Source organism: Nocardia sp. NPDC060255 (assembly GCF_042727395.1).
In the GTDB taxonomy this organism is placed as follows: Bacteria; Actinomycetota; Actinomycetes; order Mycobacteriales; family Mycobacteriaceae; genus Nocardia.
In genome coordinates this window covers 1-109,310 of sequence record NZ_JBHXAU010000026.1, presented here as the reverse complement: position 1 = coordinate 109,310, position 109,310 = coordinate 1, and the positions used below count along the sequence as shown (strand labels likewise).

118 protein-coding genes (1 of these 118 running past the window's edge) are annotated in these 109,310 nt (G+C 67.0%); 78 read left to right on the top strand and 40 right to left on the bottom strand.

Annotated elements, in window-relative coordinates; translation table 11 throughout:
• From ACFWF1_RS35465 to ACFWF1_RS35440, 6 genes are all read left to right on the top strand, one after another.
• A protein-coding gene (locus ACFWF1_RS35465) for a RidA family protein (protein WP_379289560.1) crosses the window boundary here: on the top strand, positions 1-3 show its end. Its footprint begins 393 nt before the window's first position; 3 of the gene's 396 nt are visible here — the last part of the coding sequence; its start codon lies beyond the left edge, outside the window; its stop codon occupies positions 1-3.
• Between the two features lie 114 nt (positions 4-117).
• Positions 118-684, top strand: a complete 567-nt coding sequence (locus tag ACFWF1_RS35460; protein ID WP_379289562.1) for a DUF3558 domain-containing protein — start codon at positions 118-120, stop codon at positions 682-684.
• A 144-nt stretch (positions 685-828) separates the two neighbouring features.
• The gene (locus ACFWF1_RS35455; protein WP_379289564.1) at positions 829-1,404 is read left to right on the top strand and encodes a DUF3558 domain-containing protein; all 576 of its coding nucleotides are present in this window, start codon (positions 829-831) and stop codon (positions 1,402-1,404) included.
• Between the two features lie 14 nt (positions 1,405-1,418).
• Positions 1,419-1,829 carry a hypothetical protein gene (locus ACFWF1_RS35450; RefSeq protein WP_379289565.1) on the top strand — a complete coding sequence of 137 codons (411 nt, stop codon included), beginning with the start codon at positions 1,419-1,421 and terminating at the stop codon, positions 1,827-1,829.
• Positions 1,829-3,160 carry a hypothetical protein gene (locus ACFWF1_RS35445; RefSeq protein ID WP_379289567.1) on the top strand — a complete coding sequence of 444 codons (1,332 nt, stop codon included), beginning with the start codon at positions 1,829-1,831 and terminating at the stop codon, positions 3,158-3,160. Before ACFWF1_RS35450 ends, ACFWF1_RS35445 begins: the two co-directional genes overlap by 1 nt.
• Positions 3,157-3,924, top strand: coding sequence for an ESX secretion-associated protein EspG (locus tag ACFWF1_RS35440; protein WP_379289569.1), 768 nt, complete (start codon positions 3,157-3,159; stop codon positions 3,922-3,924). The genes ACFWF1_RS35445 and ACFWF1_RS35440 overlap by 4 nt, the downstream gene beginning before the upstream one ends.
• Here the strand turns inward: ACFWF1_RS35440 and ACFWF1_RS35435 are convergent, their stop codons facing one another.
• From ACFWF1_RS35435 to ACFWF1_RS35420, 4 genes are all read right to left on the bottom strand, one after another.
• Positions 3,925-4,620: a methyltransferase domain-containing protein gene (locus ACFWF1_RS35435; protein WP_379289571.1), complete on the bottom strand. Its 696-nt coding sequence runs from the start codon at positions 4,618-4,620 to the stop codon at positions 3,925-3,927.
• Between the two features lie 177 nt (positions 4,621-4,797).
• The gene (locus ACFWF1_RS35430; protein WP_379289573.1) at positions 4,798-6,840 is read right to left on the bottom strand and encodes an ATP-dependent DNA helicase; all 2,043 of its coding nucleotides are present in this window, start codon (positions 6,838-6,840) and stop codon (positions 4,798-4,800) included.
• Between the two features lie 55 nt (positions 6,841-6,895).
• Positions 6,896-7,462 (bottom strand): isochorismatase family protein, encoded by a 567-nt coding sequence (locus ACFWF1_RS35425; protein ID WP_379289575.1) that lies wholly within the window; start codon positions 7,460-7,462, stop codon positions 6,896-6,898.
• 73 nt (positions 7,463-7,535) lie between these two features.
• Complete coding sequence (locus ACFWF1_RS35420; RefSeq protein WP_379289793.1) at positions 7,536-8,819, bottom strand: nicotinate phosphoribosyltransferase; 1,284 nt, start codon at positions 8,817-8,819, stop codon at positions 7,536-7,538.
• 221 nt (positions 8,820-9,040) lie between these two features.
• Here ACFWF1_RS35420 and clpS point away from each other — a divergent pair, with 221 nt between their 5' ends.
• The 10 genes from clpS (at position 9,041) to rdgB (ending at position 16,068) form a co-directional block, all read left to right on the top strand.
• Positions 9,041-9,391: an ATP-dependent Clp protease adapter ClpS gene (gene clpS / locus ACFWF1_RS35415; protein WP_357390609.1), complete on the top strand. Its 351-nt coding sequence runs from the start codon at positions 9,041-9,043 to the stop codon at positions 9,389-9,391.
• Positions 9,392-9,413: 22 nt separating this feature from the next.
• The gene (locus ACFWF1_RS35410) at positions 9,414-9,983 is read left to right on the top strand and encodes a DUF2017 domain-containing protein (RefSeq protein ID WP_379289577.1); all 570 of its coding nucleotides are present in this window, start codon (positions 9,414-9,416) and stop codon (positions 9,981-9,983) included.
• 121 nt (positions 9,984-10,104) lie between these two features.
• Positions 10,105-11,169 (top strand): P1 family peptidase, encoded by a 1,065-nt coding sequence (locus ACFWF1_RS35405; RefSeq protein ID WP_379289579.1) that lies wholly within the window; start codon positions 10,105-10,107, stop codon positions 11,167-11,169.
• Positions 11,170-11,269: 100 nt separating this feature from the next.
• On the top strand, positions 11,270-11,692 hold the full coding sequence (locus ACFWF1_RS35400) for a Mov34/MPN/PAD-1 family protein (protein ID WP_379289580.1): 423 nt from the start codon (positions 11,270-11,272) through the stop codon (positions 11,690-11,692).
• A 33-nt stretch (positions 11,693-11,725) separates the two neighbouring features.
• Positions 11,726-11,998 (top strand): MoaD/ThiS family protein, encoded by a 273-nt coding sequence (locus ACFWF1_RS35395; RefSeq protein WP_379289581.1) that lies wholly within the window; start codon positions 11,726-11,728, stop codon positions 11,996-11,998.
• Between the two features lie 7 nt (positions 11,999-12,005).
• Positions 12,006-12,968, top strand: coding sequence for a PLP-dependent cysteine synthase family protein (locus tag ACFWF1_RS35390; RefSeq protein WP_379289582.1), 963 nt, complete (start codon positions 12,006-12,008; stop codon positions 12,966-12,968).
• 100 nt (positions 12,969-13,068) lie between these two features.
• A complete protein-coding gene (locus ACFWF1_RS35385) occupies positions 13,069-13,806 on the top strand; it encodes a rhomboid family intramembrane serine protease (protein ID WP_379289584.1) in 738 nt (245 codons plus the stop codon).
• A 69-nt stretch (positions 13,807-13,875) separates the two neighbouring features.
• Positions 13,876-14,640 (top strand): cyclic nucleotide-degrading phosphodiesterase, encoded by a 765-nt coding sequence (locus tag ACFWF1_RS35380; RefSeq protein WP_379289585.1) that lies wholly within the window; start codon positions 13,876-13,878, stop codon positions 14,638-14,640.
• Positions 14,641-14,682: 42 nt separating this feature from the next.
• Positions 14,683-15,453 carry a ribonuclease PH gene (rph, locus tag ACFWF1_RS35375; protein WP_379289586.1) on the top strand — a complete coding sequence of 257 codons (771 nt, stop codon included), beginning with the start codon at positions 14,683-14,685 and terminating at the stop codon, positions 15,451-15,453.
• 3 nt (positions 15,454-15,456) lie between these two features.
• Positions 15,457-16,068, top strand: a complete 612-nt coding sequence (rdgB, locus tag ACFWF1_RS35370) for an RdgB/HAM1 family non-canonical purine NTP pyrophosphatase (protein WP_379289588.1) — start codon at positions 15,457-15,459, stop codon at positions 16,066-16,068.
• On the opposite strand, the gene ACFWF1_RS35365 is transcribed toward rdgB, so the two are convergent.
• The 3 genes from ACFWF1_RS35365 to ACFWF1_RS35355 form a co-directional block, all read right to left on the bottom strand.
• Positions 16,069-16,383 carry a DUF3817 domain-containing protein gene (locus ACFWF1_RS35365; RefSeq protein ID WP_379289795.1) on the bottom strand — a complete coding sequence of 105 codons (315 nt, stop codon included), beginning with the start codon at positions 16,381-16,383 and terminating at the stop codon, positions 16,069-16,071.
• A gap of 65 nt (positions 16,384-16,448) precedes the next feature.
• Positions 16,449-16,898: a transcriptional regulator gene (locus ACFWF1_RS35360; RefSeq protein ID WP_379289590.1), complete on the bottom strand. Its 450-nt coding sequence runs from the start codon at positions 16,896-16,898 to the stop codon at positions 16,449-16,451.
• A 126-nt stretch (positions 16,899-17,024) separates the two neighbouring features.
• Positions 17,025-17,900 (bottom strand): oxidoreductase, encoded by an 876-nt coding sequence (locus ACFWF1_RS35355; protein ID WP_379289592.1) that lies wholly within the window; start codon positions 17,898-17,900, stop codon positions 17,025-17,027.
• 339 nt (positions 17,901-18,239) lie between these two features.
• On the opposite strand from ACFWF1_RS35355, the gene ACFWF1_RS35350 reads away from it, so the two are divergent.
• The 7 genes from ACFWF1_RS35350 to ACFWF1_RS35320 all read left to right on the top strand — a co-directional run bounded on the left by ACFWF1_RS35350 (position 18,240) and on the right by ACFWF1_RS35320 (position 26,564).
• The gene (locus tag ACFWF1_RS35350) at positions 18,240-18,884 is read left to right on the top strand and encodes a TetR/AcrR family transcriptional regulator (protein WP_379289593.1); all 645 of its coding nucleotides are present in this window, start codon (positions 18,240-18,242) and stop codon (positions 18,882-18,884) included.
• A gap of 141 nt (positions 18,885-19,025) precedes the next feature.
• Complete coding sequence (locus tag ACFWF1_RS35345) at positions 19,026-21,059, top strand: DHA2 family efflux MFS transporter permease subunit (protein ID WP_379289594.1); 2,034 nt, start codon at positions 19,026-19,028, stop codon at positions 21,057-21,059.
• A gap of 83 nt (positions 21,060-21,142) precedes the next feature.
• On the top strand, positions 21,143-21,802 hold the full coding sequence (locus ACFWF1_RS35340; RefSeq protein WP_379289596.1) for a PadR family transcriptional regulator: 660 nt from the start codon (positions 21,143-21,145) through the stop codon (positions 21,800-21,802).
• Between the two features lie 185 nt (positions 21,803-21,987).
• The gene (locus ACFWF1_RS35335; protein WP_379289598.1) at positions 21,988-23,190 is read left to right on the top strand and encodes an FAD-dependent oxidoreductase; all 1,203 of its coding nucleotides are present in this window, start codon (positions 21,988-21,990) and stop codon (positions 23,188-23,190) included.
• Positions 23,191-23,263: 73 nt separating this feature from the next.
• The gene (locus ACFWF1_RS35330; RefSeq protein WP_379289600.1) at positions 23,264-24,031 is read left to right on the top strand and encodes an ABC transporter ATP-binding protein; all 768 of its coding nucleotides are present in this window, start codon (positions 23,264-23,266) and stop codon (positions 24,029-24,031) included.
• Positions 24,016-25,581, top strand: coding sequence for a hypothetical protein (locus ACFWF1_RS35325; protein ID WP_379289601.1), 1,566 nt, complete (start codon positions 24,016-24,018; stop codon positions 25,579-25,581). The genes ACFWF1_RS35330 and ACFWF1_RS35325 overlap by 16 nt, the downstream gene beginning before the upstream one ends.
• Positions 25,582-25,640: 59 nt before the next feature.
• Positions 25,641-26,564, top strand: a complete 924-nt coding sequence (locus tag ACFWF1_RS35320) for a LysR family transcriptional regulator (protein WP_379289603.1) — start codon at positions 25,641-25,643, stop codon at positions 26,562-26,564.
• Positions 26,565-26,628: 64 nt separating this feature from the next.
• Here the strand turns inward: ACFWF1_RS35320 and ACFWF1_RS35315 are convergent, their stop codons facing one another.
• Both ACFWF1_RS35315 and ACFWF1_RS35310 read right to left on the bottom strand, forming a co-directional pair.
• A complete protein-coding gene (locus ACFWF1_RS35315; RefSeq protein ID WP_379289605.1) occupies positions 26,629-27,930 on the bottom strand; it encodes a lipase family protein in 1,302 nt (433 codons plus the stop codon).
• A 123-nt stretch (positions 27,931-28,053) separates the two neighbouring features.
• Positions 28,054-28,845 carry a helix-turn-helix domain-containing protein gene (locus ACFWF1_RS35310; protein ID WP_379289606.1) on the bottom strand — a complete coding sequence of 264 codons (792 nt, stop codon included), beginning with the start codon at positions 28,843-28,845 and terminating at the stop codon, positions 28,054-28,056.
• 129 nt (positions 28,846-28,974) lie between these two features.
• Between ACFWF1_RS35310 and ACFWF1_RS35305 the strand changes: the two genes are divergently transcribed.
• Both ACFWF1_RS35305 and ACFWF1_RS35300 read left to right on the top strand, forming a co-directional pair.
• A complete protein-coding gene (locus tag ACFWF1_RS35305; protein ID WP_379289608.1) occupies positions 28,975-29,421 on the top strand; it encodes a hypothetical protein in 447 nt (148 codons plus the stop codon).
• Positions 29,418-30,437, top strand: coding sequence for an NAD(P)-dependent alcohol dehydrogenase (locus tag ACFWF1_RS35300; RefSeq protein WP_379289610.1), 1,020 nt, complete (start codon positions 29,418-29,420; stop codon positions 30,435-30,437). Before ACFWF1_RS35305 ends, ACFWF1_RS35300 begins: the two co-directional genes overlap by 4 nt.
• Here ACFWF1_RS35300 and ACFWF1_RS35295 read toward each other — a convergent pair whose 3' ends face one another.
• Positions 30,438-31,169, bottom strand: coding sequence for an HNH endonuclease family protein (locus ACFWF1_RS35295; RefSeq protein ID WP_379289612.1), 732 nt, complete (start codon positions 31,167-31,169; stop codon positions 30,438-30,440).
• Between the two features lie 682 nt (positions 31,170-31,851).
• Between ACFWF1_RS35295 and ACFWF1_RS35290 the strand changes: the two genes are divergently transcribed.
• Positions 31,852-32,727 carry a haloalkane dehalogenase gene (locus ACFWF1_RS35290; protein WP_379289614.1) on the top strand — a complete coding sequence of 292 codons (876 nt, stop codon included), beginning with the start codon at positions 31,852-31,854 and terminating at the stop codon, positions 32,725-32,727.
• A 46-nt stretch (positions 32,728-32,773) separates the two neighbouring features.
• On the opposite strand, the gene ACFWF1_RS35285 is transcribed toward ACFWF1_RS35290, so the two are convergent.
• Complete coding sequence (locus tag ACFWF1_RS35285) at positions 32,774-33,703, bottom strand: TetR/AcrR family transcriptional regulator C-terminal domain-containing protein (RefSeq protein ID WP_379289615.1); 930 nt, start codon at positions 33,701-33,703, stop codon at positions 32,774-32,776.
• Positions 33,704-33,823: 120 nt separating this feature from the next.
• On the opposite strand from ACFWF1_RS35285, the gene ACFWF1_RS35280 reads away from it, so the two are divergent.
• Together ACFWF1_RS35280 and ACFWF1_RS35275 are read left to right on the top strand one after the other, a co-directional pair.
• Positions 33,824-34,963 (top strand): FAD-dependent monooxygenase, encoded by a 1,140-nt coding sequence (locus ACFWF1_RS35280; protein WP_379289617.1) that lies wholly within the window; start codon positions 33,824-33,826, stop codon positions 34,961-34,963.
• A gap of 45 nt (positions 34,964-35,008) precedes the next feature.
• Positions 35,009-35,872, top strand: coding sequence for an RNA polymerase sigma factor (locus ACFWF1_RS35275; protein ID WP_379289618.1), 864 nt, complete (start codon positions 35,009-35,011; stop codon positions 35,870-35,872).
• A 9-nt stretch (positions 35,873-35,881) separates the two neighbouring features.
• Here the strand turns inward: ACFWF1_RS35275 and ACFWF1_RS35270 are convergent, their stop codons facing one another.
• On the bottom strand, positions 35,882-37,030 hold the full coding sequence (locus tag ACFWF1_RS35270) for a TDT family transporter (protein WP_379289620.1): 1,149 nt from the start codon (positions 37,028-37,030) through the stop codon (positions 35,882-35,884).
• A 70-nt stretch (positions 37,031-37,100) separates the two neighbouring features.
• Between ACFWF1_RS35270 and ACFWF1_RS35265 the strand changes: the two genes are divergently transcribed.
• Positions 37,101-38,012: a LysR family transcriptional regulator gene (locus ACFWF1_RS35265; RefSeq protein ID WP_379289622.1), complete on the top strand. Its 912-nt coding sequence runs from the start codon at positions 37,101-37,103 to the stop codon at positions 38,010-38,012.
• A gap of 3 nt (positions 38,013-38,015) precedes the next feature.
• Here the strand turns inward: ACFWF1_RS35265 and ACFWF1_RS35260 are convergent, their stop codons facing one another.
• Positions 38,016-38,681 (bottom strand): phosphate uptake regulator PhoU, encoded by a 666-nt coding sequence (locus tag ACFWF1_RS35260; RefSeq protein ID WP_379289624.1) that lies wholly within the window; start codon positions 38,679-38,681, stop codon positions 38,016-38,018.
• A gap of 141 nt (positions 38,682-38,822) precedes the next feature.
• Between ACFWF1_RS35260 and ACFWF1_RS35255 the strand changes: the two genes are divergently transcribed.
• On the top strand, positions 38,823-39,626 hold the full coding sequence (locus ACFWF1_RS35255) for a transglutaminase family protein (RefSeq protein ID WP_379289626.1): 804 nt from the start codon (positions 38,823-38,825) through the stop codon (positions 39,624-39,626).
• Positions 39,627-39,632: 6 nt separating this feature from the next.
• Here the strand turns inward: ACFWF1_RS35255 and ACFWF1_RS35250 are convergent, their stop codons facing one another.
• Entirely contained in the window at positions 39,633-40,793 is a 1,161-nt protein-coding gene (locus ACFWF1_RS35250) for an FG-GAP repeat domain-containing protein (RefSeq protein ID WP_379289627.1), read from the bottom strand.
• A gap of 215 nt (positions 40,794-41,008) precedes the next feature.
• Between ACFWF1_RS35250 and ACFWF1_RS35245 the strand changes: the two genes are divergently transcribed.
• Positions 41,009-41,404: a nitroreductase/quinone reductase family protein gene (locus ACFWF1_RS35245; RefSeq protein ID WP_379289629.1), complete on the top strand. Its 396-nt coding sequence runs from the start codon at positions 41,009-41,011 to the stop codon at positions 41,402-41,404.
• Positions 41,405-41,411: 7 nt separating this feature from the next.
• Here the strand turns inward: ACFWF1_RS35245 and ACFWF1_RS35240 are convergent, their stop codons facing one another.
• A complete protein-coding gene (locus tag ACFWF1_RS35240) occupies positions 41,412-42,407 on the bottom strand; it encodes a DUF4189 domain-containing protein (protein ID WP_379289630.1) in 996 nt (331 codons plus the stop codon).
• A 162-nt stretch (positions 42,408-42,569) separates the two neighbouring features.
• Between ACFWF1_RS35240 and ACFWF1_RS35235 the strand changes: the two genes are divergently transcribed.
• Positions 42,570-42,974, top strand: a complete 405-nt coding sequence (locus ACFWF1_RS35235; RefSeq protein WP_379289632.1) for a PPOX class F420-dependent oxidoreductase — start codon at positions 42,570-42,572, stop codon at positions 42,972-42,974.
• A 76-nt stretch (positions 42,975-43,050) separates the two neighbouring features.
• On the top strand, positions 43,051-44,139 hold the full coding sequence (locus ACFWF1_RS35230) for a calcium:proton antiporter (protein WP_379289634.1): 1,089 nt from the start codon (positions 43,051-43,053) through the stop codon (positions 44,137-44,139).
• Positions 44,140-44,316: 177 nt separating this feature from the next.
• On the opposite strand, the gene ACFWF1_RS35225 is transcribed toward ACFWF1_RS35230, so the two are convergent.
• Positions 44,317-44,526 carry a hypothetical protein gene (locus ACFWF1_RS35225; protein WP_379289635.1) on the bottom strand — a complete coding sequence of 70 codons (210 nt, stop codon included), beginning with the start codon at positions 44,524-44,526 and terminating at the stop codon, positions 44,317-44,319.
• A gap of 51 nt (positions 44,527-44,577) precedes the next feature.
• On the opposite strand from ACFWF1_RS35225, the gene ACFWF1_RS35220 reads away from it, so the two are divergent.
• The 11 genes from ACFWF1_RS35220 to ACFWF1_RS35170 all read left to right on the top strand — a co-directional run bounded on the left by ACFWF1_RS35220 (position 44,578) and on the right by ACFWF1_RS35170 (position 55,379).
• Positions 44,578-45,423, top strand: coding sequence for an ABC transporter permease (locus ACFWF1_RS35220; RefSeq protein ID WP_379289637.1), 846 nt, complete (start codon positions 44,578-44,580; stop codon positions 45,421-45,423).
• 1 nt (position 45,424) lies between these two features.
• Positions 45,425-46,279 (top strand): ABC transporter permease, encoded by an 855-nt coding sequence (locus ACFWF1_RS35215; RefSeq protein ID WP_379289639.1) that lies wholly within the window; start codon positions 45,425-45,427, stop codon positions 46,277-46,279.
• The gene (locus tag ACFWF1_RS35210; RefSeq protein WP_379289641.1) at positions 46,243-47,310 is read left to right on the top strand and encodes an MlaD family protein; all 1,068 of its coding nucleotides are present in this window, start codon (positions 46,243-46,245) and stop codon (positions 47,308-47,310) included. Before ACFWF1_RS35215 ends, ACFWF1_RS35210 begins: the two co-directional genes overlap by 37 nt.
• Entirely contained in the window at positions 47,307-48,308 is a 1,002-nt protein-coding gene (locus ACFWF1_RS35205) for an MlaD family protein (protein ID WP_379289643.1), read from the top strand. Before ACFWF1_RS35210 ends, ACFWF1_RS35205 begins: the two co-directional genes overlap by 4 nt.
• The gene (locus ACFWF1_RS35200; RefSeq protein WP_379289644.1) at positions 48,296-49,330 is read left to right on the top strand and encodes an MlaD family protein; all 1,035 of its coding nucleotides are present in this window, start codon (positions 48,296-48,298) and stop codon (positions 49,328-49,330) included. Before ACFWF1_RS35205 ends, ACFWF1_RS35200 begins: the two co-directional genes overlap by 13 nt.
• The gene (locus tag ACFWF1_RS35195) at positions 49,330-50,415 is read left to right on the top strand and encodes an MlaD family protein (RefSeq protein WP_379289646.1); all 1,086 of its coding nucleotides are present in this window, start codon (positions 49,330-49,332) and stop codon (positions 50,413-50,415) included. The genes ACFWF1_RS35200 and ACFWF1_RS35195 overlap by 1 nt, the downstream gene beginning before the upstream one ends.
• Complete coding sequence (locus tag ACFWF1_RS35190; protein WP_379289648.1) at positions 50,412-51,539, top strand: MlaD family protein; 1,128 nt, start codon at positions 50,412-50,414, stop codon at positions 51,537-51,539. Before ACFWF1_RS35195 ends, ACFWF1_RS35190 begins: the two co-directional genes overlap by 4 nt.
• Entirely contained in the window at positions 51,536-52,492 is a 957-nt protein-coding gene (locus ACFWF1_RS35185) for an MlaD family protein (RefSeq protein ID WP_379289650.1), read from the top strand. The genes ACFWF1_RS35190 and ACFWF1_RS35185 overlap by 4 nt, the downstream gene beginning before the upstream one ends.
• A gap of 14 nt (positions 52,493-52,506) precedes the next feature.
• Entirely contained in the window at positions 52,507-53,106 is a 600-nt protein-coding gene (locus tag ACFWF1_RS35180) for a hypothetical protein (protein ID WP_379289652.1), read from the top strand.
• Positions 53,107-53,278: 172 nt separating this feature from the next.
• Complete coding sequence (locus ACFWF1_RS35175; protein WP_379289654.1) at positions 53,279-54,094, top strand: hypothetical protein; 816 nt, start codon at positions 53,279-53,281, stop codon at positions 54,092-54,094.
• Positions 54,095-54,494: 400 nt separating this feature from the next.
• Entirely contained in the window at positions 54,495-55,379 is an 885-nt protein-coding gene (locus ACFWF1_RS35170) for an aminoglycoside phosphotransferase family protein (RefSeq protein WP_379289655.1), read from the top strand.
• Between the two features lie 9 nt (positions 55,380-55,388).
• On the opposite strand, the gene ACFWF1_RS35165 is transcribed toward ACFWF1_RS35170, so the two are convergent.
• Genes ACFWF1_RS35165 through ACFWF1_RS35155 form a run of 3 tightly spaced genes read right to left on the bottom strand, consistent with a single transcriptional unit; the run spans position 55,389 to position 56,484 of the window.
• Positions 55,389-55,571 carry a hypothetical protein gene (locus tag ACFWF1_RS35165; protein WP_379289657.1) on the bottom strand — a complete coding sequence of 61 codons (183 nt, stop codon included), beginning with the start codon at positions 55,569-55,571 and terminating at the stop codon, positions 55,389-55,391.
• Between the two features lie 59 nt (positions 55,572-55,630).
• On the bottom strand, positions 55,631-56,011 hold the full coding sequence (locus tag ACFWF1_RS35160) for a DUF5313 family protein (protein WP_379289658.1): 381 nt from the start codon (positions 56,009-56,011) through the stop codon (positions 55,631-55,633).
• Positions 56,012-56,043: 32 nt separating this feature from the next.
• The gene (locus ACFWF1_RS35155; RefSeq protein ID WP_379289660.1) at positions 56,044-56,484 is read right to left on the bottom strand and encodes a MarR family winged helix-turn-helix transcriptional regulator; all 441 of its coding nucleotides are present in this window, start codon (positions 56,482-56,484) and stop codon (positions 56,044-56,046) included.
• Between the two features lie 121 nt (positions 56,485-56,605).
• Between ACFWF1_RS35155 and ACFWF1_RS35150 the strand changes: the two genes are divergently transcribed.
• Positions 56,606-57,601 (top strand): DUF418 domain-containing protein, encoded by a 996-nt coding sequence (locus ACFWF1_RS35150; protein ID WP_379289662.1) that lies wholly within the window; start codon positions 56,606-56,608, stop codon positions 57,599-57,601.
• A gap of 6 nt (positions 57,602-57,607) precedes the next feature.
• On the opposite strand, the gene ACFWF1_RS35145 is transcribed toward ACFWF1_RS35150, so the two are convergent.
• Complete coding sequence (locus ACFWF1_RS35145; protein WP_379289664.1) at positions 57,608-58,780, bottom strand: cytochrome P450; 1,173 nt, start codon at positions 58,778-58,780, stop codon at positions 57,608-57,610.
• Between the two features lie 140 nt (positions 58,781-58,920).
• Here ACFWF1_RS35145 and ACFWF1_RS35140 point away from each other — a divergent pair, with 140 nt between their 5' ends.
• A complete protein-coding gene (locus ACFWF1_RS35140; protein ID WP_379289666.1) occupies positions 58,921-60,492 on the top strand; it encodes a Na+/H+ antiporter in 1,572 nt (523 codons plus the stop codon).
• 36 nt (positions 60,493-60,528) lie between these two features.
• On the opposite strand, the gene ACFWF1_RS35135 is transcribed toward ACFWF1_RS35140, so the two are convergent.
• The gene (locus ACFWF1_RS35135; RefSeq protein ID WP_357390705.1) at positions 60,529-60,723 is read right to left on the bottom strand and encodes a heavy metal-associated domain-containing protein; all 195 of its coding nucleotides are present in this window, start codon (positions 60,721-60,723) and stop codon (positions 60,529-60,531) included.
• Between the two features lie 127 nt (positions 60,724-60,850).
• Here ACFWF1_RS35135 and ACFWF1_RS35130 point away from each other — a divergent pair, with 127 nt between their 5' ends.
• Genes ACFWF1_RS35130 through ACFWF1_RS35120 form a run of 3 tightly spaced genes read left to right on the top strand, consistent with a single transcriptional unit; the run spans position 60,851 to position 61,669 of the window.
• Positions 60,851-61,303, top strand: a complete 453-nt coding sequence (locus tag ACFWF1_RS35130) for a hypothetical protein (protein ID WP_379289668.1) — start codon at positions 60,851-60,853, stop codon at positions 61,301-61,303.
• 24 nt (positions 61,304-61,327) lie between these two features.
• Complete coding sequence (locus ACFWF1_RS35125) at positions 61,328-61,483, top strand: DUF6131 family protein (protein WP_379289670.1); 156 nt, start codon at positions 61,328-61,330, stop codon at positions 61,481-61,483.
• A gap of 9 nt (positions 61,484-61,492) precedes the next feature.
• Positions 61,493-61,669, top strand: coding sequence for a CsbD family protein (locus ACFWF1_RS35120; RefSeq protein ID WP_379289672.1), 177 nt, complete (start codon positions 61,493-61,495; stop codon positions 61,667-61,669).
• 102 nt (positions 61,670-61,771) lie between these two features.
• On the opposite strand, the gene ACFWF1_RS35115 is transcribed toward ACFWF1_RS35120, so the two are convergent.
• Complete coding sequence (locus ACFWF1_RS35115; RefSeq protein ID WP_379289674.1) at positions 61,772-62,374, bottom strand: TetR/AcrR family transcriptional regulator; 603 nt, start codon at positions 62,372-62,374, stop codon at positions 61,772-61,774.
• Positions 62,375-62,483: 109 nt separating this feature from the next.
• On the opposite strand from ACFWF1_RS35115, the gene ACFWF1_RS35110 reads away from it, so the two are divergent.
• The gene (locus ACFWF1_RS35110) at positions 62,484-63,695 is read left to right on the top strand and encodes an alpha/beta hydrolase family protein (protein WP_379289676.1); all 1,212 of its coding nucleotides are present in this window, start codon (positions 62,484-62,486) and stop codon (positions 63,693-63,695) included.
• 46 nt (positions 63,696-63,741) lie between these two features.
• Here ACFWF1_RS35110 and ACFWF1_RS35105 read toward each other — a convergent pair whose 3' ends face one another.
• Positions 63,742-64,473, bottom strand: coding sequence for a VIT family protein (locus ACFWF1_RS35105; protein WP_379289678.1), 732 nt, complete (start codon positions 64,471-64,473; stop codon positions 63,742-63,744).
• A gap of 46 nt (positions 64,474-64,519) precedes the next feature.
• Positions 64,520-65,056 carry a YdcF family protein gene (locus ACFWF1_RS35100; protein ID WP_379289797.1) on the bottom strand — a complete coding sequence of 179 codons (537 nt, stop codon included), beginning with the start codon at positions 65,054-65,056 and terminating at the stop codon, positions 64,520-64,522.
• A 149-nt stretch (positions 65,057-65,205) separates the two neighbouring features.
• Here ACFWF1_RS35100 and ACFWF1_RS35095 point away from each other — a divergent pair, with 149 nt between their 5' ends.
• On the top strand, positions 65,206-65,670 hold the full coding sequence (locus tag ACFWF1_RS35095; protein ID WP_379289680.1) for a MarR family winged helix-turn-helix transcriptional regulator: 465 nt from the start codon (positions 65,206-65,208) through the stop codon (positions 65,668-65,670).
• A gap of 4 nt (positions 65,671-65,674) precedes the next feature.
• Positions 65,675-66,664: a zinc-binding alcohol dehydrogenase family protein gene (locus tag ACFWF1_RS35090; RefSeq protein WP_379289682.1), complete on the top strand. Its 990-nt coding sequence runs from the start codon at positions 65,675-65,677 to the stop codon at positions 66,662-66,664.
• Here ACFWF1_RS35090 and ACFWF1_RS35085 read toward each other — a convergent pair.
• Positions 66,616-67,878, bottom strand: coding sequence for an FAD-dependent oxidoreductase (locus tag ACFWF1_RS35085; protein ID WP_379289684.1), 1,263 nt, complete (start codon positions 67,876-67,878; stop codon positions 66,616-66,618). The two genes, ACFWF1_RS35090 and ACFWF1_RS35085, sit on opposite strands and share 49 nt — an antisense overlap.
• Positions 67,879-67,959: 81 nt before the next feature.
• Here ACFWF1_RS35085 and ACFWF1_RS35080 point away from each other — a divergent pair, with 81 nt between their 5' ends.
• From ACFWF1_RS35080 to ACFWF1_RS35065, 4 genes are all read left to right on the top strand, one after another.
• Entirely contained in the window at positions 67,960-68,439 is a 480-nt protein-coding gene (locus ACFWF1_RS35080; RefSeq protein WP_379289686.1) for a MarR family winged helix-turn-helix transcriptional regulator, read from the top strand.
• Positions 68,440-68,792: 353 nt separating this feature from the next.
• The gene (locus ACFWF1_RS35075) at positions 68,793-69,329 is read left to right on the top strand and encodes a hypothetical protein (RefSeq protein WP_379289688.1); all 537 of its coding nucleotides are present in this window, start codon (positions 68,793-68,795) and stop codon (positions 69,327-69,329) included.
• A 4-nt stretch (positions 69,330-69,333) separates the two neighbouring features.
• On the top strand, positions 69,334-70,500 hold the full coding sequence (locus ACFWF1_RS35070) for a DUF6545 domain-containing protein (protein ID WP_379289689.1): 1,167 nt from the start codon (positions 69,334-69,336) through the stop codon (positions 70,498-70,500).
• Positions 70,501-70,841: 341 nt separating this feature from the next.
• Positions 70,842-71,327, top strand: a complete 486-nt coding sequence (locus ACFWF1_RS35065) for a hypothetical protein (RefSeq protein ID WP_379289691.1) — start codon at positions 70,842-70,844, stop codon at positions 71,325-71,327.
• A 95-nt stretch (positions 71,328-71,422) separates the two neighbouring features.
• On the opposite strand, the gene ACFWF1_RS35060 is transcribed toward ACFWF1_RS35065, so the two are convergent.
• A complete protein-coding gene (locus ACFWF1_RS35060; RefSeq protein WP_379289693.1) occupies positions 71,423-72,853 on the bottom strand; it encodes an MFS transporter in 1,431 nt (476 codons plus the stop codon).
• 126 nt (positions 72,854-72,979) lie between these two features.
• Here ACFWF1_RS35060 and ACFWF1_RS35055 point away from each other — a divergent pair, with 126 nt between their 5' ends.
• A complete protein-coding gene (locus ACFWF1_RS35055; protein WP_379289695.1) occupies positions 72,980-73,549 on the top strand; it encodes a TetR/AcrR family transcriptional regulator in 570 nt (189 codons plus the stop codon).
• Positions 73,550-73,552: 3 nt separating this feature from the next.
• On the opposite strand, the gene ACFWF1_RS35050 is transcribed toward ACFWF1_RS35055, so the two are convergent.
• The gene (locus tag ACFWF1_RS35050; protein WP_379289697.1) at positions 73,553-74,569 is read right to left on the bottom strand and encodes an AraC family transcriptional regulator ligand-binding domain-containing protein; all 1,017 of its coding nucleotides are present in this window, start codon (positions 74,567-74,569) and stop codon (positions 73,553-73,555) included.
• 69 nt (positions 74,570-74,638) lie between these two features.
• Between ACFWF1_RS35050 and ACFWF1_RS35045 the strand changes: the two genes are divergently transcribed.
• Together ACFWF1_RS35045 and ACFWF1_RS35040 are read left to right on the top strand one after the other, a co-directional pair.
• Positions 74,639-76,150, top strand: a complete 1,512-nt coding sequence (locus ACFWF1_RS35045) for a flavin-containing monooxygenase (protein WP_379289699.1) — start codon at positions 74,639-74,641, stop codon at positions 76,148-76,150.
• 152 nt (positions 76,151-76,302) lie between these two features.
• Complete coding sequence (locus tag ACFWF1_RS35040; protein WP_379289701.1) at positions 76,303-76,713, top strand: nitroreductase family deazaflavin-dependent oxidoreductase; 411 nt, start codon at positions 76,303-76,305, stop codon at positions 76,711-76,713.
• A gap of 13 nt (positions 76,714-76,726) precedes the next feature.
• Here the strand turns inward: ACFWF1_RS35040 and ACFWF1_RS35035 are convergent, their stop codons facing one another.
• Positions 76,727-78,169, bottom strand: a complete 1,443-nt coding sequence (locus ACFWF1_RS35035; RefSeq protein ID WP_379289703.1) for a macro domain-containing protein — start codon at positions 78,167-78,169, stop codon at positions 76,727-76,729.
• Between the two features lie 69 nt (positions 78,170-78,238).
• Positions 78,239-78,874, bottom strand: a complete 636-nt coding sequence (locus ACFWF1_RS35030) for a DUF4433 domain-containing protein (RefSeq protein WP_379289705.1) — start codon at positions 78,872-78,874, stop codon at positions 78,239-78,241.
• A gap of 335 nt (positions 78,875-79,209) precedes the next feature.
• Here ACFWF1_RS35030 and ACFWF1_RS35025 point away from each other — a divergent pair, with 335 nt between their 5' ends.
• The 9 genes from ACFWF1_RS35025 to ACFWF1_RS34985 all read left to right on the top strand — a co-directional run bounded on the left by ACFWF1_RS35025 (position 79,210) and on the right by ACFWF1_RS34985 (position 88,586).
• Positions 79,210-80,130, top strand: coding sequence for an LLM class flavin-dependent oxidoreductase (locus tag ACFWF1_RS35025; protein ID WP_379289707.1), 921 nt, complete (start codon positions 79,210-79,212; stop codon positions 80,128-80,130).
• 140 nt (positions 80,131-80,270) lie between these two features.
• Positions 80,271-81,029 (top strand): class I SAM-dependent methyltransferase, encoded by a 759-nt coding sequence (locus ACFWF1_RS35020; protein WP_379289709.1) that lies wholly within the window; start codon positions 80,271-80,273, stop codon positions 81,027-81,029.
• 54 nt (positions 81,030-81,083) lie between these two features.
• The gene (locus ACFWF1_RS35015) at positions 81,084-81,680 is read left to right on the top strand and encodes an NAD(P)H-dependent oxidoreductase (RefSeq protein WP_379289711.1); all 597 of its coding nucleotides are present in this window, start codon (positions 81,084-81,086) and stop codon (positions 81,678-81,680) included.
• 218 nt (positions 81,681-81,898) lie between these two features.
• Positions 81,899-82,984, top strand: coding sequence for a sugar ABC transporter substrate-binding protein (locus ACFWF1_RS35010; RefSeq protein ID WP_379289713.1), 1,086 nt, complete (start codon positions 81,899-81,901; stop codon positions 82,982-82,984).
• Between the two features lie 70 nt (positions 82,985-83,054).
• Positions 83,055-83,828 (top strand): ATP-binding cassette domain-containing protein, encoded by a 774-nt coding sequence (locus tag ACFWF1_RS35005; RefSeq protein WP_379289715.1) that lies wholly within the window; start codon positions 83,055-83,057, stop codon positions 83,826-83,828.
• A complete protein-coding gene (locus ACFWF1_RS35000; RefSeq protein WP_379289716.1) occupies positions 83,825-85,060 on the top strand; it encodes a sugar ABC transporter permease in 1,236 nt (411 codons plus the stop codon). Before ACFWF1_RS35005 ends, ACFWF1_RS35000 begins: the two co-directional genes overlap by 4 nt.
• Positions 85,061-85,086: 26 nt before the next feature.
• Entirely contained in the window at positions 85,087-86,286 is a 1,200-nt protein-coding gene (locus ACFWF1_RS34995) for an ROK family protein (RefSeq protein WP_379289718.1), read from the top strand.
• A gap of 165 nt (positions 86,287-86,451) precedes the next feature.
• Positions 86,452-87,261, top strand: coding sequence for an SAM-dependent methyltransferase (locus ACFWF1_RS34990; RefSeq protein WP_379289720.1), 810 nt, complete (start codon positions 86,452-86,454; stop codon positions 87,259-87,261).
• Positions 87,262-87,314: 53 nt separating this feature from the next.
• Positions 87,315-88,586 (top strand): diguanylate cyclase domain-containing protein, encoded by a 1,272-nt coding sequence (locus ACFWF1_RS34985; RefSeq protein ID WP_379289722.1) that lies wholly within the window; start codon positions 87,315-87,317, stop codon positions 88,584-88,586.
• Positions 88,587-88,593: 7 nt separating this feature from the next.
• On the opposite strand, the gene ACFWF1_RS34980 is transcribed toward ACFWF1_RS34985, so the two are convergent.
• Positions 88,594-89,193, bottom strand: a complete 600-nt coding sequence (locus ACFWF1_RS34980) for a TetR/AcrR family transcriptional regulator (RefSeq protein ID WP_379289724.1) — start codon at positions 89,191-89,193, stop codon at positions 88,594-88,596.
• A 92-nt stretch (positions 89,194-89,285) separates the two neighbouring features.
• Between ACFWF1_RS34980 and ACFWF1_RS34975 the strand changes: the two genes are divergently transcribed.
• Positions 89,286-89,738: a nuclear transport factor 2 family protein gene (locus ACFWF1_RS34975; protein WP_379289726.1), complete on the top strand. Its 453-nt coding sequence runs from the start codon at positions 89,286-89,288 to the stop codon at positions 89,736-89,738.
• Positions 89,735-90,622: an ergot alkaloid biosynthesis protein gene (locus ACFWF1_RS34970; protein WP_379289728.1), complete on the top strand. Its 888-nt coding sequence runs from the start codon at positions 89,735-89,737 to the stop codon at positions 90,620-90,622. The genes ACFWF1_RS34975 and ACFWF1_RS34970 overlap by 4 nt, the downstream gene beginning before the upstream one ends.
• On the opposite strand, the gene ACFWF1_RS34965 is transcribed toward ACFWF1_RS34970, so the two are convergent.
• From ACFWF1_RS34965 to ACFWF1_RS34950, 4 genes are read right to left on the bottom strand one after another with little or no spacing between them, the layout of a single operon-like run.
• Positions 90,611-90,943, bottom strand: coding sequence for a DUF4873 domain-containing protein (locus ACFWF1_RS34965; protein WP_379289729.1), 333 nt, complete (start codon positions 90,941-90,943; stop codon positions 90,611-90,613). The genes ACFWF1_RS34970 and ACFWF1_RS34965 overlap by 12 nt on opposite strands.
• A 9-nt stretch (positions 90,944-90,952) precedes the next feature.
• Positions 90,953-92,026: a 2Fe-2S iron-sulfur cluster-binding protein gene (locus ACFWF1_RS34960; RefSeq protein WP_379289731.1), complete on the bottom strand. Its 1,074-nt coding sequence runs from the start codon at positions 92,024-92,026 to the stop codon at positions 90,953-90,955.
• A gap of 2 nt (positions 92,027-92,028) precedes the next feature.
• Positions 92,029-93,033, bottom strand: a complete 1,005-nt coding sequence (locus tag ACFWF1_RS34955) for a diiron oxygenase (protein ID WP_379289733.1) — start codon at positions 93,031-93,033, stop codon at positions 92,029-92,031.
• Positions 93,030-94,022: a diiron oxygenase gene (locus ACFWF1_RS34950; protein WP_379289735.1), complete on the bottom strand. Its 993-nt coding sequence runs from the start codon at positions 94,020-94,022 to the stop codon at positions 93,030-93,032. Before ACFWF1_RS34950 ends, ACFWF1_RS34955 begins: the two co-directional genes overlap by 4 nt.
• A 181-nt stretch (positions 94,023-94,203) precedes the next feature.
• Between ACFWF1_RS34950 and ACFWF1_RS34945 the strand changes: the two genes are divergently transcribed.
• The 3 genes from ACFWF1_RS34945 (at position 94,204) to ACFWF1_RS34935 (ending at position 96,543) form a co-directional block, all read left to right on the top strand.
• The gene (locus tag ACFWF1_RS34945; RefSeq protein ID WP_379289737.1) at positions 94,204-94,524 is read left to right on the top strand and encodes a DUF4873 domain-containing protein; all 321 of its coding nucleotides are present in this window, start codon (positions 94,204-94,206) and stop codon (positions 94,522-94,524) included.
• 32 nt (positions 94,525-94,556) lie between these two features.
• Entirely contained in the window at positions 94,557-95,285 is a 729-nt protein-coding gene (locus tag ACFWF1_RS34940; RefSeq protein ID WP_379289739.1) for an NIPSNAP family protein, read from the top strand.
• Positions 95,286-95,451: 166 nt separating this feature from the next.
• Complete coding sequence (locus ACFWF1_RS34935; protein ID WP_379289741.1) at positions 95,452-96,543, top strand: CSLREA domain-containing protein; 1,092 nt, start codon at positions 95,452-95,454, stop codon at positions 96,541-96,543.
• Positions 96,544-96,673: 130 nt separating this feature from the next.
• Here ACFWF1_RS34935 and ACFWF1_RS34930 read toward each other — a convergent pair whose 3' ends face one another.
• Both ACFWF1_RS34930 and ACFWF1_RS34925 read right to left on the bottom strand, forming a co-directional pair.
• Positions 96,674-97,525, bottom strand: coding sequence for a BTAD domain-containing putative transcriptional regulator (locus ACFWF1_RS34930; protein ID WP_379289743.1), 852 nt, complete (start codon positions 97,523-97,525; stop codon positions 96,674-96,676).
• A gap of 119 nt (positions 97,526-97,644) precedes the next feature.
• Positions 97,645-98,802, bottom strand: coding sequence for a glycosyltransferase (locus ACFWF1_RS34925; protein WP_379289745.1), 1,158 nt, complete (start codon positions 98,800-98,802; stop codon positions 97,645-97,647).
• A 55-nt stretch (positions 98,803-98,857) separates the two neighbouring features.
• Here ACFWF1_RS34925 and ACFWF1_RS34920 point away from each other — a divergent pair, with 55 nt between their 5' ends.
• Complete coding sequence (locus ACFWF1_RS34920) at positions 98,858-99,505, top strand: TetR/AcrR family transcriptional regulator (RefSeq protein WP_379289747.1); 648 nt, start codon at positions 98,858-98,860, stop codon at positions 99,503-99,505.
• Here the strand turns inward: ACFWF1_RS34920 and ACFWF1_RS34915 are convergent.
• Positions 99,500-100,723 carry a hypothetical protein gene (locus ACFWF1_RS34915; RefSeq protein ID WP_379289749.1) on the bottom strand — a complete coding sequence of 408 codons (1,224 nt, stop codon included), beginning with the start codon at positions 100,721-100,723 and terminating at the stop codon, positions 99,500-99,502. The two genes, ACFWF1_RS34920 and ACFWF1_RS34915, sit on opposite strands and share 6 nt — an antisense overlap.
• 162 nt (positions 100,724-100,885) lie before the next feature.
• Positions 100,886-102,142, bottom strand: a complete 1,257-nt coding sequence (locus tag ACFWF1_RS34910) for a hypothetical protein (protein WP_379289751.1) — start codon at positions 102,140-102,142, stop codon at positions 100,886-100,888.
• Between the two features lie 277 nt (positions 102,143-102,419).
• On the opposite strand from ACFWF1_RS34910, the gene ACFWF1_RS34905 reads away from it, so the two are divergent.
• Positions 102,420-102,920, top strand: a complete 501-nt coding sequence (locus ACFWF1_RS34905) for a CGNR zinc finger domain-containing protein (RefSeq protein ID WP_379289753.1) — start codon at positions 102,420-102,422, stop codon at positions 102,918-102,920.
• A 3-nt stretch (positions 102,921-102,923) separates the two neighbouring features.
• Here the strand turns inward: ACFWF1_RS34905 and ACFWF1_RS34900 are convergent, their stop codons facing one another.
• Positions 102,924-104,285, bottom strand: a complete 1,362-nt coding sequence (locus ACFWF1_RS34900) for a DUF2252 domain-containing protein (protein ID WP_379289755.1) — start codon at positions 104,283-104,285, stop codon at positions 102,924-102,926.
• A 42-nt stretch (positions 104,286-104,327) separates the two neighbouring features.
• Positions 104,328-105,116: a CPBP family intramembrane glutamic endopeptidase gene (locus ACFWF1_RS34895; protein WP_379289757.1), complete on the bottom strand. Its 789-nt coding sequence runs from the start codon at positions 105,114-105,116 to the stop codon at positions 104,328-104,330.
• Positions 105,117-105,549: 433 nt separating this feature from the next.
• On the opposite strand from ACFWF1_RS34895, the gene ACFWF1_RS34890 reads away from it, so the two are divergent.
• The 3 genes from ACFWF1_RS34890 to ACFWF1_RS34880 all read left to right on the top strand — a co-directional run bounded on the left by ACFWF1_RS34890 (position 105,550) and on the right by ACFWF1_RS34880 (position 109,250).
• Positions 105,550-106,905: a flavin monoamine oxidase family protein gene (locus tag ACFWF1_RS34890; protein WP_379289759.1), complete on the top strand. Its 1,356-nt coding sequence runs from the start codon at positions 105,550-105,552 to the stop codon at positions 106,903-106,905.
• A gap of 248 nt (positions 106,906-107,153) precedes the next feature.
• Positions 107,154-107,483 carry a hypothetical protein gene (locus ACFWF1_RS34885; RefSeq protein ID WP_379289760.1) on the top strand — a complete coding sequence of 110 codons (330 nt, stop codon included), beginning with the start codon at positions 107,154-107,156 and terminating at the stop codon, positions 107,481-107,483.
• 123 nt (positions 107,484-107,606) lie between these two features.
• The gene (locus tag ACFWF1_RS34880) at positions 107,607-109,250 is read left to right on the top strand and encodes a hypothetical protein (RefSeq protein ID WP_379322251.1); all 1,644 of its coding nucleotides are present in this window, start codon (positions 107,607-107,609) and stop codon (positions 109,248-109,250) included.
• Positions 109,251-109,310 lie beyond the last annotated feature (60 nt).

Sequence of the window (109,310 nt, the reverse complement as noted above, 5' to 3'; positions counted from 1 at the left end):
TGATCTGGAACGATCCAACTGGCTAGATCTAGATTGGAGCGGAACCCGGGGGAGTCTCGTGATTCTTGTCCGTGCCGGGGTGTCGACTGAAGGGCAGGAGATATGCGGGGTGCCGTGATGGCATCGACGGGACTTGCTGTGCAGATGGTGGCGGCCGGGATTGCGTTTGCAGGGCTGATCGCGGGATGTTCGTCGACAGTGGACGGGATCCCGCAGCGGCAGAGAGTCAGCTCGGGCAGTGACGAGAAGACGGTTCAATTCAACCCGTGTACTGAACTGTCGGACCAGGCAATGCGGGCGACCAAGGTGAACCCTGCCTCGAAGAGCGTCACCACGGATGCGCCGTCGGGTCCGGTCAGCGCCCGGATCTGCCAGTGGACTTCAACCGAAGGCCCGTACTTCGTCAGCGTCTCGTCTTTGATCTATACACAAGACGACGCTCGCAAGAACGACCGTCTGACCGGCCTGCGTGATGTGCGAGTCGGCCAGCGGTCCGGGCTCGTTTACGCGGATAAATCCGACCAGGACAAACTGCGTTGCTATACGAATCTGCCCTGGGCGGAGGGCACGTTCGAAGTGACTGTCGGGTGGAGGTACAGCAGCCGTGCCTCGCTTCCGCAGTCACCCCCATGCGATCTTGCCGTCCGGCATGCCCGGGAGCTGGAGCCCTACCTGCCGAAATAGCTGCTGACGGTGGGTCGCCGCGCGGTAAATCGTCGCCCGGACTGGAACGATCCAGTTGGATTGCTCTATTTTGGAGTGGAACCAGGGGGAGATCACGTGCGTCTTATCCTGTGTCGGGGTGTCCGGGCCGAAGTCAGGAGAGATATGCGAACCGCGATCGTGGCGCCGAAGCTCGTAGTGCCGACGGTGCTGGCCGGGATGGCGGTCGCCGGGCTGGTCGCGGGATGCTCGCCGACGAAGGACGGGAACCCGACGACGCAAGGGGCGAATGGCAGTCCCACCAACGGCGAGCGGACGGTCAACTTCAACCCGTGTAAGGATCTGTCCGACGAGGCGCTGCGAGCGACGCAAGTAGATCCTGCCTCCAAAAACGTTGTCACCGATCCAGCTAGCGGGCCGACGGCATGGCGAATCTGCAAGTGGGATGCGACCGACGGGCCGTACTACGTAACGGTGTCTTCGACGTACTTCACCCAGGATGACTCCCGAAAGAACGAGAAGCTCACCGGGTTCCGTGATGTGAAGATCGGCCCTCGCGCTGGGCTGATTTACCAGGACAAGTCGGACGCCCAACAGCTGCGGTGCTATGTCAGCATGCCTTCCCCTGACGGCATGATCGAAGTGACAGTCGGGTGGGGATACGGGGAGCCTGTCACACGCGACCGCTGCGAACTTGCTGTCGCGCACGCGAAGCAGCTCGAACCGTATCTGCCGAAGTAGCTAGGAGGAGAGCGATGTCGGAGACCGGGGCAGGCGATAACGCCCAAATGCAGGCCATGGTGACCCGTTGGCAGGCATTGAAGACGCAGGCTGAAGGTGGTGAGCTTCGGCTCGATGAGGAAATTGGGCAATTGCTCGCGGGCCATGCTGAGCAAATGCGGCTAAAGCTCAGAAGGATGGCGGACAAGGCTGGAGATCTCGAGCACACGAGTGGCTTCGGAACCCTGGGCTCGGCGACGGCGCTCCAGGCCAAGTTCGCCAGTAAGGCTAACGGCAGCAGCGACTCGGCGGTTACACGGCTTCAGCAGAGTATGGAGGTGGTCACTTTAATGAGGGACACCTACAAGTTGGCGATCGGGAAGCTGACCGAATCCGATCAGTCCGCGGCCGACAAGCTCGCCGGACTAGGCATGGGTGATGCGTGATGGCGTCGTTCAATGACTGGATGGTCGCGATCGGCGCCGGGAGCATTACCGGGTCCTCGCGGGAAGCCGACAAGAACAAGCATGACGACCAGCAGCGTGCTTTGGACGAGAAGGCGAAGTGGGATCAAGACCGTACCTATGTCAACAACGAGTGGTTGAACTTGTTGTCGGAGTATGGGAGCGGCACTTTCGATGCGCCGGCGATCAAGGTGCAAGACCCCTTCGAGACCATGTCGCACCAGGCAATTTACGACGCTCTCGAAGGTGTGCAAGAGGGCGAGATCAACGCCAAGGCTGACGGCTGGCGGGGTCTGTCGTCTGACGCGCGGAACGCGGTTGATGAGTTCAAAAGAGGCGTAGAGCAAGACATTACAGAGCACTGGAACGGTAAATCCGGAAAGAGTGCCATCGATGCGACCCGCGAATTCTCGACGTCGTTCTCCAAGCTCGCCGCCACTTTCCAGATGGTCGGGCACGGTCTGGACCTGACCCAGGGACACCTGGCGCAAGCGAAATCCAGTGTCGGCAAGCCGGATAGCTACACCCTTGGCGACAAGTTCCTTGATGCGTTGCCGTTGCAGAACGTTCTGAAGGGCCCCACTCATCGTGCGCAGGAGGCGGAGAGTGAGGCGAGGTACGTGATGACGGAGTACTACCGCCCCGGCGTCACTGACGTCGACAAGATCACGCCGATACTCCCCGAACCCACTAGCTCGGTGGACAAGAACAATCCGGGCGTTCCGGGATACACCCCGGGTACGGGTCAGCCGGGTGGTCCGAACAGCAACAATCCCACGGGCTCGCACAACCCCACGGACCAGAAGTCCACGGATGACTCGAAGAAGCAGGACAGCACCGTCGACCCGTCGACGCAGCCTGCGAGCACGAATCCGACTGACTCGACGGACAAGAAGTCGACCAACACGACACCGGCTTCGACCACGCCGGCGAGCACCCCCACGATTGACGATCCGACGAAATCGAAGACTCCATCGACGCCGTCTACTCCTTCGAACACTCCGTCCACGACGTTCCCCGGGTCACCTTCGCGCACCCCGGGCACGCCGAGTTCCACCCCTTCGCCCGGAAAGAGCATCCCCGGCAAGTCGGGAACCCCCTCCGCCCCAGCGGCAACAACCGCTGCCCGCGCCGCCGGATCCGGCAAGCCCGGTACCGCAGGCGCCCCCGGCATGGGTGCGGGCGCCGGACGCGGCAAGGGTGATGAGGATAGCGAGCACAAGATTCCGGACTATCTCATCTACGACCATGGTTCGGAGTTGCTGGGTACGCAGCCGCCCGCGCTGCCACCGGGCGGGGTCATCGGCGGATGAACGAATCCCGCTGGCGCCTGGACGGTTTGATGTTCGAGTTGGCGCTGGAGGCGCTCGGCCGTGATCGTCTGCCTTACCCGTTGCGCTACACCATCGAAGGCGTCGAAGCCTACGAGGATTATCAGCGTTTGCGCGCGAATGCCGCGAAGCAGCTGTCGAGTTTCGCGTCGCCCGACTTGTTCAATGCGTTGAATGTGTTGCTGGAACCGCAGGTTCGGGTCGAGGTGCACGGCTTCTTCGGACGCGATTTCGATCAGGTGGTGCGCGTGCATGCCGGAATGACCGGCCGGGCCGCGACCATGGCGGTCCAATTGCCCGGTCCGACACAGGAATACGGCCGCGATATCCTGCTCAGCCGCTGCCCGCCGCAGGCTTTGTCCGCGCAGATCGCCGCGCAATTGCCGAAATGCGGCGGCGGCAAATATCCGACGATCAGTGGCCGCCGCTCGGACGTGAACCGGGTCGAATACGCCCAGCATCCGACGCGTCTTTCGCACACCGAGCAACTCAACCGCATCGTCCGCCGCCCGCGCTCCGGGCTCGGCGAGGTCGGCGTCTTCGCCGGCGGCGCGATCGACAGCAGGCCGACCACCGACGGCCGCGGCTTCCACTGGATGGATTACCTGCCCGCCGACGGCCGCTACCTGCTGCACAACCAGGGCAACGACGAGTTCACCCTGACTCCGGGCCCGGTCGAAGAGATCCAGCGTCAGCTGCACACGCTGATCGAAACCACCTACCGCGCGGTGGCCCACAGCTGGTGATCAGGGGCGTAACACAAGCACGGTATTCGCCCCGTGATGGAATTCGTAGCTGATCTCGCGGAGACCGGTACGAATTCCTTTGTCTTCGAGTTCCTTTCGGAGATATGCGACAAGTTCGTCCTGATGAATACCGAGGTGGTCGACCAGGGGATAGGCGCGGATCTCGCCCGCGCAGACCCGGGCCAGCTCCAGCAGGGCCTCGAGGTGGAAGTCGGGGGTCAGCCGGTCGGCGTAGGTGAACAGCAGGTGGGAGCTGAGGGCCAGGTCGAAGCTGTCGTCGGGGAAGGGGAGCGACGGCAGTGCGGCGGCGATGTAGCGTTCGGGATGCGCGCTCAGGTCGGCGCCGAATCGGCGGGCGGCGGCGTGGCGCATCGCGCGCAGCTGACGCGGGCCGCCGTACCAGTCCCACCGGTATCTTTCCGAATGTGCGGTGGCCCAGTCGCTTCCGCGATCGGTCTCGGCGGATGCGAGACTGCGCAGCTCATCGGGTGGGCGGGCGTAGATCGGATCGGTGGCGGTGACATCGGCGCCGAGTGCATTCGCCTCGGCCGTGAAACTCGCTGCGCCGCCGGGGCAATCGAGAATTCGGCCGTGCAGATCGGCGTCGGTAAGGGTGAATATTGCGCGATACTCGGCCAATGATCTTGCGCTGACCAGAAATTCGCCTAGGACGTCACTGTCGGAAGGGTGCTTCATCTGGAAACGGTCTCATGCGCGGAGCGGACACGCGGGAGAATTTGTGGTGTCCCCGCGCCGCGTGCAGGGCTTGGCGCGGGGACCGCCGATACATTCGGTGAGGGAATTGGGGTTCACCGAAGTACCACCCTCAATTTACTTCTGTTCGGAAGCATACGCGCCTTAATGTGGTCTGTTTCACACTGCGTTTTCGGTGAGTCGTTTGAGCGCTTTCACCACGACCTCCGGGTTGGACGTCTCCCAGTACGGGGGCAGCGACGCACGCAGGTAGCCGCCGTAGCGGGCGGTGGCCAGCCGGGAGTCGAGAATCGCGACGACACCGCGGTCGTCGACGCTGCGCAGCAACCGGCCGGTGCCCTGGGCGAGCAGCAGTGCCGCGTGGTTGGCCGCGATCGCCATGAACCCGTTGCCGCCGCGCGACTCGACCGCACGCTGCCGGGCGGTGAGCAGCGGATCGTCGGGGCGCGGGAACGGAATCCGATCCAGGATCACCAGGCTGAGCGACGGGCCGGGCACGTCGACGCCCTGCCACAGCGACAGCGTGCCGAACAGCGAGGTCTCCGGATCGTCGGCGAACTTGCGGACCAGCGCGCCGGTCGAATCGTCGCCCTGGCACAGCACCGGCGTGTCCAGCCGCTCGCGCAACGCCTCGGTCGCCGCCTTGGCCGCGCGCATCGAGGAGAACAGCCCGAGCGTGCGCCCGCCCGCGGCCGTGATGAGCTTTTCGATCTCGTCCAGGTAGGCGGGGGCGAGACCGTCGCGGCCGGGCGCGGGCAGGTGCTTGGCGACGTAGAGGATGCCGGACTTGGCGTGGTCGAACGGCGAGCCGACGTCGAGCGAACTCCAGCGCACCTTGTCGGCATCGCTGGGCGCCTCGGCGCCGTTGGCCATGCCGGGATCGGCCTGGTTCGACGATTGCGCGGGCAGTCCCCAGGTGATCGCGAGTCCGTCGAACGAGCCGCCGATCTGCAGCGTCGCCGAGGTGAGCACCACGGTCGCGGTGCCGAACAGCCTGCTGCGCAACAGCCCGCCGACCGACAGCGGCGCCATCCGCAGCGAGCGCCGGGCGACGCCGCGCATCTCCTCGGCGGACAGCCAGATGACGTCGTGGCGTTTCGCCGGATCCGGTTCGTCGAACGCGGTGAGCGCACGCACCGCACTGTCGTGGATCTCGTCGATCGCGGCCAGCGCCTGGGTGCGCGCGGCGGCGGTCTCGACGTCACCCTGCTGGGTGGTGCCGCCCTGCGGCGCGAGCGCGGTGCGCGCGTTCCACGCGGCGTCGCGCACCAGCGCGAGCACCGGGGCGACGCCGTCGGGCAGCCGTTCCCAGCGGGCGGCGGGCAGCTCGTCCAGCACGTCGTGCCAGGCCTCGGCGGCGCTTTCGAGGCGATCCACCTCTTTGTCGTCGATGAGCTTGGCGCAGCGGCGCGCGGCCGCGCTGATCGCGGACGAGGCCAGGTCGGCGGTGGCCACGCCGGTGACCCGGTCGACCAGTTCGTGGGCCTCGTCGATGACGACCACGTCGTGCTCGGGCAGCACCTGGATGCCGCTGATCGCGTCGATGGCCAGCAGCGCGTGGTTGGTCACCACCACGTCGGCCTGCGCGGATTCGGCCCTGGCCTTCTCGGCGAAGCAGTCCTGACCGAACGGGCAGCGCGACTTGCCGAGGCATTCGCGCGAGGACACGCTCACCTGTTTCCAGGCGCGGTCGGTGACGCCGGGCACGATCTCGTCCCGGTCGCCGGTCTCGGTGTCGGAGACCCATTCGTTGAGCCGCTGCACCTCGCGGCCGAGCCGGGAGATGGCGAACGCGTCGAACAGCTCCGCCTCCGGCTCTTCCGGAATCACGCTGTTGATCTTGTTCAAGCACAGATAGTTGTTGCGGCCCTTGAGGATCGCGAACTTGGCCGCGCGCCCGAGCGGCTTGCTCAGCGCCTCGGACAGCCGCGGCAGATCGCGATCGACCAGCTGGCGCTGCAGCGCGATGGTCGCGGTCGACACCACCACGGTGCGCCCGGTCCGCACCGCGTGCCGCAGGCTGGGCACCAGGTAGGCGAGCGACTTGCCGGTGCCCGTCCCGGCCTGCACGGCCAGGTGCTCCTTGGTGTCGATCGCGTGATCGACCGCGGTCGCCATCGTCACCTGCCCGACGCGTTCCTTCCCGCCGAGCGCCTGCACGGCAGTGGCCAAAAGGTCGGGGACGGCGGGGAGTTCGGGCACGCGAGCAGCCTACTGCCCGATACCGACACCGGACGCGGGCGTTGTGCGGATCGGTCTACCCGGAAACGCTTCCTTCGAGGTCGACGCCCGCGGCGCGCATATGGTCCAGTGCGGAGTCGGTGGTGTCGCGGGCGACCCCGGCGGTCAGGTCGAGCAGAACACGGGTGTCGAAGCCCTCGATCCTCGCGTCCAACGCGGTGGCGCGGACGCAGTGGTCGGTGGCGATGCCGACGACGTCGACCGCCTCGATGCCGTGGTTGTGCAGCCAGTCGGCCAGCGTGGTGCCGTCCGCCGCGGTGCCCTCGAAACCGGAGTAGGCGGCGGAATACGCGCCCTTGGAGAAGATCTCCTGAACGGGTGCGGTGTCCAGGTTCGGATGGAAGTCCGCGCCCGGGGTGCCGACGCGGCAGTGCGGCGGCCAGGAGTCGACGTAATCGGGATGCGTGGAGAAGTGATCGCCGGGATCGATGTGATAGTCGCGGGTCGCGACGATCGCGGCGTAGTCCGCGGCCGCGAGGTGCTCGCTGATCCGGGTCGCGACCGCGGCACCGCCGGTGACGGCGAGCGACCCGCCCTCGCAGAAATCGTTCTGGACATCGACGATGATCAGGGCCCGGGTCATGCTGACCTCCCGCAGTTGAACTGAGTACCCGTAATGCATTGTGCCGCTCGGCCCGACCGCCGTCCCAGCGGGCTCAACTCACGAACGTGGTCGGCACCGCGGGCTCACCGGCGGACAGTTTCAGGCCCTCCCACGGCAGGCTGATCAGCCCGTGCGCCACATGGTCCCGGCTGTCCGACAGCGTCGGCAGGTCGTCGACGACCTTGCCGCCACGCACCAGCGGGACGAGTAGTTCCCGCGCCTCGAACCCGTTCACCTCGGGCACGGGCCCGGTCGCCGGATACACGATCTCCTCGACGATCGTCCCGGTGCCCCTGGACAGCCGGATCGCCTTCTTGGTCCCCCCGCGCGACTCCTTGTGACTGCTGCGCTTGGCGACCGGCACTCCGTCGACCTCGACCAGCTTGTAGACCATGCCCGCGGTCGGGGCGCCGGACCCGGTCACCAGCGAGGTGCCGACGCCGTACACATCGACCGGTTCCGCCCGCAACGCGGCGATGGCGTATTCGTCGAGATCGCCGGACACCACGATGCGCGTCTTGGTCGCACCGAGCCCGTCCAACTGATCACGCACCTGCCTGGCCAGCACGCCGAGATCGCCGGAATCGATTCGCACGCCACCCAATTCCGGACCCGCCACCGCGATCGCGGTCGCGACGCCCTGGGTGATGTCGTAGGTGTCCACCAGCAGCGTGGTGCCGATGCCGAGCGCCGCGACCTGACTGCGGAACGCCTCCGCCTCGTGCTCGCCGTCAGTCCCGCTGTGCCCACCCACCCCGTCGGCTGTCCCCGCGTGCAGCAGCGTGAACGCGTGCGCGCTGGTGCCCGCGCCCGGCACTCCGTAGCGACGCACCGCCTCCAGATTGGAGGTGGCGTCGAAGCCTGCCAGGTAGGCGGCGCGCGAACTGTCTGGCGCGGCGAGTTCGTGGGTGCGGCGCGACCCCATCTCGATCATCCGCCGCCCGCCCGACGCGCTCACCATCCGCGCGGCGGCCGAGGCGATCGCGCTGTCGTGGTTGAGGATCGACAGCGCCAGCGTCTCCAGCACGACGCATTCGGCGAAGCTGCCGCGCACCGAAAGAATGGGGGAGCCGGGGAAATACAGCTCGCCCTCGGCGTAGCCGTCGATGTCGCCGGTGAAGCGGTAGTCGCGCAGCCAGGCCACCGTCTCGGCGGGCAGGAACGGCTCGATCACGGCCAGCTCGGCCGCGCCGAATTGGAAGCGCTCCAGCGCGTCGAGCAGTCGGCCGGTGCCCGCGACCACGCCGTAGCGCCGCCCGTGCGGCAGGCGGCGGGCGAACACCTCGAAGGTGCAGCGGCGGTGCGCGGATTCGTCGGCCAGCGCGGCGGCCAGCATGGTCAGTTCGTACTGGTCCGTCAGCAGTGCGGTGCTGGTGACGCCGTCGCGGTTGTCCACGGTGCCAACTGTAGACAGACCGGTCGCTTATGGCGCTTGCGGAGCGCGGAATGCCCGGGGCGCAGCATCATAGGGGCCGCCCGTTCAGCGAGTCGGGAAATGCTCGAATCGGGGCTCGGCGGGGTGTTGCTCATTCGGAGTCGAGTCGTACCCTTGACGTTATGGCCTTGTGCAACACAGTCCGAGGTGGCGTCGTGGTGGACGCCGTGGACGCGACACTGTCAGCGGCACAGGCGACCCCCGAGGCGGTCGAATACACCGAGATCTTGGAGGCAGAAGATCGCCCGTGGGTCACTGTGGTCTGGGACGACCCGGTCAACCTCATGCACTACGTCGCCTACATCTTCCAGAAGCTGTTCGGCTACAGCAAAGCCAAGGCGACCGAGCTGATGCTCTGCGTGCACAACGAGGGCAAGGCCGTGGTGTCGTCGGGTTCGCGGGACAAGATGGAACATGACGTCCAGCGACTACACGCCGCGGGACTCTGGGCGACCATGCAGCGGGACGACTGACCAAGACGACTACCCTGACGCCGTGCGGAAGTGGAGCAGGAAGAACTCGCTGAGCGGCCTCAAACTGCGATCCGAGATGGACGCACGTGAGGCCAACGTGCTGCGCTCGCTGGTCGGTGCGGTCTCCGGGTTACTCACCGAACGAGCCGATACCGCGCCCGAAGACGAACTGGCCGCGCTGACCGGGCTGCGCACCGGCAACACCGTCGCCCCCGACGATCCGCGACTGCGCAGGCTGCTGCCGGACTTCCACCGCAGCGAACCCGGTTCCCCCGACGCCGACCGCGCCGACCTGAACAGCGCGCTGCGCGGGCTGCACGAGCCGGAGATCATCGACGCCAAGCTGGCCGCGGGCAGCGTCATCCTGAGCACCGTGCCCACCTCCGGCGGCAAGATCGTGCTCACTCCCGAACAGGCCGACGCCTGGCTGACCGCGCTCACCGACGTGCGACTGGCCCTCGGCACGGTGCTCGGCATCGACTCCGACACACCCGACCACCTCAGCTCGGACGACCCGCGCGCACCGCACCTCGACGTGTACCACTGGCTCACCTGGATGCAGGACTCGTTGCTACAGGCGCTGGCTCCCTGAGCGCTGCGTTCGCTGGAGTGTCGGCGCGCACGCGAGACCGCGCTTGCCGGTCAAGACAGGTAGAACAGAACCTGTACGCGCGTAGATCGAATATCGCCGCGACCGAGCGTCAGGAGCAACTGTGCAGGTGCAAGCCGGGCAACGTAATTCGCTCACCGATGTATCCGGCCTGTTGGTCGGGCATCACAGCGCGCTCGACCCGGACGCGACGCTCGGTTCCGGCGCGGCGACCGGGACCACCGTCGTCTACGCGCCGGGCGGCGCGACCGCCGCGGTCGATGTGCGCGGTGGCGGGCCGGGCACCAGGGAAACCGACGTGCTCGATCTGGCCCGCACCATGCGTCAGGCCAACGCGATCGTGCTCACGGGCGGCAGCGCCTACGGCCTCGCGGCGGCCGACGGTGTCATGCGCTGGCTCGAGGAGCGCAGCGAGGGCATCCCGATGGACCCGACCAACCCGAGCCGGGTGGTGCCGATCGTGCCGGGCGCGGTGATCTACGACCTTCCGTTGGGCGCGTGGGACATTCGGCCCACCGCCGAATTCGGCTATCGGGCCGCGGCCGCCGCGTCGCTCGATTTCGCGCGCGGCGTGGTCGGCGGCGGCGTCGGCGCGCGCGCCGGTTCGATCAAGGGCGGTGTCGGCACCGCGAGCGTGGTGCTCGGCGACGGGCTAGCGGCCGGGGCCACGGTGTCCGCGCTGGTTGTGGCGAACGCGGCGGGCTCGGTCTTCGATCCGCGCACCGGGCTGCCGTGGGGCGTCGGCACCGATGGACCGGAGTACTTCGGGTTGCCGTCCCCGACCGCCGAACAGTTGGCGCGCGCGAACGCCTTGCCTGCGAAAAGCATGCGGCTCAACACGACCATCGGTGTGGTGGCCACGGACGCGCCGCTGGACCCGATCGGCTGTCAGCGGCTGGCGATGACCGCCCACGACGGACTCGCCCGCGCGATCCGGCCCGCGCACGGACCGTTCGACGGTGACGCGTTCTTCGCGCTGTCGACCGGCACCTGGCAGCCGCCTGCCGCGAGCTTCGAGCTGCCGCCGGCATTCCCGCCGGACATCCTGATGGTCGATCTGCTCGGCACCGCCGCGGCGCTCTGCGTGGAACGCGCGATCGTCGACGCGATCCTTTCCGCCGTATCTGTCGGGGAAGTCCCTGCGTACAACGCGCTATTTCCCCGCTGAATGCGGAGAATCCGGGACCAGCCGAAGTGTTCCGGGAATAGCCGAATATTCTGGCTCGTTGTCGACAGCAATAGGTCGGCATTGCGGAAAGGTTTGACTCGTGCTGGTGATCAGGGCCGACCTCGTGGAGGCAATGGTGGCGCACGCGCGCGCCGATCACCCCGACGAGGCCTGCGGTGTCATCGCCGGACCCGAGGATTCCGATCGCCCAGAGCGTTTCGTGGCCATGGTCAACGCCGAACGCTCGCCCACCTTTTATCGCTTCGATTCCGGCGAACAGCTCAAAGTCTGGCGCGCGATGGACGACGCCGACGAGACACCGGTGGTGATCTACCACTCGCACACCGCCACCGAGGCGTACCCGAGCCGCACCGATGTGTCCTACGCGTCCGAGCCGTTCGCGCACTATGTGCTGATCTCCACGCGTGACCCCGAGCAGCACGAGCTGCGCAGCTACCGGATCGTCGACGGCGAGGTCACCGAGGAGCCGGTGCAGATCGTCGACGCGTACGAAACCGCCTGAACCGATGCTTGTTCGTGAAACCGAGGAGTTCTCATGCCGGTAACCGTGTCCATCCCGACCATCATGCGTGGCCTCACCGGAGGGGAGAAGCGCGTGCAGGCGCAGGGCGCCACGCTCAGCGCGCTGATCGATGACCTCGATGCGAACCACCCCGGTCTCGCCGAGCGGCTGCTCAAGGACGGCAAGCTGAACCGCTACGTCAACATCTACGTCGACGACGAGGACGTGCGTTTCTCCGGCGGACTCGAGGCCGAGGTGCCCGCCGACGCGAGCGTGACCATCCTGCCCGCCGTCGCCGGCGGCTGACCCACCCGTGGCGCGCTATGAATCGCTGATCGCGACCCTCGGCAACACCCCGCTGGTCGGCCTGCGCACGCTGTCCCCGCAGTGGGACGGCGAGAACCATGTGCGGCTGTGGGCCAAACTGGAGGATCGCAACCCGACCGGTTCCATCAAGGACCGGCCCGCGCTGCGGATGATCGAGCAGGCCGAGGCGGATGGCCTGCTGACGCCGGGCTGCACCATCCTGGAACCCACCAGCGGCAACACCGGTATCTCGCTGGCGATGGCCGCCAAGCTCAAGGGCTACCAGCTGGTCTGCGTGATGCCGGAGAACACCTCGGTGGAGCGGCGTCAGCTGCTGACCATGTTCGGCGCGCGGATCATCGATTCCCCGGCCGCGGGCGGCTCCAATCAGGCGGTGGCGCTGGCCAAGCAGATCGCCGCCGAGAATCCGGACTGGGTAATGCTGTACCAGTACGGCAACCCGGCCAACGCGCTGGCGCATTACGAAACCACCGGCCCGGAGATCCTGGCCGATCTGCCGGAGATCACCCATTTCGTCGCGGGCCTCGGCACCACCGGAACCCTCATGGGCACCGGCCGTTTTCTGCGCGAGAAGGTGCCGAGCATCGAGATCGTGGCGGCCGAACCGCGCTACGGCGAGCTGGTGTACGGGCTGCGCAATATCGACGAGGGCTTCATTCCCGAGCTGTACGACGAGTCGGTGCTCACCACCCGTTTCTCGGTCGGACCGTTCGACGCGGTCAAACGCACCCGTGAGCTGGTATCCGAAGAGGGCATCTTCGCGGGCATCTCGACCGGCGCGATCCTGCACGCAGCACTCGGTGTCGCCCGCAAGGTCGCGAAGGCGGGCAAGCGCGCCGACATCGCGTTCGTGGTCGCCGACGGCGGCTGGAAGTACCTGTCGACCGGCGCCTACGACGGCACCCTGGAAGAGGCCGAGGAACGACTCGACGGCCAGCTCTGGGCCTGACGCTCGCCCTTGTCTACCCCGGTACCCTCGGAATAGTGGGATGACGGCTCGCGCACGAATCAGCGAACCGTCGTTACTCCTGCTCGACGAGGAGGCTGCGATGACCGGCGGTTCGGGAATCGGTTCGTCATTCGACCCCGATCGGATCGCGGCGATCCGTGCCCAATTGGGGAAGCCGGGCGCTCCGGCGCCGCGAACTACGGCGAATGTCCCGGCGAAGTCGAACAACTTCACCGCCGTCAAACAGACGTGGCTGCGGGCCGGCGTATTGATCGCCGGTTTCGTGGTGCTGCTGTACGGCATCGAAGGCGTCGACACCCTCGATAACAACCAACTCGACAACGCGGGTATCCACCCCCGCCAGGCCGACGGGCTCCCCGGCATCCTGTTCGCCCCGGTTCTGCACTACGGCTGGCCCCACCTGATCGGCAACACCCTGCCGGTCCTGGTCCTCGGCTTTCTCGTGCTGGCCGCCGGGATCGGCCGTGGTCTGGCCGCCACCGCGGTCATCTGGATCGTCGCCGGTGTCGGCACCTGGCTGACCGGAGCTTCGGGCAGCACGCACCTCGGCGCGTCGGTCCTGGTGTTCGGCTGGTTGACGTTCCTGATCTCGCGCGGCTGGTTCGCTCGCAACATCGGACAGATCGTGCTCGGACTGGTCGTTTTGGCCATCTACGGGTCTGTGTTGTGGGGTGTATTACCCGGCCAACCTGGAATCTCTTGGCAGGGCCATCTTTTCGGGGCGGTGGGTGGACTGCTCGGGGGCTGGGTACTCTCTGGTGATGCACGCCGAAATCGTCGCGGGGATCAGGCTGGAATCATTGCGTCGCCACGGTGATTCTGCGGCTCGGAACGGAATGTGGGGGATCCTTTCTTGACTGAGAATTCTTCGTGGCAGCATGGGGGAATGCGCCTCACCGTCCTCGGGTGCTCGGGCAGCGTGTCCGGCCCGGACTCCCCAGCGTCGGGCTATCTGCTGACCGGGCCGGATATGACGCCCGTGGTGATCGATTTCGGGCCCGGCGTGCTCGGCGCGCTGCAGCGCTACGCCGATCCCGGCGAGGTCGACATCTTCCTCACCCACCTGCATGCCGATCACTGCCTCGATCTGCCCGGCCTGCTGGTCTGGCGGCGCTACCACCCGGCCCCGCCGGTCGGCCGGGCTATCGTGCGCGGCCCGTCGGACAGCGCGCTGCGCATCGGCAACGCGTCCGCGGAGATCGGCGGCGAATGCGACGACTGGTCCGACGTGATCGACCACCGGCCGTGGACCGTCGGCGAAGAGATCGAATTCGGGCCCGGCCACACCGTGTCGGCGCGCCGGATGTTCCACCCGCCGGAGTCCTACGGCCTGCGGATCGTCACGGCTGCCGGACGCACCTTCGTCTACACCGGCGACACCGCGATGTGCGACTCGGTTCATGAACTCGCCAAGGGCGCCGACATCCTGATGGCCGAGGCGTCCTGGACCCACGATCCCGCGAATCGCCCACCCGGCATTCATCTTTCGGGCACCGAGGCGGGCCAGATCGCCACCCGGGCGGGCGTGAAGGAACTGCTGCTCACCCACATCCCGCCGTGGACCTCGCGCGAGGACGTCATCGCCGAGGCCAAGGCGCAGTTCGCCGGACCCGTGCACGCCGTCGCGCCGGGCGAGACCTTCGACCTCTGACCGGCTGACCGTTCGCCCACTGCCATCCCCTAGGCTGTGCGCGTGTCTAGACGAGCCGATGGCAGGGCGGACGACGAACTCCGCGAGGTAAAAATCACCCGTGGATTCACCACGCATCCAGCCGGTTCGGTGCTGGTCGAGTTCGGTCAGACGCGGGTGATGTGCACCGCGAGCGTGACCGAGGGCGTGCCGCCGTGGCGTCGCGACTCCGGACTGGGTTGGGTCACCGCCGAATACGCGATGCTGCCCGCGGCGACGCACACCCGCAGCGGACGTGAGTCGGTGAAGGGCAAGGTCGGCGGCCGCACCCAGGAGATCAGCCGTCTGATCGGCCGCTCGCTGCGGGCCTGCATCGACCTGGCCGCCATCGGCGAGAACACCATCGCGATCGACTGCGACGTGCTGCAGGCCGACGGCGGCACCAGGACCGCGGCCATCACCGGTGCGTATGTCGCGCTCGTCGACGCGATCACCTACCTGGCCGCCAAGGGCGTGCTGGCCGACCCGCAGCCGATCTCCTGCGCGATCGCCGCGGTGAGCGTCGGCGTCGTCGACGGCCGGGTGCGCCTCGACCTGCCCTATGAAGAGGATTCGCGCGCCGAGGTCGACATGAACGTGGTCGCCACCGACACCGGCACCCTGGTCGAGATCCAGGGCACCGGCGAGGGCGCCACCTTCCCGCGCTCCACGCTGGACAAGATGCTCGACTCCGCGCTGGTCGGCTGCGAGCAGATCTTCGCCATCCAGAAGGCGGCGCTGGCGCTGCCGTATCCCGGCGTGCTGCCGGAGCCGTCCGAGTCGAAGCGGAAGTAGCCGATGGCGCGCCGGGTGCTGGTGGCCAGCCGCAATGCCAAGAAGCTGAACGAACTGCGGCGCATCCTCGCCGAGGCGGGCATCGCGGGGATCGAGATCGTCGGGCTGAACGACGTGCCCGCCTACGACGAGGCGCCGGAGACCGGCGCGACGTTCGAGGAGAACGCGCTCGCCAAGGCCCGCGATGGTGCCGTCGCCACCGGATTAGCTTGTGTCGCAGACGATTCCGGTATCGAGGTGGACGCGCTCAACGGGATGCCCGGCGTGCTCTCGGCCCGCTGGTCCGGCCGGCACGGCGACGACGCGGCCAACAACGCGCTGCTGCTCGCCCAGCTCGGCGACGTGCCGGACGAGCGGCGCGGCGCCCGGTTCGTCTCGACCTGCGCGCTGGTCGTGCCCGACGGCGCGGAAATCGTGGTGCGCGGCGAATGGCCGGGCACCGTCGGCCGGAAACCCTTGGGCGACGGCGGTTTCGGCTACGACCCGCTGTTCATCCCCGAGGGCGGCGACACCTCCGCCGCCCAGCTGACCCCCGCCGAAAAGGACGCGGTCTCACACCGCGGCCGCGCACTCACCCAACTGCTCCCCACGCTCTCCGAGCTGGCTGAAGCCTGACTAGACGCCGAAGTCCTGCTTGACCTTTTTCGCGTTGACGTGCTCGACGAAGAACGACAGCAGCGGGATGGTGCCTGCGAGCAGTGTGCCGACGGTGCGCAGCACCGGCCAGCGCACCTTCACCGCGAGGTCGGCGGTGACCAGCAGGTAGACGAAGTACACCCAGCCGTGCACGACCGCGATCCAGCTCGGGGTGTGCACGTCGAAGCCGTACTTGGCGATCATCTCGCCGGTGAGCAGCAGCAGCCAGAGGCCGGTGATCCAGGCCAGCGTGCGGTAGCGCAGCAGCGCGGACTTGATCTTGGCGGTGCTCACCCCGCGGGCCGGGGCGCTCTCGGTGGCCGGTGCCGCAGTGCTCTCGGTGGACTTCTCGCTGGCGGTCAACCGGCGCTCCTCTCGGTGTCGCGGGCATGCAGGCCCGCCTCGCGGACCTGATGATCGATGTCTTCGGCGTGCAATGCGGCCAGATACTTGTTGTATTCGGCGAGCGCGGGATCCTCCGCGCGCACCGCCTTCGGCCGCTCCGGCAGCAGACCTGCCGGAATCTCGCGCGGCGCAACAGCTTTCGGAGCGCGCCGGGGCTTCTCGCCGGGCTGTTCGTCCTCCTCGGCCTCGCGTTCGAGCCGGACGAACCGGAAATAGGCGAACACCGCGAACGCCGCGAACAGCGGCCACTGCAGCGCGTAGCCCAGATTCTGGCCGGTGCCGCTGGTCGACTCGAACCGCTCCCACTGCCACCACGCCAGCCCGAGGCAGCCGAGCGCAGCGACGATCACCAGCGCGATGAGGGCCGGGCGATTGTGTGCCGAGCGGCGGGGTGAAGCGGACACGGCTACTACGGTACCCGTCTACTACACGGTCCGTAGGACCAGGTCGGCGGTCGGAATCCCGCCGTGATCGTGGTCTCGGCCGGACACGCGACGACCCGCCCGCAGCGCGCGGGCGGGTCGCTCGGTTCAGAACTTGTAGGTGACCCCGGTCAGCCGCTCGGATTCCTCCCAGAGCCGCTTCCAGAGTTCCTTGTTCTTGGACAGCCGGCTCGACGGCGACGACTCCACCGGCCCCTGGGTCTGGAAGAACCGGCGCGGACCCCAGTAGACCTCCGGATCGGCATCGGGCATGGTCGCGGCGAACAGCGACGAGTGCGCGGCCTTCTTCGGCGGATGGCCGACGATCGCGATGAACGGCTTGATGATCCGGTCGATCGGCGTCTCGGTCCTGGCGAACAGATCGGTGGCCGAGACACCGGGGTGCACCGCGTAAGACCGCTTGCTCGAACCGGATTCGGCGAGCCTGCGCTGCAGTTCCCGCGCGAACATCAGGTTCGACAGCTTGGCCTGCGCGTAGGCGAGATTGCGCTGGTAGCGACGGTTCTCGTAGTTGAGATCGTCGATCCACAGCTTCGGCGTCTGCTTGTGCGCGATGCTGGCCAGCGTCACCACCCGGTCGCGGATGCGGTCGAGCAGCAGGCCGGTCAGCGCGTAGTGCGCGAGATGGTCGACGCCCCACTGGGTCTCGAAGCCGTCCTTGGTCCGCGAGAACGGGACGTTCATCAGCCCGGCGTTGTTGATCAGCACGTCGAACTCGGCCTGCTCGTCCGCGAACTTGCGGACCGAGGCCAGGTCGGACAGGTCCAGCTCGGCGACGCGGACGTCGCCGGTGATGCCGTCGGCGACCGCCTTGGCCTTGGCCGCGTTGCGGCAGGCCATGATGACGGTCGCGCCGTGGGCCGCGAGGACCTCGGTCGTCACGGCGCCTAATCCGCCGTTCGCGCCAGTGATCACGAAGGTGCGTCCGGTCTGATCCGGGATTTCAGAAGGTTTCCACGCCATGAATCAACCTTACTCTGGAGTAAGTTCCTGGGGAAGGGTTTCCCCGCGATCTGCTGTCGAGTGTCTCAGACGGAGGTGATCGCCGTCACTCGGTCGAGCGCACAGCCGCCAGAGAGCACAGTCGTATGAGATAACAACAGCGCGCCGCGCCGACTGCCAGGCCGTCGCTACAGATCACATCGTGCCAGCCCAGAGTTCACTCAGCGTCTGCTGCCAATTGGTTGCTGGAACCGGCCCGGTTCGAGCCGCACACGTCCGGCGCACGCGGGATCGTCCGCAGCTGGCGCAGACGTGCCTGGTCACCGTGGTCGTGGCGGCCGCTCCGATACGGTGGGAGGCGTGACCATCGTTGGCAGGCAGTACGGCGGACGCGCCGTCACGGAACGCAAGGCCGAACGCCGCCTGCGCTTCCTGGACGCGGCGACCCGGATCTTCGCCGAACGCGGCTACGCGAACTGCTCGCTGGCCGACGTCTGCGCCGCCGCGTCGCTGTCCAAGCGGCAGTTCTACGAGGAATTCCAGACCAGGGAAGATGTGCTGGTCGCCGCCTACGACCGGATCCAGGACGACGCGGCCGCCGTGCTGGCCACGGCGCTGGCCGAGCTCGACCCGCGCTTCGACCTGACCGCGGCGATGACCGCGATGGTGTCGGCCTACCTCGGCTCGATCGGCGCCGACCCGTATCGCGCCAAGGTCGCCTTCATCGAGGTGGTCGGCGTCAGCGACCGGATGGAGCGGCACCGCCGCGAACGGCGGCACGCCTGGGCCGCGATGCTGGAGACCAGCGTGCTGCCCGCAGTGGCGCCCGGCGCCCGGATTCGCGGCGGAAGTGGCTGGGGCGCAAGCGCTCTCATCGGCGCGATCAACGGCCTCGCCCACGAGTGGGTGCTGGCCGAGCCGCGCCCCTCGGTCGCTGAGCTGGTGGAACTGCTGGTGCCGATCGCGCTGTCGCTGGTGGAGGTGCCCGATCAGCGCACGGCGTAGCCGGCCGGCGACGGCGCGAGATCGGCAAGTCCTACGGCGTCTCCCGCGCACACGCCAGGCAGATCGAGTCGCTTCGCGACACTGAGCTTCTGTCGTGTCGCTGGACGGACAGCTCGGCGGATAAAGACCATACTGTTCGCTATGACCGGTGCAGTCGCTGTCGCCGAGAAAGCCCCCGAGCCGATGAGCCGGGCGAAGATCAACATTGTGTTCGCCACGATTGTGCTGGGCATGTTGTTGGCGGCGCTCGATCAGACGATCGTGTCCACCGCGCTGCCGACGATCGTCGCCGATCTCGGCGAGGCCGGGCATATGGCCTGGGTGGTCACGGCGTATCTGCTCGCCGAGGCGGTGGCGACCGCGCTGGCGGGCAAGCTCGGTGATCTGTTCGGCCGCAAGCTGATCTTCCAGCTCAGCGCGTTGATCTTCATCGTCGGCTCGATGATCGCCGGCCTGGCCAACGGGATGACGCTGCTGATCATCGCCCGCGGCATCCAGGGCTTCGGCGGCGGCGGGCTGATGGTCACCGCGATGGCGCTCATCGCCGACACCATCCCGCTGCGTCAGCGCGGTAAATATCAGGGCGCGCTCGGCGCGGTCTTCGGCGTCACCACGGTGATCGGTCCGACGCTCGGCGGCCTGTTCACCGACCATGCGAGCTGGCGCTGGTGCTTCTACGTCAACGTGCCCATCGCGATCATCATGATCGTGATGTCGGCCCGCACCATTCCGCGGGTGCGCGCGGTGATCAAGCCGATCATCGACTACGCGGGCATCGGCCTTGTCGCCGTTGCGGTTTCCACCCTCATTCTTGGCCTGGAATGGGGTGGGCAGGAGTACGCGTGGGGCTCGACGATGATCCTCGGGCTGTTCGCCGCGTCGGTGTTGCTGTTCGCGGCGTTCGTGGTGGTGGAGTTGCGCGCCGAGGAACCCATGCTGCCGATGGGCTTGTTTCGCAGCAGAGTGTTCACGGTGTGCTCGATTCTGAGCTTCATCTGCGGCTTCGCGATGCTCGGCTCGATCACCTACCTGCCCGCGTATCTGCAGTATGTGGACGGAGTTTCGGCGACCATGTCCGGCGTGCGCTCGCTGCCGCTGGTGGCCGGGCTGCTGGTGACGTCGATCCTGTCCGGCCAGGTGGTCGGCAAGACCGGCCACTACCGGTACTTCCCGATCGTCGGCACGCTGGTGATGGCGCTCGGGCTGTATCTGATGTCGACCATGGGCCGCGACACCGGCATCTGGGAAGAGTCGCTGTACATGCTGGTGCTCGGTCTCGGCATCGGCCTGACCATGCAGGTGCTCACCATCGTCGTGCAGAATACGGTGCCATACGCGCAGCTCGGTACCGCGACCTCCGGCGTCACCTTCTTCCGCACCCTCGGAAGTACTTTCGGCACAGCGATTTTCGGCACGCTGTACAGCAACGAGATCGGCCCGAACCTGCGTGACGCGCTGGTTCAGGTGAAGGTGGTGCCGCCCGAGGTCGCGGCGAATCCGCAAGCGCTGCAAAAGGTTCCGGAAGAGGTGGCAGCGCCGATCATCGACGCCTACGCCAATACCATCGACCACGTCTTCGTCTGGGTGGTTCCGGTCGCGCTGGTCGGTTTCGTGGTCGCCTGGTTCCTCAAAGAAGTGCCGCTGCGCGACAGCGCCCGAACCAGCGCGGGCGATGTGGGCGAAGGCTTTTCGGTGCCCGACTCCGCGGACCGGGTGGTGCAGTTGGAGCGGGCCATCGCCGGAACGATGCGCAAGGAACACGCCCAGGGCCCGATCGGCCCGCGCATCCTCGCGGACGCGGGCAGCACGCTCAGTCGCGGCGAGGCCTGGGCGCTCGGCCAGGTCTATCTGCGGGACCGGGTCGAGGGCGGGGCCACGCTCGACGCGGTCGCGCGGGCGCACAAGCTGCCGGACGACGTGCTGGCACCGATCTATCGCCGGGTCGCCGACAAGGGCTATCTCGTCGACGACGGCCGTGAGTTGCGGCTGACCGACCAGGGTCAGGCCGAGTTGGATCGGGTGAAGGCTGCCTGGCGTCGCTGGCTCGACAGCAGGCTCGATGACTGGAACAACGACGATCCCGCCGACCGCGCGCTGTTCGACCAGGCCCTGGACAACCTCGCCGCCAAGCTGCTCGAACAAGAGTCCGGCGAGCACGAACCCGCCCGCACCTGAAATCCGCCCGCACCCGCGTCACGAAACCCTCTTGCCTCCCGAATACTCGTGCACGTATATTCGTAGACGAGTAAGGAGGTGTGATGGCCACGAAACGCAAGGTGAACAACCTGCTCGCGCTGGCGGTGCTCTCGGCGATGATCGACCGGCCGAAGCACCGCTACGAGATCGCGCAGACGCTGCGTGACCGCGGCAAAGACCACGACATGGCGATCAAGTGGGGCTCGCTCTACACGGTCGTGCAGAGCCTGGAGAAGGTCGGCTTCCTGGAGATCGTCGGCAGCGAGCGTGACGGTGCGCGGCCAGAGCGGGTGATCTACCAGATCACCGACGCCGGGCGCGCCGAACTGTCCGACTGGACAAGGGAATTGATCGCCGTGCCGGAGATGGAGCAACACCGCTTCGTCGCGGGCCTGTCCATTCTCCCGGTGCTGCCTCCCGACGAGGTCATCGAATTGCTCGGCAAGCGCATCGACGCGCTGAGCCAGATCATCGACGGTGTGCGCCGGGAAACCGACAAGGTCTTGGCCATGCGGCTGCCGCGACTGTTCATCGTCGAATCCGAATTCGGCCTCGCGATGCTGGAGGCCGAAATGGCTTGGGCCCGTTCGTTTCGCGACGAAATCGCGCAAGGGACGTTCCCCGACGTCGGCTGGTGGCGGCAGGTGCACGCCGACGCGATACCACCTGCGGAAGTCATCGCATCGGTGGAAGGGAGGCTGACCGAACCGGAACAGTCTTGAACGCGAGACCAGGCTCGGCGGGGTGCGGCAACACCGCCGCCGAGCCCGATTGAACAGTCTCGAACCGCGCCCGCATGCGCGCACCCGGCTACAAGGCTGGCAACCACAGGATAACTGGGTGCGTGGTGCACGGGTTGGTTCGGGGATTCGAAAAACACCCGCAGTACCCAAACCTGGAGACAACCATGTCAAATGCAAGAACCGCACTGGTCATCGGCGGCGGCATCGCCGGACCGGTGGCCGCCACCGCGCTGCTGAAGGCGGGCATCGACGCCCGCGTCTACGAGGCCTATCCCAGCTCGTCGTACAACATCGGCAGCGGGCTCGCGCTCGCGCCGAACGGCATTGCCGCCCTGGACGTCATCGGCGCGGGCGACGCGGTCCGCGACATCGCGCTGCCGATCGCCAAGATGGGCCTGTCGATCGGCGGCAAGAGCATGTTCATGGGCGGGCTGGAGGGCCTGCCGCCCCTGCAACTGGTCGATCGCGGCGAGCTGCACCAGACGCTGCACGATCACGCGGTCGCGGCAGGCGTGCCGTTCGAATACAACAAGCGTCTCGTCGACGTGGTCGAGTCGGACTCGGGCATCACCGCCCGGTTCTCCGACGGCAGCACCGCCACCGCCGACGTGCTGATCGGCGCGGACGGCATCCGGTCGACGGTGCGTGGACTGATCGACCCGGACGCACCGGGACCGGAATACCTCGGCATGCTCGGCTTCGGCGCGATCATCGATTACGACGGCGTCGAGCCGGAATCGATGACCTTCGCGTTCGGCAAGAAGGCCTACTACCTGTTCGGGTCGACCGGCAAGGGGCAGGTGATGTGGGGCGCCAACCTGCCGCACAAGGAATACCTGTCGCTCACCGCCGCCCGGGCGATCCCGAAGGCGCACTGGCTCGGCATCCTGCGCGAGACCTACGCCGACGACACGCCCGGCGGCGAATTCGCCCGGCGCACCACCGAGGAACAGCTGGAAGTGACCGGCGCGCTGCACATCATGCCGTCGGTGCCGCACTGGTTCCGCGGCCGGATGGCCCTGGTCGGCGACGCGGTGCACGCGCCGTCCAACAGTTCGGGGCAGGGCGCGTCGCTGGCCATCGAGAGTGCCGTCCAGGTGGCCCGCTGCCTGCGCGATCTGCCGACGCCGGAGGCCGCGTTCACCACCTATGAGCAGCTGCGCCGTCCCCGGGTGGAAGCCGTCGCGGCCCGCGCCGCGAAGACCAACCACAGCAAGACCCTCGGGCCTGCGGGGCGCGCGATGATGAAGCTGCTGGCCCCGGCGTTCATCAAGTTGATGAACCCGGAGAAGAGCATGGGACACGAGCAGCGCTACCGGATCGACTGGGACGCCCCGGTGCAGAAAGAACTCGCGGTAACTGCCTGATTCGCTCGAACCACGCGGGCTGATGGTCCGTACCCTTGGAGAACATCGATCCGAAAGGACTCCGGGGGAACACATGCAACCTGACCATCAGCCCGCGCTGCACCTGACCAGCCTGTGTAAAGGCTTCGGCGGACCATGGGTCGTCGACAACGTGAGCCTGGCGGTCCCGCCGGGCTCATTCTTCGGCCTGGTCGGCCCGAACGGTGCGGGTAAGACCACGACCCTGTCCATGGCCTGCGGACTGCTACGACCGGACCATGGTCGCGCCGAGATCTTCGGCGCCGACGTGTGGGCCGATCCGGTCCGCGCGAAGACCCTCGTCGGCGTGCTGCCGGACGGTCTAGCGCTGCCGGAACGGCTCACCGGCCGCGAATTGCTCACCTACACCGGCCTTTTGCGCGGCATGCCGGAACAGACCGTCGCCGAGCGCGCCGACGAACTGCTCGCCGTCTTCGAATTGACCGGTGCCGAAAAGACTTTGGTGGTCGACTACTCCGCGGGCATGCGCAAGAAGATCGGCTTGGCGACCGCGCTGCTGCACGCGCCGAAACTGCTGGTGCTCGACGAACCGTTCGAGGCGGTGGATCCGGTGTCGGGCAGCACGATTCGCACCATCCTGCAGCGCTTCGTCGCGGCCGGTGGCGCGGTGGTGCTGTCGAGTCACGTGATGGCGCTGGTGGAGAGCATGTGTGACCGGGTCGCGGTGATCACCGCCGGACGCGTGGTCGCGGCGGGCACGACGGACGAGGTGCGCGGCGGCACCACCCTGGAGGAGGCGTTCGTCCGGCTGGTCGGTGGCCGGGTCGGCGGAGAGGACGGGTTGTCGTGGCTGGCCTCCTGATCCGGCTGCGGCTGCTGCTCACCAGGCGGGCGCTGAACGACGGCTGGCAGGGCTTCAGCTTCGTGATGGGTGTCCTGATCGGCGCCGTCTTCGCGGTCATTACCGCGGCGCTGATCGGGTTCGCCGTGCGCGACGGTGACGTCAAGGCCGGGATCACCATTGCCGCAACGTTTTTCGGGATCTGGACGCTCGGCTGGCTGTGCGGCCCGGTGCTGATCGGCAGCAGCGACGAGACCATTCAACCGGAGCATCTGCGGCTGCTGCCGCTCAGCAGCAGGCAGCTGGCCGGCGGGTTGCTCGCCGCGGCGTTCGCCGGGCCCGCGCCGGTGATCAATCTGATCGCCTTCGCCGGTCTGGTCCTGCTCGCGGCCCAATTGGGTTGGGCGGCAACGCTGGTCGCGGTGGTCGGGATCGTGCTGCAGCTGGTGTTCGTGGTGCTGCTGTCCCGGGTGGTGCTGGCCTGGGTCGGTGCCGCCATGCGGTCACGGCGCGGCAAAGACATCGGCGTGTTGTTCGCCGGTCTGCTCGGTGTCGCGTACTACCCGATGAGCTGGCTGATGTCGCACGTGAGTGCGCTGCGCGACCTACCGCCCTGGGCGTCCTCGACCGTGCGCTGGATTCCTTCCGGCTGGGCTTCCGTCGCGGTAGAGGGTGCGGCACAAAGTAATTGGCTGCTCGCAGTGCTGCCGCTGGCCGGTCTGATCGTGGTCTCGCTCGGCCTGTGGCAGGCCTGGGCGGTGCTGCTGGCCCGCCGGCTGACCGCGCCGATGAACTCCGTGGCGGGCAGCACCGGTGGCGGACTGCTCGGCCGGGTGCGCCAGCGCGGACCGGTCGGCGCCGTGCTGATCAAGGAACTGCGCACCTGGTCGCGGGACAGTCGCCGCCGGGCCGCGCTGCTGCCGGTGCTGGTGGTCGGCATCCTGATGCCGGTGTTCCCCGCCTTCCAGGGCAGCGGCACCGGTGCCGTGCCGTTCGCGGGGGTCACCGCGGCCTCGTTCGCCGCACTCGCCGGCGCCAACCTGTACGGCTACGACGGCACCGCCGTCTGGCAGACCCTCGTCACCCCGGGCGCGGTGCGCGCGGACGTGCGCGGGCGCCTGCTCGCACTGCTGATCGTGCTCGGACTGCCGACGGTGCTGCTCGCGCTGATCCTGCCGGGCGCGCTCGGCCGGTGGAGCCTGTATCCCTGGGTGCTCTCACTGTATGCCGCCGCGCTCGGCGTCGGCGTCGGCGCGGCCGTGCTCATGTCGGCACTCGCGCCGTATCCGATCCCGCCACGCACCGGCAATCCGTTCTCCGGTTCGGGTAACCCTGGCTGTGCGAAGGTGCTGCTCCAGTTCACGGTGCTGTTCGGTCAATTGTTCGCGGTGATTCCGGTGCTGATCGTTTTGCTGATCGGCCACTTCACCGAGCTCACGGCTGTCGAATGGCTCGCGGTCCCGGTAGGTATCGGCACCGGCGTCGCCGCGGCCATCCTCGCGGCCCGCTTTGCGGAGCAGCGCCTGATGACCCAGGGGCCGGAACTCCTCGCCGCCGTCCGCCCCAAGTAAACGCTGCGGCTAGTCCGAACGCCAGCGCGGGCGCATCGGTGAGGCAATAGACTTGGCGGGTGAGCGATAGGGATTCCGATGGCAGTCTCGATCTGAATCAGTTGCGCACTTTTCTGGCCGTGCACCGCGCGGGGTCCATCACCGGCGGTGCGCGGCTGGTCGGGTTGTCGCAGCCCACGGTGACCGCGCAGTTGCAGGCGCTGGAGAAGCGGGTGGGGCAGCGGCTGTTCGAGCGACTGCCGCGCGGGGTGGCGCCGACCGCGGCGGCCGCCGAATTGGCCGCGCGGATCGCCGAACCGCTGGACGCGTTGAATGCCGTTGCCGGGCGTTCCATTACCGCCGAGGATGAACCGCAGCCGCCGGTCCGGCTCGCGGGTCCTGCGGAAATGCTTGCGGTACAAGCCCTTCCGGCACTTGCGCCGCTGATTATGCACGGCGTCCGGCTGACGGTGACCGCAGGCCTCTCGGAGGATCTGCTGGCCGGGCTGCGCGCGGGTCACTATGACCTGGTGGTGTCGACGGTGCGGCCGCGGGGGCGCAGCGTGGTCGCCGAGGCGCTGACGGACGAGGAATTCGTCCTGGTCGCCGCGCCCGCCGTGGCCGGACGGATCGACGCCGCGCGGCTGGGCGTCGAGGGCCCGGCTGCCCTGGCCGCGGTGCCGCTCGTCAGTTACGCGCCGGATCTGCCGATCCTGCGCCGGTATTGGCGACACGTCTTCGGGATCCGGCTGACCGGCGAAGCGGCCGTCATCGTCGCGGACCTGCGCGCGGTCGCCGCCGCGGTCGCCGCAGGCGCGGGCGTCAGCGTTCTGCCGCGCTATCTCTGTGCGGCCCAACTGAATTCGGGCGCGCTGGTCACCCTGCTCGACCCGCCGGACCCGCCGATCAACACCGGCTTCCTGGTCCGCCGCCCCGGCCCGGACACCCGCCCGCACGTAGACCTGGTCCACGCCCGCCTACGCGCCGCCGCCCGAACCTGGTAGCCGCACCAATTCTGATTTCCCGCACCTGAATCCGCCTCGGTGCGGGAAAACCAGCAGTGGTGCGTCAGATACCAATGCGGAACTTCGGGCCGGGGGACAGGCCGCGCAGGACAGCGCTGATCCAGGTTTCGGCTACGGGGACCGCAGTGACGTCGCCGACCACGTGCTCCGGGATCGGGTTGGTGAAGTACCGGAGGTCGACGCCGTTGGCCCAGTACGAATCCACCGTGGACTTGATCGCATCCGGGAAGCTCAGCAGCTCGTCCCAGATCGCGTGCCACATCAGCACCGGCATATCGGGCAGGTTTTGCGGTTGGCCGAGGCTCTGCCCGACCAGGATTCGCTGGATACCGGGATCATCGAGGCCCTTGCCCGGCTTCAGATAGTCCGCCACCGGGCGATACGCGCCGGTCATCGCGGCCGTGTAGATGCATCGGCCTTCGACGTTGGACAGCACCGCCTGACCCTGCTCGGTCAGGAATTCCGTCGGATCGAAAACCTCGGGATAGGTCGCGGCCAGGTTCGAAAGTGCCAGCCACATAGTGAAATTCGACGGCCCGCTGAAATTGGCGATGCCCTGATCGTGGGTGATGTTCTGCCGGGCGATCGACACCATGTCGCCGGGCACGCCGCCCTGCGCCGAGCCCAGCACCAGCACGTCCGGCGCGTACGAGCGATGCATCTCCGCCGCCCGCGCCGTGCCGCTGCCGCCGCCGGAATAGCCGTACAGGCCCGCCGCCGAATCGGCGAGACCGAGCCCCGGTTCGTTCTTCGCGGCCCGGATCCCGTCCAGCACCATCTTGCCCTCGCCGAAGGTGAGGAACTGGGTTCCGTCGAAACCGTCGAAGTCGGTGACGACCACCGCGAAGCCCTGCGCCAGGAATCCGGCGAGCAGGGTGATCTCCTTGAAGACGCCCGCGCGCAACGTGTAGGAGGGATTGCACAGCGCCGAATTGCCGTCGATCGCTTCCTGATACGACAGGATCGGGCGCGGACTACCCGTCCACGGAATCCCCGGGATCAGCACGGTGGTCGTGGTGGCCGCGGGCCGATCGCGAGAGTCGGTGGTGCGGAACAGAATCTGGCGGGTGGTCAGCGGCATCGGGATGCCGAGCACCCAGGTGCCGACGTCGCGGGTCCGGATGATCTGGCCGTTGGCCAGCGAGTCCAGGTCCGCGGGTGGTCGGTACCACGCGTCGTTCGCGGGGTCGGGCACCGGCAGCATCCGATAGATGCCGGGTTCCTTGGGCAGGTCCGGTAGCTGGTTCTGATCGGGCGGCATCGGCGGCAGCGGTGCGGCGGTGGCCTGACCGAAACCGACGACGAGCACGGCGGCACAAACGATGGCGCGGAACACATTCTTCATTGGCTGTGTCATCCCTCACGTAGAGAACGAGCGCTCGCCAAAGATACGAGAAAGATGTCTTGTTTGTATAGACCCGTCGGTCGGTCGCGCCGCCGATGACGGCGCGCCGTACCGCGTTTCGGCCTAACCCCGCGCCGCGCGCTTGCGCAGGATCTCCGCCGTCTGCTCGTCGGCAGGCAGGAACGCCTCCAGGTGCAGCTCGGCCAGGGTGATGTCGGTGGCCGTGGCGAACGAGGTGAGCGTGGTGATCAGCCGCAGCTCGCCGTCGTCGCTGCGCAGCCGCAGCGGCACCGCGAAACCGAGGTGGTCCGGGCCCGGTTCCGCTTGCGGGAGATAGCCTTCCAGTTCGACGATCAACTCGGCCAGTGCCGGATCGGGGCTGCGGGACACCCGCCCGCGCAGGGCCTCCGTCACGTGCTTGCCCCACTCGGGCAGGTTCACCACCCGCTTGGCCAGCCCGTCCGGATGCAGCGCGAGGCGCAACACGTTGATCGGCGACTGCAGCAGCTCGGGCGCGGCACCCTCGGTCAGCACCGTGAAGGCCGCGTTGGCGGCGAGCAGCACCCCGCGCGGCCGCACGACGATCGCCGGATAGGGCAGGTGGCCGTCCAGGATCGTCTTCAATGCGTCCCGCACCGGGCCCAATTCCGGTGTATCCAAATCGGATTCGGGGAAGGCGGGTGCATATCCCGCGGCCAGCAGCAGATCGTTGCGTTCCCGCAGGGACAGATCCAGCGATTCCGCGAGCCGCACCACCATGGTGCGTCCGGGCCGCGAACGCCCCTGTTCCAGGAAGCTCAGATGTCGCTGCGTGGTGTCCGCGCGGATCGCTAGGTCGAGCTGACTGACCCGGCGCAGGGTCCGCCAGTGCTTGAGCTCACGGGCGAACCCCGGTGCTTCTATCGCCGTTGTCATGTCCACAGTCTTATCCGACCTGGACGGCAGTGCGATTCCGCGGAGGGTATGAACAAGCAGTTGCGCGGTGATTGCGCTATTCCCTGCCGGGAATCGCGCGGTATCGCCGCGATCGCAAAACTATGTCCCATGAGCAAGCAACTGAACGACAACGAGCTAGCCCGATTCGCCCAGCAGTACGCCGCGCAGTGGAACGAGTCCGACGCCGCGGCCCGCGGCAAGCAGATCCGCGAACTCTGGGCGCCGACCGGTGCGCAGACCCTGGTCGATCCGCCGGTGGAAATGCGGGAAGAGGCTGAGCGCCTGCAGTTCCCGATGCCGCCGCTGGAGGTCCGCGGCCATGAAGCGATGGACCGCAGGGTGACTCGGGCCTACGAGATGTTCATCGAGTCGGGTGAGTACGAGTTCGCGGTCGAGGAGGCGCCGATCCGGTTGCCCGCCGGGCTGATCGGCGTGAGCTGGACGATGGTGGCCAAGGCCGACGGTTCGGTCGCCGGTGGCGGTTTCGAAGTCATCGGCCTCGATGACGAGGGCCGGATCCTGTCCGACCACCAGTTCATTGTGGGTGTGCGATGAATGGCATTGCCTACCACCTTGATCCGCTGCGCGGCCTCGACGGCTTGACCACCGCGGCGCAAGAAGTTCCCGAGCCCGGTCCGCATCAGGTGGTGATCCGGGTCCGTGCGGCCTCGGTCAATCGCCGCGACCTGATGCTGATGGACGGCGTCTACCCGCTGCCCGCCACCCCGGGCATCATCCCGCTCTCCGACGGTGTCGGCGAGGTGATCGCCCTGGGCGAGAACGTGACCCGTGCGACGCTCGGCGATCGGATCACCGCGAGCTACTTCGTGCGGTGGATCGACGGCCCGCAGCGACTGGCCATGGCGGCCGAACAGTACGGCGCCAACTTCAACGGCCTGCTCGCCACTTACGCGGTGATCGAAGAGGATTCGGTGGTGCACGTGCCCGCGCACCTGACCGACGTGGAGGCGGCGACGCTGACCTGCGCGGGAGTCGTTGCGTGGGCGGCACTTACCAAGCCGGTGCCGGTGGTGCCCGGCGAGACGGTGCTGACGGTGGGTAGCGGAGCGGTCGCGCTGTTCGCCGTGCAGCACGCCAAAATGCTGGGCGCGCGGGTCTTTTCCGTCACCTCCAGCCCGGGCAAGGCCGAAGGGCTGCGCAAGCTCGGAGCGGACGAGGTGATCGTCTCGACCGAGACGCCGGACTGGGATCAGGCGGTGCAGGACCTGACCGGCGGCCTCGGCGTCGAGCACGTCGTCGACGCTGTCGGGTTGCCGACACTGTCGAAATCCGTTCGCTCCGGCGGATACAACACGCAGGTCACCATGATCGGCGCGGTGCAATCGCCGGTGGCCGAGTCGGTCGCAGAGGTGTTCGGGACCCAGTACGCGTCGATCCGCCGGATCGCCGTCGGCAGCCGCACCGACTTCGAGGCGATGAACCGGACGATCAGCGAACATCGGATGCGGCCGCTCATCGATCGGGTGTTCCCGCTCGACGAGGCGGTGGCGGCGTACCGGTACTTCCGCGACGACAACCCGTTCGGCAAGGTCGTCGTGACGATGCCCTGACTAGGGGCAGCCGGTGAGTTCCCGTGTCATGGCGTCCTTCTCGGCCTGGGTCACCCAGAGCTGGTAGGCCGCCTTGACCTGGATCTGCCTGGTCAAATACGCGCACCAGTAGCCCTTGTTCGGCGGCAGCCAGGTGGCGGCGTCGGAGTCGCTCTTGGACTGATTGGTCGGGCCGTCGACGGCCTGCAGGTTCAGCGGATCGTTGGCCAGATCCTGGCGACGCGCGGCGGAAAGCTGTTGTGCGCCTTTCTGCCAGGCGTCCGACAGCGGGATGATGTGGTCGATCTGCACATCGTCGGAGGTCTTCGGGCCGCGGACGAACTTGATGGTCTTGCCGGTGTACGGATCGTTCAGGGTGCCGGTGGCGACGACGCACTTGCTGTTGTCCTTGAAGGTGACCTCGGTCAGGTCACGCTGCAGGATGTCGTCGCGGGTGTCGCACTTGTTGTGACCACCGGGGACCGACACGTCATCGGTCCAGGCGGTGCCGAATTGCTCACGGGTGTAACCGGTTTTGGCGGCGCGGCCGGCCACCCGGATGGTGTCGAGCATGGCGAGCGCGTCGTGGCTCGGCATGCTGGCCGGGGCATTGGCGCAGGCCAGCGCGGATCCGTTGCCGCACGCGGCGTTCGCGCTGGGGGATTCGACTCGGTTCACGTAGTAGTAGGACAGTCCGATGAATGTCGCGATGGCCAGCCCTATCAGAGCGAGCCGCTGAACGGTGAACTTCATCGAGCTTCCTAACGCCAACCACCCTGAACTATATCGGGCGCCAACGTATCCGGAGGACGAGGTCGCGGAAGTGATTGCGGGGTATGACGTTCCGCACAGGCAAGGGGGGTTGAGACATGAAACCACCCTCGAGTCGCCGTGCCGGCGCCGACTCGAGGGTGGCTGATCACGAGGGGGATCGACGGTCGCGCGGTGGGGCGGATGGTTGTCCAGTCCGTATTCCGCACCCGTCGACACCACAGGGCCGATGAGGGAGGACCCGAGGTGTCGAGCCGCGCCGGGCGAGCTCGCTCGTGATGACTAGGGGCAGATCGGGATTCGCTCGGTGTCAGCTGAGAGTGCTACCCCCGACTGGGAATTCGCCTCTCGCTCTCGCACCGCTTGTCTCCGTCCCGACCTTGCTTGTTGCTACGTATCGAAACAGTAGATAACGGGGTTTGATCTTGGCAAGTCGATCGCCCTGATTCGGCAGTATTCTCAGGTTCATTTCAGTCTGGCGGCTATAACTACTGGATTCGTACGGATGTGCCGGTCAGTTGCGGGATCGTATCGGCGGGTTCGGAGCGACCTGCGGCCGGTCAGGGCCGTGACGAGCGTCACTTCTGCGGCGGTCACAGTGCGGCCGTATCCCGTGTCCAAACCGGGTGAAGGCAACAAAGCCGGACCTTTGGAAGGACAGCTCATGGCTACCGTCGACGTTCTCGACTCGTTCATCTCCTACCGCGACGCGGGCACCGGCTCGGTGCCGGTGGTGTTCCTGCACGGCAACCCCACCTCCTCGTACCTGTGGCGCAACGTGATTCCGCACGTCACCGACCAAACCCGGGCGCTGGCACCCGATCTGATCGGCATGGGCGAGTCCGGCAAGCCCGATAGCGACTACCGGTTCGTCGATCACGCCCGCTACCTGGACGCCTGGTTCGATGCGCTGGACCTGGACCAGGTGGTCATCGTCGGCCACGACTGGGGCGGCGCGCTCGGCCAGGACTGGGCCGCCCGGCATCCGGGCCGGGTGCGCGGCATCGCGCTGATCGAGACCTTCCTGCGGCCGATGAGCTGGGACGAGATGCCGCCGCTCGGCGCCGAACTGTTCCGCAAGTTCCGCAGCGCGGAGGGGGAGCGAATGGTGTTGGCGGAGAATATGTTCATCGAATTCAACCTGCCCAGGGGCGTGGCGAACCTGTCGCCCGCGGATCACGAGGTCTACCGCGCGCCCTACCCCACGCCGGAGTCGCGCAAGCCGATGCTGGTGTGGCCGCGCGAGTTCCCGCTCGGCGGCGAGCCCGCGGACGTGGTGGCGATCGTAGAGAACTACGGGCAGTGGGCAGCGCGGACCCCCGAGGTGCCCAAACTGGTGCTGGGCTTGGCGAATGGAGTCGGCCTCGGATCACCCGAGGTGATCGATTGGGCCGCAAAAACGTTCGCGAGTGTCGAGGTCGAGCCGATCGGCCCCGCCGGCCATCACGTGCCCGAAGATCGGCCGGACGAAATCGGTGCGGCGGTGGCGAACTGGCTGCACCGTCACGCGCTCGTCACCACAACGCCCGCCCTCCCCTGAACAGCCTCGCGGCGGGGCCGGCCGAGCCCGACCCCGCCACCGTCGATCAGTCGCGCGGCGCGACGAAGGCGGCGAACCCGTCCAGCAGGCGGTGCAGGCCGAAGTCGAAAAGCTTGTCGATATCGAACTCGAAGTCGTTGCGCTCGTTCAAGTCCGCGAGCGTCGGAAACCGGCCGCTGGCCAGCAAGTGCTCGAACTTGCGCTCGCGGACTTCCCACGGTTCGACCGGCGTCCCCGCCCGCCGCGCCCCTGTCGCCAGTTCGAGGTTCACCGCGACGCCACGTACGTAGCTGTACAACGAGACGTGCGCGTAGAGCGCGGCATCCGGATCGAGACCGAGATCGCCGAACGCGCGCACGGCCCATTCGGTGTGGGCCAGCAACTTCGGCGCGGGCTCCGGGTCGTTCACCCACAGGGCCGCGACCACCCATGGGTGCCGGTGATACATCGCCCATTGCAGGCGCGCAAGGACTTCCAGGCGTTCGCGCCACCCGGCGGGCGGTGCATCGGGAAGTTCGGCTTCCCCGAACGCCTCGTCGGCCATCAGCAGCACCAGTCGATCTTTGCTGCCCACATGGCGATACAGCGACATCGTTGGCACGCCGAGTTCGGCGGCGACGCGGCGCATCGACAGCGCGGCCATCCCCTCCGCATCGGCGATCGCGATGCCCGTGCGCACCACCAACTCAGCGGTCAGTTCGGTATCGCGGACGCGCTCACGCGGGGGAGCGGCCTGCGGGGTGTCCACCACGGTGCCGACGCCGGGCACCGCGCGCACCACGCCCTCCTGGCGGAGCGCAGCGAGCACCTTCGTCGCAGTGGCGATGGCGACGCCCCACTCCTTGGTGATCTGCCGCGCCGACGGCACCCGATCGCCCACCCGCAGTTCGCCGGAGCTGATCCGGTCCTGGATCTCGCCGGCGATGCGCAGATATGGCGGAGTGGCGTCAGCGGCATCAGCTGTACTAGTACGCATGCGAATTATACTAGCTACTTTTCCAGCAAGTAAGTGGATAGTACGGCTTGTACGCTGTACTTAATGTCATGTACGTTGTATATGGACAGCACGACGCGCAGCGAACGAAGTGGGAACGTCATGACGAACATGAACATCCTGATTTCCGGCGCCGGAGTCGCGGGCCCGGCCTTGGCGTACTGGCTGCGCAGGCACGGCTACACGCCGACGGTGATCGAGCGGGCGGCGGCGCCGCGCCCCGGCGGGTACGCGGTCGACTTCCGTGGCGCGGCCATGACGGTGCTCGAGCGGATGGGCATCCTGGACGAGGTTCGCAAGTGCAGCACCACCATTCGCGACAGTGAGGTGGTCGACACCGACGGCCGCCATATCGTGACGATGCCCGCGGCGATCTTCGCTGGCGAGCTCGAGGTGCTCAAGAGCGATCTGACCGACATCCTCTACGCGCTGACGAAGGACCAGACCGAGTACGTGTTCGGCAACTCGATCACCGCCGTCGAGCAGGACGCCAACGGTGTGCTGGTGCGTTTCGAGCACGGCGAGCCGCGCCGGTTCGATCTGGTGGTCGGTGCGGACGGGCTGTACTCGAAGGTGCGCGCGCTCGCCTTCGGCGACCACGCGAACTACATCCACCATCTCGGCATCTACAACGCGATCTTTGCCACCGACAACTTCCTCGACCTCGACTACGAGGGACGTGGCTGCCAGCTCGCCAGCGGCAGAACCGCCAATATGTTCAGCACCAGGGACAACACCGAGGCCCGCGCGGCGCTGTACTTCGGCTCGGACCCGATCGACTACGACCGCGGCGACCTCGACGAACAGAAGCGGATCATCGCGGCCCACTTCGCCGGGGACGGATGGGTGATCCCGCGCCTGCTGCGGGATCTGGCGGCGGCGCCGGACCTCTACTTCACGCCGATCAGTCAGGTTCGGATGGACACCTGGTCGTCGGGCCGGGTGGTGCTGCTCGGCGACGCGTGCGCCTGTGCCTCACCGCTGTCCGGCCGGGGCACCTCGCTGGCGCTGATCGGGGCGTACCTGCTGGCCGGTGAATTGGCCACCGCCGCAGGCGATTACGAAGCCGCGTTCACCAGCTATGAAAACCAGCTGCGCGACTACGTGAAAACCAGTCAGGAGGGCGCCATCGAGGTGGTCGGCATGCTGTTCGCCGAGCCGCCGCCGCAGGAGGTCTTCGACGCTATGGCCGCCAACCCGCCGGAGGCCGACCCGGAATTGGTCACCCTGAAGGACTACTGACATATCGGCTTGCGCCGAGGCGCTCACCGGCCGAAAGATGGCTAGATGGGTACGGAGGCGCAAGACGGTGAGCTGGTCGCGGTGGCGGAGCGAAAGCTGGTCGGGCGGGCTGTCGCCGGGGATCGCGATGCGATCGCGGATGTGGTGCGCCTGTTGCAGGATCCGCTGTATCGGCTTGCGCTGCGGATGGTGTGGCGCCCGGCCGAGGCCGAGGACGCGACTCAGGAGATCCTGTTACGAGTGCTCGGCAACCTCGGTACCTGGCGGGCCGAGGCGAAGCTGCTTACCTGGGCTTATCGGATCGGTGTCAACTACCTGCTGAACCTGAAACGGCAGACGCCGCAGGAGGCGGCCCATCTGAGTTTGGACGCTTATCGGGACGGCTTGGCCGACGGGCTCGCGGAAGCGGACTATCGCGGCCCGGAAGCGACCCTGCTCACCGAGGAGGTCCGGCTCAACTGCAGTCAAGCGATGCTGCAGTGCCTGGCCCGCGACGAGCGCGTCGCCTTCGTCCTCGGCGACGTCTTCGAACTCACCTCCACCGACGCCGCCTGGATCCTCGACGTCACCCCGGCCGCCTACCGAAAGCGGTTGGAGCGCGCCAAGAAACGCCTCGGCAACTTCCTGACCGCCACCTGCGGCCTGGCCAATCCCGAGGCGTTCTGCCGCTGCTCGCGCCGCGTCGACAAGGCCGTCGCCCTCGGCCGCGTCGACCCCCGCAAACCGAACTTCGCCCGCCACCCGATCACCCCCGGCGGCCGGACCGTCGTCCAGGCCGAGCAGCAGATGATCAGCCTCCACGACGCAGCCGCCGTACTGCGCGCCCACCCGGATTACGCTGCGCCACAGGCGAAGATGGACGCCATCGCGGGTCTGCTGCACTCCGGCCGTTTCCCGCTGCTGGACTGAGAGTGGCGGCTAGCCTGTCGCGGGTCGTAGCAGGCTGCCGCTCAGCACGCCGCGGGCGGTTCGTACCGCGACTACCGACCAGGCGGTGACCAGTAGCACGTACAGGGCGATCGCGGTCGCGGCGAAGAGATTTGCGCCGGTGTGGGTGTAGAGGACGGTGCTGCCGGTGACGCAGGTGCCGAGCGGGAAGGTGAAGCCCCACCAGGTCAGGGTGAAGGTCAATTCGCCTGCGCGGACGGTCTTTACGGTGATGGCGAGGGCCAGTGCCAGCCAGAGCATGGCGAAGCCCCAGGTGGCGATGCCGAAGATGACCGAGAAGACCAGGAAGCCCTTGGCGTAGAGGTCGGGCAGGGCGGCGGGCGCGGCGTTGGCGAGTAGGCCTGCGGCGGTGACGGATTGGCCGAGCGGGCCGAGCACGATCCACAGGGTGGGCACCATGCCCGCCTGGGGGGTGCCGTGATGCACCAGGCGCGACCAGATCATGGTGATGGTGATCAGGGCGGCGAGCAGGCTCAGTCCGAACATGGCGAGGCAGAGCAGGATCATGGTCAAGCGCAGCTGGCCCGCCGGGGTATGTGGGACGAGCAGTGCGCCCATCGCGGCCGAAACCATCGGCGGCACAACGGGCATCAGCCAGCCACCGAAGGCGGCGTCGGCGGCGATGCGGTGCCTGGTGAACATCCGGTAGGGGATGGCGAGGGCGGTGAGCAGGCCGAGCACGGTGCCGATGGTCCACAGCACCCAGTCGATCGCTACGGCGGCCGACATCCCGATAACGTCGGAGCCGAGCAGCAGGGTGCCGCCGCCGACGGTCAGTAGAGCCATCGGCGGTGCGCCGAAGAACTGCGACATCACCGGGTGGTTGCGGTGGTCGCGAGCGGTATCGGGGAAGCGCACCCAGTGTGCGATCCACGCGACGGTCAAGCCCACCAGCAGCGCGGCGGCCAGCGCCCACACGACGGTCGCGGCACCGCGCAGGCCGGGGAACTGCAGCGGCAGGGTGGCAGCCGCGGTGGCGACGATGCCGGTGCCCATCACCGCGGCGAACCAGTTCGGGCCGAGTTGGCGCAGCGAGCCGGGTCGGCGGTGGCGGTCGGCACGAAGCTCGCCGACCAGACGCCGCTGTGCTGCGGGGCGGAAGGTCACTGTGGCGGTCATGGCTCCAGCGTCGCTGGATATGGCGGCGCCAGGTAGCCGCTCTATTCCTATGTATGCATAGACTCGTTCTATGCCCTTGTCGCCCCGTGTCCCGGACCTGGCCGCACTCGACCTGCTGCTTTCGGTCATCGAGCTGGGCAGCCTCGGTCGGGCGGCGGCGGCACACGGCATCAGCCAGCCCTCAGCGTCCTCGCGTATGCGCTACCTGGAGAAGCTGGTCGGCATGCCTGTCCTGGAACGCACCACCCTCGGCTCCCGGCCGACGCCCGCCGGTTCGCTGATCGCGGAGTGGGCCCGCGGCGTGGTCCGCGCGGCCGAACAACTCGACGCAGGCATCGACACCTTGCGCGCCGAGCGCGCCTCACACCTGCGCGTCGCGGCCAGCCAGACGATCGCCGAATACCTCTTCCCGGCCTGGCTGATGAAGCTGCGGGCCACCGCGCCGGGCACCGCCATCGCGCTGGAGTCGGGCAACTCCGTCGAGGTCGCCAAGGAGGTCCTCGACAACAAAGCGGACATCGGTTTCATCGAGAGCCCGCAGAACTTCCCCGGCCTCGAGTCGCACGTCGTCGCACACGACCGCCTCGTGGTCGTCGTGGCACCGACCCACCGCTGGGCCCGCCGCGGCGCGGTAACCCTGGCCGAGCTCGCGGAAACCGCACTGATTCAACGGGAAACCGGCTCGGGCACCCGAAACTGGTTCGAGCACGCGGTGTCTCGCCAGCTGCCCGGCTGGAAACCCGAGGTCGCCCTCGAGCTGTCCTCCACCACCGCGATCAAGACGGCCGTTGCCTCCGATGTCGGCCCGGCGGTACTGAGTTCCCTTGCGGTAGCAGCCGAAATCGCCGCGGGCACCCTGGTATCGCCGAAGGTCACCGACCTCGAACTGGACCGCACCCTGCGCGCGGTGTGGCCGACGGGTCAGCGACTGACCGGCCCTGCCCGCGACCTCTACGCGATCGCTCGCGCCACCGACCGATAGGACTCACGCACTGTCGGCGGGCTGCGCGGTGGGCGGAACGCCGGTGTCCAGGAAGCGGATCAGGCGATCGATGCGCGCGGTGTGCTCGACGCAGCGTTCCAGGTGGTTGGCGAGCAGCGCGATGGTGATGGCGTCGGCGGTCGGCTGCGGCGACGCGGGGGCGGCGAGGGCCGAATGTAGTTGCTTGTGCAAGAGTTCCATCGCGTGCAGGCCGGGATCGTGTTCGGCGGGCGGCTCCTGATGGCCGGTGGCGACGGCTTCGCCGGTGAGCGCGGTCCTGGTCGCGGCGAGCCTGCCCATCTCGGCGAGAATCTCGAGAATCGGTTGCGGCGCAACATGTCCCGGATGACTCTGATACACCTGATCGGCGACCTGACTGACCAGGCCGCCGATTCGGGACAACTCGGTGGCGATCTGGATGGCGGTGACCACGTGCCGCAGATCGCGGGCGACCGGCGCCTGCAACGCGAGCAGCACCACCGTCCGTGCCTCGCATGCGCCGTACATTTTCTGTAGTTGCTCATCGAGGGCGAACACCTCGTAGGTGGCGGTGAGATCGGCGCCGACGAGTGCGTCGGTCGCCCGCTCGGCCGCATCGTGGGTGAGCCGGCACATCAGCGTCAAATCATTGGTCAACGCGACGAGCTCGCGGGTGAACTGGGTGCGCACGCGCAAATTCTCGCCCATCTCCGCGCGGCCGGGCACATTAATCCCCGCTTGAACATGAATTGACAGTGCAGATGATGCGAAGTGGGCACTATGTGGTCGAAAATGGGAAGGGCACTTGACCGCGGCTGACAGGATTGTGGTGTGAAGCGCGATGTCTCAGCCCAGCTGGAAGTGGCGATCACCGCGCCGACCACGCTCGAATTCCAGATCGCCGTCGCACGGCAGACAAATCTGGATCTGAACGAATCGCTGATGTTCGAGCTCGACGGCTGGGCCGTCGCGCCGTGGGAGATCCTCGGCCCGCACGGCACCCGTATTCACAAATTCTCCGTCGGCCCAGGCACTTTGCGCGCGCACTACACCGCGACCGTGCTCGGCACCGCGCTACCGGAGCCGAGCTCCGACTACGACCGCGCGCTGTATCTGCGGCCGAGCCGGTTCGCCGAGTCGGACAAGCTGCTCGGCTTCGCCGCCACCGAATTCGGTTCCGGCACACCGGATGCCCAGCTCGCGGTCGAGGTGTCGCAGTGGGTCGGGCGCCGGATCCGCTACGTCGCGGGCAGCAGCGACCCCATCGACGGTGCGGTGGAGACGCTGCTGTCCGGTGCCGGGGTGTGCCGCGACTTCGCGCATCTGGTCGTGGCACTGCTGCGCGCGGTGAAGGTGCCCGCGCGGGTGGTGTCGGTGTACGCGCCGGGCTGTTCGCCGATGGACTTCCACGCGGTCGCCGAGGCCTACGTCGACGGCGCCTGGCGGGCCCTCGACGCCACCGGACTGGCCCCGCGTTCGACGCTGGTCCGGATCGCCACCGGGCGCGACGCCTCCGATGTCGCGTTCCTGGACAACCACGGCGGCGAGATCACCGTGAACAGTCTGCAGGTCACCGCCCTGGTCGACGGCTATCTGCCGTTCGACGACAACGTCACCCCGACGTCGATCTGGTGACCACGATCAGGAGATGTTCTTCAGGAACGACACCGCATTAGCGCTGCCCGCCACCACCACGTCGAGCTTGCCGTCACCGTCGAAGTCGGCGATGACGGGCGTCTGCGGCTGCGAGGTGACGCCGAAATCGCCGGTCTTGCCGACGGTTGCGCCGTTGCCGGTGAAGATCACGATCCGGGAGTTCAGCACCGCCGACATCGCGGCGTCGAGCTTGCCGTCCTTGTTGAAGTCGGCCGCCGCGATGCTGGTGGGGCCGAGGCCGGACACGTTCACCCGGTCGGTCTTCTTGAAGCCGCCGTTCCCGTCGGACAGCAGCAGCGTGGTGCTGAAGGAGAACGAATCGGCGGTGATCACGTCGTCGATGCCGTCGCCGTCGAAGTCGCCCGCGCGCACGTCCTCGGTGATCAGGCCGGACGTGCTCGCGCCGCGCCGGGTGAAGCTGCCGTCCCCGTTGCCGGTGAAGACGTGCACCTGCTGCAGCGCGTCGTTGTTCACCGCGATATCGATCTTGTTGTCCGAGTTGAACTTTCCGACGGTGAACGCGGCGGCGACCCCGGGGATCAGGCTGGTCGGCCCGGCGTCCAGGGTGCCGTCACCCTTGCCGAGCCAGGTCTGCACGCCCGCGGGCGCCAGGCTGAGCACGTCGGCCTTGCCGTCGCCATTGGCGTCGGCGACGATCACTTCCTGTTGCGCGCCTTCGAGAGTCGTGTACTTCTCGGCCGGGCGGAAGCTGCCGTCGCCGTTGTTCAGGAACGTCGCGATCGTTGTCCACGCCTGCGCGACGACATCGGGCTTGCCGTCGCCGTTCAGATCGCCGACGCCGATCGCGCCGAAACCGATGCCGACATCGCCCACCCGAGTGCCGGTGTTGAATCGGCCATCGCCCTTGCCGGTCATCAGAATCGGCCCCGCCCCTTGGAAATCGGCCGCGACGACGTCGGCCTTACCGTCGCCGTTGAAGTCGGCGGTGACGGTGCCGATCGGGGATGGGCCCGGCCCCCAGGACGGAAACTGGCCGCCGGACGGCGAATCCACCTTCGGCGCGAAAGAGATCGCCCCCGCGGCGTGCGCGGGGGCGGGAGCGATCAGGCCGGTGCCGATCAGGGACAGTGCCGCGGCGGCGACGGCGAGAGCTAGGCCGCGCGAATGCAAGGATGAAGCGTCCATGAAATGTCCTGGTGTGCGGAGAGTTATTACAGGGCACGGACTTTATGACCTACATCACATAGGGGCGACGGTAATCCTGCCAATTCGTCGGATTGCCTACCGGGCCGGTAATCCGGTGTGGCATTGCGCCAAAAGCACTTTCGTCACTGTGTCGCACATTCACGCACGCCGCGCGGCACTGTGCCCATATCGCGCCCCAGTGCTACCGTCGCCGCATGCCGAGCAAGCGCGATCTTCAGCATCGAGTGGTGACGACTTTGCAGCGTCGCGTCGTCAATCCGTTGCAGCGCAAGCTGCCCGCCCAGCAGCTGCTGGAAACCGTCGGCCGGGTGAGCGGGCAACCGCGCATCACCCCGATCGGCGGCCGCAAAGTCGACAATGCCTTCTGGCTGGTCTCCGAGTTCGGCGAGCGCTCGCAGTACATCCGAAACATCAAGGCGAACAACCGCGTTCGCGTACGACTGCACGGTCAGTGGTACACCGGCACCGCGCAGCTGCTACCCGAGGACGACGTGCGCGCCCGGCTGCGTGCGTTGCCGCGCGGCAACAGCGCGGTGGTCCAGCTGGTCGGCACCGACCTGCTCACCGTCCGGATCGATCTGGACACCTAACTGCCGGTTAGTCCTTGGCGCACTTCGACCAGAATTCGAAGGGGCCGGGGACATTCCAGTCGCCCTGCGCCTTGGCCACCGCCTTGTCCTGTGCCTCGTTGATGGTGGTGCCCCAGGCGGAGGCCCAGCCGCCGCCCCGGCCGAAGGCGAACGCGACGCAGGCGTCTCTCGACCAGATGGGTTCCTGGCAGGAGGCGCCGCACGCGGACTGCGCCTGGCCGACCGCGGCGTCCTGGCCGAGTGAGCTTCTGGCCCAATGCACTTCGTTGGTCTTGTCGTTGTAGGCGGCCGCGATCCACACGGTCGCGGCGGCTTTCGTCGTCGGCGCCGTGGTCGGCGGTGCGGTGGTCAGCGGGGGCAGCTTGGCGCTCGGCCGCGTGGTCGGCGCACCGGATGTACTGGTGGAGACGGTGAAGCTGGTGGTCGTCTCACTCGCGTCGATCCGGTTGTGCTTGACCGTGCTCTTCCACACCTTCAGCCCGATGATCCCGGCGATCACGACCACGGTGAGCAGGATCGAACCGATTACGGCGAGCACCTTTCCACCGCCGCCACCCGAGCCGGATCCGTTGGGCCCGTGCTGCGGTGGAAATCCCTGGCCGGGCGGCCCCGGCGGGAAACCACCCTGCTGCGGCGGATACTGCTGCGGCGCTTGCTGATACGGCATCTGCTGATACTGCGGAGCCTGCTGGTACTGCGGATTCGGCGCGTACGGCTGCGGCGGCGGAGTGTAGGGCTGCCCCTGCTGATAGCCCGGATCCGGCTGGCTCAGCGGGTTCAGCAGCGTCGGATCCGACGGTGGCACGTAGCCCGGGCCGGGTTGGCTCAGCGGATTGAGCAGCGTCGGATCCGAGGGCGGCACATAGGCCGGACCCTGCTGGCCCATCGGATTGAGCAGCGTCGGATCCGTGCGTTGGGGAGTCTGCTGACCACCCTCCTGCGCGTCCGGTCGCGCGTATGGATCGTAAGGCTGCCCGGGATACTGGCCGGGTGGGTATGACATGCGCCCCCGCTGCTGTTCGTCTTGATCAAGGCCGAGCCAGGGTATCGGCTCCACGGCCAGTTATCTGCCCCTGTCAGTGGGGGCACCGGCGCAGCGCCGGAAAGCGCCGGGCGACGCGTAGTTTCGTAGCTGCGGACAACGCACATATCGACTGGAGGGTGTATGACGATCGAGATTCCCGAGAAGGTGCGGGACCTGCTGGTGCGACCCATCTACGCGAGCCTCGGCACGACGAGGCCGGACGGCGCGCCGCAGGTGAACCCGATGTGGTTCGTGTGGGACGGCGAGTTCATCTGGTTCACCCACACCAACTTCCGGCAGAAGTTCAAGAACCTCGAGCACGAGCCGCGCGTGTCGATCTCGATCTACGACCCGGAGAATCCGTACCGCTACATCGAGGTCCGCGGCGTGGTCGATCACATCGATGACGACAAGGAGGGCGAGCTCTACTCCAGCCTGTCCGAGCGCTACGGCAACGGCCCGAAGGTGCCGCCGGACGCGAAGGACCGGGTGGCGATCGCGATCCGGCCCACCGGCCTCACCGGGTACGCGCTGAACCACGACTGACCCGATAAACCGGGCAAATCGCCCTGCGGCACCGCTCTGACCAGTATGCGGAGGGTTAGCTGCAACGATGGATCTCATGATCCGTGTGTTGACCGACCGCTGGACCGTGTTCATCCCTATCCTCGCCGCCCTCGCGCTGGCCGCCACTTGGGGGCGAAGCCTGTCCGGGGTGGCCGTCGTGGTGGTGGCCGCGGCGCTGATCGGCGCGGTGCTCGCGGCGGTCTATCACGCGGAGGTGGTCGCGCACCGGGTCGGCGAGCCGTTCGGGTCGCTGCTGCTCGCGGTCGCGGTGACCGTCATCGAGGTGGCGCTCATCGTCACGCTGATGATCTCCGGCGGCGACAAGGCGGCCTCGCTGGCCCGCGACACCGTCTTCGCCGCGGTGATGATCACCTGCAACGGCATCTTCGGCCTCTCCCTGCTGGTCGGCGCGCTGCGCAGGCGGGTCGCGGTGTTCAACGCCGAGGGCACCGGCGCGGCGCTGGCCACGGTCGCGACCCTGGCCACGCTCAGCCTGGTGCTGCCGACCTTCACCACCAGTCAGTCGGGGCCGGAGTTCTCCGCCGGGCAACTGGCCTTCGCCGCAGTGGCCTCGCTCGCGCTGTACGGGCTGTTCGTGATGGTCCAGACGGTGCGTCATCCGGACGACTTCCTGCCCGTCGAGGGCGACGGCGTGGTTACCGACGACGAGCACAGCACGTCGCCCACCGCGAAAGCCGCACTGCTCAGCCTCGCGATGCTGTTCGTCGCGCTGGTTTGTGTGGTCGGGCTGGCCAAGGTGGTCTCGCCGTCCATCGAGTCGGCCGTCGCCGATGCCGGGCTGCCGCCGTCCGCAGTCGGGGTGGTGATCGCGTTGCTGGTGCTGCTGCCGGAGACCCTCGCCGCGGTGCGTGCGGCGCGTCGCGATCAGGTGCAGATCAGTCTCAATCTCGCGCTCGGCTCGGCCATGGCGAGCATCGGCCTGACCATCCCGGCGATCGCCGTCGCCACCATTTGGCTGGACGGTCCGCTGGAACTCGGGCTCGGCGCAACGCAAATGGTGTTGCTCGCGCTCACGATCGTGGTCGGTGTGCTGACGGTCGTGCCCGGCCGCGCGACGCTTTTACAGGGCGGGGTGCATTTGGCGCTTTTCTCCGCTTTTGTCTTCCTCGCGGCCAGTCCATAGGGAGCGTGACTCAGCTCACGGATAAGAAACCGAATTCGCGATCGAGTGACCGGGGTCACGTATTTTGATATGCCGACTGTTGTCCCATCGTGCACCGCCTCGTCGCGATATCGCGTCTACCTTGTCCTTTTTGCTGATTTAGCCCGCACCGTAATCACACCGCGATCTTGCTAAGAGTTAACCAGATTGCGTGATACGCATCATATTGCTTAGCAAAATGCGCTGATAACTTGTTGCAGAACGGCGAACTGCTTCCATTTGGAGAGGTTTGACCAGCGCTTTTGGCTGATCAGCGGCCAATAAAGAGGAGGCGATGATCACACCGTGATCAGCTTTACTGTGACCGATCGTCACCGATAGCTTCTTGGTGGCAGTGACGCCCATCATGGAGAGAGCAATTGTGAAACCTGAGACACACCGGCTTGGCCGGGGCCACGCGTGGCGCCTGTGACCCGGGCTCGCTCGAGCGCCTCTGCCGTTCGTATCGTCCGCAGGAACTTCTCCGACACGGTCGTCTCGTCTTTGCGGACGTTCGGTCGCGCCGTCGATATCGCGCGGGAATCGGTGACCGGCACGGTCACCGGGATCGTGCGCGGCCAATTCCAGTGGCGCGAGGCGACCACCCAGGCCTGGCGCTTGGTGACCGTCACGGCGATCCCCGCGATCCTCATCGCGATCCCGTTCGGCGTCATCGTCTCGATTCAGGTCGGCAACCTCATTCACACCCTCGGCGCCGACTCACTGCTCGGCGCGACCGGCGGCCTCGGCGTGATCAAACAGGGCGCGCCGCTGGCCACCGGCTTCCTGCTCGGCGGCGCGGGCGCCGCGGCCATCGCCGCCGATCTCGGCGCGCGCACCATCCGCGAGGAGATCGACGCGCTCAACACCATGGGCATCAGTCCGATTCCGCGCCTGGTGATTCCGCGGCTGGTCGCGATGATCGTCGTCGCGCCGCTGCTGAACATCCTCATCATCTTCGTCGGCATCGTCGCGGGTTACGCGGTCGCGGTCGGCGGCCAGAACGTCACCCCCGGCAGCTACTGGGCCACCTTCGGCTCCTTCACCACCGTCGCCGACGTGTGGGTGTCACTGCTCAAGGCGGCCCTGTTCGGCTTCCTGGTGGTGGTCATCGCCTGCCAGCGCGGGCTGGAGGCCAAGGGCGGACCGCGCGGGGTCGCCGACGCGGTGAACGCCGCCGTGGTGTTGTCGGTGGTGTCGATCGCGATCGTCAACCTCGGCGTCACCCAGGTGGTCGAGATGTTCCTGCCGACCAGGCTGGTCTGACATGGCATCAACCTATGTGCCCAAGGGCTTGGGCTGGATGTACCGCCGCCGCGGCCTGGTCTTCGCGCGCTTCGAGTCGCTCGGCTTCGTACTGGCCTTCGTCTGGCAGGTGCTGTCGTCGATCCCGTCGACGCTCAAGCACTATCGCGACGAGACGTTGCGCATCATCTCCGACATGACCTGGGGCCGCGGCTCGGTCATCGTCGGCGGCGGCACGGTGCCGATGATGATCGTGCTCGGCCTGGTGATGGGCGCGTCCGTCGCCGTGGAATCGTTCACCATGCTGAACATGCTCGGCATGGGCCCGGTCACCGGCATCGTCTCCGCCTACGCCACCACCCGCGAGCTCGCGCCGATCGCCGCGGCCATCGGCTTCGCCGCGCAGGCCGGCTGCCGGATCACCGCCGAGATCGGCTCCATGCGCATCTCCGAGGAGATCGACGCGCTCGAGGCGATGGGCCTGCGCTCGGTGCCGTTCGTGGTGACCACCCGGGTGATCGCCGGCGCGATCTCGATCGTGCCGACCTTCCTGATCGGGCTGATCCTGGCGTACCTGTCCTGCCGCGGGCTGATCACGCTGGTGCACGGCCAATCCGGCGGCGTGTACGACCACTACTTCTTCCAGTTCGTGTCCGGGTTCGACGTGGTCGCCGCGGTGATCAAGGTGGCCATCTTCGCCACCGTCGTCATCCTCATCCACAGCTACTACGGCTTCTTCGCCACCGGCGGGCCCGAGGGCGTCGGCATTGCCTCCGGCCGCGCGGTGCGCGCCTCATCGGTGGCGATCGTGGCCATCGACATGGTCCTCACCATCGTGCTGTGGGGCTTCAACGCGACGATCAGCTTTACGGGGTAACGGCGATGCCGAAGTACGGAATGCCCGGAGTGGCCATCGACAAGCACCAGACCCGGCTGGTCGGCGTGATCGCGGTCGGCGTGATCATCGCCGTGCTGGCGGTCACCGTGCTGTATCGGGAGTTGCGCTCCGACAACGGTTTACAGATCACCCTGCACACCGAGCAGATCGGCGACGGCGTGCTGGCCGGCACGCCGGTGCGGATGGACGGCGTGCAGGTGGGCACGGTGGCCGCGATCGCACCGGACGAGCAGGGCACGCAGCGAATCACCCTGCGGCTGAACCCTTCTCAACTACACGGCCTCGACGACAGCATGCGGGTCGACTACGCGCCCGCCAACCTCTTCGGCATCAGCGAGATCGGCCTGCGCCGCGGCTCCGGCGGGTCCGCGCTGCGCGACGACAGCGTGATCGACCTGACCGGCAGCCACACCGACGCGGTGTTCGACGCCACCATGGGCAGCATGCTGCGCAGCCTGTCGCAGACCGGCGACTCGGTGCTCACCCCGCAGATGGCCACGGTGATCACCCAGGTCTCGCACAACATGAAGGCGTTCACCCCGCTCGCGCAGTCGATCATCCAGGTGGCCCAGATCGTGACCGACAACCAGCGGATGCCGCCCTCGGAGCTGGCCGGCCGGCTCGGACCCGCGTTCTACGGCGCCGGTGATTTCTCGGGCGCCAACGAGTTGATGGTGTACATCCTGCGCAACAACCCACGGCTGCAAAGCAATCGGGATGCCTTCGACGCGGGCGTGCGGATGCACACCGACCGGCTGCTGCCGGATATCGCGGGTCTCGGCGGGACGCTCGGCGGCAGCCTCGCCGGCCTCACCGACATGCTCGCCCCGGTGCTGCAGTTGCTCGCGCAGATGGTGCCGCAGCCGCGCCAATCGGGCGCCGACCTCACCGAACTGCTGCGCCGCCTGCGCGCGTCGATGCCCGACACCCCGAATGGTCCGGTGCTGAACGCCGAGATCGACGTTAGCGGGATGCCCGTGCTGGCACCGCTGCTGGGTGGTGCTCGATGAACGTGCGTTCTTCCGGCTGGCGGCTCGCCCTGTTCGCGGCGGTGATGATCGGGGTGCTGTTCATCGTCTGCACGGCGATCAAGCGGCCGGTCGCGGGTCCGACCGAACAGCACGCCGCGCTGTTCACCGATGCCAACGGCCTGAAGGTCGGCGACGACGTGCGCATGTACGGCGTGCAGGTCGGCAAGGTCGACAGCCTGTCCCTCGACGGCACGCAAGCCCGAGTCCAGTTGTCGCTCAAGACCGATGCGCCGATCTACGACAACTCGAAACTGGCCATCCGCTATCAGAACCTCACCGGACAACGCTATGTCGACCTGCAGCAACAGCCGCAGCCAGGCAAGCGCATTCCAGGCGGCGCGACCATCGGTGCCGACCACACGGTGCCCTCGTTCGACGTGACCAGCATGTTCAACGGCCTGAAGCCGGTGCTGGCCACCATCTCGCCCGAGGAGATCAACCAGTTCAGCGCGAGCATGGTCGCGCTGATCGAGGGCGACGGCAACGGGATCGGGCCCGCACTCGAAGCCATCGACAAGCTCGCGGCGCACGTCAAGGACCGCCAGACGGTGATCGACAAGGTGCTGCAGAATCTGTCCGATCTGCACGAGACGGCAGGCGGGAAGATCCACTACATGGTGCCGATTCTGGCCCGGCTGGCCGACGTCATCTCCGGTCTGCAGACCAATATGACCGGGCTGGCGCAGTTCGCGGCGGCCGCGCCCTCGGTGCTCGGGCCGCTGAACAACCTGTTCGACGCGCTCGGTCTGCAGAGCCCGGACGACGTCGACGCGTTGATCCACCAGATCTTCCCCGATCCCGCGCAGGCCCTCGAGGTGTTCGACAGGCTGCCGGGGCTGCTGGCCGGGTTCGACGCGGCCATTCCCAAGTCGGGCGCGACGGGCTGGAAACCGCAGTGCACCAAGGGACAAGCCGATGTGCCGCAGGTCTTCGGCGTGCTGATCGCAGGACAGCAGGTGGCGGTATGCGCTGGTTGAGCAAGATCTTCGGTGATCGCCGGGTAGTCGGTGAGGCGGACAAGAAGCGGCGCGAGATCCGGCTGGGCCTGGTCGGTGTGCTGCTGGTGGCGATCCTGGCCATCGGAGTCGGCGTGCTGTACGTCGTCCCGTTCGGCAAGAAGACCTACACGGCCGAGCTGTCCGAGGCGCAGTCGGTGAAGTCCGGTGACGATATCCGCGTCGCGGGGATCAGCGTCGGCACGGTCAAATCGCTGGAGCTGAAACCGGATCGGGTGCTGATGCGCTTCACCGTCGACTCCAACGTGTTCGTCGGCGACCAGTCCACCCTTGACGTGCGCATGCTCACCATCGTCGGCGGCAACTATGTCGCGCTGTTCCCGTCGGGGACGAACCCGTTGGGCGGCAAGCACATTCCGACCGACCGGGTCCGGCTGCCGTACAGCCTGGTGCAGACCTTCCAGGACGCGGCCGAGCCGCTGCGCAAGATCGACGGAGATACCTTGCGGCGCAACCTCGCCGCGCTCGGCACCTCCGTCGCGCAGGCGCCCGACACGCTGCGCACCACCCTCGACAGCCTCAACAGCTTCGTCGACGACCTCAATCGCCAGCACGTGATGATCTCCAAGGCGATCGCCAACGCCGACGAGTACACCACCATGTACGACGGCGCCAAGGGCTCGCTCGGCAGGCTGGTGCAGGCCACCAACCTGCTCGAAGACCTGGTGCTCAGCAAACGCGCCGAGCTGGCCGAGGGCATTCGGCTGTTGAAGCAGGTCATCAGCAAGGCCGCGGCGATCGCACCGACCTACGCGGAGGCGAAGCCGAAGCTGCAGCCGCTCTTCGACGCGCTGCCGCGGATGGAGGAACTGCTGAATCGGCTGGATCCGGTGGTCGGCTCGGTGCAGGACATCCAGCAGAAGGTGTCGGCCATGGCGATACCGGACGGCGGCGTGACGGTCGATCAGTCCGGTCAGACCATCACCGCGCCCGCCGACGCGATCACGCGGGTGTGCGTGCCGCTACCGGGGAAGGATTGCTGATGCTGCACAAGGTCCTCGGCTCACGGGCGTTCATGTCGGTCTCGGGTGCCGCCGTCGCGGTGGTGCTGGTCGTCGTCGGTTACTTCATCGCCTTCGATCCGCTGAAGAAGACCGAGAGCTACTGCGCGATCATGCCGGACACCGTCGGCCTGTACGTCGGCAATCAGGTGACCATGCGCGGCATTCCGGTGGGGAAGGTGACTTCCATTGCCGCGCAGGGCAAATCGGTGAAGGTGGAATTCGCCGTCGAGACCGATGAGCCGGTGTACGCCGACGCGGGCGCCACCACGCTGGCCGACAGCATCGTCGCGGCCCGGCAGTTGGCCGTGGTGTCGAGCGGAAAGAACACCGCGCGCTGGAACTCGTCGCAGTGCATCACCAAGACGATCACGCCCAAGAGCGTCACCGAGACGCTGAACGCCGTCGCGAAGCTGTCGGCGGAGATCTCGGGCCCGGATTCCAAGACGCCCGACGCACTGGCCAACGGGTTGTCGCAATTGAACGCGGCTACCGCGGGCACCGGGCCGCAGATCAACGCGATCATCAATCAACTGAGCGGCGCGATGGTCTCGCCCGACGCCGATATCGCCCATCTGGTGGGCGTTTTCGACGCTTTCTCCTCGGTCGGTAAGAAGGTCGAAGAGCATTGGGGCGACATCGAATCGATGTTCACCCGCTTGACGCCGGTACTCGTCACGGCACGGGACGACCTGTTGCTGCCGGGTGCGGACGTGATCGATGGTCTCGCACAGCTGCTTCCGGTGCTCAACGATCTGACCACCGCCTTCGGCGGCCCGCTCGGCAAGGCCCTCGATTTCACGGTGCCGCTGGTGAAGTTCCTGCGCGCCAGGGTCGGCTCACTGGCCCAGGTCGTGTCGATGATGCCGGTGCTGACCGACGCGTTCCGCTCGGTGGGCAATGCCGGAATCGCTTACGCCCCACCGAAGGTCGCGATTCCGCAGCCGAATGCCGACCTGGTCTGCGCGGCCGCGAATGCCATCGCACCGGGGCGCTGCACCGCGGACGGCGGTCTGGTGAAGGTCGATATGGCGGCCCTGGTGTTCGGATCGGCAGGTGTGCGATGAAGTTCGATCGAGACGAAACGGGGCGGTGGCATATCGTATTTCAGCGGAGATGCGAGAGCCGTAGCGGCGGTGCGCGTTTCGTCGCCGGTCTGGCAGTGGTCATGGCGGCCGTGCTGCCCGCCGCCGGTTGCGCCTTCGACCCCTCCTCGGTTCCGGTGCCCGGCGCCGAGGTCTCCGGTGCCACCTACGACATTCGGATCCAGTTCGAGAACGTGCTGAATCTGCCTGCCCGCGCCAAGATCATGGCCAACGGCGCGCAGGTCGGCACGGTTTCCGATGTGTCGGTGGTGGATTCGGCCAAGGCCGGTGGTCGCGGCGGCTATGTCGTTGTCGACGCCCGCATCTCGAAGTCGGTCCGGCTACCGGCGGCCACCCGCGCCGAACTGCGGCAGAACACGGTGCTCGGCGATATCCATCTCGCGCTGATCACCCCGCCGAACGGCTTCGACAAGCTGCTGCCGGAGAACGGCACCATTCCGCTGTCGCAGACGAAACCGCCGGTGCAGCTGGAAGATACGATGGCCGCGCTGGCCACCTTCACCCAGGGCGGCGCGGTGCAGCAGGTGCAGGACACCATCGAACAGCTCAACGACGTACTGCCCAAGGATGTCGGCCGGACCGCGCAGATCGGCAAGACCATGTCCGACGACGCCGTCGATCTGGGCAACCACCTGGACAAGCTCGATTCGCTACTCGACGGCATCGACAACAATTCCAATGTCCTGCACGCGATTCGGCCGGAGCTCGCGCAACTGCTGACCCAGGAGTCGGTGGACCAGATGAACGGCATCGCGCCGTCCATCATCGGGGTGACCAAAATCTTCAACCAGCTCGGTCCGATCGGCACCGAGCTCGCCTGGCTCGGCCCGCTGCTGAAGAGCGCCGACGGCACGGTGCAGGCCTTCCTGCCGCTGCTCGCCTCGGCCCGGCCGCTGGATCTGAGCCGGCCGGGGAATCTGCCGACCTTGGTTTCGCTGATCCGCGACAAGATCATTCCGTTCGCCGAGCGCGGCCCGAAGGTGAACATCGTCGGCGTCAAGACCGACGGCGCGGCCGCGGTGCCCGTGCCGGACCAGACCGACCGAATCATCCAGACGCTACGCATGATCGGAGTCGTCCGATGAAGCTCGGGCACCTCGCCTCGCTGGGCGGCATCGCCGCCATCATCGTGCTCGGCGCGGGTTATCTGACCTTCGGGGTGGTGCGGGTCGATCCACTGGCCGACTACACCCACGCCAGCATGGTGCTCGCCAATTCCGGCGGGCTGGCCGTCGGCTCGCCGGTGCTGCTCACCGGCATCGAGGTGGGCCGGGTCAACTCGGTGACCAACAGTGTCGGCGGCGTCGAGGTCGGGATGAAGCTGGTCGCCGACCGCAGGGTGCCCACCGACAGCGTGGTCACCATCGAGCATCTGTCGGCGCTCGGCGAGCCGTACGTCGAGTTCCGGCCGAATTCCGATGGCGGACCCTATATTCGGGACGGTCAGCAGTTGAAGACCGCGAATGTGCGCACGCCGCTGTCGATTCCGGAGGTCGCCAGGCTGGCCACCGCGACGTTGAACCAGCTCGATCCGAAGGTGGTCGGCTCGCTGGTGAGCACGGCCGAGCAGTCCCTCGTCGGCACCGACGCCGCGATCCCCAACCTGGCCCGCTCGGGCGACCTGCTCGCCGCGGCCATCATGAGCCGCAACCCGCAGATCGTCTCGCTGCTCAACAGCTTGCAGAACACGGCGACCAATATGGATTGGGTCGGCCCGTCCTTCAGCGCCGCCGCACCCGAGTGGACCAAATTCGCTGAGGCAGTGAGCAATCTGGTCACCCACGTGGGCAGCATGGTCGACGGCGAGCCGATCGACAAGTACACCACCGGCAACGGGCTGGCCCCGTTCACCGAGAAGACCATCGCCGCGTTGCGCGAACTCCAACCGGAGCTGAGTTCGCTGGCACCGATCCTGCGCCCGTTGGTCGACGCAACCGTGTCGGTCGCGCCGCGCATCGATATCTCAGCCCTGATCGCCCAGGCCCTCGCCGACGTCGACGCCGATGGCGCCGTCAAGGTGCGGGTCGCTATCAAGTAGGAAAGGAGGCCGCGATGTCGAACGACGTTGTGACCGAACCGAAGCCGACAATCGACGAGGACGCCACCGCGGCCCCGCCCGCCAAGGCCGCGCGGACCGTGTCGATCCGCGTCTCGACCGTCGCGGTCGGTGCCGCGCTGGTGGCGCTGGGCGCCGCGACCGCGGTGTTCGCCGCGCTGTGGGTATCGGCGCGCGGCGAGGTGAGCGATCGCGACGCCGCGACCGCCGCCGACAAGCACGCCGAGCAGGTCGCCACCGACTACGCGGTCGGCGCCTCCAACATCAACTTCCAGGACGTCAACGCCTGGGTCGCCAAGCTCAAGACCAATACCACCCCGCAGCTGGCGGGCAAGTTCGACGCCACCGCGCCCAAGCTGCAGGACATCCTGGTCCCGCTGAAGTGGACCTCGACCTCGACCCCGATCACCGCCACGGTGATGAACACCGACAACGGGGTCTACAAGGTGAACGTCTTCCTCAACGTCACGTCGACCAGCGCGCAGACACCCGAGGGCGCGCAGACCACCGTCACCTACACGGTGAATGTGGATCCGGACAACGGCTGGAAGGTCGCCGACGTCGGCGGGGTCGCGGGCGCGCTGCCCAAGCAGTGACCGGTACCGCCAGCAAACGTGTTTACCGGTAGCTAATCCTGGTAAATGGCTTCTACCTGCATAAATGAAAATTGCATAAAGTGAGCATCGATCCAGCAACCTTCGGGTAGCGTGCCGTGAAGATCAACTTTCGTGCCGGTATTTCCCTGTCCATACAGTGAAGGCGGTTTCGATGGTGGCACCCGGCGGCAGTCACGAACCCGAAGGCGGCGCCGACAACCGTGGCCTGGTCGTCGCGGCGGTGATCGCGGCGGCGCTGGTGCTGGTGGTCGCGATCGGGCTGCTGCTCGGGTCGAGTGACGACTCGAAGGACGAGAAGTCGGCCGCGAAGACCAGCGCCGCGAGCCCGTCGTCCAGCGGCACCGCCGCCTCGGCGCCCCACCTGGTGAGCCCGGGGCCCGCGACGCCGGTCGCGCCGGTGCCACAGCCTGCCCGCAAGCTCGGTGACGACTGCTCGGCGGGCGGCATCCTCGCGCGCTGGGATCTGCGCGCTGGTCAATGGGCGTGCGTCCCGGCCGGGCAGGACGTGCACCGGATCGGCGACGACTGCTCGCACGACGGGATCGCCGCGCGGTGGGGCCGAGGCCCGGATGGACGCTCGGTCTGCCTTCCGCAAGCCGGGTTGGACGTGCACGCGGTCGGTGACGACTGTTCGCACGACGGGATCGTCGCTCAGTGGCTGCTGCCGCCGGATGGTCGTTGGGTTTGCCTGCCGCAAGAGCAGGGCGGTGGGCCGGCCGGGCTGCCCGCCAATCCACCGCCGCCCGCGAACCCGGGACCGCCGCCGAATCCGGGTGCACCGCCCCAGGTGGAACCGGTCCCGCCGCCTGCGAATCCAGGTCCGCCGCCTGCGAATTCGGGTCCGCCGCCTGCGAATCCAGGTCCGCCACCCGCGAATCCGGCTCCGCCGCCGATCATTCCCGGGCTGCCACCGTTCATTCCGGTGCCGCCACTCCCGAATCCGGGCCCGGCACCCGCCCCCAATTAGGCTCGTCGAAAATCGATCGACACGGCTGAGATGCTCGTTGTCGTGACTGTCGTGCCCGAATTCTTCGCAACCCGATTGGCCGACCAGGAGGGCGCACCGGCCCGAACCTGGCTCGACCAGCGCCGGCCTGGCCCGCGCCTGGACGCTGGTGCAGTGCGCCCGGAATTGGCTGTGGTTCGCCGAGGACGAAGACTGCGACGACCCCGGCTACCCATCCGTCCAGGAGATCGGACCGTGAGCGCGAACGCGGCGATCTCCGCTGCCGTCGCCAGTCGGCCGAGCGCTGAACCCACATCACCAATCTGATGGCCAAAACCGGGACCACCAACCGCGTGCAACTGGCGGTCCTCGGCGTGTGCGTCCGGTGAAATTGGCTGGACAGGGCTGAGAGGCTCGAAAGGTGAACATTGTTCCTGAGTTTTTCGCTGAGCACCTTGCCAGGAATGAGGGGCATGAGGCGCGGGACTTCCTGGACCGGCTGCCCGGGCTGGCCGAGGAATACCTGCGCCGGTGGCAACTGAGCCTCGACGGTCCCGCGATGCACGGTTACGCCGCCCTGGTGCTGCCTGCCACCAGGGCCGACGGCACCGCGGTCGTGCTGAAACTGAGCCTCATGACGCCGGAGACCCGCGACGAACCGCTCGCGCTCGCCGCCTGGAACGGCGTGGGCGCGGTGCGACTGCTGGACAGCGAGCCCGAGCGCGGTGTCCTGCTGCTCGAGCGCCTCGATCCGACCCGGTCGCTGCTGACCGAACCGATCGACGAGGCCGTGCGGATCGCCACCGCCCTGCTGCGCCGCCTCGCGATTCCCGCCCCGTCCGGTCTCAGCCGCGACCTGCGGCACGAGGCCGAGCGATACGCCGCCGAACTCCCCGAGGACTGGGCGCGCCTCGGCGAGCCGTTCCCGCGCAAGCTGCTGGACGCGGCCGTCGATACATGTAATCAATTGGGCCCCAACGCAGCCCGGCTGCTGGCCAACGAGGACCTGCACTACGAGAACGTGCTCGGCGGGACACGCGAGCCCTGGCTGGTGATCGATCCCCAACCCCTCATCGGGGACCCCGAATTCACCACCCTGTCGCTGATCTGGAACCGCCGAACCGAGTCATCGCTCGACGATCGGTTCGCCGCGATCGTCGACGGCGCAGGCCTCGACGCCGATCGCGCCAGAGCGTGGACACTCGTTCGCGCCCTGCGCAATTGGCTGGACTTCCTGGACGACGACGATCTCGACGACGACGGCTACGTCGCGGTGCAGGACATCGCGCCGTGGGCACTGCGCTGAGTCTGCTTGCTATGCGGCGAAATTGGGCTCGACGAACCGTTCGACCAGCGCCCGCTCCGTGGCGGGATCGGGTACGGGCCAAAACAACAGTGACAGCACCACCCGGACGATCCACTGGCCTGCGGCGGGGCCGGCGGTGGCGATTCCGGTGAGCGCGAGGACGGTCTCCACCTGACCTCGCGCACGAATCATCAACTCGCGCACTGAATTGCCGGCAACTTCATGCGCGGCGCCACAACTCGTGCGCGGGGTCAGTGTGGGTGCTGGGCAGCGTATCGCGCGCGTTCGAGTGCGCGCCGCCGCGTGCGTTCCGGGCTCTCCAGGTCGGCGGGGAGTCCGTGCTTGGCCAGGCGATGGGCGCGGTTCATCGGCATGAAGGCCGCTGTGTAGAACAGTGCGAGGAGCACGGCGAGCAGCACCATCGCACCGCGTAACCACAGCTCGCCGGGGAACAGCAGGAAGACGACGAACAGCGGGGTGAACGGGATCATGCCGCGCACGATGTGCCTGCTGGTCGCGTGCTTGCCGGCCAGGTCGTTGCGCACCCAGTCGGTCATCGAATCGGGCAGGCGGCGACCGAAGGCGTAGCCGATCCACTGGATCGGGTTGGGGCGCCGTGATTTTCGGGTCATGCGCAATCTCCTGACGGGTGTTGCGAAGTGGGTTAGACCGACAGGGACCTGCGTGCGGCCTCGTTGACGCGCGTGAGCACCTCGCGCAGTTCCTCCAGATCGGCGAGGGTGACGCCGAGCCGCTCGACCACCGCGGGCGGGATCCGCTCGGCCTGCTTGCGCATCGCGACACCGGCCGGTGTCAGGTTCACCACCAGGTTCCGTTCGTCCCGGCTGTCCCGCTCGCGAGTGATCAGCCCGGCACTCTCCAACCGCTTGAGCAGCGGCGACAGCGTCGGCGAATCCAGCTGGATCGCCTCGGCGATCGCTTTCACCGACATCGGCGCCTCGCCCCACAGCGCGAGCATCACCAGATACTGCGGGTGGGTGAGCCCGAGCGGTTCCAGCAGCGGCCGGTAAACGCCGAGCACCGCGCGATTGGCCACCGCCAGCGCGAAGCACACCTGCCGGTCGAGCTGCAGCGGATCGTCCATGTGTGTCTCCTGTCGAACTGCCTTCAATGTTAACGCACAAACAATTAGTGCATGAAGTATATGCGCGACATCACGTCGGAGAAGCGTGGTTCCGGCACGGGTGATCATTAGTTTGAGACCTATGCAGAACGACACAGGCCGCATCCGCGAGCTCGACGCCGTGCGTGGATTCGCCCTGTGCGGAATTCTGGTGGTCAACATCTGGCAGGTCACTGACATGGCCGAGGTGCGCGCACCCGGCGAAATGGTCCCGCTGCGACACCTGCTCTCGGTCCTGTTCGAAGGCCGCTTCTTCCCGATCTTCTCGTTCCTGTTCGGCCTGAGCTTCGCGCTGTTCCTGGACCGCGCGGCGCAACGCAGTGATCGCCCGCGCCTCATCCTTGTCCGCCGCCTCATCGCACTCGGCGTCCTCGGCCTCATCCACCACCAGTTCCAACCCGGCGAAGCACTACTGCCCTACGCGCTGGTCGGCTTGGTGGTCCTGCTACCCGCAACGAGCCTGCCGCGCTTGGCAATTCTGGTCGCCGGCCTCGCCGCCACGATCGGTGTCGCACTAACCCTCGGCGGCGGCCTCGCTCTCGTACCGGGCCTGTTCCTCCTCGGCTTGGCCGCCGACCGCTACGGCATCGCCGACACCCTCGACGAACGCACCTGGCAACTCACCGCCGTCTTCGTCCTAGCCCTGCCCGCCGCAGTACTGACAGCAATGTGGGAATACCGCACCCCCTACTTGGACCTCCTGGTCAGCACCGCACCCCCGATCGCAGGCTTACTCGGCGCGCTCGCCTACTCAACCGGCCTACTGCTCATCTTGCGCACCGAAACCGGCGCCGTCCTCTCAGAGGTACTCGAACCAATGGGCCGAATGGCCCTGACCAACTACATCTCCGCAACCGCCCTGATCCTCCTGGCCGAACCCCACCTACACCTCGCCGGCACCGACAAGTACGGCCTACTCCTAGCCCTGGCTGCTGCCATCATCGCCATCCAAGCGATCACCAGCTGGGCCTGGCTGAAGCTGTTCCATTACGGCCCCCTCGAATGGCTCTGGCGCTGCATCACCTGGTGGGAACTCGTCCCCGCCCGCCGAGTGCCGGAACCGGTTCGGTATCGGTGACGTAGGTCAGCCGAGCTTCACGGGCAGCGTGAACGGTCCGCGATGCCGGAAGCCCGAGCGCCACTCGATGTCCCGTTCGTCGACGGTTAGTGAGGTGCCTGGCCAGCGGGTGAAGATGTGGTCGAGGGCTGTGGCGGTCAGGGTGTGGACCAGGGCGTTGCCCAGGCAGGCGTGTAGGCCGTAGCCCAGGCCGAGTTGGGCGTGGGGGGCGCGGGTGAGGTCCAAATCGTCGGGGCAGTCGAAGATTTCGGGGTCGTGGTTTGCTGAGGCCAGACACAGGAGGACGGTTTGTCCGGTGCGGATGGTCTGGCCGCCGATGGTCAGGTCGGTGATGGCGAAGCGTGGGCTCGCGAGGACCTGTGGCGACAGGTAGCGCAGCAATTCGTCCACTGCGGCATGCTTTTCCGTCGAGGTGCGCAGGATGTGCAGCTGATCGGGGCGGCCGAGCAGAGTCAGTACCGATCCGGCGACCAGGTCGACGAGGACCTCGTACCAGACGAAGAGTAGATAGAACAGCAGACCGGCGAGCTCGTCGGCGGAAGGGGATCCGGTGTCGTCGTGCGCGGCGACGAGTCTGCCGAGCAGTGTGTCGGCGCGTGTTGCTCGCGCCTGTTCCGTTGTCGCGCTGATGATGGCGAGCATGGTGGACAGGGTGTCTCTGGCGCGCGGGGGAGTGGCCGAGGCGAGCAGCGTCGAAGTGGCCCAGCCGAGCAGACTTTCGCGTTCGGCCTCGGCCAAGCCGAGTAGTTCGCCGAGTACGGCGGCGGGGAGTGGGACGGCCAGTCGCTCGACGAGGTCGACCTCGGTGCCCGAATCCAACTCTTGGAGAAACGAATCAACCAACTCCGGGGCACGGCGTGCCCATTCGTCCAACCGTCGCGGCGAGAGTTCGCTTGTCACGAATCGGCGCAAGCGCACGTGGTCGGCAGGCTCGGTGACCACGAATGCGAGCACTGACGGCGGGACCGTGAATCCCCGATAGTCCTCGACACCTGCCCGGTGAATATTGGTCGACAGCCGGTCGTCCAGCAACCCCGCGCGCACATCGCGATACCTGGTTACCAGCCACGCGGGCGGCCCATCCGGCGTCTGCACCCGGTGCACCCCGCCGTCGGCCCGTAGCCGCTCGAGCGTCGGCCACGGATCTGCCGCGAACCCGGCACCGAATACGTCCGTCACCCGATCATCATCTCGCATTGCGCGGCAAGACTTCTCGACGGTCCGGCGCCGGCCGGTCCGCTACTGATCGGCAATCGCGAGGGCTACCGTACGGCGCGGCGGGCTGGTAACTTCGGCCCGGCATCGCAGACTGGACGGTCATGGACCAGTTGGTGCTGATGTTTGTCATCTTGTTTGCCGCGATTTTCGCTGAGCCGCTCGGGAAGCGGCTCGGGGTTGCGTCGGCGGTGTTGATGACGGTGTTCGGGTGTGTGGTCGCGCTGGTTCCGTTCGCGCCGCGGATCGATATTCCGCCCGATCTGATTCTGCCGCTGGTGTTGCCGCCGCTGCTGTACGCGGCGTCGCGGCGGACCTCGTGGCGGCAGTTCGCGGAGAACTGGGGCTTGATCGCTTTGCGTGCCTTCGGACTGGTGATCGCGACGGCTGCGGCGGTGGCCGCCGTGTTTCATGCCTGGTACCCGGCGTTGCCGATCGCGGCCGCAATCGCGCTGGGCGCGTTGGTCGCACCGCCTGATCCGGTCGCGGCGACCGCGTTGGCGGGCAGTCTCGGCTTACCGCGCCGACTGGTGGTGGTGCTGGGTGGCGAGGGGCTGTTCAACGACGTAACAGCCATCGTCATCTACGGTGTCGCGGTCCAAGCCGTGGTCACCGGCAAGTTCTCCGCGCCGCGCGCCGCCGCGGAATTCGTCACCTCGGCGGTGGTCGCGATCGCCGTCGGGCTGGTGCTCGGCTGGGCGGGCAGCCGGTTGACCAACTATCTCGCGGAGGCGACCTGGCAGGTGGCGCTGAGCCTGCTGTTGCCGTTCGCCGCCTACGGTCTCGCCGAGGCGTGGCACGGGTCCGGCGTGCTCGCCGTGCTGGTCTGCGCGTTGTATCTGACCGACGCCGTCACCGAGTTCGCCGACTCGGACTACCGGCTGGTCGGCGCCTCGTTCTGGGACATCATCGAAATGCTGTTGAGCGGCTTCGCCTTCGGCCTCATCGGCCTGGAGCTCGGCGCGGTACTCGATGCGACGGGCCACGATTGGCCGAAACTGCTCGGCGGCGCGGCCGCGGTGGTCGCCGTCGTGGTCGCGCTCCGCCTGGTCTGGCTCCTCACCACCTGGGCGATCGGCCGAGCCTGGTGGCCCAACGCGGATGAGCCCTACACCTGGCGGGAGACGGTCGTCACCTGGTGGGCCGGGATGCGCGGCGTCGCGACTGTCGCACTGGCACTGGCCATTCCATTCGTCACCGACGATGGCAAGGACTTCCCCGGACGCACCGAAATCCTGTTCACGGCGTTCGTGGTCGTCCTGTTCACCCTGCTGCTGCAGGGACCGACGCTCCCGCTCGTCGTCCGGCTCACCGGCGTGCACGCGGACACCCAGAAGGAGCGCGAACTCGAACGTCAGCTGTGGGAGCGGGTAATCAAGGCGGAGATGGCCCGGCTGAAAGAGATTGCCGCCGAACAAGATCTACCCGACGACGTCTACGAGCGACTCCGCGACGGCTTCCGTCAACGCATGACGCGCGCCGACCCGCAGGCCGCGGACGCTGATGCCAAGTCGGAAGCCGCCCGAAACGTCAAACTGGCCAAGAGGTTACGCGGCATCCGCGAGGACGTTGTCGAAGCGGGTCGCCGCGAAGCCCTCAACGCCCGCCGCGAACCCGGCATGCCGCCGGACCTCGTCGACCGGGTGACCAGACGCCTGGATCTCGGCAGGCGCTGAGCCACGGTCAGTGAGTTGGCCAGGCGGACAACAAGATCAGCTGGCCGCTACGCCGGTGTTGCGGATCGCCTCGAGCACCTCGTTATAGGTGAGGTCGGAGTTGACCGTGGCGGACTCGGACGGCACGTTGATGTCGACGTAATCGACGCCGTTGACGCCGCGCAGCGTGGACTCGATGGCGGAGGCGGACTCGTGGGTGACGTTGGGCAAGGAGAAGGTGTACGAACTCATGACCATCGAATAGACCGATCCGGCGGGCGTAAACGCCGACGAACAGTCGAGTTCGATTCCCTACGTTTGGTTGTCGTGTCCCCGGGAATAGCCGGGATGTCATACAACTCGACACAACAGGATTGTCATGATCATCATCATCGGGCTCGTCGTCTTGATCGCAGCAGTGATCGTCGGAGTCGCCGGCGTGGTGGCGAACAACGGCGAAACCAACTTCCTACCCAGTGATTTCGCCGTTTTCGACTACCACTTCCACGGCTCCAGCGGTTTGCTGTTCGGCTACGGCATCGTCCTCGGCGCCATCGGCACGGCGGGCCTCGCCCTCCTGCTGACCGGTGTCTGGCGTGTCTCCCGCCGCAGCATGGCGGCACGTCGCGAGCTCAGGCAATCCCGCCGCGAAATGGCGGCGGTCCGGCGCGATCTGGCGGGCGGCACACCGCCGGTCCGCAAGGAGCCCGTACCGCAGCCGCACCGCGAACCCGTCTGGAGTCGGTTCGTGCGCCGTCCGGCCACGGCTCCCGCGGGTGACACACCGCGCGCCGCAAGCACGCCCCGCGTGCAGGCGTCGGCGTCGAAATAGTCATCGAGAAAAGGAAATACGACCATGATTGTTCTCGGACTTGTCCTCCTCATCGCGGGGTGGCTGCTCGGAATCGGATTGCTCACCACCGCAGGCATCATCATCCTCGTCATCGGCCTCGTGCTGATGGTCGCCGGATCGGTGGGCCGCCCGGTCGGTGGTCGGCGCTGGTATTACTAGGTGCCGATCATGACCAAGTTCGAAGACAGAATCGCGCACCAGGTGCAAGCCGCCAGGGGCAATGCGAAGAAATACCTCGGCCGGGCGACGGGAAATCGCCGCCTGGAATCCGAGGGACGTCGAGAACAGGCCAGCGGCAACGTGAAACGCGCCGCGGACAAACTACGGGCCGCGTTCAAGCGCTGACCTGATGGCCGGTGTCAGCCGAGGGGTATCCAAGCCCCTCGGCTGACACCGGCCATGACGCTGTCGACGCGTCCTGCCACCGTTCTGATCCGGCTGACGGCCTCAGCCGCGGAAGGCCGCGATCAGCGTGTTCGTCAGAGTGTCCAGGTAGTCGGGCCTGGTCGGCCGGCCCCCCATCAGCTGCCGCCAGAACAGCGGGGCGATGCACAGGTCCAAGGCGAGCTCGATATCCAGGTCCGCCGGGAGTTCGCTCCGATCGATCCCGCGCCGCAGCAACTGCCCGACCTTCTCGCGCCGGCTGTGCCCGACGGCCTGTAGTGCGTCGGCGACCGCAGCCGTGCGGATGCCCTCGGCCAGCAGATCGGGGATGATCCGCGCGGCCAGCGGATGGCTGAATCCGTCTGCGGTCACCTCGAGAAATGCCCGCAGATCACCTTTCAGCGACCCGGTGTCAGGCACCTCGGCAGCCGCGACGGCGACCTGCTCGACGAGCGCGAGCACCATCTGTTCCTTGGTCGCCCATCGTCGATACAACGTCGGCTTGCTGACGCCCGCGCGCCGCGCGATCCCCTCCATCGTCAGCTTGCCGTAGCCGACCTCGGCCAGCTCGGTGAACGCCGCGCTGGTGATCGCGGTGGTGACCTGCGGCTGCATCACCGCGGCCCCGGCGGGGACGCGCTTGCGGTCGGGGAGAGCGTCTGTCATGCCCACATCCTAACAACGTCGATACGGTTGCGTTTCGGCGTCGATCGTCGTACCGTTCTTCTCGTACGACGAAACGCAACCGTATCGACGCTAAGGGCGAGGTAGAGCCATGAAATTCCTCTTCGACGACGAGTCCTTCGATTTCGAGGCACTGCGCGCGGCGGGCTTCGCCGGTTACGGCGGCGCCGAGCTGGGCGAGGTGCTGGCCACCGCCAGCCGGATCACCGACGGCGACGAGGCGGCGTGGCTGCGCGAGTGGCGGGCCACCGCCGAGCGGGTGCACGCGATCGGCACCGACTGCCTGGCGAAGGGGCGCAGGGTCAGCGCCCGCCAGGCCCTACTGCGTGCTTCGAACTACTACCGCACCGCCGAGTTCTACCGCCGCGACAACCCGGCCGAAGACCCCGAGGCCCGCGACCTTTCCAACCGCTCGCGCGAAACATTCGCGCAGGCAGCGGAATTGTTCGACACCCCGGTGCGCTCGGTGTCGATTCCCTTCCAGGAGACCACCCTGCCCGGCTACCTCTTTCTCGTCGACGATTCCGGCACGCCGCGGCCGACGGTGATCTTCAACAGCGGCTTCGACTCGACTCTGGAGGAGGCCTGGTTCGTGCTGGCCGCCGCCGCGGTCGAGCGCGGCTATCACGTACTCGCCTTCGACGGCCCCGGCCAGGGCGCGGCGATCCGGGAGCAGGGGCTGACCTTCCGACCCGACTGGGAGGCCGTCATCACCCCGGTGGTCGATTACGCGCTCAGCCTGCCGGAGGTGGATCCGGCGCGAATCGCGTTGTACGGCTACAGCCTCGGCGGCTACCTGGTCGCCCGCGCCGCCGCCTTCGAGGACCGGCTCGCCGCGCTGGTGCTCAACGATGGCCTCTTCGACTACCACGCGGGCAACATGAACGCGCTGCCCGAGTTCCTCGCCGAGTGGGTCGAAGCCGGCCGTGACGCCGAAGCGCTCCCGGTCATCGGACTGGTCATGGCGGTCAACACCACCGCTCGGTGGGCGCTGCGCAACGGCACCTGGACCTTCGGCGCCGACTCACCTGCCGACTACATTCGCAAGACCAAGCCGTACACCTTGGACGGCGTCGCGCACCAGATCAACTGCCCGACACTGGTTTTGGACGCCGAGAACGACCTGTTCTTCCGAGGTGAGGCGCAGCGCGTCTATGCGGCGCTCACCTGCGAGAAGGAGCTGATCGTCGGCACCAACGCCGAGGGCGCGGGCGCGCACTGCCACATGGGCGCGACGCTGCTGACCAACCAGCGGGTATTCGATTGGCTCGATGCCACTTTCGAAGCACAGCCGGTTGCGTGACGTCGATGTTCTCGGGATCTGATGGGCCGGAAACCCTTCCACCGCATCAGATCCCGGCGACATCCGCCAGTTGCCCGATGCCGTAGGTGACCGCCATGGCCAGCGCCCCGCCGATCACCACCCGCAGCACCGCCCGGCCGCGCTCGCTGCCGCCGAGGCGGGCGCTCACCGAACCGGTGACCGCCAACGCGACCAGCACCGCGGCGAAGGTGATCGGAATCCGCACCGAAACCGGGGGCAGCAGGATGGCGAGCAACGGCAGCAGCGCGCCGAGCGTGAACGACACCGCCGAGGAGAACGCCGCCTGCCACGGATTGGTCAGCTCATTGGGGTTGAGCCCCAGCTCGGCCTCGGCGTGCGCGGTGAACGCGTCGTGCGCGGTGAGCTCCTCGGCGACCTTGCGTGCCGTGGCCGCGGACAGTCCCTTGCGCTCGTAGATGCCCGCCAACTCGGCCAATTCGAATTCCGGCTCGTCCCGCAGTTCGCGCTGTTCCTTCGCGAGCAGGGCCCGCTCGGAATCGCGCTGGGTGCTCACCGACACGTACTCGCCGACCGCCATCGAGATCGCGCCGGCCGACAGTCCGGCGATGCCCGCGGTGAAGATGGCGCTGGTGCTGGTCGTCGCCGCGGCGACGCCGACGACCAGCCCGGCCGTGGACACGATGCCGTCGTTGGCGCCGAGCACCCCGGCGCGCAACCAGTTCAGCTTGGACGCCAGCCCCTCGGTGTGGGGCTCGTGCGGGTGCGCGCCTGCGGGTTCGCTGGTCGTTTCGTCCATGAGGCGAAAGACTAAGCGAAGTTCGGCCGGCTAGCTGTGAGCCCGCTCAACATCCCGGCGACAGAAACGCCCGCAGGTATCCCGCCGACTGCCTGAGGTACATCCACGCCCAGAAGCGCAGCCCTGAATCGCTCGGGCTCGCCACCATGGTCAGCTCGCCGTCGAAGCATTTCGACACGATGTAGCGCGCCCGCGACACATGCGGGGTGTAGGTCACCACGATGATGTGATGCCAGCCGAATTGCTGCGCCCGCCGCCGGATTTCGTGCGCCTCGCCCTCGGTGGTCCACGGGTCGGGCACGAAACAGTTGACGGTGAAGTCGAATTTCCCCGCGCAGTACTTGTCCATCTCGTGGTCGTAGAGTCCGGTGGACCGCGAGATCAACAGCGTAGGAGCGTATCCGCGCTCGGCGAGGTCCAGCCCGACGTCGAACCGTTCGTAGGCGGTGCCGCCGAGCACCACGATGGCATCGGCCTTACGCAGCGGATCGGTTTGCGGATAGACGTACACCGGCAGACCCGCGAGCCCGATCAGCACGACCAGGCCGAGCAGGGCTCCGAAGAAGATTCCAGCTCGCCGCAGCCCGGTCACCAGCCCGACGATACCGAAAGCCCGGCGGAATACTGACGCGCCTTGGTATGTTCCATTCCATGGAATGGATCTTGCCGACACTGATGTGGCTGATATCGGTATCGTCTGGATGCAAAGCATGACATGGAATGGAGTGTTCAGTGGCGGAAGCGCGCCTGGTCGAACTGTTCGACCAACTGGTGCGGGTGGAAATCCTGCTGTGGAACGCCGTCGAGCGGCGGCTGCGCGATGACCATGCGATGCCGCTGCCCTGGTTCGAGATGATGCGGGTCGCCGACCGGCTCGGCGGGGCGCGGGTGCGAGATATCGCCGACGCGATGACCATCACCGAGGGCGGGGCCAGCAAGGTCGTCGACCGGGTGCAGGCCGCGGGGCACGCGGAACGGCAGCGCGACCCCGCCGACGGTCGTTCCTCGCGAATCACCTTGACGCGCAGTGGCGAACGCCTGCTGCGTGCGGCAACGGCCACCGTCGAGGCCGAACTCGCCGAGCGGATCGGCGCGGTGCTCGGCACCGATTCCGTGGACCGGCTCGACGCCACCCTGCGGCTGCTCCGCACCGCCAACCTGTCCGCCGCACCGGCGGCGGAGCTCGAGAAGGAGTGATCGAATGTCCGCGATTCCCACCACCATGCGGGCCGTAGTGCTGGACGGTCCAGGTCCACTGGAGGCCCTGCGGATAAGGGAGCTACCTGTCCCGAAACCACGGCCAGGGGAGGTGCTCATCCGGGTAAAGGCGTTCGGCCTCAACAGGTCCGAACTACACACCAGACTCGGTCTGGCGGAAGGCGTTACCTTCCCCCGAGTACCCGGCATCGAGGCGACCGGCGTCGTAGTCGACTGTCCCACTGGCGAATTCGAGATCGGGCAGCAGGTCGTCGCGATGATGGGCGGCATGGGCCGCACCTTCGACGGCGGCTACGCCGAGTACACCTGCGTCCCCGCGGCCCAGGTCATCCCGTTCGCCAGCGCACTGGACTGGTCCACCCTCGGCGCGGTCCCGGAGATGCTGCAGACCGCCTACGGTTCGCTGACCATCGGGCTCGACGGCCGACCGGGCCAGTCGATCCTGATCCGCGGCGGGACCTCCTCGGTCGGCGCGGCCACCGCGATCCTCGCCAAACAGCGCGACATGACCGTCTTCGCGACCACGCGGAATCCGGCGAAAGCCGATGCGCTGAAACAACTCGGTGTCGACCACGTGCTGATCGACACCGGCACGGTCGCCGACCAGGTCCGCCGCATCAGCCCCGCCGGCGTCGACACCGCCCTCGAACTCGTCGGCACCCCGACCCTGCCGGATACCCTGCGCGCCACCAGAATCCAGGGCGTCGTCTGCTTCACCGGCATGTTGTCCAACGAGTGGATCGTCGAGAACTTCTATCCCCTCGGCTACCTCCCGCAGGGCGTCCGTCTCACCGCCTACGGCGGCGACGCGAGTGACCTGCCCGCCGACGTCCTGCAGGACTTCCTCGACGCGGCCGCCGACGGACGGATCACCATCCCCATCGACCGCGTCTTCACTCTCGACCAGATCCAGGAAGCTCACGGCTACATGGAATCCGGCGGCGCGACCGGCAAACTCGTCGTCGCGCTCTGAGCATCGGTGTCCCAGTTGATTCGGTAGTCGAACATCCAACTCAACGGGGCGACACCGGTTTTGGCGGCCTTCTTCAGGAAGTAGGGAGTGAGCAGGCGGACGAGCAGCCTGCCGAACCCGTTGGACGCCTTGTCGCCGCTGGTCTCCGCGCCGTGCTGAACGACACGTTCGACCCGGTCGCGGCGGCGGGCCTCGTACTCCGCCAACGCGGCGGCGGTATCGGGGAGGTCGCGCAGGCAGATCGCCAGTGTCACCGCGTCTTCCACCGCGATCGAGACACCCTGACCGGACGAGGAGGCCACGGCGTGCGCGGCGTCGCCGACGATGACCATGTTGTCGTTGTGCCAGGTGCGCACCGAGGGCATGTCGTACTGGTTGAAGCCGGGCACGAAGGTGTGCTCCGGTGTCGCACCGACGATGCGGGCGGCCGGGGTGTTGTCGACCAGCAGTAGTTCGACGAGCTGATCACGCCACTGCGATACCGTCGTGCTCGCGGATTCCTCGCGCGAAAGTTCGCTTGCCCGTGGCACATTGGCGAACCACCAGATCTCGCCGTCCGGCGCGACCAGGTAGCCGAAGAACGCCTTCTTGCCGAAGATCATGCTGTAGACGCCGGGCCGGAGCCCGAGTTCGGCGTACAGGGCCCGGTTGGTGACGAATCCGCCGAGCCCGTAGATGCCGAGGTAGTGCGCCTCCGGTGCCGACGGATCGATGATTTCCCGTGTCCGGGAGCGGATTCCGTCGGCGCCGATCAGCACGTCGGCGTCGATCGTGCTGCCGTCGGCGAACCGGGCGTTGACCCCGCCGCCGACGGTCGGCGTCGCGTCGACCAGGCGCTTGCCATACTCGTAGCGCACGCCGCGCCGCGCCGCCTCGGCATTGAGTGCGCGATACAGGTCGCGCCGCTTGACGCTGTGCGTGGTGGTGCCGTCGGGCAGCGTGCCGCCGATCGGCATGTCCACGATGTGCTTGCCACCGCTGGTCGAGAAGGACAGCGTGCCGGTCGGATGTCCCGTTTCCGTCACGACGCGTTCGGCATCCAGCAGCGACAGCGCCGACAGCCCGTTCACCGCGACCGTCAGGTACGCGCCGATCTGCTCGGCCGCCGCCTCCTGGTAGGCCTCGCAGACGATCGGCTCCAGCCCCGCCTGCTGCAGTGCCATCGCCGTGACCGGCCCGGCGATCCCGCCGCCGATGATCAACGTCTTCTTCATGGTGTGCCTCCGAAACCCTGCTGCCCATTTGATGTATCTTGATAATCAAGACATAAGTAATTTGACTGTCAAGAGGCTTGAATGTCAAGAGAAAACTTGGAAACCCTACGTGAGCAGGTGGGACGCGAATCGCAGGCCCTGCAGGCCGCGGTCGACGCGGTCGACTCGGCCGCCGCCACCGTTCTCGGTGTCAATCGCACCGACCTGAGCTGCCTGGAAATTCTGCTGGAAGGTGATTCGACGCCGAGTGCGCTCGCGACCGCACTCGGCCTGACCAGCGGCAGCGTGACCACCATGCTGGATCGCCTCGCCAAGCTCGGCTACGTCGTCCGTCATCCCGAACCGGGGGATCGGCGCAAAGTCCTGGTCCGGATCACCCCGGCGGCCGCCGCGAAGGCCTGGGAGATCTACGGCCCTATCGCCGAGGAGGGCGCGGCCGACGTGGCGCGCTATACCGCCGACGAGCTGGAGCTCGTGCTGGACTTCCTGCGTCGCTCCCGCGAACTGCAAGAACGCCATCGCGGCCGGATCGCCGCGCTGCCCAAAGGATTTCGACGCTGACGATTCACCAGCGGTCGCTCCGCGATGTCGATATCATCACCTGTACAAAGGAATCCGATCTGTCGCACCGGCGATGGGTGCCGGAACGGGTCCGCGCAACGCCTCACGCACCCCTCGAGCGCGAGGGGCGCGGACCCGACCGATCGGTATCAAACCTGATTGATCGCTGTGACCTCGATGGTCGCCATCGGTAGCTGCTTCGAGATTCGGCTCCTGCGGATATGCTCGGGGCTCGAGACCAAGCTGCATTCGCCGGGGGCAAGGGGGGTGGGGAGATGTCGATGAGATGACCGCCGCACAACCATCACTGGCACCGACTCCACCGTCATCGTTCGAGCCGGGGGCGACCTGATATGAGCCTTCGACGATGGTCGGCAAGGTCCGCGCGTGCCCGCTTGCGTGCCTTGGTCGAGGATCTGGACCAGGGCCTGCTGGAGAAGCGGCGTTCGATGGCGAGCGCGACGGGAACCGAATACTTCGACTGGACGGTCGAGGATCTCTTCGCCGAGGTGGAACGCATTCGGGGCCGGCGGATCCTGCGATTGCCGTTGCCGGTAGCCGTGCCGCCGGGCTTGTGCGGATTGTGGCTGGCAGCCCCCGACTACGACGTCATCCTGCTGCAAGATCCGGACGATCTGCACGTCGTCGTCCATGAGCTCGGTCATATGTTGCTGGAACACGGTCAGGATTCCTCGGCCACCGAACTGGTGAGCATGCTCGCTGGTGTCGACCTCGGTCCGCACGACCCGGGCATGATCCGCAGCGCGCGCGGAGCGAGTGGTTACCGCAGGAGCGAAGAGTATTACGCGGAGCTGCTGGCGACGATGGTCCTGCCGATGACTCGCCGCAGCGACGAACGGCGCCGGGTCCCCTTGTTGAAGCTGTTCTGACTGGATGTGGCCCGAGCAATCTCCCACCTGGATCAGCTTCTCGGCGACCGTGTTCATCGTCGTTATCGCGTCGAGCCGAATTCTGTTGGTGCGCCACGCCTCACACGAGGATCACCTGATGAACATGTGGGCGTCGATCACTGCTGCCGGGGTGCTGCTGCGTGAACCCACCATCGCCCGCCACCTGGAAGGCTGGGTACCCGGGGGACTACCAACCCTCTTCGATATCTGGCATTGGACAACGGTCGCCTCGTGGGTGTGCGGACTGGGTCTGTTCCTCCGCTACGAATATGGGCCCGTCCGATACCGCACCGGGTTCCGAGCAGCGATCGCCTTCGCGGTCGCCGTCGGCGTGGCCTTCCTGGTCCTGAGTGCTCCGGCACGATCGGAGGGGATCTCGATCGCCGATCACGGCGGCTGGCGCTACGGGGTCTACGTGGGGTTGTGCTGGGCTCTGCCGATGGTGGTGGCGCCCTACATGGGTCGACGCATGGCCACCCTGATGCGCCATACGACGACTCGATACGAACGCGCTGCGGTAATCATCGTCGCCATTGCCGCTGTCGTCAGCGGGCTTCCCATGGCAGCGCTGCCCTTCTTCGCCGGGCTGGGCGCGGCGGGGGTGGATACTGAATTCGCCCGTCACGGCTACCAACTCACCAGCGACTGGTTCGCCTCCGGTGAGCCACAGCTGTACATCGGTGCGCTGATCTTCGCCGCGTTCATCTATCCCTCGGTACGAGCGGGGGCCCAGCTGATCCGATTGCGGCAGCTGCGTCCGCTGTGGCGCGAGCTGACCGATGCCGCACCGGAGGCGGTGCTGGTGCTGCGATGGAACGATCGCTGGAACACCGGACCGGCGGAACGGCTCAATCGCAGGCGCATCGAGATCCGCGACGCGGTGAAAATCGTTGCCAGATATACCGAGCCGCTGCCGGTCGCCGTCGAAGAACTGATCGCGACCACCATCGACAAAGGCGAGCAGAAAGGCATGCGTGAGGCCGTCGCGCTGGTCATCGCGGCCCACCTACTCGGCAGCGGCGACAGCGGATCGGTCACGCCGCTGAACGGCACCCGGCCCCAAGTGCCTGATGTCGAAGTGTTGCTTCGGCTTTGGACGCCCGCGCAATCGCTGCTTCATAAGCGGACGGACGAGAACGTCAGCGGCTGACCGTAGCGATCGGCACCCGAACTCCGTGGACGACGGCGGGCACCGTTTGCTCGACGTCGTTGGGTGCATCCCCTCCGCGCACCCCTTCAACGTCTTCAGCCGCCGTCAGGCTCTCCCGCCACCAATGTGTCTTCCTTCCAGGGTGTGAGCGACGTCGACTGCCGCGTGGACGTCTACTGGAAGCTAAATAGAATTTTTGTTTAATGTCAATAGAAGTTTCGTAAGCCCACTGTCATGCCCATCGCCGGGCTAACGCAGGTTTACCTGTCGAACGATAGAATTAAATAGAACAAAAATGGAATAGCTGTGGTGAGGTCCGGTTCCCGGTAGGATCACCTTTCATGGATGAGGAGAACCTGCGGAAGCGGGAGAAGTACCTGCGGAAGCGATTCGGCGAGCGGGTGTTCCACCTCCGTAAACAGGTGCTCGGCCTCACCATGGACGCCGTCAGCGAACGTGACGGTCTCTCGCCGCAACGACAGGTAACCCTCGAGGACGGCAGCGGCCCCAACCCGACGTCGGCCTCGTTCGCGAAGATCGAAAAGTCGCTGCAGCTCAAGTCCGGCACGGCGCGAGAGTCGTTCTTCGGCGATACGGACCTCGTCCGGATCGGCGAACCGGTGTACACCGCGCAAGAGGTAGCGGACCTACTCGAAACCCAACGCGCCTCGATCGAGCTCCAGCAGGTGCTGACCGCGAAAGGTTTGACCAACTGGGCCGCGAGGGGACTGACCGCCGGTGGCGGTGGCGGGCTCACACTGAGCTACGACGCCATCATCGAGCTCACCGAGACACTCAGAAAGCTCCCGGACCCTCGGCGAGAATAGTTCCCGCGTATCGCCCACGGCGCCAACATCTTCGCCCGGTGCCGGAAAGCAGGCGGTCCAGCGCCACGGGTGGGCACCGGACCGCCGGCGAGAGATCAGGTGGTCGATCGGTTACTGCGGAAAGTGAGCGCGACCAGGAAGGTCAGCACCGCGACGCCGACCGCCGCGGCGAACGCCGTCGTCGTGCCACTGACCAGGACCTGCTGCGCCGATCCCGAGGCGCCCCGCGCCGCCGTGCCGAACACCGTGACCAGGATGGCCAGGCCGAGCGCGGAACCGGTCTGCTGCAGCGTCTGCAGCGCACCGCCCGCCGCGCCCGCGTCGCTCGGCGGCACGCTCGACATGATGATCACGTTCAGCGGCGAGAACGCCAGCCCGATACCGAGCCCCATCAGCAGCATCGCCACGAACAGCAGCGGGAAGTAGCCGCTGTCGGTCGTCAGCTGGGTCAGCAACGCCAACCCGGACCCCATCAACGCGGTGCCGATCAGAGTCACCGGCTTCGGCCCGAAGCGCGGCAGCAATCGGGGGATCAGCCGGATCATCGTGAACATCAGTATCGCGGTCGGCAGGAACGCGAAACCCGTTGCCAGCGCACTCAATCCGCGCACTTCCTGGAGGTACTGAGTCAGGAAGAAGAACATCGACATGCCTGCCATCGGCCCGAAGAACATGTTCGCGTAGGCGGCGGCGCGGTTGCGGTCGGTGAACAGCCGCAGCGGCAGCAGGGGTTCGGCCGTGCGCAGTTCGATCGTCAGGAACGCGGCGAGCAGGAGCACGCCTGCGGCCAGCGATATCTCGGTGATGTCGTTGCTCCAGCCGTTCGACGCGGCGCTGATGAAGCCGTAGACCAGCGCGGCGACGCCGCCGGTCGCGGTGACCGCGCCGGGTAGGTCGAGGTGGGCGGGCTTGCGTACCGCGTCGGGCAGGTAGCGCAGCGCGAGCACGACCACCACCAGCCCGAAGGGCACGTTGATGAACAGCACCGAGCGCCAGCTCAGCCATTGGGTCAGCAGGCCGCCGAGGATCAGGCCGATGGCGAAGCCCGCACTGGACATGCCGGAGAACAGCGCGAGGACCCGGATGCGGGCCTTGGGTTCGGTGAACGTCGTGGTCAGCAGTGCGAGCGTGCTCGGGCCCGCCATCGCCGCGCCGATGCCCTGGACGACGCGGGCGACGAGCAGCCAGGTCGCCGACGGTGCCAGCCCGCCCGCCAGCGAGGCCAGGGTGAAAAGAGTTGTGCCAGCGATGAACAGGTTGCGCCTGCCGAACAGGTCACCGGCGCGGCCGCCGAGCAGCAGCAGGCCGCCGAAGACCAGGGTGTAGGCGTTCATCACCCAGGACAGGCCGGTGGCGCTGAACTCCAGGTCGGTGCGGATGCGTGGCAGCGCCACATTCATCACGGTGATGTCGAGGATGATCATCAATTGGCAGGTCAGCAGGGTGACCAGCACGAGGCCGGAGCGGAACGGCCGGCTTCCGAGTGCGGACGTGGGGGTGCCCGCGGAGATTGTGGTCGTGGACAAGAAGCGCTCCATCGATTCGTGAGCTAAACGGAGAGAGTCTCCGTTTCCGATAGAGCTATCATATGGAGAGGTTCTCCGTTTACGCAAGACTAACCGGAGACTTCATCCGTTTCCACTGGAGGGATCGTGGACGAACCGTCGACGGCGCGGCCGATGCGGGCCGATGCGCGGCGAAACTATGCGCGGATCGTCGAGTGCGCGCGCGAGGCGTTCGCCGAAGAGGGGCCGGAGGCGCCCCTCGATGACATCGCGCGCCGCGCCGCCGTCGGCGCGGGAACGCTCTACCGGCACTTCCCGAATCGCGAAGCGCTCATGGAGGCGGTGTACCGCGACAGCATCGAACGGCTGAGTCAGCGCGCCACCGAGCTACTCGAAACCCATTCGCCCGCCGAGGCATTCGAGCTGTGGATGCGCGAGCAGGTGGCGTTCGTCATGGAGAAGCGCAGTCTCGCGGTCACGTTGAAGGCGTTGATCGATCACGATTCCGAAACCTTCACCCTGTGCCGGGCTTTGATCAACGACGCGTCCACCGCGCTGGTGAAGGCCGCGCAGGACGCGGGCGCGATCCGGACCGATATCGAGCCGCGTGACGTGCTGCGACTGGGGCACGGCATCGGCGCCGCCTGTGAGAAGACGCCGGAGGCGGCCGAGCGGTTGCTCGCCGTCACGCTCGACGGGTTGCGCGTTACCCGATAGTCGTCACGCTCGATGGTGGGCGCCCGCGCGGCGCACCGCGGTCGGCGTTGTGCCCCACCATCTTCGGCAGCATCGGGTGAAGGTCGACTGCTCGGACAATCCGATCACGGAGGCCACCTGGCTCATCGGCATGTCGGTGGTGGTGAGGTAGCGGCGGGCTTCGTCGCGGCGGACGTCGTCGAGGATGGTGGCGAACGAGGCGCCCTCCGCGGCGAGGCGACGTTGCAGGGTGCGCGGGTGGAGGGTCAATATCCTTGCTACGGAACCTATTTCGGGCGCCATCGTGCCGAGTAGCTGCTGTACGGTGGCGCGCACCTTGGGTACCATCGAGGCGTCGATGCCGCCCGCCTGCTCGGCCAGGAACGCCATCGCCAATCGGTGCAGGTTCTCGTCACCGCCGCTCAGCGGCAGCGTCGGCAGATTTCGTGGCACCCGCAGCGCCGCGTACGGCCGGTTCGTGTGTACCGGCGCGCCGAAGAATTCCTCGTAGCGTTCGATCGGTGCCGTTGGCCGGTACGGCAATTCGACCGACAGCAATCGGTAGTGGTCTTCGGCCAATCGCTGAATGGTGTGGTGTACGAAGGCAAGTCCGAGATCTGTTGCCTGAATGGGCGACAGCATGCCGGGCTGGACGCCGTAGTGCAGCGCGATCACGCCGCGATCGCCGTACGGGTCCGGTTCCGGGGTCAGGGTGAGTGCGCGGGCGTGCAGGAACAGGTAGCGCGCCGTGCATTCCAGCACGCGCGTCAGCGACGGCGAGTTGCGGATGGCCAGGGCCAGCGGGCCGAGCATGTCGAGGTCTTGGCGGCGGGAAATGAGCAGGCCGAGATCGGGGCGGTTCAGTCGCTGCGCGGCCAGTTCCAGTACCGCGGCCAGCGCTTGATCGGGGATCAGCAGGTCGTCGGTGTCGAGCGCGGCGATCGGCAGGCCACAGGCGGTGGCGTACTGCTCGGCATCGCCCCCGAGTTCGGCGACCGTCGCGCGGAAGCCGCGCAGTCCGGCCGATCGGATCACCGTCATGTCGTCCAGAGTTAAATACTTGTCGTGCAAAGTCAAGAAAGCCGGTCGGTGCGGTCTCACACTGGAACCATGAACGAGACCGCTGTAGCCCTCGAACACCTCGACGTCGTCATAGTCGGCGCCGGCCTCTCCGGCATCGGCGCCGCCTACCGGCTGCAGACCGAGTGCCCCGGCAAGACCTACGCTGTCCTCGAGGCGCGGGCCGCGATGGGCGGCACCTGGGATCTGTTCCGCTATCCCGGCATCCGCTCGGACTCGGACATGTTCACCCTCGGCTACCCGTTCAAGCCGTGGCGCGATGCCAAATCGATCGCCGACGGGCTGTCGATTCGGCGCTACATCAACGACACCGCCGCCGAATTCGGCATCGACCGGCACATCCGCTACCAGACCAAGGTGGTCGCCGCCGACTGGTCGAGCGAAACCGCCCGCTGGACACTGACTCTCGAAGAGCGGGACGCAGCGGGCAACATCTCGTGGCGCTCGCTGACCTGTGGCTTCCTCTACGCCTGCGCGGGCTACTACAACTACGACCGCGGCTACACGCCCGAATTCCCCGGCCTCGCTTCGTTTTCCGGTCGGGTGGTGCATCCGCAGTTCTGGCCGGAAGACCTCGACTACACCGGTAAGCGGGTGGTCGTGATCGGCAGCGGCGCCACCGCGGTCACCCTCGTGCCCTCGATGGCGAAGCAGGCCGAACTGGTGACCATGCTGCAGCGCAGCCCGACCTGGATCAGCGCCGTCCCCGGCCGCGACAAGTACGCGGACAAGATCCGTGAACTGCTGCCGCCGAACCTGGCGCACCGGGTGATCCGCACCAAGAACATCCTGTTCACGATCGGCTTCTACCAGTACTGCCGTCGTCGCCCCGCCGCCGCGCGCAAACTACTCACCGCCCTCACCACTCGAATCCTCAAGGACGAGAAGGTAGTAGCCGAACACTTCACGCCCAGCTACAACCCGTGGGACCAGCGCCTGTGCGCCGTCCCCGACGCCGACTTCTTCAAGGCGATGAAGAAGGGCAAGGCCGAGGTCGTCACCGACCACATCGATGCCTTTGTGCCGGAAGGCATTCGACTGAAGTCCGGCCGAATCCTGCGGGCCGACATCGTCGTCACCGCCACCGGCCTGCAGATGCTGCCTTTCGGCGGCATCACCCCGCGCGTGGATGGCCAACCGATCGTGCTGTCCGACCAATTCATCTGGCAGGGCGCCATGCTCACCGGTCTGCCCAACTTCGCCGTCTGCATCGGCTACACCAACGCCTCCTGGACCCTGCGCGCCGACCTCAGCTCCCGCCTGGTCTGCAAGGTCCTCAACCACATGGATCGCCGCGGCTACGCCGCCGTCGTCCCCGAGCCCGACGGCGACCTCAACGAACAACCCCTGCTCGACCTCGACGCAGGCTACATCCAGCGCTCGATCGCCGACTTCCCGCACCAGGGCGACCGTCACCCCTGGAAGATCCGCCAGAACTACCTGCTCGACTCGGCCCGAACGCTACGCACCGATCTCACCAAAACCCTCGCCGCCACGCCCAAATCAGCAGTGCGAGAACCCATTTTGTCGGTTTCTCGCTGACCGGCTCCGTCGAGCGGGACAGCGCGTCGGCCGGTGCCGCGGCGATGTCCCGCTCGACGGGCCGTGGGTTCCTCGGGTAGCGCCGGTTCGGCCGATCTTGTCGATAGGCTCGGGTAACGGCGTAATCCGCTTTCCCACCAGAGGAGCCCAGCATGTCCGACTGGAACACGCAGATCATCGAAGAATTCCGCAACAACGCAGGCAAGGTAGGCGGCCCCTTCGAAGGCGGCGACCTCCTCCTGCTCACCACCACCGGCGCCAAATCCGGCCTCTCCCGCACCACCCCCGTCGCCTACGTCCGCGACGGCGACAACCTCGTCATCATCGCCTCCAAGGCAGGCGCCCCCACCAGCCCCGACTGGTACCACAACCTCCGCGCCAACCCCGAAGTCACCATCGAGGTAGGCACCGAAACCCACAAAGCCACCGCCACCCCCATCACCTCCGGCCCAGAACGCGACCGCCTCTACGCCGCCATGGTCGCCGTAATGCCCGGCTTCGCCGAATACGAACAAAAAACCGACCGAGTAATCCCCGTAGTAACCCTGCAACTCATCGACTGAGAGCCGATGAGATTCACCCCTCGATCACGCCTACCCACAGGTATTCCCGCGCCCTCGTCAGCGCCACCATCGCCTGTCGTGCCACCAGCTCGGCGGCCGCGCGTTCCGCGTCGGAGAGTTCCTCGTCCGGTTTGTGTGCTGAGGTCGGGTGGAAGACGGCGGCGAATTCAACCCCCTTCGCGCGACGTACGGTGCCGACTTTGACGGCATTCTGCGGGGTGCCGTCGAAATCTTCGAGCGAAAGGGTTGGAATACCAGCATGATCCAGAACAGCCTGGAGATGCTCGGCCTCGTCTCGGGTGCCGGTAATTACGGCCATATCCGACCACGAAAATCGGGAACCCTCGATGACTTGGACAAGTCTGGCGTCGAGTTCGCTGCGGTTGATATTCTCCGAGACCGCGCGATCGGCAGACAATGCAAGATTATTGTCCTGTAGCACTGAATTGCTGGTCGCACTGTCGGCGATCAAGCCGTGTTCTCGTAGCCGTTTCCATGCGGCTTGTACGTGGTCGTCGGTGAACATCTCCGCTTTGCGTGGGGTCCATTCCCGGATGAGCTCAGCGGTCCGCCGCCAGTCCTTCGCGGCGTCTGGGTCATGATCGGTGAGCCAGTGCACTGTCGCGAGCAATTCCATGCCGTACATCGACTCGAAACCGTTGGTGATGTTGTCTACCAGAGCTATTCGTTGGCGGGTGACGGGATAGTCGGCCAGGATTCGCGTTGCTTCGAGGGCGATTCCAGGTAGCGGCCGGATCGACGTTGCATCCAGCACCCGCGACGAGCCGTCACCGTAGCCGGTAAGGAAGTGCCCCTCGACCAGGCTCAGCACCCGCCGCAGGCTATCGGCATATGGCCCGTAGGTCCCTTTGGTGTATTCGAGTCGCAGCGGCTCGCCGACTACTTGCAGGAAGTACATCAACTTCTGGATTTCGAGTGGGGTCGCTTCCAGCGCGTTTCGCAGGTATCGAGACAGGAGTTCGACGAGCGCCGCGCGGCCGATCGTCATCTCAGGTCGAGGTGTGGCGTTCACCATGTCATCGGCACTGGGCGTAGCGCCGGGGGAGTACACGCGAGCGTCGAGATCCGGCAGTGACTGCAGAGCCGAGGTGATGAGCGGTTCCACTTCGGCCCACTTCAGCCCACCATTTCCACAGCCGAGGGGGGGAATGGCGATCGAAGTGATGCCGAGCTCGATGATCACCGCGACAAGATCGGTGAGACCCGATTCGATGTCTTGCAGTCGCGAGCCGGCTCGCCAGTGCCTCTTCGTAGGGAAATTGATGATGTAGTGCGGGCCTTCGAGTGTTCCCGTTTCCCAGACATGCATCTTGCCGATCTGGACTTCGCCACGCTCACATGCCTTTTGGTACGCCGCGAACATCTCGGGATAGGCGCGACGGAACTGCAGTGCGATCCCCTTGCCCATCACGCCCACGGTGTTGACGGTGTTCACCAACGCATCCGTGTCGGCGCGGAGCAGGTTGCCTGTGGCCTGAGTGATCACAGCGAACGACTCCATGTGTTAGAAGTACCAGTAGGGTCTGACAGAGATGGATGGTCTGCTGTCCGGCCTATCGGGCAGCTCGATCCGGGTTGCATGGTCTTGGCTCTGCACGACGACCTCGGTGAACGCAGACCAGGGTACCCGCCCATGGACGAGGCACTCGGCCATCCGCCGTTCGCGGCGATCCTGATCATTCTCGGTGTTATTCCACATGCGTGCCGTCATCAGCGGCCAATCGATCATCGTGTCCAATTCGGCGATGTCGTCGGAAAACCTTGCGATCTCCAGTGCGGCATTCCGGTCAGTGAATACCGGTTGCAGGTCGTGGTTGACTAATTGCTCGACGGTAGTCCGCAGATATATGAGATCACCATGGTAGCCGTTATAGGTCTCTACGTTTCCTTTATGGATTGCGTACATCATCGGACTTCTAGGGGCGAAATAGAAGGGTACATAGTCGGCAACCGTGCCACCTCGACTGACTGGCACTGATCGGAATCGCCGGTTCTTCTTGATCCCCAGATTGCCGGCCTCATGGTCGATCACACCGGCTTGCTGCGCTTGGCTGTCTGCGAGTAAGCCATGTTGGCATATCTTCGGCAGATGAGAGATATGGGTAAAGTGCAGCACTGTCGTCGGCTTCGGGCGAGACACTGTCGGTACTCAGCCCTCGATGCTTCCTGCGTCCACATCGGTCGACCGGTATCTGGTGGCATGGTCGGTCTCAGCAGCTGTTCGCCGTCTCCCGCAACTGATAGCCCCCATGAACTGTCCCCCTCGGTATCGCACCCCAACGCTCCCGGTCGACCAAACCGTATCGGATCGGCGCCCACCGTGGTGACGAATTCCGACGAATCCGGATGCTTCCGCCCGGAGCGGGCAATTCGCTTCCGGAGGTGATGGACCGGCAGACCGCAGCCGCGGGTCCGCCACACCGCTGCTGACCTCGAGTCGCGGACGTCGTCGGGCTGGCCGCGTTAGGGTCGGGTATGCGATATGCGATCTCGATTCCGCAGCATGCCGCCGATGGGACCTTCCAGCCGAGGGACCTGCGGGAGTATCTGGGGCGGGCGGAGGAGCTCGGGTTCGAGAGTGCGTGGATGACGGAGCAGGTGTTGGGGGCTTCGCCTAGTTCGAGTCCGTTGGAGACGTTGGCGTTCGCGGCGGCCTGTAATGAGCGGCTGCGGTTGGGGTGTGCGGTGTTTGTTACGCCGTTGCACAATCCGGTGCATTTGGCGAAGCGGATCTCTACGGTTGATCAGTTGAGTCGGGGGCGGCTCGAGGTCGGGGTGGGGATTGGTGGGCGGGGGCGGGCGTTTTCGGCTTTCGGGGTTGATCCTGCGGACAATTTGGTGCGGCGGTTCAATGAGGGGCTGCGGGTGATGAAGGCGCTGTGGACGCAGCCGGAGGTGGATATCGACGGGGAGTTCTGGCAGTTGGCGGGGGCCGCGATGGAGCCGAAGCCGTTTCAGAAGCCTTATCCGCCTTTGTGGTTCGGTGGTAGTAAGCCTGCTGCGTTGCGGCGGGCGGTTCGGCAGGGGGACGGGTTCTTCGGAGCCGGGTCAACGACGACGGCCAAGTTCGCCGAGCAGGTCCCGATCGTTCGTGCGGCGCTCGCCGAGAATGGCAGGGACGCAACGGATTTCCCCATCGCGAAGCGCGTCTACATCGCGGTGGATGACGACGTGGACCGCGCACAGCGCCGGATGACCGAGGCCCTGATCTCCCAATACGGTGACTTCGGCAAGACTCTGCTGCCGGTCGCCGTCTGCGGACCACCGGAGACCTGCATTCAGGAACTGCGCGCGGTGGCCGCCGCCGGGGCCGAAATGATCCTGATCAACCCACTTTTCGACTCGGCCGCGCAGATGGAGCGGATCACCGCCGAGGTCCTGCCGCACGTCGCCTGAGCTAGGCCGAGGCAACCGGACCAACAGGCCTGTCGGCCTTGCCCTTTCCGTGTGGCCGAACATCGGGCAGGATCCGAGAGGTACCGAATCGGCCCGGGGGTAGAGCGGGCCGGTGACCGTCTGGCGAGGGGGGACTATTCATGGATTGGGTCAAGCAGTTCTTCGAGACCGCCCCGATGTGGTGGGGTCCGCAGACCGTGCAGGAGTCGGACCGGCGGCGTGCCGCGTTGATCGCGCGGCTGGCGGGCGATGGCGTCGAACGTGTCCTCGAATTGGGTGCGGGCAGTGGGACAACCGCGGTGGTCACGGCGGATCTCGGCTACTCCGTGGTCGCGGTGGAGCTCAGTTCGGTGCGTGCGCGGCAGGCGAGGGAACGAGCGGCCGAGGTCGCGGGGCGCGACCTGCGGATCGTCGAAGGCGATTTCTATCAGGTCGAATTCGATGAGCAGTTCGACTGTGTGGTCTATTGGAACGGCTTCGGTGTCGGTAGCGACGCTGACCAGCGCACGCTGCTCCGCCGGGTCAGCGGCGAATGGTTGCGGCCGGGCGGCGCGATGATCGTCGATGTGTTCAGCCCGTGGAAGTGGGCTCGGGTCGCCGGCGAGGTCGACCAGGAGGAATACGTCGTCGACCTCGCGAACTTCAATGACTACGACCCGATTTCCAGCCGCTTCAGCGATCGGTGGTGGCCGGTCGACAAGGAGTCCGAAGCGCTGGATCAGTTCGGCCGCTGCTACTCGCCCGCCGATCTGCTGCTCTTGGCCGAAGGCACCGGTCTTGTCGTCGAGCGCATGGAACTCGACGGCGCGGAACTCCGGACGGACCAACGGTATTCGACCACTCATCCGCTCTGGGACGCATGGGAATATCAGGCGGTATTGCGTCGAGAATCCCCATGAAGCCGCGCTGAATAGGATTGTCCGGAAAGGCTTCTCACGGGCACAGTGGTCAGCATGCGTATCGCGGTGTACCTGGCCCATCCCCAGGCCGACAGTTTCAACAGAGCGCTTTTCGATGCGGTGGTCGACGAATTGCAGGGACAAGCGGTCGAGGTTGTGCCGCATGACCTGTATGCGGAGGGCTTCGATCCGATGCTGGCCGCGCAGGAAACCGAGACGGTCGACGGCACGCAGTCGGGCGACGAGCGGGTTCGGCGGTACCAAGACGAACTTGCCGAGCTCGATGCCTTGATATTCGTCCACCCGAACTGGTGGGGGATGCCGCCCGCGATCCTGACCGGCTGGGTACAGCGGGTCCTCACCCCTGCCGTCGCATACAAACTGTCCGACGCGGCCGGAGAACCGATCGGACTACTGCACGCCAAGCGCGCCCTGATCCTCAACACCTCCGACACCACCGAGGATCGCGAGCGCGACGTCTTCGGCGACCCACTGCAGCAGATCTGGGCATCCTGCGTGCTGCCCTACATCGGCGTGGAAGACGTGCGGCGCAAGGTATTCCGCACGGTGACCGACTCCACCGAACAGCAGCGCACCACCTGGCTGCGCGACGCCCGCGACCTGGCCGCCGCCCTTGCCACGGATACGTAAGCAGTCGATCTCCGCCGATCGAGCCGATGCCACATCGCCCGGCCCGGGGCGGATGTGAGCACCTGCTCACGTGTCCTGATTGTTATCTCCAACAACAAATTGGTCGCTTGAACAGGTTGTGCTGTGGGTCACAGTCGAATATGTTGCAGCGAACAACATTCGCTCGACCTCGACCGTCCTGGCACTGCCGGGCCGGTGGTTCCACGAAAGGCCCCCTCATGCGTAAGGGCATTCTCGGCGTTGCGGCCGTCTCGGTCGCCGTGCTTACCTCGTTGACTTTGACCGCCTGTGGTGACGACTCGAAAAGCTCGGGAGGTGGCGGCGCCAAGATCGGGGTGATCCTGCCGGACAGCAAGACCTCGGCCCGCTGGGAGACCGCAGACCGCAAGTACCTGCAGCAGGCGTTCGACTCGGCAGGCGTCAAGGCCGACATCCAGAACGCGCAGGGCGACAAGACCGCCTTCCAGACGATCGCCGATCAGATGATGACCAACGGCGCCTCGGTGCTGCTGATGACGAACCTGGACAGCGGCACCGGCAAGGCCGTGATCCAGAAGGCCAAGGCGCAGGGCGTCACGGTCATCGACTACGACCGGCTCACCCTCGGCGGCGGCGCCCAGTTCTACGTGTCGTTCGACAATGTGAAGGTCGGCAGCCTGCTCGGTGAGGGCGTGGCCAAGTGCCTGACGGACAAGAACGCGGTCAAGCCGGTGGTCGCCTACCTCAACGGCGGCCCGACCGACAACAACGCCACGCTGCTGAAGACCGGCTACGACGGCGTGCTGAAGCCGAAGTTCGACGCGGGCCAGTTCGTGAAGGGCCCGGACCAGGCCGTGCCGGAATGGGATAACACCCAGGCGGGCACCATCTTCGAGCAGATGCTCACCGGCACACCGAACATCGGTGGCGTGGTGGCCGCCAACGACGGACTCGCCAACGCCGCGATCGCGGTGCTGAAGAAGCAGAAGCTCAACGGCCAGGTCCCGGTGAGCGGCCAGGACGCCACGGTGCAGGGCCTGCAGAACGTCCTGAAGGGCGATCAGTGCCTCACCGTGTACAAGGCGATCAAGAAGGAAGCCGAGGCGGCGGCCGAGCTGGCCATCGGGCTGACCAAGGGCCAGCCGGGTCAGGCGAACGGCAAGGTGCAGGACCCGGAGGCGAAGACCGACGTGCCGTCGGTGCTGTTGGAGCCCAAGCCGATCTACATCCAGCAGGTGAAAGACGTTGTCGCGGACGGCTATGTCACCAAGGCTGAGCTGTGCACCGGCGACATCGCGAAACTCTGCGCGGACAACGGCATCTGATCGCCCCAGCCCCTTCCGCCGTTTCGATGAGGGGACGGCGGACGGGGGCCCCTTCTCAGGAGCAGTACCCATGAGTGATACGCCGGTAGTCGAATTACGCGGCCTAGAAAAGAGTTTCGGGCCGGTTCATGTCCTGCACGACGTCGCCTTCAGCGCCTACGCGGGTGAGGTGACGGCGCTGGTCGGCGACAACGGGGCCGGAAAGTCCACGCTCGTCAAGTGCATCGGCGGCACCCATCCGATCGATGCGGGCGAATTCCTCTTCGAGGGCAAGCCCGTTCAGGTGCACAGCCCGCGCGACGCGGGCGCGCTCGGCATCGAGATCGTGTACCAGGATCTCGCGCTCTGCGACAACCTCGACATCGTCCAGAACATGTTTCTCGGCCGCGAGCGCAAGAACGGCATCGTGCTCGACGAGTACGCGATGGAGGAGCTGGCCGGAAAGACGTTGGCGAGCTTGTCCGTTCGGACCGTCAAGAGTGTCCGGCAGCAGGTGTCCAGCCTGTCCGGCGGCCAGCGGCAGACCGTCGCGATCGCGAAAGCGGTGCTGTGGAACAGCAAGGTGGTGATCCTGGACGAGCCGACCGCCGCGCTCGGCGTGCAGCAGACCCAGCAGGTGCTGGAGCTGGTGCGCCGCTTGGCCGACCGAGGCCTCGCGGTGGTGCTGATCTCGCACAACATGAACGACGTCTTCGCGGTCTCGGATCGGATCGCGGCGCTGTACCTGGGGCGGATGGCCGCCCAGGTCCGGACCTCCGATGTGACCCACGGCCAGGTCGTCGAACTGATTACGGCGGGCCGCAGCGGCGCACTGGGCCTGGACGCGAATGGAGTAAAAGGATGAGCGCCGTTCTTACCGAAAAACCAACTACTGCACCGGTTTCCGATTTAGTCAATACCTACGTCGGACGAGTGCGCAGCGGTGACATGGGCGCGCTACCCTCCGTGCTCGCCCTGATCATCCTGTCCTGCGTCTTCTGGGCCGCGCGCCCGGTCTTCATGTCCGAGGCCAACTTCGCGAACCTGTTCACCCAGGGCGCGGCGATCGCGGTGATCGCGATGGGCCTGATCTTCGTGCTGCTGCTCGGCGAGATCGACCTGTCGGCCGGATTCACCAGCGGCGTGTGCGCGGCGGTGCTCGCGGTATTGCTCACCGACCGCGGCTGGCCCTGGTACCTGGCGGTAGTGGCGTCGCTGCTCACCGGGGTGGTGATCGGGCTGACCATCGGCACCATCGTGGTGAAGATCGGCATACCGTCGTTCGTCGTGACGCTCGCGGCTTTCCTTGCGCTGCAAGGGGTTGCGCTGAAGGTCATGGACAACGGCCGCAACATCTCCATCCGCGACGACACCATCCTCGCCATCGCGAACAAGAACGTCCCGCCGCTGATCGGCTGGCTGATGTATCTCGTGCTGGTGGTCGGGTTCGCGTTCCTGCAATACCGGAAACTGCGGGCCCGCACCAAACTCGGGCTCACCGGCGAGACCGCGCCGGTGATCGTGGCGCGAATCGTCGGTGTCGCGGTGGTACTCGGCATCGCGGTGCTGGTGCTCAACGGCGAACGCAGCCGCAACCCGGAACTGCACTCGCTCAAGGGCATGCCGATCGTGGTCCCGCTGATCGCGATCCTGTTGCTGCTGTGGACCTTTGTGCTCAACCGCACGTCCTTCGGCAGGCACATCTATGCGGTCGGCGGCAACGCCGAGGCCGCGCGGCGGGCGGGCATCACGGTCGATCGCGTGAAAATCACTGCCTTCGTGCTGTGTTCGACGATGGCCGCGGTCGGTGGCCTGGTCGCGGCCTCCCGCGCGAACTCCGTCGACCCGAACACCGGCGGCAGCAGCGTACTGCTCCTCGCGGTCGGTGCGGCGGTCATCGGCGGCACCAGCCTGTTCGGCGGTCGCGGCCGCATGCTGGACGCGGTCCTCGGCGCCGCCGTGGTCGCGGTGATCGACAACGGCATGGGCCTGATGGGCTACAGCGCGGGCACGAAATTCGTTGTGACAGGATTCGTGCTGCTCTTGGCGGCGGGGGTAGACGCCCTGTCCCGAAAGCGCACGCTACTCCGTAGGTAATCCCACCCGGCAGCGAAGGACGGTGAATGCGGGCAGCCCCTTCTCCTGATGAGATCCGAAAGAGCAATCTGGCTGTGTTGCTCCGGCACGTCCATCGCGGCGGTCCGGTCTCGCGGGCCACGCTCGCGGAGCGAATGGGGCTGAACCGCAGCACCATTCTGGCGTTGACCGCCGACCTGGCCGCGGTCGGTCTGGTGCGCGAGGAACTGCCGGGCCAGACCGGCAGGGCGGGCCGTCCCTCGCTGGTGGTGCGGCCGGAATCGGATCGCGTCTACGTCGTCGCGCTCGACGTCGGCGCCGACCGGCTCGCCGCGGCCAGGGTCGGGCTGGGCGGATCGGTCCTCGATCAGGTCGAAACCGTCCGTCCGCGTGGCACTTTCGACCCGGACGACGTGATCGCCACGCTGGCGAGCATGGCGCGCGAGATGATCGGCAAGGCCACCCGCGATGCCGTGTGTGTCGGTGTCGGTGTGGCGTTCTGCGGGATGGTGCGGGAGGAGGACGGTGTCGTCCGCTACGGACCGAACATCGGCTGGGTCGATGTGCCGTTCGGCGCCAGCCTGACCCGGGAACTCGACCTCGGCCTGCGCGTCGCGGTCGGCAACAACGCCAACCTGGGCGCGCTTGCGGAACGCGAACGCGGTGTCGCCGCAGGCCTGTCCGACCTGATCTACCTGCACGGCGACGTCGGCATCGGCGCGGGCATCATCATGGGCGGCCAGCTGCTCGGCGGCGAGGGCGGCTACGCGGGCGAGGTCGGCCACATGATCGTCAACCGGGACGGGCGGGCCTGCGCGTGTGGATCGCACGGCTGCCTCGAGGTCGAGGCGGGCGAGCTCGGCCTGATCGCCGCCGCCGGGCGCACCGACCCGGCGGGCCGGGCCGCGGTCGAGGCGATCGTGGAGGACGCGGCCCGCGGCGACTCGACGGCCAGGGACGCGCTGCACCAGGTGGGGGACTGGCTCGGCTACGGCGTCGCCAATCTGGTGAACATCTTCAACCCGTCGATGGTTGTTTTCGGTGGCGTGCTGCGCGAGATCTACCTCGCCTCGGCCGCCCAGGTGCGCAGCCGGGTGGCGGTCGACGGCCTGCTCGCGGTCCGCGAGCGAGTGCGGTTGCGCACCTCGGCGCTCGGCGGTGACGCCACCTTGCTCGGCGCCGCGGAGCTCGCCTTCACCGATGTGCTGACCGACCCGGTGCAGACGCTGGCCCGGATCCGCAGCTGAAACCGGGTGCGGGCCAACCACGGTCAGACGTGATCTTCCCGCTGGTCACCAAAGCCGACTACTATGCTCAGACCACCGTTCGGGTGATCAAGCACACGACACTCGAGTGGGTCGGCCGATCGTGATGACGGTGTTTTCGAGCGCGAGCAATTAAAAGGGGTTTCGATGGACAGGCCGGCGTGGGCACCCGAAGGCGTGGATATGCAGCAGGCGAGCCCGGCACGGATGTACGACGCGCTGCTCGGTGGCTCGCATAATTTCGATATCGATCGCAGGGCCGCCGAGATGGCCAAGAACCTGGTGCCCGACCTGCCGCGGCTGGCGCTGAGCAATCGGGCGTTCCTGCGGAGGGCCGTGCGTTTCCTGGCCGATTCCGGCATCCGCCAATTCCTCGACATCGGGTCGGGGATTCCGACCGCAGGCAATGTGCACGAGGTCGTGCAGGGCATCGACCCCGAAATTCGGGTGCTGTACGTGGATATCGACCCGGTGGCCGCCGCGCATTCGCGCGCGATCCTGGAGGGCAACAGCCGGGCCGCCGCCATCGAGGCCGACCTGCGCAAGCCCGCCGAGCTGCTCGACCGGGCGAGCGGCACCGGGCTGATCGATTTCGACCAACCGGTTGGTCTGCTCTTGGTCGCGGTGCTGCACCTGCTCTCGGACGGCGACGAGCCCATCAAGAAGGTCGCCGACCTGCGTGCCGCCGTCCAACCGGGCAGCTACGTCGCTATTTCGCACCTCACCTCCGAGATGCGTCCCGAGGACGCGGGCAAATTAGGCGCCCACGCAACGGATGAGAGTCGAGTTGGCATCCATTTCCGCAATCGCGACGGAATCGTCGCTATGTTCGATGGATGGGACCTGATCGAGCCCGGCGTGGTCGAGCTGCCGGTCTGGCGCCCGGAGTCCGAGCGGGATCTGCACGAGGCGCCGGGCCGGTCGCTCGGACTGGCCGGCGTCGGCCGAAAGGTCTGAAGCGCGAACACGAACCAGCAGGGGGTCCCTGAGTGGGGTCGCATGAGCTAGCGATGCGGTGGGCCGAGGCGCTCGATGGCGCGGTGGCCCCCACCCTCACGCGGACTCAGATCGAGGCCATGCTCGCCGGGCTCGGTGAGGCGCTCGAAGCGGTGGTGCTCGGCCTGGCCGATATCAGCGTCGCTCGCGAGGCCGCCTCGGTGCTGGTCGCGGCGAATTATCGGGACGCGGTGGCGGTCAGTCGTTCGGTGGTGGTGATCTGCCACGACCTGGTGGCCGACCTGTGCCCGACCAGGACCGAACCGAACTATGAGCGCATCCGCGACCGCGCGGTGGTCGCCGCCGCCGAATTCGCGGCGGGCTTCACCGCGGCGCTGCGGACGGCGGCACTGGCCGAACAGGAAGCCACGCTGGTCGCGACGCTCGCGGCCGCGCAGGAGGCGGAGGCCAAACGGCAGCTGTCGGAGGCCAGGTTCGCCGCCGTCTTCGCGGGCGCGTCGGTCGGTATCGGCACCATCGACGTGAGCGGGCGGGTGCTCGACTCGAACGTCGCGATGGCCGAAATGCTCGGTCTGCCAGTGGAAGTCATGCCCGGCCGGTCGGTCGCCGACCTGCTCGGCCCGGCCAACATCGGGTACGCGTTCGCCGAGTTGCAGGGGCTGCTGAGCGGCGCGTCCGACCGCTTCCGGCTGGAGACCGATCACCTGCGCCCGGACGGCACCGTCACCACCATCGACCTGTCGATGTCGGCCGTGCGCGACAGCGCCGGGCAGGTGCGGTTCCTGATCGGGGTGGCGGTCGACATCACCGAACGCAAGCAGCTGGCCGACCGGCTGTGGCACGACGCCAACCACGACAGCCTCACCGGCCTGCCCAACCGCACCCTGTTCTTCGACCGGCTGGCGAACGCCAGCCCGCCGATCGGCGTCTGTTACCTCGACCTCGACGGGTTCAAGGAGATCAACGATGTCTGGGGACACACGGTGGGGGACAAGGTACTTCGGGTGGTCGGGCAGCGACTACGCGCGGCCGTCGAGCCGGTCGATGGACTCGTCGCGCGGCTCGGCGGCGACGAATTCATCGTGCTGATCGAAAAGTGTACGGGTGCAGGAAAATTGGACGAGGTGTCCGGCTGGCTGTCGCAGGCGCTGGTCGAGCCGATGGAGGTGGAGGGCCATCTGGTGACCGTCGCCGCCAGTATCGGCACCGTCTTTCTCGATGATGTGCCCACTGCCCCGGATCAACTCATGCATGCGGCCGATACGGCCATGTACCGCAACAAGGCCGCGCAGGGCATGCGCGAGTCGCGGTTCCGGCAGCGGTGACCGCGCCTCAGCGGGCGTTCAGTGCGCGCAGCAGGTGATCGGCCAGTCGGTCGAGATAGTCCGGTCCTTCTTCGGCTTGCCGGACATTCAACCGCCAGAACATCGGCCCTGCAATAAGATCCAGCGCCATCTCGATATCGGTATCGGCGGGTAGCTCCGCGCGCTCGATGGCTCGACGCAGCAGTGGGGTGGCCAGTGCGCGCCGTGGTTCGCCGATGGTCGTCCGGACCGCTTCCGCCAGCACGGGATTGCGGCCCGCCTCGGCGGTGAGGTCGGGCAGGATCGTCGCCATTGTCGAGTGGGTGAGCCACTCGTGCAGTGCGCGAAGGGCTGCCAGGAGATCGGTGCGCAGCGCGCCCGTGTCGGCGAATTCGGCCAGCTCGACGCTGAATTCGCCGAGCACCGCGATCACCATGTCCTGTTTGGACGGCCAGCGTCGATAGAGGGCGCTCTTGCCCGCGCCCGCGCGTTTGGCCACCGCCTCCATCGACAGCCTGGCGTAGCCGTTGGTGGCGAGTTCGGCCATCACCGCCTCGGTGACCGCGGCGGTGATCTGCGGTTGCAGGACAGCGGCACCGGTGGGTGTGCGTCGGGGCTTCTCGGGCATGCGGGTCAGTATACGGAATGGACGAGACGGTACCGTCCCGTCTATATTTGGATGGGACGGTACCGTATCGTCCAAATGAAGTGGAGGGTCTGATGCCCGAATCGGTACGCACGCCGGCCGAGGTCGTCGACAAGGCCTTACGGCTGCTGCTGGCCAAAGACATGGCCGGGTTCGCGGGGCTCTGGGCGGAGCGGGGGAGCGTCGAATTTCCGTTCGCGCCGCCCGGATATCCGTCCGAGGTGACCGGGCGCGCAGCCATCGAGGACTACCTGCGTGACTATCCCGAGCAGCTCGATATCCGTGCGATCGACGCGCCGACCGTGCACGTGACCGCGGACCCGGAAGTTGTCGTGGTCGAGTTCGCGGCGGATGGTGTCGCGGTGCGGACCGGGCGTCCGTACCGGATGCGCTATATCGCGGTGATCACCGTGCGCGCGGGCGAGATCGTGCACTACCGCGACTACTGGAATCCGCTCGCCGCCGCCGAAGCGCTCGGTGGCGCCGGTGAGCTCGCATCGTTCGGCGCTACGGAGGGAAATCTATGAGCGAGCCGACCATCCTGGTCACTGGTGGCACCGGGACTACCGGAAGCAGAGTCGCCGCGGGGCTGGACGCGGCGGGGGCCGAGGTACGGATCGCCAGCCGGAACCCACTGGGCGACAAACAGATTCGCTTCGAATGGCACGATCCCGAGACCTTTGGGCCCGCATTGGCCGGAGTGGACGGCATCTACCTGGTCCCGCCGATCGGCGCGACCGATCCGGCGCTGATCGTGGAACCCTTTCTGGCCCAGGCGGTGCGGGCCGGTGTACGTCGAGTGGTGCTGCTCGGCTCGTCGGCGGTCACCGACCAGACGCCGGGGCTCGGCAGGCTGTACGGCCTGGTGCGCGGCACGGTGCCGGAATGGGCGGTGCTGCGGCCGTCCTGGTTCATGCAGAACTTCGTCGGCGGACACCCGGTGGCCGTTGGCATTCGAGCCACGGGGGAGATCATCACCGCGACCGGCGACGGCCGGGTGGCCTTCGTCGACGCGGCGGACATCGCCGCCGTGGCGGTACGCGCGCTGCTGGATCCGTTGCCGCACAACACCGATCACGTGATCACCGGACCGGAGGCGTTGAGTTACGCGCAGGCCGCCGCGATCATTGCCGAGGAGACCGGGCGGCTGGTGCGGCATGAGCCGGTCGGCGTCACCGAATTCGCCGCGCTGGTCCGCGAATCCGGCGTGCCCGCCGACTATGCGGCATTCCTCGCCGGACTCGATGACGAGATCCGGCGTGGTGCCGAAGACCGTATCACGTCGGTGGTGCCGGACGTGACCGGCCGCGAGGCGGGGTCCTTCCGGGCGTTCATCGCGCGCAACTGGACCGAGTTGTCGGCGGACATGGCGGCGGAAGTTGTTGTGCTGCCTGGCGGTTCAGTGTACTGATCGCGGGCCGTCGATATCGGCCAGGCTCTTCGGCACGAAGAACGGTGGGGTGCTGCGGCCGGAAATGCGGTAGCGGCCCCAGAAGTCGAGGTCGCCGATGACGGCGGGCACCGTGCCGAAGCCGGTGCTGACCTGCACCTCCGCCAGGTCACCCACGGCGGCGGCGAGTTCCGGATTCGGTCGAATCCGCCCGTACCAGCGGTAGATTCCGTCGAGACCCTGGAAGTGGCCGCGCAGGGTGAGCTCGACGGTGATGTCGATGCTGTCGACGGTGACGGTCGCGGGGCCTTGATAGTCGTAGTCGTCGGCGGGGTCGGCCATGGTCCGGTCCTATTGGTCGAAGGCGATGTCGACGTGGTCGGTGAGCGGGACGGATTGGCAGGCGAGGGTGAGGCCGACGGTGAGGTCGGCGTCGACGAGGGTGTCGTTGCGGAGCATTCGGACCTCACCGGAGCGGACGGTGCAGGCGCAGGCACTGCAGGCGCCCTCGCGACAGGAGTAGGGCGCGTCGTATCCGCCGGCGAGCAGGACGTCGAGGAGCGGGGTGTGGCGCGGCCATGGCAGCTCCAGGCGGCGGCCGTCGAGTTCCACCGTTGCGGTGGCCGGTGTTTCGGCGTCGTCGCGGGTGATCACGATCTCCGCGAAGGGATCACCGGTCAGTGACTGGTAGATCTCGGTGTGCACGTGCCGATCGGTCATCCCCGCGGCGATCATCGCGGATCTGGCGGTGTTCATGAATGCCGTTGGGCCGCAGAGGAAAGCATCGAAGCCGGTGTACGGCCAGAGGCGCTCGGTCAGCGCCTCGGCGGTGGGCAGGCCCATGGCCGACTCCAGCCAGTGGTCGACGGTGAGCCGATCCGGGTACTCGGCCATCATGTCCGCGAGTTCGGTGCCGAAGATGACCGAGGGTGCGTCGCGATTGGCGTAGAAGAGATAGATGGTGCCGGTGCCTGCGATCAAGGCGGACTTGATGATCGAGACGACCGGGGTGATGCCGCTGCCCGCGGCGATCATCAGCAGGTCGGCGTCCAGCGACTTCGGCGTGAAGACGCCGGACGGGGACAGGGTGGTCACCCGCAGGCCGGGAACGGCGTTGTCGCACAGCCAGTTCGACGCATAGCCGGCTTCGGTGCGCTTCACGGTGATGATCAGATCGTCGTCGAGATGCGGTGAGCTGGACAGCGAATAGCAGCGGGCGACCGAGCCGGTCTGTTCGCTCGGGATGCGCAGCGTGAGGAATTGCCCTGGGCGATGGCGGAATCGCGGCACCAGCGGGTCGGGCACCTCGAAGACCAGCGAGACGGCATCGGCGGTCTCCCGGATCACCTCGACGATCTCCAGCTCGTGCACATGAGTATTCGCGGTCGCCGCCGGCAGCGGCGCGGCGGTATCCGGTTCGGTCATTGTCACGCCGTCCGCGACAGCTCGGCCACGATGTCGTCGGGCAGCGCCCTGGCCAGCCGCAGGATCCGGGTGCTGACCGCGCCGCGCACCAACCCGACCTCGTAGCCGTAGCGCAGCAGCATTTCCCCGGCGAACTTGGCGTTCTCCCGGTAGTTCGGGTTCAGCAGGGCGACGGCCAGCCCGTGCAGCGGGTGGATGCCGACCGAGCGGTAGACCCGCGGCGTCACGATGGCGGGCTGAATCCCGAACACCAGCACCGAGAACACCAGCCGATGAGCCGCATTGATCACCTTGCCGTGCTTGGCGATCTGGCGCACCAGTTCCTCACGGGCATAGGTGATGTGGCGCGCCTCTTCGAGCACGTGAATCTTGTTGAGCTGCCGCATATGTGGCTGAATGCGTGGATCGTCCATGTTCTCCCGCTGCAACCGGTCCAGCGTCTCCTCGACCAGCAGCAGCCCGCCCATGGTGGCCGGACCCATCGGGACCAGGCCGATCAGCCGTACCGCCTTGAACAGCGCCTTGGGTATGAACGGCTGATAGGCGGGCAGGCCCGACTTGTTGATGAGCCTGCTGAACATGGTGGAATGCCTTGTCTCCTCGCCGACTTCGGCGAGCGCGTACCGGCTGTGGTCGTCGCCGGGGTCCGCGTGTTCGAGGAACTGGCGCAGCAAGAACGCGGACAGGCCGGACTCGACGATGATCCCGAAGCTCAGCGCGCTGACCGCCTCGTGCATGCCGAGGGTGCGGCGCTGCTCCTCGGTGAGCCGGTCCCACAGGTACGTTCCGTACAGCGTCTGCCGATGATCGAGCATCCACTTCTTGTCCGGGTCGAGCGGGGCGTCCCAGTTGATGTCGACCTCGCCGTCGTAGGCGCGGTCGGCGGCCGAGCGCAGCAGGCGCTGGGCGGTTTTCTGCCGGTCGCCGACGTTCTTGCCGCGGGTGGTCGACATGCCCGCGGTGCTGACCGCGTGCCGCTGGGTGGGCGTGGTGTCGTGGGTGGTCATCGCTGCCTCCTCGAGGTGGAGCCGGGCCAGACGCGGCCGAGCCGGAGAACGGTGGTGGTCAGCGGGCCACCGAACAGTCCCACCTGAACACCTTGGTGCACAAAGGATTCGGTGAAGGTGCGGGCCGAGTCGGCATAGTGCGGGCTGAGCAGGGCGGTGGGCAGCGCGTGCCTGGCGCGTACGCCTGCCGCGCGATAGGGGCGTGGTGCGATGAGTGCCGGATAGAGCACGCTGGTCGCCGCCGCGGCCCATAGCGCCGCCACCGCGTTGGAAATCCGGCCGTGCTCATCGATTTCGGCGATCAGCTCGTCCTGGGCGTAGGCCAGGTTGCGTTGCGCAGCGACCCGATGGATCTTCATCAGTTGGCGCAGATGCGGCTGGAGGTCGGGGTCGTCGGCGATGGTGGTGGCCACGTCGTACATGGCCTGCTGGATCAGCAGCGTCACCGCTGAGGTCGCGGTGTTCTTCGGCGTCAACAGCACCAGCCGGGACACCACCTGGGCGAGCACCGGCCGTCGGTAGGGCGCCAGGCCGCTCTTGTGCACCATCCTGGCGAACATGGCCATGGTGCGGCTGTCGGCGTGGATGCCGGCCAGTGCGGCGCGGGTCGCGTCGTCGGCCGGGCCGGAGGCCTCGATGATCTCGCGGAACAGCAGCATGGACCGGGCGGCGTTGGCGTAGACGGCCAGCGTCAGCAGGTTGGCGAGCTCGTATTTGGCGAGCGTGGCGCGCTGTTCGGTACCCATCCGGTGCCATAGCCAGGTGTCGTGAATGGTGCTGAGATGGTCGGGCAGCCAGCGCTTTTCGGGATCTATCGGCGCCGACCAATCGATGTCCAGGTCACCGTCGTAGGTCTCCGCTGCGGCATCGAGCAGTAGCCGCCTGGCACTGAGCTTGCGATCGGTGACGGTGCGTCTGCGGCGCACCGGAACGCCCGAAGTGGTGGTGGGCGAATGGAATTCGATCGGCTCGGGGTTCGGCGTTCCCATCGTGCTCGGCTCTCTTCCGGTGCACGCGCGTGCGTCACCGGCCTCGACCCGCAACGGCGCACGATCGTGAAATGTGTATCCGGTACCGCTGGTACCGACACCCTTGAGTCTGGAACCACTGGTCGGTATTGTCAAGATTGTCTGAGACACGGATTTCCGCAGTCCCGAAAAGGTGGACGCCATGGCGCAACGCAGCGCAGCCGACCGCAGCCCGCACGACGGCGCCGACTACTACGGCACCGGAACGCTCGTCGTCCGCGGCGTGGAAGTGCCGGTCCACCTGGAGATCCGGGGCTACCCCGAGCCCACCGACGGCATCTACCGCTGGGTCGGCCGAGTCGACGCCAACGACGCCCTCACCGCGGTACTCGGCGACGAACAACGCACCGCCTGCGTCGTCCGCACCGGCAACGACGCCCGCCCCGCCGTGGTCGGCGACCGCGACCTGTGGAACCGATACCGCATCATGGGCAAGAGCACCCCGCCGTATCCGTTGCGCTGAAGTTTGTCGGTGCCGGATGGCACGGTGATCGGATGACTGAAAATGTTTGGCCGGTAGTCGAACTCAGGCAGTACACACTCCGCCCAGGGACGCGGGACGTGCTGATCGAGCTGTTCGATCGGGAGCTGGTCGAGTCGCAGGAGGCCGTCGGCATGCGTATCGTCGCGCAGTTCCGCGATGAAAACGACCCGGATCGGTTCGTCTGGCTCCGCGCGTTCCCTGACCTGGCTGCCCGTGGCGCCGCGTTGACCGCCTTCTACGTGGACGGGACGGCTTGGCGGACACACGCGCCCGCGGCCCGGGCGACGATGGTCGACACCGACAACGCGCTATTGCTGCAGCCTGCCGCGCCTGCCTCCGAGTTCAGGTTGCCGGGCGGCCGTCCCGGTGTGCACGCGACGGAACTGCCCGAATCGCGAGTGCTGGCCACGATCTACTACCTCGACACGCAGCCTACGGAGTTCACCGAATTCTTCGACGACCGAGTTCGACCGATTCTCGCGGAGACCGGTGCCTCGCCGATCGCCTGCTACGTGACCGATCCGGCACCGAATACCTTTGCGGCGCTTCCGATCCGCGAGGAGTCGGTCTTCGTGTGCTTCGCACTGTTCGACAACGCCGACCGGCGCGCTGAGCATCTCGACCGCCTTGCTGCGTCGAAAGCGTGGACCGAGGACGTGTACCCGCAGCTGGCGAAGCGACTATCCGGTCCCGCTGAACAGCTCTACCTCGCGCCGACAGCACGATCCCTGCTGCGCTGAAAGTGCGCTGCTGGCGACACGCCCAGGGGGATTGTGCAATAGCTAAGGAACCGTCCGACCGGCCACGGTGTGGGTTTTGGTTCTGTTAGAACCGAAACGACTGAGACAGTGCGCCGGATAGGTGCGGTCTCGATCCAGAGTTGTCGTGCCGAGAGTGGTTGGTCAGATGAAGGTCTCGTCTATATCGATGATCGGTGTCGTATTTCTCGGTGCGCTGTGCGGGGCGCCCGCGACGGCCGATACCGGGTCGGCGGGGACGTCGCCCGAAGTGTTCACCGTGACGACCACTGCCGATGGGGCGGCGGCGAATCCGTTCGATGGCCAGTGCCGCACCGACTTCGGGGAGTGCACGCTGCGGGCTGCGGTGCAGGCGGCGAATGTCCGGCCGGGCAGCACCATTCGGGTGCCGGAGGGGCGGTACGTGCTGACCATCGCGCCCAATTTCTGGAACACCAACGGCCCCTTGATCGATCCGGCCACCGGCGACCTCGATGTCAACGCCGACACCACCATCGAAGGCGCGGGGCAGGATCGCACGATCCTCGACGCCGGGCACCGCGACCGCGTCGTGCTGACCACGGCGCATGTCTCGATCTCCGGACTGACCATCACCGGCGGCAATGCGACCGAGCACGAGATCCCGTTGTTCGAGACCGGTGGCGGCGGAATCGCCAACTCCGGCAAGCTGATTCTCGATCATGTGACGGTCACCGGGAACGCCGCCGACTACGGCGGCGGCATCTTCAACATCCCGGTCGCCGACATGAAGGCCACCGACAGCATCATCACCGCCAATGTGGCGGGCGAGGCCGGGGGCGTCCGTTGTGACAACACCTGCACCTTCACCCGCACCGAAATCACCGGCAACCGCGTGGTGAACCCGCATGCCAAGTGGTACCGGTTCGGCGGATTCGCCGGTCGCGGTGGCGGACTCGACATCCGCGGTGTCGGCGAGGTGGTGCTCATCGACACCCTCGTCCTCGGGAACAGTGCCGATGAGGGCGGTGGCGGCATCAACATTGCGCCCGGATACCTCGACACGTTGCCGTATCAGTTCACCGATGTCGTCAATCCCGGTATGGGCCATCTGATCCTGCGCGGTTCGACCGTCGCGCAGAACACTTCCGGCCTCGGCGAGCAGAACTGTAAGAAGGTGTTCGCGATCATCCTGTCCACCGGCGGCAACCTCAGCAACGATCACTCCTGCGACCTCACCGCCACGGGCGACGAGGTCCGGCCCGACGCGGGCACACGCTGAAACCGCCACAACCAGAAAGAATTTCGCGATGGGTTCGTTCAATGTAGGCGACTGGATGACGGTCCTCGGTCAAGCCTTCGCCTGGGTGATGTCGATGCTCGTCTCCGGCGCCACCGCCGGATCGTCCTGATCAACTGGCCTGTCGTGCGGCGGGATAGGTCCGGAACCCGCGCACAAGATTTCCGGCGACTCGGCTGCCGGCCTGGATCGACGTGTCCCGCGGCAGCAGTCCCGGATCATGGTCGAGCAGCCGCCGCTCCAGCTCCCGCAGGGCGGGTCCCGGTTCGACACCGACCTCCTCCCGCAGTACCTGCCGGACCTTGCGCAGCTCCGCCAGCGCGTCCGCCTGCCGACCGCTGCGAAATAGGCCGACCGCCAACAGTTCCCACCGGCGTTCACGGTACGGCGCCTGAATAACGGCCTCGCTCAACGCCGCAACGGCCTCGGCGGTATCCCCGCACGCCAACCGGGCGGCCTGCAGCTCCTCGATCGCCAACTCGCGCAACTCCACCAATTTCGCTCGCGCGCCGAGTACCTCCGGCGAATCCCCGAGCTCGACCCACGGTTGCCCGTGCCACAAGGTCAGACCCGCGTGCAGCGTGGCCATCGCAGCTGCCGCCCGACCGTCGAGCAACGCCCGAATTCCCGCGCCGACCAGGTCGGCGAACTGCCCATGATCGGTGTGCTCGGGCGGCAGCACCAACCGATAGCCGCACCGGTCGAGCTCGAGAATCCGGTCGGCGTACGGTCCGAGCGCGGCGCGCAATCGGTGCACGACGACCCGTACCTTGGCGCTCGGCTGATCGAGCGCCGAACGACCCCAAAGATATTCGGCAAGAACCTCGTTCGAGACGGACGCGCCCGCCGCGAACGACAGCGCGGCGAGCAACTGCCGCGGCCGCGCCCCACGCAGATCGACCGGAACGCCGTCGATCTCGACCTCGATCGGTCCGAGGACCCGGCACATGACCGTATTCGTCAAGGTTTTCAAGATTCCTCCGCACAGCGATTTGTCCGGGTAGAGGTCACCAGATTAGGAGCGACCACCTGCGGAAACATCATCCTGAGTGCCGATGTTTTTCGGCACTCGTTCAGCTATATTTAGGATGGATAAAAGGGGACTTCGAATAACTCACCGGCTACTGCTGCGGGCGTTGGCATGTCCTCGATATCGGATTGCAAGCGTGCTGCGGCCGCGGCGTAAGACACATCGGTGAGAATCGCCTGGATTCCAGCCCCGACGGTGTCCGCTGTGGCCGCATCCGGCGGCACGACCTGAGCCGCACCCACCGCCCGGCACGCTGCGGCCGTGGGAAACTGATCAGCGCCGCGGGGCAGCAACAGCAGTGGAAGACCATGGGACAGTGCGGCCAACGTGGTGCCGGCACCACCGTGGCAGACCACCGCATCGCACCGCGGCAGCACCGCCGCGAGCGGCAACCACTGTTCGAGATGGATATTGCCGGGCAGTGGACCGAACGCCTCGGGATCGTTCGTGCGGCCGACCGTGACGATCGCCTCGACCTCCAGATCGGCCAACGCCCGCAACACCGGCTCGAACATGCTGGGCTGGTTGAAGATCGGCACCGTGCCGAGCGAGAAGTAGACGACCGGCCGATCACCGAGCTTCTCCGCCCAGTCGGGCAGCGCCTCAGCCTGAGAACCCGGCACCTGCGGCCGAATCGATCGTGCGCACCCCGCTGCGGGACCCCGATCCGGTTGCAGCGCAGCGGGAACCGGATCCAGGTAACCGCTTCGATACATCCCCGCATGCGGATCTGGTTCGAGACCAGCCGAATCCCACAGCGGGGCAACCCATTCCGCCATCGCCCCCATCAACTCCGACTCCAGCAAGAGTCCGGTGCCGTAGGTGATCGACGGAATCCCCAACGTAGCAGCGACGATCGGCGCGGCGAGATCCACCGGCGGTTGCAGGATCAGATCCGGCCGGAACTCGGCGGCGATCCTACTGAGCTCAGGCAGCTTCTCCGGCGCCATGATCCGCGCGAACATCACCGCGCCGATCCGCCACGGCTGCCCACCCTCCGCGAACACCGGATCGGCGACGGCCCGCCCGGCCGCGACCGGCGCGGGCGGACCGGCGACCGCGGTCGGCAATCCGGTCGCCCGCACCCGGTCGGCCAGATCGGGCGCGGTAACGACCAGCACCTCGTGACCGGCCCGCACCAACTCGGTGAGCAGCGGCAGGGCGGGCGCGAACACACCCTCCATCGGTGTCGTCGAACACAGAACACGCATAGGAACCCCTTACCTATAGCTGACTATATAGTGAACTATAGATAGGATGGCGACCATGTCAAGACCGATCCAGCGTGGTGGCCGTCGCCAGGCCACCCGACGCAAGGTGGCCGAGGCGGCCGCGACCCTGTTCGCCGAGCACGGCTACGCCGCGACCACGCTGCAGGCGATCGCCGACGCGGCCGGTGTGCACGTGCAGACCATCTACCAGGCGTTCGGCACCAAGGTCGCGGTGCTCGCCGAGGCGGCCGCGGTGCTCGTGGCCGGTCCGGAAGAGGAGGCCGCCACCCCGCCGCCGGAGCGTGAATGGGTGCGCGAACTCTTCGCCGAACCCGATCCGGTGCGCCAACTCGCGCTGTACGCCAAGCACATGCGGCAGGTGTCCGAGCGCTACATGGGACTGCTCGACGTCATGCGGATGACCGCGTCGGCGGACCCCGACGTAGGCAACTTTCTCGCCGAGGCCGAACGCGGCCGCTACGAAGGACCTCGGCACATCACCCCGGAGCTGGCGGCCAAACACGCGCTGCGCCCCGGTCTCACGGCCGAGCGCGCGGCCGACATCCTGTACGCGGTCACGACCTACGACGTGTACCGCTCGCTCATCGAGGACCGCGGCTGGTCCGGCGCGGACGCGGAGAACTGGGTCGCCGAAAGCCTGGCCCAGCTCTTGCTCGCGCCGGAACTGTTGCCCCGGTTATGAGATGACGCCGCGCAGCTCGGCCGCGTAGCTGTCCGCGCGCCGTTGCTGTTGCGCGGCAGTCGATCCCAAGTGGTGGATCTCGATGCTCAGCCGTCCACCGAAGGTGCTCAGAATGCACGTCCCGCCGCCGGGTTGCTGCGGCGGGCCCACCTCGGGGTCCACCGTCGCGGTGACGGTGGATCGGAAGTCGATGACGCGCAAGTCTTCCGGTACCCGAAGATCCGGAACCCGGCCCCAGTTGGACACGATCACCATGCCCGGCACCGGCGCGATAACAGTTTCCGCCATGTCGGGAATGTGCAACGGCATCTGCTGCACGGTGCCGTCGGCCAATCCGGCCCACAGTGACTCGCAGATGCCACGGGCGAGCTCGAGCAGCCCGACAGGCTCGGTCGGAGCGTAGGTGGCGAACCCGAGCAGGTCGGTGCCATCGGTCAGGCCGACCGTCGGCGTGATCCTGGTGCGCAGGTCGACCGGGTAGATATACAAGATGTCGGTCAGTGGGAGTTCACGAATCTCGGCTTCGCTCAACAGAATTGCCGCCGAGACCAAACCGTTGATAGTCACCCCTTCCCGATGCCCGAGCTCGATCAGTGCTGCGGTCTCGGCCACCGAAAGCTGGCAGCGTGAGACTTGCGGTGGGGCCGACCAGTCGTCGTCCGGTGCGGCCGCGGTGGTGGCGATGGTCGGCGGGCTATCGGAAACCGGACCGGCCATTTTCTCGATACCGCGCTCGGCCAGCAACGCTTCGATAGACACCGGATACGGACGTACTGCGCGCTCGGGCGAACGCCCGGCAACGACATCGGTGTAGCACGACCACAACTCGGCCAGCACGGCCAACGAGTGGTACGCGTCCGCTACACAGTGATGCGTCAGCAGCGTGACACTCGCGGTATCGCGGTCGCGGACCACGCACACTGCACTCAACGCAACCCGCTGATCGAATTTCTGATCGATCACCAACCGGCCGGAATCGTCATCGACCACAGAGATTTCCGGCGCCGCCCCCGTCGAGCTCATAAGGAGAAAGCCACCCTCCCCGGACGGCTCCAGCCGCGCGCCCAGCACGGGGAAGGCGCGCACAACGGCCTCGTACGCTGCTGACAAAGCCGCGAGATCCAACCGCCCGGACACCTGAACCGCGTAACCCACATAGACCCCGGCGGCCGCGTACATCTGCTCGCTCGGGGCCAGTGGGCGGACAACAGTAGACATGGTCAAAGAGCTCCCCCTTCATCTGTGACGAATCAGCGCGTGCCAACCGGCGATCAAGGCCACGCATGCCGGAGCGATCGGACTTCCGGCCGTCGACCACTATCCGCGCACCGGATTTCACCGACGTCTCAGTGCGGTATCGCGGTCGAGTCGGGCAAGCGACTACGCGGCGCCGACCTCGCGGACCGCATCCAAATGCGACGCCAGCAGACGCACCCGGCGCCGCTGCTGCGCGGTGGTCTCCACCGGATGATGGATCTCGATACTGAGCCGATCATCGAAGGTACTGATGATGATGGTGCCGCTCGGCTGCTGCAGCCGATGCCCGGCTTTGTCCGGCTTCGCGATCATCACCGTGCGAAAGTCGTTGATGCGCAGCCCTTCCGGTAGTCGTGGCCGATCGATCCGGCCCCAATTGGTGGCCAGCACGATGCCGGGCGCCCGCGGCGGCGGACCGGACGCGATGTCGGGGATGTGCAGCGGTGTCTGCTGCACGACGCCGCTCGCCAGGCCGGTGCGCAGGGCGTCGCTGATGCCGCGGGCCAGGCCGATCAGCGTGGTGCCCGCGGCGCGGGTCGGCACGAAGTCGGCGAAGCCGAGGACATTGGTGCCCTCGGTGTGGCCGATCGTGGGGGAGACCCGGTTACGCAGGTCGACCGAGTAGGTGTAACTGAGCTCGGTCAGCGGCAGCTCGCGCAGTTCGGCCTCGGTGAGCAGGATCGCGGCCGAGGCCAGCCCGTTGATCGTCGTGCCCTCGCGGTGCGCGAGGTCGGCCAGCGCGGCGGTCTCCCGCTGGGTGAGACGGCAGCGTGCCGTCAGCGGTAGTAGGTACGATTCGTCGTCCGCGACAGGTGCGGCGACGCTGGGTGATTCGGTGATCAGCAACGGCCGGCTGGATACCGGCAGGCCGGACATCTTCTCGACGCATCGCTCGAGCAGCAGATCCTCGACCGCATCCGGAAACCGATGCGAGGCGAGCGTCGGCGCGCGGCCGCCGCTGATCTCGGTGTAGCAGGACCACAGCTCGGCGAGCACCGCGAGCGAATGGCACGCGTCCGCGACGCTGTGGTGGGTCACCAGCGTCACCCCGGTGCTGTCGCCGTCGCGGACCACGCAGAGCGCGGCGAGTGCCGAGCGCTGGTCCAACCGTGCGCCGCTCAGCAACTGTTCGGGATCGCCGTCGACGACGGTGATTTCCGGTGTGCTGCCGGGTGATTCGACGAGCAGGTGGCCGCGCCCGTCCGGCTCGAGGTGCGCGCCGAGCGCCGGATACGCGCGCACCACCGCGTCGAACGCAGCAGACAGCGCCGCCAAGTTCAACCGACCGGACAGTCGCATCGAGTAGCCGACGAGAACTTCACTACCGGCAAAGATTTCTTCGCTCGGTGCCAACGGCCGAATGACGGTAGCCGTGGTCATGTCGAAATACCCTCCACATGAGACTGCCCATCGAGGCTAGCCCGAATACCGGGCCCGGCACGGCCTTTCGGGATCATCGCCTCTGAGTGGTATATCGCGCATACCGAACGAGCTGTTTCCGGTCGTTGCCACAACGAGACCATGCTCGGCGATCAGCCACTGACCGCACACGCAGCGCAGGTAGCGGACGCAGCCGTGCGCGGACACGACCGTCGGTGTCGGCCAGGAACAGGAGGGGCAGGTCAGGTCCATGGACCCAGCCTGATGTAATGACCTAGTGCATTTCAACCCTTACGGTGGCGCGGCGGCCGAACTCGCCGCTCGGCTGGTGAACGCGGGCCGGGACGAGGATTTGCGAAAGTTGCTGGCCGCAGCGGATTACAAACCGATCGGTACGCTCGATGCGGCGCAGGACGCGGAGCTGCGCCGCTGGATCGGTGAGCTCGGCGCGGTGTTCGACGACCCCACGGCGCGGCGGCTCAACGCGTTGCTCGCTAAAACGACCAGTCAGCCCTATATCTCGACGCACGACGACCGGATGCCGCACTTGCACTTCGCGCAGGAGACCGCACCCGTCGACGAACGCGTCAAGGCCTACACCGCGGTCGGCCTGGCCACCTTGTTCTGCGACGACCCGAACCGCATCGGCCGGTGCGCCCGCGACGGATGTGACACCGTGTTCATCGACACCTCGCGCAACGGCAGGCGCCGGTTCTGCTCATCGCAGTGCTCGAACCGGGTGCATGTGGCCGAGCATCGGTCCCGCCGCGCGGGTTGACGCTCAGTACGCCTTCTTCGCCGCCACGATTCGCCCGGATTCGATTGCGGCGAGCAGGGTTTGGTGATCGAGGGTGGTCTGATCGGCATAGGCGACAGCGAAGTCGATCATCGCGCGATCGAAGGTGTCACTCGACCCGAGATACGACGCGATGGCGATCCGGTCGCCGGAGCGCGCGTGCGCGCGAGCCAGCGTGTGGCCGCACAGTGCCGCGTAGTCGCGCAGGTAGGACCGGGACATTTCCTCGATGACCGGGGAGCCCTTCATGTCGCGCAGCTGGCGCCAGTAATAGTGCCGATCATCCGGGCCGGTCGCCCAGCCGAGGAAGATATCGCTCGCGGCCTGAGTCAGCCGCTGCCCGTGCACGACTCGATGTCCCTGGTTGCGGAACTTGCTCGCCGCGGTGTGCGGCGCCAGCACCGACTGCTGGGCCTCTTTTACCTGCAGAAACAGCGGGCTGCCGGTCGATCGCCCGGCCAGCAGCGCGATGAAGCAACGGGTGCCGACACTGCCGACACCGACCACTTTGATGGCCAGATCCAGCATCTCGTGCCGGTCCAGCAGCACCTGGCGTTCCTCGGCGAGGGTGCGGCGGTAGTCGCTGAACACCTTCTGGATCGTCGCGGCGTCGATCTCGCCGATCGGGATGAGCAACGGCGGGCGGTGCCGGATGCGCGGGACCCCGTCGGCATCCGGCTCGGTCAGCTTCTCCAGGGCCTGCAGGTTGGTGCGGGCCCGCGCCTCGGCGAGTGCTTGCTCAACGCCCTTGCGGCGCTTGGGTTTCTGGGCCAGCGTCGCCAATTGGTCGGCGTCGACCTTCTCGTACCAGACGGCCAATTCGCCGAGTCCGGACAGCCGGATCATCGCCTCCCGGTAGGCCAGCGCCGCGGCGCCGACCGCGGTTTCGGCGTCGGTGTCGGCGAAACCGTTGGCGCGCGCGGCCACCGCGATGCTGGCCGCCAGGCGCTTGACGTCCCATTCGAACGGGCCGGGCAGGGTCTCGTCGAAATCGTTCAGGTCGAAGACGAGTGCGCGTTCCGGCGACGCGTACAGGCCGAAGTTGGACAGGTGTGCGTCACCGCACAGCTGGACCGTCAGGCCCGAGCTGGGGGAGGCGGCCAGGTCGGCGGCCATGATCGCAGGCGCGCCGCGCAGAAACGGGAACTCGCCCGCGGCCATCCTGGCGTACCGGATCGGCACCAACTCGGCGACCCGCGTCTTGGCCTGGCGTTCGAGCACGGCGATCGGATCCGCGCGATCGGCGGGCGGTTCCCACACTCCCAGGGTGCGCCGCCCGACCCGCTTGCGTGCCCGCCGGCCCTGCTCGGCCGCGCCCGGTTCCACAATCGCCAAGGTGTCCGCCATCGTGCCAGTTTGTCATCCGATGGCAACCGGCGAGCAAATTCGCTACGAGTGTCGACCTCGTTCGCGCCACCAGGACAGGAAGGCGATGCCGCCGAATACCAGCATCGCGAGGGTGATGGCCGCGCGGAGCGGGCCGATCGGAACCACCGCGACGTTCAGATCGTAAAGGATATGCGCGGCGATGAACGGCCAGATCAGCTGGACGCGGATGTATGCGTAGCGCAGCAAGGCGCACCAGATCAGGGCCATCGGTATCGCGGCAGGCCCATAGTAGAGATGGAAAGGCAGTCGCAGCGCCATCAGCACCGCCAACTGCGCGGGCCAGGACCAGCGCAGGCGCAGCATGATGGCCATCGGCATCGCCAGCAGCATGGTCTCCTCGACCAATCCGGCGCGCAGACTCCAGGTCACGCCGTCCCAGGCGGACCTGGCGCCGATGGGGTTGCCGTCTTCGCCGGTGACCCATTCGGGGAAGGTGCCGAGGCCGAGCAGGCCGAGCCACATGGTGAGGTAGCCCGCGCCCATCGCGCCGAGGAAGCCCGCGCGGGTCGGCCGGCCCGCGCGCAGACCGAGTTCGGTACCGGTCAGGCCCAGCCGGCGGTGGGCGACCCAGAGTGCCAGCGCGGCGAAGGGGAAGGCGGCCCAGCCCGCGACGCGGTAGGCGTTGGCGGGGAACCCGGTCCACTGCGGGTCGGTTCGGTCCACCAGCAAGACGATGGCAACAACGGTGGGTGCGCCGAAGGTCAGCACGAAGGCGATGACTTGCAGAATCCAGGCTTTGACCGCCCACGACTTGTCGGTGGTCGGAATGTCGACGGATTGCGAAGTCATCGCGCCTTTCCTGGCGATGGAGATTTATGGATGACCGGAAATTAGCATAGGAATTCCGCGTCACCGTATTGCTGTGCCGGTTTCTCGAAAATAGAATTGCCTAGAATTTCGCGTGATCAACGCAATGACCAGGCACGGCACAAAGCGTTCTATGCCGACGTCGTAGCTGCGCGGCGGTAATGGTCAACGGGCGCAGCATGATCCGACGCGTTCGGACCTGCACCCACGGCTCGGTTGCCCGAGCCGACGGCACAATTCCTCGCCGACTTCCGCCGTCTGATGTGCCCTTCGGTCGAGGCGGGGTTCCGGCCGTTCCCACGCCGATCGGATCCGGCACCGCGACATCGGGTTCGGCAATCCGGGTCGAGCGGTTGCGCATCGGCGGACGGTGATCAACAGTGGGTGTTCAACGGTGTAGTGACGGGAGGCCGGCATGGACCACGCTGACGTGGTTGTCGTCGGTGCCGGATATGCGGGGCTGGCCGCGGCACGGGCGCTGCGCGCGGCCGGACGCGAGATCGTCGTGCTGGAGGCCGCCGGTCGCGTCGGCGGCAGGGCGCAGACCGACCGGATCGCGGACGATTGGGCCGTGGATCTCGGCGCTCAGTGGATCTCCGGTGGCCACACCCGGTTCGCCGCGCTGGCCGAGGAGTACGGTGCCGAAACGTACGCGGCCCCGTCCGACGGCGCGAATCTGCTGGTAGAGGGCGCTGTCCGGCGTCCATTCGCCGGTGCCCGGCCGCCGCTGCCGCCGCTCGTGCTCGTCGTTCTCGCGCAGGCCATGTGGCGGATCGAACGGCTGGCCGCGCGCATCGACCTCGCGCGCCCGTGGACGACACCGGGTGCCGACCGGCTCGACTCGATGACCGCGGCGACCTGGCTACGTCGCAACCTGCCCGAGCGCCGGGCCAGGCACCTCGCCGAGGTGATGATCGGTGAGGAACTGTGCGTCGACGTCGGCAGCGTCTCGATGCTGGCTTTGCTGACCACCATTCGTGCCGCAGGTGGTGTCGACAGCGGCGTGACGGCCGAGACGATCACCCGCCTTTTCGTCGACGGCGCGGACGGGCCGGCCCGCTCGATCGCCGCCGAGTTGGCCGACGTGCTGCGGCTGCACACTCCGGTCACCGCGATTCAGCAAGCGGCGGAAGGTCTTTCGGTGCGCGGCGAGTTCGGCGAGGTGCGCGCCGCGCAGGTGATCGTCGCGCTGCCGCCCGCGCTGGCCGGCCGGATCGCCTACGACCCGCCGCTGCCCGCCGCCCGCGATCACCTCACCCAGCGGATGCCGATGGGGTCGGTGCTGAAGGCGTTCGCCGTGTACGAGCGGCCCTTCTGGCGCGACGATCGACTAACCGGTCAGGCCTTGAATCTGCACGACCCGGTGCCGGTCACCTTCGACGCGACCCGGCCCGGCGGACCCGGCGTCCTCGGTGCGCTGGTCCCCGGCCGCGCCGCCCATCGCCTCGCCGCGCTCTCGGCCGGCGAACGCCGGACCATGATCGTCGGCTCGCTCGTGCGCGCCTTCGGTTATCAGGCGCGGGATCCGATCGACTGGCGCGAGAAGGTCTGGGCCGACGACCCGTATACCCGCGGCGGTTACGGTGCGTTTTTCCCGCCCGGTGTGCTGACGACCATCGGTTCGGCGCTGCGCCAGCCGATCGGCGCGATTCACTGGGCGGGCAGTGAAACCGCCACGGAATGGGCCGGTTATCTCGAGGGTGCCGTCCGTTCCGGCGAGCGCGCGGCTGCCGAGGTGCTCTCGGCACATCGTGCCGCTACCGTGGGCTGACGCGCCGATTTCGGTGTCGGACTGTGGTTTCCGGACGTCTGATGACGTTGCTGCCGCAATAGATGGTCGCTCGTCCAGTTGAAATTTGAATCATAGGCTTGTCGAGAATGCCTGTACATATCCGTTAACGCTTTCCTGACGCGCTTCGCGATCTCAGGATCAAAAAGGCGCGGCTGACCTCGGCGAATGGCAGATAGTGATCTCCGTAATGTTGACTGAGATTCTGCGGTGCGCGAACCATGGACCGCATGGCACATTCAGCTAATGTTCAGCAAAGCCTGGTGTGGCCGAGCCGCACCTTCCCGGCCGCGCTGCTGGTGTTGTGCACAGTGCTGGTCGGCGGCTGGTTCACCGGGCCCGGCGCGGCCGCCGCGGAACCGTCCGGTTGCACCACGGACTCGTCGGTGCCCAATGAACTGACCGTCACGTGTGACCCTGGCGCCGGCGTCGGCGAGCACGCCTACATCCGCTGCCGCGATCTCCTCGGCATGCCGCACACCCATATCGGCGCAACCATCGGTACCGATGGCGGCTGGTCCAGGGCGAACTGCGCCCCGGCCGAAACCGGTCCGGTCTGATCCGGGCGGGGCTTCGAACCCCGATATCGCCTTCCGCGCCAGAGCCCGCGAAATTCTCGACTACCAGGGCCATGCGCATCCAACCAGCACGTCCCTCGAGACGGGTTCACGGAGAGGCTCCAAATGCGTGTAGTCACCAAGGAACGTCAGCGAGAAACCAAAGCATCGGCAAAGCACCGCAAGAGCGTCGAGAAGTCCCGGCGCGGCATGTACGCCGCAGCCACTTTCGCCTCCATGGCAACGGCCATGATCGGTGCCGGTCACGCGTCCGCCGATATCGACTTTCCCGCACCCCCGGCCGATCTGAACGGCCTGCTGTCCGGCGCCGGTGACGTCGCGGGACAGGTGCTCGACCCCGGCCAGCAGGGCGCGCTGGACGACGCCCTCGGCGCCGCGAGCGCGGCGAGTGCCAACACGCCCTTCGGTGACCAGGTGAACTCGGCGATCGACAACTATCGCGCGGGCGGTGCGCCGGCGCCCGGACCGGACTGGTTCGGTGGTGGTGGCGGAACCCCGGGCGGTCAGAGCGCGCCCGGCGCGGTGGCCACCGAGGTGGCGGGCCGCGTCCCCGCGCCCGTCGCCGACCTGGCCGCAACCGTCGCGCAAATCGCCGGTTCGGGCATGCAGCTCGACCAGCTCGCGACCTGGGCAAACAAGACGTTCCCCGACGGCCCGATGCGTGGACCGGTCAATGACCTGCTGGCGTTTGTCGAGCAGGCCACCGAGCTCGCAGGCACGCGTCGTACCGGCACGACGCCGGCCATCGACGACCTGATCGACCAGGCACGCACGCTTTTCGGCTTCCCCAAGGACGGACCCGATCCGGTCAAGGGCCTGCGCGACATGCTGACTCCCACTGTGGGACAACAGGATCCCGTCGCGCAGCAGCTGCCGCCCGGACTGCTCGCGATCGCCGCACCGGTGATCGGCCTGTTCGCGCCGCAACTGGCCGGTATGGCGCCGGTGCTCGCGTTCCTCGCACCGCTGCTCGCCCTGGCCTCGAACCGCGCGGCCGCGATCGGCGCGGTGTTCACCGAGATCCGGGACGCGGTGCGCGGGCTGGTGTCCGACGCCAGGCATCCGGCGGCGCTGCCGCTGCTCGCGATTCCGGTGATCGCGGTGCTCGCGATCGTGCCGCTGCTGTTCGCGGGCGGAATCGGAGTGGCCGCCGTACTCGCGCTCGGCGCGGTGGTGCTCGGCGCGATCCTGTTGGCGCCGTTGGTGATCGGCGCGCTGATCATCGGCGGACTGATCCTCGCGGTGCTGGCCGTCCCGGTGCTGATCGTGCTCGCGGTGATCGCGATTCCGGTGCTGCTCATCGCGATTCCGGTCGCCATCGTCGCGTTCACGGTGCTGGCGCCGGTCATCCTGGTCGGCGGTATCGCCGCGATCGCCGTCGCCATTGTCGGCGGAATCGCCCTTGCCGTAGTCGCATTGGCGGCTGGACTCGCGCTGAGTGTCGTCGGTTTCGTCGTGCTTGCCGTGGCCGCGCTGCTGACCACGGTCTTCGTTCCGGTCCTCGGCCTGGTGCTCGCGCCGCTGTTGTTCGGTGGCGTGCTGGCCTTCCTGGTCGTCAGCCTGATCGCCACGGCCGTGGCCTTCTTCGGCGTGCTCGGTGTCGCCGGACTCGCTACCGCCGCACTGATTGTCGGCGTCGGCCTGTTGTCGCTGTTGACGCCGTTCGGGCTCATCGCCATTCCGGTCGTGATCGCGCTCGCGGTAGTCGCGCTGGCGGCGTTCGGTGCGGTCGGGCTCGCGGGCGGCTAGGGAGGCGACGGAGTCGTGCAATGCACCCAGAACGAACTCGCGGTGACCTATGAGAATGAG

What these genes read in the sequence shown, in the direction of transcription:
- ACFWF1_RS35460 (WP_379289562.1), top strand. Translation starts at nt 118, where the DNA reads ATGGCATCGACGGGACTTGCTGTGCAGATGGTGGCGGCCGGGATTGCG.
- ACFWF1_RS35455 (WP_379289564.1), top strand. Translation starts at nt 829, where the DNA reads ATGCGAACCGCGATCGTGGCGCCGAAGCTCGTAGTGCCGACGGTGCTG.
- ACFWF1_RS35450 (WP_379289565.1), top strand. Translation starts at nt 1,419, where the DNA reads ATGTCGGAGACCGGGGCAGGCGATAACGCCCAAATGCAGGCCATGGTG.
- ACFWF1_RS35445 (WP_379289567.1), top strand. Translation starts at nt 1,829, where the DNA reads ATGGCGTCGTTCAATGACTGGATGGTCGCGATCGGCGCCGGGAGCATT.
- ACFWF1_RS35440 (WP_379289569.1), top strand. Translation starts at nt 3,157, where the DNA reads ATGAACGAATCCCGCTGGCGCCTGGACGGTTTGATGTTCGAGTTGGCG.
- ACFWF1_RS35435 (WP_379289571.1), bottom strand. Translation starts at nt 4,620, where the DNA reads ATGAAGCACCCTTCCGACAGTGACGTCCTAGGCGAATTTCTGGTCAGC.
- ACFWF1_RS35425 (WP_379289575.1), bottom strand. Translation starts at nt 7,462, where the DNA reads ATGACCCGGGCCCTGATCATCGTCGATGTCCAGAACGATTTCTGCGAG.
- ACFWF1_RS35420 (WP_379289793.1), bottom strand. Translation starts at nt 8,819, where the DNA reads ATGCTGGCCGCCGCGCTGGCCGACGAATCCGCGCACCGCCGCTGCACC.
- clpS (WP_357390609.1), top strand. Translation starts at nt 9,041, where the DNA reads ATGGCCTTGTGCAACACAGTCCGAGGTGGCGTCGTGGTGGACGCCGTG.
- ACFWF1_RS35395 (WP_379289581.1), top strand. Translation starts at nt 11,726, where the DNA reads ATGCCGGTAACCGTGTCCATCCCGACCATCATGCGTGGCCTCACCGGA.
- ACFWF1_RS35385 (WP_379289584.1), top strand. Translation starts at nt 13,069, where the DNA reads ATGACCGGCGGTTCGGGAATCGGTTCGTCATTCGACCCCGATCGGATC.
- ACFWF1_RS35380 (WP_379289585.1), top strand. Translation starts at nt 13,876, where the DNA reads ATGCGCCTCACCGTCCTCGGGTGCTCGGGCAGCGTGTCCGGCCCGGAC.
- rdgB (WP_379289588.1), top strand. Translation starts at nt 15,457, where the DNA reads ATGGCGCGCCGGGTGCTGGTGGCCAGCCGCAATGCCAAGAAGCTGAAC.
- ACFWF1_RS35355 (WP_379289592.1), bottom strand. Translation starts at nt 17,900, where the DNA reads ATGGCGTGGAAACCTTCTGAAATCCCGGATCAGACCGGACGCACCTTC.
- ACFWF1_RS35345 (WP_379289594.1), top strand. Translation starts at nt 19,026, where the DNA reads ATGACCGGTGCAGTCGCTGTCGCCGAGAAAGCCCCCGAGCCGATGAGC.
- ACFWF1_RS35340 (WP_379289596.1), top strand. Translation starts at nt 21,143, where the DNA reads ATGGCCACGAAACGCAAGGTGAACAACCTGCTCGCGCTGGCGGTGCTC.
- ACFWF1_RS35335 (WP_379289598.1), top strand. Translation starts at nt 21,988, where the DNA reads ATGTCAAATGCAAGAACCGCACTGGTCATCGGCGGCGGCATCGCCGGA.
- ACFWF1_RS35330 (WP_379289600.1), top strand. Translation starts at nt 23,264, where the DNA reads ATGCAACCTGACCATCAGCCCGCGCTGCACCTGACCAGCCTGTGTAAA.
- ACFWF1_RS35315 (WP_379289605.1), bottom strand. Translation starts at nt 27,930, where the DNA reads ATGAAGAATGTGTTCCGCGCCATCGTTTGTGCCGCCGTGCTCGTCGTC.
- ACFWF1_RS35310 (WP_379289606.1), bottom strand. Translation starts at nt 28,845, where the DNA reads ATGACAACGGCGATAGAAGCACCGGGGTTCGCCCGTGAGCTCAAGCAC.
- ACFWF1_RS35305 (WP_379289608.1), top strand. Translation starts at nt 28,975, where the DNA reads ATGAGCAAGCAACTGAACGACAACGAGCTAGCCCGATTCGCCCAGCAG.
- ACFWF1_RS35300 (WP_379289610.1), top strand. Translation starts at nt 29,418, where the DNA reads ATGAATGGCATTGCCTACCACCTTGATCCGCTGCGCGGCCTCGACGGC.
- ACFWF1_RS35295 (WP_379289612.1), bottom strand. Translation starts at nt 31,169, where the DNA reads ATGAAGTTCACCGTTCAGCGGCTCGCTCTGATAGGGCTGGCCATCGCG.
- ACFWF1_RS35290 (WP_379289614.1), top strand. Translation starts at nt 31,852, where the DNA reads ATGGCTACCGTCGACGTTCTCGACTCGTTCATCTCCTACCGCGACGCG.
- ACFWF1_RS35285 (WP_379289615.1), bottom strand. Translation starts at nt 33,703, where the DNA reads ATGCGTACTAGTACAGCTGATGCCGCTGACGCCACTCCGCCATATCTG.
- ACFWF1_RS35280 (WP_379289617.1), top strand. Translation starts at nt 33,824, where the DNA reads ATGACGAACATGAACATCCTGATTTCCGGCGCCGGAGTCGCGGGCCCG.
- ACFWF1_RS35275 (WP_379289618.1), top strand. Translation starts at nt 35,009, where the DNA reads ATGGGTACGGAGGCGCAAGACGGTGAGCTGGTCGCGGTGGCGGAGCGA.
- ACFWF1_RS35270 (WP_379289620.1), bottom strand. Translation starts at nt 37,030, where the DNA reads ATGACCGCCACAGTGACCTTCCGCCCCGCAGCACAGCGGCGTCTGGTC.
- ACFWF1_RS35265 (WP_379289622.1), top strand. Translation starts at nt 37,101, where the DNA reads ATGCCCTTGTCGCCCCGTGTCCCGGACCTGGCCGCACTCGACCTGCTG.
- ACFWF1_RS35250 (WP_379289627.1), bottom strand. Translation starts at nt 40,793, where the DNA reads ATGGACGCTTCATCCTTGCATTCGCGCGGCCTAGCTCTCGCCGTCGCC.
- ACFWF1_RS35245 (WP_379289629.1), top strand. Translation starts at nt 41,009, where the DNA reads ATGCCGAGCAAGCGCGATCTTCAGCATCGAGTGGTGACGACTTTGCAG.
- ACFWF1_RS35240 (WP_379289630.1), bottom strand. Translation starts at nt 42,407, where the DNA reads ATGTCATACCCACCCGGCCAGTATCCCGGGCAGCCTTACGATCCATAC.
- ACFWF1_RS35235 (WP_379289632.1), top strand. Translation starts at nt 42,570, where the DNA reads ATGACGATCGAGATTCCCGAGAAGGTGCGGGACCTGCTGGTGCGACCC.
- ACFWF1_RS35230 (WP_379289634.1), top strand. Translation starts at nt 43,051, where the DNA reads ATGATCCGTGTGTTGACCGACCGCTGGACCGTGTTCATCCCTATCCTC.
- ACFWF1_RS35225 (WP_379289635.1), bottom strand. Translation starts at nt 44,526, where the DNA reads ATGATGGGCGTCACTGCCACCAAGAAGCTATCGGTGACGATCGGTCAC.
- ACFWF1_RS35215 (WP_379289639.1), top strand. Translation starts at nt 45,425, where the DNA reads ATGGCATCAACCTATGTGCCCAAGGGCTTGGGCTGGATGTACCGCCGC.
- ACFWF1_RS35205 (WP_379289643.1), top strand. Translation starts at nt 47,307, where the DNA reads ATGAACGTGCGTTCTTCCGGCTGGCGGCTCGCCCTGTTCGCGGCGGTG.
- ACFWF1_RS35200 (WP_379289644.1), top strand. Translation starts at nt 48,296, where the DNA reads ATGCGCTGGTTGAGCAAGATCTTCGGTGATCGCCGGGTAGTCGGTGAG.
- ACFWF1_RS35195 (WP_379289646.1), top strand. Translation starts at nt 49,330, where the DNA reads ATGCTGCACAAGGTCCTCGGCTCACGGGCGTTCATGTCGGTCTCGGGT.
- ACFWF1_RS35190 (WP_379289648.1), top strand. Translation starts at nt 50,412, where the DNA reads ATGAAGTTCGATCGAGACGAAACGGGGCGGTGGCATATCGTATTTCAG.
- ACFWF1_RS35185 (WP_379289650.1), top strand. Translation starts at nt 51,536, where the DNA reads ATGAAGCTCGGGCACCTCGCCTCGCTGGGCGGCATCGCCGCCATCATC.
- ACFWF1_RS35180 (WP_379289652.1), top strand. Translation starts at nt 52,507, where the DNA reads ATGTCGAACGACGTTGTGACCGAACCGAAGCCGACAATCGACGAGGAC.
- ACFWF1_RS35175 (WP_379289654.1), top strand. Translation starts at nt 53,279, where the DNA reads ATGGTGGCACCCGGCGGCAGTCACGAACCCGAAGGCGGCGCCGACAAC.
- ACFWF1_RS35165 (WP_379289657.1), bottom strand. Translation starts at nt 55,571, where the DNA reads ATGATTCGTGCGCGAGGTCAGGTGGAGACCGTCCTCGCGCTCACCGGA.
- ACFWF1_RS35160 (WP_379289658.1), bottom strand. Translation starts at nt 56,011, where the DNA reads ATGACCCGAAAATCACGGCGCCCCAACCCGATCCAGTGGATCGGCTAC.
- ACFWF1_RS35155 (WP_379289660.1), bottom strand. Translation starts at nt 56,484, where the DNA reads ATGGACGATCCGCTGCAGCTCGACCGGCAGGTGTGCTTCGCGCTGGCG.
- ACFWF1_RS35150 (WP_379289662.1), top strand. Translation starts at nt 56,606, where the DNA reads ATGCAGAACGACACAGGCCGCATCCGCGAGCTCGACGCCGTGCGTGGA.
- ACFWF1_RS35140 (WP_379289666.1), top strand. Translation starts at nt 58,921, where the DNA reads ATGGACCAGTTGGTGCTGATGTTTGTCATCTTGTTTGCCGCGATTTTC.
- ACFWF1_RS35135 (WP_357390705.1), bottom strand. Translation starts at nt 60,723, where the DNA reads ATGAGTTCGTACACCTTCTCCTTGCCCAACGTCACCCACGAGTCCGCC.
- ACFWF1_RS35130 (WP_379289668.1), top strand. Translation starts at nt 60,851, where the DNA reads ATGATCATCATCATCGGGCTCGTCGTCTTGATCGCAGCAGTGATCGTC.
- ACFWF1_RS35125 (WP_379289670.1), top strand. Translation starts at nt 61,328, where the DNA reads ATGATTGTTCTCGGACTTGTCCTCCTCATCGCGGGGTGGCTGCTCGGA.
- ACFWF1_RS35120 (WP_379289672.1), top strand. Translation starts at nt 61,493, where the DNA reads ATGACCAAGTTCGAAGACAGAATCGCGCACCAGGTGCAAGCCGCCAGG.
- ACFWF1_RS35115 (WP_379289674.1), bottom strand. Translation starts at nt 62,374, where the DNA reads ATGACAGACGCTCTCCCCGACCGCAAGCGCGTCCCCGCCGGGGCCGCG.
- ACFWF1_RS35110 (WP_379289676.1), top strand. Translation starts at nt 62,484, where the DNA reads ATGAAATTCCTCTTCGACGACGAGTCCTTCGATTTCGAGGCACTGCGC.
- ACFWF1_RS35105 (WP_379289678.1), bottom strand. Translation starts at nt 64,473, where the DNA reads ATGGACGAAACGACCAGCGAACCCGCAGGCGCGCACCCGCACGAGCCC.
- ACFWF1_RS35090 (WP_379289682.1), top strand. Translation starts at nt 65,675, where the DNA reads ATGTCCGCGATTCCCACCACCATGCGGGCCGTAGTGCTGGACGGTCCA.
- ACFWF1_RS35085 (WP_379289684.1), bottom strand. Translation starts at nt 67,878, where the DNA reads ATGAAGAAGACGTTGATCATCGGCGGCGGGATCGCCGGGCCGGTCACG.
- ACFWF1_RS35080 (WP_379289686.1), top strand. Translation starts at nt 67,960, where the DNA reads ATGTCAAGAGAAAACTTGGAAACCCTACGTGAGCAGGTGGGACGCGAA.
- ACFWF1_RS35075 (WP_379289688.1), top strand. Translation starts at nt 68,793, where the DNA reads ATGAGCCTTCGACGATGGTCGGCAAGGTCCGCGCGTGCCCGCTTGCGT.
- ACFWF1_RS35070 (WP_379289689.1), top strand. Translation starts at nt 69,334, where the DNA reads ATGTGGCCCGAGCAATCTCCCACCTGGATCAGCTTCTCGGCGACCGTG.
- ACFWF1_RS35065 (WP_379289691.1), top strand. Translation starts at nt 70,842, where the DNA reads ATGGATGAGGAGAACCTGCGGAAGCGGGAGAAGTACCTGCGGAAGCGA.
- ACFWF1_RS35050 (WP_379289697.1), bottom strand. Translation starts at nt 74,569, where the DNA reads ATGACGGTGATCCGATCGGCCGGACTGCGCGGCTTCCGCGCGACGGTC.
- ACFWF1_RS35045 (WP_379289699.1), top strand. Translation starts at nt 74,639, where the DNA reads ATGAACGAGACCGCTGTAGCCCTCGAACACCTCGACGTCGTCATAGTC.
- ACFWF1_RS35040 (WP_379289701.1), top strand. Translation starts at nt 76,303, where the DNA reads ATGTCCGACTGGAACACGCAGATCATCGAAGAATTCCGCAACAACGCA.
- ACFWF1_RS35025 (WP_379289707.1), top strand. Translation starts at nt 79,210, where the DNA reads ATGCGATATGCGATCTCGATTCCGCAGCATGCCGCCGATGGGACCTTC.
- ACFWF1_RS35020 (WP_379289709.1), top strand. Translation starts at nt 80,271, where the DNA reads ATGGATTGGGTCAAGCAGTTCTTCGAGACCGCCCCGATGTGGTGGGGT.
- ACFWF1_RS35015 (WP_379289711.1), top strand. Translation starts at nt 81,084, where the DNA reads ATGCGTATCGCGGTGTACCTGGCCCATCCCCAGGCCGACAGTTTCAAC.
- ACFWF1_RS35010 (WP_379289713.1), top strand. Translation starts at nt 81,899, where the DNA reads ATGCGTAAGGGCATTCTCGGCGTTGCGGCCGTCTCGGTCGCCGTGCTT.
- ACFWF1_RS35005 (WP_379289715.1), top strand. Translation starts at nt 83,055, where the DNA reads ATGAGTGATACGCCGGTAGTCGAATTACGCGGCCTAGAAAAGAGTTTC.
- ACFWF1_RS35000 (WP_379289716.1), top strand. Translation starts at nt 83,825, where the DNA reads ATGAGCGCCGTTCTTACCGAAAAACCAACTACTGCACCGGTTTCCGAT.
- ACFWF1_RS34995 (WP_379289718.1), top strand. Translation starts at nt 85,087, where the DNA reads ATGCGGGCAGCCCCTTCTCCTGATGAGATCCGAAAGAGCAATCTGGCT.
- ACFWF1_RS34990 (WP_379289720.1), top strand. Translation starts at nt 86,452, where the DNA reads ATGGACAGGCCGGCGTGGGCACCCGAAGGCGTGGATATGCAGCAGGCG.
- ACFWF1_RS34985 (WP_379289722.1), top strand. Translation starts at nt 87,315, where the DNA reads ATGCGGTGGGCCGAGGCGCTCGATGGCGCGGTGGCCCCCACCCTCACG.
- ACFWF1_RS34980 (WP_379289724.1), bottom strand. Translation starts at nt 89,193, where the DNA reads ATGCCCGAGAAGCCCCGACGCACACCCACCGGTGCCGCTGTCCTGCAA.
- ACFWF1_RS34975 (WP_379289726.1), top strand. Translation starts at nt 89,286, where the DNA reads ATGCCCGAATCGGTACGCACGCCGGCCGAGGTCGTCGACAAGGCCTTA.
- ACFWF1_RS34970 (WP_379289728.1), top strand. Translation starts at nt 89,735, where the DNA reads ATGAGCGAGCCGACCATCCTGGTCACTGGTGGCACCGGGACTACCGGA.
- ACFWF1_RS34965 (WP_379289729.1), bottom strand. Translation starts at nt 90,943, where the DNA reads ATGGCCGACCCCGCCGACGACTACGACTATCAAGGCCCCGCGACCGTC.
- ACFWF1_RS34960 (WP_379289731.1), bottom strand. Translation starts at nt 92,026, where the DNA reads ATGACCGAACCGGATACCGCCGCGCCGCTGCCGGCGGCGACCGCGAAT.
- ACFWF1_RS34955 (WP_379289733.1), bottom strand. Translation starts at nt 93,033, where the DNA reads ATGACCACCCACGACACCACGCCCACCCAGCGGCACGCGGTCAGCACC.
- ACFWF1_RS34950 (WP_379289735.1), bottom strand. Translation starts at nt 94,022, where the DNA reads ATGGGAACGCCGAACCCCGAGCCGATCGAATTCCATTCGCCCACCACC.
- ACFWF1_RS34945 (WP_379289737.1), top strand. Translation starts at nt 94,204, where the DNA reads ATGGCGCAACGCAGCGCAGCCGACCGCAGCCCGCACGACGGCGCCGAC.
- ACFWF1_RS34940 (WP_379289739.1), top strand. Translation starts at nt 94,557, where the DNA reads ATGACTGAAAATGTTTGGCCGGTAGTCGAACTCAGGCAGTACACACTC.
- ACFWF1_RS34935 (WP_379289741.1), top strand. Translation starts at nt 95,452, where the DNA reads ATGAAGGTCTCGTCTATATCGATGATCGGTGTCGTATTTCTCGGTGCG.
- ACFWF1_RS34925 (WP_379289745.1), bottom strand. Translation starts at nt 98,802, where the DNA reads ATGCGTGTTCTGTGTTCGACGACACCGATGGAGGGTGTGTTCGCGCCC.
- ACFWF1_RS34920 (WP_379289747.1), top strand. Translation starts at nt 98,858, where the DNA reads ATGTCAAGACCGATCCAGCGTGGTGGCCGTCGCCAGGCCACCCGACGC.
- ACFWF1_RS34915 (WP_379289749.1), bottom strand. Translation starts at nt 100,723, where the DNA reads ATGTCTACTGTTGTCCGCCCACTGGCCCCGAGCGAGCAGATGTACGCG.
- ACFWF1_RS34910 (WP_379289751.1), bottom strand. Translation starts at nt 102,142, where the DNA reads ATGACCACGGCTACCGTCATTCGGCCGTTGGCACCGAGCGAAGAAATC.
- ACFWF1_RS34900 (WP_379289755.1), bottom strand. Translation starts at nt 104,285, where the DNA reads ATGGCGGACACCTTGGCGATTGTGGAACCGGGCGCGGCCGAGCAGGGC.
- ACFWF1_RS34895 (WP_379289757.1), bottom strand. Translation starts at nt 105,116, where the DNA reads ATGACTTCGCAATCCGTCGACATTCCGACCACCGACAAGTCGTGGGCG.
- ACFWF1_RS34890 (WP_379289759.1), top strand. Translation starts at nt 105,550, where the DNA reads ATGGACCACGCTGACGTGGTTGTCGTCGGTGCCGGATATGCGGGGCTG.
- ACFWF1_RS34885 (WP_379289760.1), top strand. Translation starts at nt 107,154, where the DNA reads ATGGCACATTCAGCTAATGTTCAGCAAAGCCTGGTGTGGCCGAGCCGC.
- ACFWF1_RS34880 (WP_379322251.1), top strand. Translation starts at nt 107,607, where the DNA reads ATGCGTGTAGTCACCAAGGAACGTCAGCGAGAAACCAAAGCATCGGCA.